96 protein-coding genes, 1 tRNA gene, 1 pseudogene and 1 riboswitch (2 of these 99 cut by a window edge) are annotated in these 114,634 nt (G+C 71.9%); of the genes and pseudogenes, 57 read left to right on the top strand and 41 right to left on the bottom strand.

The window, feature by feature from the left end:
- Positions 1 to 761, bottom strand: the 5' portion of a protein-coding gene (locus Ari01nite_RS27430) for an NADH-quinone oxidoreductase subunit D (RefSeq protein ID WP_203785118.1). It extends 388 nt beyond the left edge of the window; 761 of the gene's 1,149 nt are visible here — the first part of the coding sequence; the start codon lies at positions 759 to 761; its stop codon lies beyond the left edge, outside the window.
- On the bottom strand, positions 755 to 1,711 hold the full coding sequence (locus tag Ari01nite_RS27425; protein ID WP_203785117.1) for an SAM-dependent methyltransferase: 957 nt from the start codon (positions 1,709 to 1,711) through the stop codon (positions 755 to 757). Before Ari01nite_RS27425 ends, Ari01nite_RS27430 begins: the two co-directional genes overlap by 7 nt.
- A 140-nt stretch (positions 1,712 to 1,851) precedes the next feature.
- On the opposite strand from Ari01nite_RS27425, the gene Ari01nite_RS27420 reads away from it, so the two are divergent.
- The 10 genes from Ari01nite_RS27420 (at position 1,852) to Ari01nite_RS27375 (ending at position 13,306) form a co-directional block, all read left to right on the top strand.
- Positions 1,852 to 2,721 (top strand): Rossmann-like and DUF2520 domain-containing protein, encoded by an 870-nt coding sequence (locus Ari01nite_RS27420; protein WP_203785054.1) that lies wholly within the window; start codon positions 1,852 to 1,854, stop codon positions 2,719 to 2,721.
- On the top strand, positions 2,718 to 3,551 hold the full coding sequence (gene panC, locus Ari01nite_RS27415) for a pantoate--beta-alanine ligase (RefSeq protein WP_203785053.1): 834 nt from the start codon (positions 2,718 to 2,720) through the stop codon (positions 3,549 to 3,551). Before Ari01nite_RS27420 ends, panC begins: the two co-directional genes overlap by 4 nt.
- Positions 3,551 to 3,976, top strand: coding sequence for an aspartate 1-decarboxylase (gene panD, locus Ari01nite_RS27410; protein WP_203785052.1), 426 nt, complete (start codon positions 3,551 to 3,553; stop codon positions 3,974 to 3,976). Before panC ends, panD begins: the two co-directional genes overlap by 1 nt.
- Before the next feature lie 93 nt (positions 3,977 to 4,069).
- Positions 4,070 to 4,990 (top strand): septum formation family protein, encoded by a 921-nt coding sequence (locus tag Ari01nite_RS27405; protein ID WP_203785051.1) that lies wholly within the window; start codon positions 4,070 to 4,072, stop codon positions 4,988 to 4,990.
- Positions 4,991 to 5,051: 61 nt separating this feature from the next.
- On the top strand, positions 5,052 to 6,701 hold the full coding sequence (locus tag Ari01nite_RS27400) for an L-aspartate oxidase (protein WP_203785050.1): 1,650 nt from the start codon (positions 5,052 to 5,054) through the stop codon (positions 6,699 to 6,701).
- Between the two features lie 8 nt (positions 6,702 to 6,709).
- Positions 6,710 to 7,564 carry a carboxylating nicotinate-nucleotide diphosphorylase gene (gene nadC, locus Ari01nite_RS27395; protein WP_203785116.1) on the top strand — a complete coding sequence of 285 codons (855 nt, stop codon included), beginning with the start codon at positions 6,710 to 6,712 and terminating at the stop codon, positions 7,562 to 7,564.
- A gap of 64 nt (positions 7,565 to 7,628) precedes the next feature.
- Entirely contained in the window at positions 7,629 to 8,387 is a 759-nt protein-coding gene (locus Ari01nite_RS27390; RefSeq protein ID WP_203785049.1) for a type III pantothenate kinase, read from the top strand.
- A gap of 70 nt (positions 8,388 to 8,457) precedes the next feature.
- Positions 8,458 to 9,966, top strand: coding sequence for a lysine--tRNA ligase (lysS, locus tag Ari01nite_RS27385; protein ID WP_203785048.1), 1,509 nt, complete (start codon positions 8,458 to 8,460; stop codon positions 9,964 to 9,966).
- A gap of 89 nt (positions 9,967 to 10,055) precedes the next feature.
- Positions 10,056 to 10,412: a histone-like nucleoid-structuring protein Lsr2 gene (locus Ari01nite_RS27380; RefSeq protein ID WP_203785047.1), complete on the top strand. Its 357-nt coding sequence runs from the start codon at positions 10,056 to 10,058 to the stop codon at positions 10,410 to 10,412.
- A 371-nt stretch (positions 10,413 to 10,783) separates the two neighbouring features.
- The gene (locus tag Ari01nite_RS27375; RefSeq protein WP_203785046.1) at positions 10,784 to 13,306 is read left to right on the top strand and encodes an ATP-dependent Clp protease ATP-binding subunit; all 2,523 of its coding nucleotides are present in this window, start codon (positions 10,784 to 10,786) and stop codon (positions 13,304 to 13,306) included.
- 68 nt (positions 13,307 to 13,374) lie between these two features.
- Here Ari01nite_RS27375 and Ari01nite_RS27370 read toward each other — a convergent pair whose 3' ends face one another.
- The 3 genes from Ari01nite_RS27370 to Ari01nite_RS27360 form a co-directional block, all read right to left on the bottom strand.
- Positions 13,375 to 14,790 (bottom strand): family 43 glycosylhydrolase, encoded by a 1,416-nt coding sequence (locus Ari01nite_RS27370; RefSeq protein WP_203785045.1) that lies wholly within the window; start codon positions 14,788 to 14,790, stop codon positions 13,375 to 13,377.
- 12 nt (positions 14,791 to 14,802) lie between these two features.
- On the bottom strand, positions 14,803 to 17,349 hold the full coding sequence (locus Ari01nite_RS27365; protein ID WP_203785044.1) for an alpha-L-arabinofuranosidase family protein: 2,547 nt from the start codon (positions 17,347 to 17,349) through the stop codon (positions 14,803 to 14,805).
- A gap of 198 nt (positions 17,350 to 17,547) precedes the next feature.
- A complete protein-coding gene (locus Ari01nite_RS27360; RefSeq protein ID WP_203785043.1) occupies positions 17,548 to 18,429 on the bottom strand; it encodes an HhH-GPD family protein in 882 nt (293 codons plus the stop codon).
- A gap of 20 nt (positions 18,430 to 18,449) precedes the next feature.
- Between Ari01nite_RS27360 and Ari01nite_RS27355 the strand changes: the two genes are divergently transcribed.
- From Ari01nite_RS27355 to Ari01nite_RS27340, 4 genes are all read left to right on the top strand, one after another.
- Positions 18,450 to 18,953: a glycine cleavage system transcriptional repressor gene (locus Ari01nite_RS27355; RefSeq protein ID WP_203785042.1), complete on the top strand. Its 504-nt coding sequence runs from the start codon at positions 18,450 to 18,452 to the stop codon at positions 18,951 to 18,953.
- The gene (def, locus tag Ari01nite_RS27350) at positions 18,950 to 19,468 is read left to right on the top strand and encodes a peptide deformylase (protein WP_203785041.1); all 519 of its coding nucleotides are present in this window, start codon (positions 18,950 to 18,952) and stop codon (positions 19,466 to 19,468) included. The genes Ari01nite_RS27355 and def overlap by 4 nt, the downstream gene beginning before the upstream one ends.
- Positions 19,469 to 19,550: 82 nt before the next feature.
- The gene (locus tag Ari01nite_RS27345) at positions 19,551 to 20,315 is read left to right on the top strand and encodes an adhesin (protein ID WP_203785040.1); all 765 of its coding nucleotides are present in this window, start codon (positions 19,551 to 19,553) and stop codon (positions 20,313 to 20,315) included.
- Between the two features lie 58 nt (positions 20,316 to 20,373).
- Positions 20,374 to 22,485 (top strand): NACHT domain-containing protein, encoded by a 2,112-nt coding sequence (locus tag Ari01nite_RS27340; RefSeq protein WP_203785039.1) that lies wholly within the window; start codon positions 20,374 to 20,376, stop codon positions 22,483 to 22,485.
- On the opposite strand, the gene disA is transcribed toward Ari01nite_RS27340, so the two are convergent.
- From disA to Ari01nite_RS27320, 4 genes are all read right to left on the bottom strand, one after another.
- Positions 22,476 to 23,660, bottom strand: a complete 1,185-nt coding sequence (gene disA, locus Ari01nite_RS27335) for a DNA integrity scanning diadenylate cyclase DisA (RefSeq protein ID WP_203785038.1) — start codon at positions 23,658 to 23,660, stop codon at positions 22,476 to 22,478. The genes Ari01nite_RS27340 and disA overlap by 10 nt on opposite strands.
- A gap of 83 nt (positions 23,661 to 23,743) precedes the next feature.
- Positions 23,744 to 25,162: a DNA repair protein RadA gene (gene radA / locus Ari01nite_RS27330; protein WP_203785037.1), complete on the bottom strand. Its 1,419-nt coding sequence runs from the start codon at positions 25,160 to 25,162 to the stop codon at positions 23,744 to 23,746.
- A 36-nt stretch (positions 25,163 to 25,198) separates the two neighbouring features.
- Positions 25,199 to 25,915, bottom strand: a complete 717-nt coding sequence (locus Ari01nite_RS27325; protein WP_203785036.1) for a hypothetical protein — start codon at positions 25,913 to 25,915, stop codon at positions 25,199 to 25,201.
- 82 nt (positions 25,916 to 25,997) lie between these two features.
- The gene (locus Ari01nite_RS27320; RefSeq protein ID WP_203785035.1) at positions 25,998 to 26,825 is read right to left on the bottom strand and encodes a UbiA family prenyltransferase; all 828 of its coding nucleotides are present in this window, start codon (positions 26,823 to 26,825) and stop codon (positions 25,998 to 26,000) included.
- Positions 26,826 to 26,872: 47 nt separating this feature from the next.
- Between Ari01nite_RS27320 and Ari01nite_RS27315 the strand changes: the two genes are divergently transcribed.
- The 4 genes from Ari01nite_RS27315 to Ari01nite_RS27300 are packed head-to-tail and all read left to right on the top strand — an operon-like array spanning position 26,873 to position 30,257.
- On the top strand, positions 26,873 to 27,583 hold the full coding sequence (locus Ari01nite_RS27315; RefSeq protein WP_203785034.1) for a methyltransferase domain-containing protein: 711 nt from the start codon (positions 26,873 to 26,875) through the stop codon (positions 27,581 to 27,583).
- Positions 27,580 to 28,734, top strand: coding sequence for an acyl-CoA dehydrogenase family protein (locus tag Ari01nite_RS27310; RefSeq protein ID WP_203785033.1), 1,155 nt, complete (start codon positions 27,580 to 27,582; stop codon positions 28,732 to 28,734). Before Ari01nite_RS27315 ends, Ari01nite_RS27310 begins: the two co-directional genes overlap by 4 nt.
- A 6-nt stretch (positions 28,735 to 28,740) precedes the next feature.
- Positions 28,741 to 29,802: a type III polyketide synthase gene (locus Ari01nite_RS27305; RefSeq protein ID WP_203785032.1), complete on the top strand. Its 1,062-nt coding sequence runs from the start codon at positions 28,741 to 28,743 to the stop codon at positions 29,800 to 29,802.
- Positions 29,802 to 30,257 (top strand): DUF6023 family protein, encoded by a 456-nt coding sequence (locus Ari01nite_RS27300; RefSeq protein WP_203785031.1) that lies wholly within the window; start codon positions 29,802 to 29,804, stop codon positions 30,255 to 30,257. Before Ari01nite_RS27305 ends, Ari01nite_RS27300 begins: the two co-directional genes overlap by 1 nt.
- A gap of 37 nt (positions 30,258 to 30,294) precedes the next feature.
- On the opposite strand, the gene Ari01nite_RS27295 is transcribed toward Ari01nite_RS27300, so the two are convergent.
- Positions 30,295 to 31,074, bottom strand: a complete 780-nt coding sequence (locus Ari01nite_RS27295) for a hypothetical protein (RefSeq protein ID WP_203785030.1) — start codon at positions 31,072 to 31,074, stop codon at positions 30,295 to 30,297.
- Between the two features lie 337 nt (positions 31,075 to 31,411).
- Here Ari01nite_RS27295 and Ari01nite_RS27290 point away from each other — a divergent pair, with 337 nt between their 5' ends.
- Genes Ari01nite_RS27290 through Ari01nite_RS27275 form a run of 4 tightly spaced genes read left to right on the top strand, consistent with a single transcriptional unit; the run spans position 31,412 to position 34,391 of the window.
- A complete protein-coding gene (locus Ari01nite_RS27290) occupies positions 31,412 to 31,897 on the top strand; it encodes a CarD family transcriptional regulator (protein ID WP_030443670.1) in 486 nt (161 codons plus the stop codon).
- Between the two features lie 41 nt (positions 31,898 to 31,938).
- The gene (gene ispD, locus Ari01nite_RS27285; RefSeq protein WP_203785029.1) at positions 31,939 to 32,706 is read left to right on the top strand and encodes a 2-C-methyl-D-erythritol 4-phosphate cytidylyltransferase; all 768 of its coding nucleotides are present in this window, start codon (positions 31,939 to 31,941) and stop codon (positions 32,704 to 32,706) included.
- The gene (gene ispF / locus Ari01nite_RS27280; protein WP_203785028.1) at positions 32,703 to 33,176 is read left to right on the top strand and encodes a 2-C-methyl-D-erythritol 2,4-cyclodiphosphate synthase; all 474 of its coding nucleotides are present in this window, start codon (positions 32,703 to 32,705) and stop codon (positions 33,174 to 33,176) included. The genes ispD and ispF overlap by 4 nt, the downstream gene beginning before the upstream one ends.
- A 60-nt stretch (positions 33,177 to 33,236) precedes the next feature.
- Complete coding sequence (locus Ari01nite_RS27275; RefSeq protein WP_203785027.1) at positions 33,237 to 34,391, top strand: tetratricopeptide repeat protein; 1,155 nt, start codon at positions 33,237 to 33,239, stop codon at positions 34,389 to 34,391.
- Between the two features lie 17 nt (positions 34,392 to 34,408).
- On the opposite strand, the gene Ari01nite_RS27270 is transcribed toward Ari01nite_RS27275, so the two are convergent.
- The 3 genes from Ari01nite_RS27270 to Ari01nite_RS27260 are packed head-to-tail and all read right to left on the bottom strand — an operon-like array spanning position 34,409 to position 37,871.
- Positions 34,409 to 35,440: an N-acetylglucosamine kinase gene (locus tag Ari01nite_RS27270; RefSeq protein ID WP_203785026.1), complete on the bottom strand. Its 1,032-nt coding sequence runs from the start codon at positions 35,438 to 35,440 to the stop codon at positions 34,409 to 34,411.
- The gene (locus Ari01nite_RS27265; RefSeq protein WP_203785025.1) at positions 35,437 to 36,693 is read right to left on the bottom strand and encodes a family 4 glycosyl hydrolase; all 1,257 of its coding nucleotides are present in this window, start codon (positions 36,691 to 36,693) and stop codon (positions 35,437 to 35,439) included. The genes Ari01nite_RS27270 and Ari01nite_RS27265 overlap by 4 nt, the downstream gene beginning before the upstream one ends.
- On the bottom strand, positions 36,690 to 37,871 hold the full coding sequence (locus Ari01nite_RS27260) for an ROK family transcriptional regulator (protein ID WP_203785024.1): 1,182 nt from the start codon (positions 37,869 to 37,871) through the stop codon (positions 36,690 to 36,692). The genes Ari01nite_RS27265 and Ari01nite_RS27260 overlap by 4 nt, the downstream gene beginning before the upstream one ends.
- Before the next feature lie 252 nt (positions 37,872 to 38,123).
- Here Ari01nite_RS27260 and Ari01nite_RS27255 point away from each other — a divergent pair, with 252 nt between their 5' ends.
- The 3 genes and pseudogenes from Ari01nite_RS27255 to Ari01nite_RS27245 all read left to right on the top strand — a co-directional run bounded on the left by Ari01nite_RS27255 (position 38,124) and on the right by Ari01nite_RS27245 (position 40,574).
- Entirely contained in the window at positions 38,124 to 38,969 is an 846-nt protein-coding gene (locus Ari01nite_RS27255; RefSeq protein WP_203785023.1) for a hypothetical protein, read from the top strand.
- Positions 38,959 to 40,063, top strand: a pseudogene (locus tag Ari01nite_RS27250) (fumarylacetoacetate hydrolase family protein). The gene Ari01nite_RS27255 and the pseudogene Ari01nite_RS27250 overlap by 11 nt, the downstream one beginning before the upstream one ends.
- Positions 40,064 to 40,115: 52 nt before the next feature.
- Positions 40,116 to 40,574 carry an SRPBCC family protein gene (locus tag Ari01nite_RS27245; protein WP_203785021.1) on the top strand — a complete coding sequence of 153 codons (459 nt, stop codon included), beginning with the start codon at positions 40,116 to 40,118 and terminating at the stop codon, positions 40,572 to 40,574.
- 505 nt (positions 40,575 to 41,079) lie between these two features.
- Here the strand turns inward: Ari01nite_RS27245 and Ari01nite_RS27240 are convergent.
- Positions 41,080 to 42,201 (bottom strand): ROK family protein, encoded by a 1,122-nt coding sequence (locus Ari01nite_RS27240; RefSeq protein WP_203785020.1) that lies wholly within the window; start codon positions 42,199 to 42,201, stop codon positions 41,080 to 41,082.
- 52 nt (positions 42,202 to 42,253) lie between these two features.
- Here Ari01nite_RS27240 and Ari01nite_RS27235 point away from each other — a divergent pair, with 52 nt between their 5' ends.
- Entirely contained in the window at positions 42,254 to 43,462 is a 1,209-nt protein-coding gene (locus Ari01nite_RS27235; protein WP_203785115.1) for an MFS transporter, read from the top strand.
- Here the strand turns inward: Ari01nite_RS27235 and hisC are convergent.
- The 3 genes from hisC to Ari01nite_RS27220 are packed head-to-tail and all read right to left on the bottom strand — an operon-like array spanning position 43,459 to position 46,126.
- Entirely contained in the window at positions 43,459 to 44,547 is a 1,089-nt protein-coding gene (gene hisC / locus Ari01nite_RS27230; protein WP_203785019.1) for a histidinol-phosphate transaminase, read from the bottom strand. The genes Ari01nite_RS27235 and hisC overlap by 4 nt on opposite strands.
- Positions 44,547 to 45,542: an RDD family protein gene (locus Ari01nite_RS27225; RefSeq protein ID WP_203785018.1), complete on the bottom strand. Its 996-nt coding sequence runs from the start codon at positions 45,540 to 45,542 to the stop codon at positions 44,547 to 44,549. Before Ari01nite_RS27225 ends, hisC begins: the two co-directional genes overlap by 1 nt.
- Complete coding sequence (locus tag Ari01nite_RS27220; protein WP_239163065.1) at positions 45,539 to 46,126, bottom strand: RDD family protein; 588 nt, start codon at positions 46,124 to 46,126, stop codon at positions 45,539 to 45,541. The genes Ari01nite_RS27225 and Ari01nite_RS27220 overlap by 4 nt, the downstream gene beginning before the upstream one ends.
- A 55-nt stretch (positions 46,127 to 46,181) precedes the next feature.
- Here Ari01nite_RS27220 and Ari01nite_RS27215 point away from each other — a divergent pair, with 55 nt between their 5' ends.
- The 3 genes from Ari01nite_RS27215 to Ari01nite_RS27205 all read left to right on the top strand — a co-directional run bounded on the left by Ari01nite_RS27215 (position 46,182) and on the right by Ari01nite_RS27205 (position 49,787).
- Positions 46,182 to 46,667, top strand: coding sequence for an Lrp/AsnC family transcriptional regulator (locus tag Ari01nite_RS27215; RefSeq protein WP_203785017.1), 486 nt, complete (start codon positions 46,182 to 46,184; stop codon positions 46,665 to 46,667).
- Positions 46,668 to 46,743: 76 nt separating this feature from the next.
- On the top strand, positions 46,744 to 48,045 hold the full coding sequence (locus tag Ari01nite_RS27210; protein WP_203785016.1) for a PQQ-binding-like beta-propeller repeat protein: 1,302 nt from the start codon (positions 46,744 to 46,746) through the stop codon (positions 48,043 to 48,045).
- Positions 48,046 to 48,116: 71 nt separating this feature from the next.
- Positions 48,117 to 49,787 (top strand): fumarate hydratase, encoded by a 1,671-nt coding sequence (locus Ari01nite_RS27205; protein ID WP_203785015.1) that lies wholly within the window; start codon positions 48,117 to 48,119, stop codon positions 49,785 to 49,787.
- A gap of 6 nt (positions 49,788 to 49,793) precedes the next feature.
- Here the strand turns inward: Ari01nite_RS27205 and Ari01nite_RS27200 are convergent, their stop codons facing one another.
- The gene (locus Ari01nite_RS27200; protein WP_203785014.1) at positions 49,794 to 50,312 is read right to left on the bottom strand and encodes a prolipoprotein diacylglyceryl transferase; all 519 of its coding nucleotides are present in this window, start codon (positions 50,310 to 50,312) and stop codon (positions 49,794 to 49,796) included.
- A 358-nt stretch (positions 50,313 to 50,670) separates the two neighbouring features.
- On the opposite strand from Ari01nite_RS27200, the gene Ari01nite_RS27195 reads away from it, so the two are divergent.
- The 5 genes from Ari01nite_RS27195 to rlmB are packed head-to-tail and all read left to right on the top strand — an operon-like array spanning position 50,671 to position 60,541.
- Positions 50,671 to 53,613: an AfsR/SARP family transcriptional regulator gene (locus tag Ari01nite_RS27195; RefSeq protein WP_239163064.1), complete on the top strand. Its 2,943-nt coding sequence runs from the start codon at positions 50,671 to 50,673 to the stop codon at positions 53,611 to 53,613.
- Complete coding sequence (locus tag Ari01nite_RS27190) at positions 53,610 to 56,594, top strand: AfsR/SARP family transcriptional regulator (protein ID WP_239163063.1); 2,985 nt, start codon at positions 53,610 to 53,612, stop codon at positions 56,592 to 56,594. The genes Ari01nite_RS27195 and Ari01nite_RS27190 overlap by 4 nt, the downstream gene beginning before the upstream one ends.
- 38 nt (positions 56,595 to 56,632) lie before the next feature.
- Positions 56,633 to 57,988, top strand: coding sequence for a class II fumarate hydratase (locus Ari01nite_RS27185; RefSeq protein ID WP_239163082.1), 1,356 nt, complete (start codon positions 56,633 to 56,635; stop codon positions 57,986 to 57,988).
- A 22-nt stretch (positions 57,989 to 58,010) separates the two neighbouring features.
- The gene (gene cysS, locus Ari01nite_RS27180) at positions 58,011 to 59,426 is read left to right on the top strand and encodes a cysteine--tRNA ligase (RefSeq protein WP_203785012.1); all 1,416 of its coding nucleotides are present in this window, start codon (positions 58,011 to 58,013) and stop codon (positions 59,424 to 59,426) included.
- Complete coding sequence (gene rlmB / locus Ari01nite_RS27175) at positions 59,426 to 60,541, top strand: 23S rRNA (guanosine(2251)-2'-O)-methyltransferase RlmB (RefSeq protein ID WP_203785011.1); 1,116 nt, start codon at positions 59,426 to 59,428, stop codon at positions 60,539 to 60,541. The genes cysS and rlmB overlap by 1 nt, the downstream gene beginning before the upstream one ends.
- A 17-nt stretch (positions 60,542 to 60,558) precedes the next feature.
- Here the strand turns inward: rlmB and Ari01nite_RS27170 are convergent, their stop codons facing one another.
- From Ari01nite_RS27170 to Ari01nite_RS27160, 3 genes are all read right to left on the bottom strand, one after another.
- Entirely contained in the window at positions 60,559 to 61,683 is a 1,125-nt protein-coding gene (locus Ari01nite_RS27170) for an outer membrane protein assembly factor BamB family protein (RefSeq protein WP_203785010.1), read from the bottom strand.
- 18 nt (positions 61,684 to 61,701) lie between these two features.
- Positions 61,702 to 62,982, bottom strand: coding sequence for a S1 family peptidase (locus Ari01nite_RS27165; protein WP_203785009.1), 1,281 nt, complete (start codon positions 62,980 to 62,982; stop codon positions 61,702 to 61,704).
- A 69-nt stretch (positions 62,983 to 63,051) separates the two neighbouring features.
- Positions 63,052 to 63,128: transfer RNA gene (locus Ari01nite_RS27160), tRNA-Thr, on the bottom strand.
- 135 nt (positions 63,129 to 63,263) lie between these two features.
- On the opposite strand from Ari01nite_RS27160, the gene Ari01nite_RS27155 reads away from it, so the two are divergent.
- Positions 63,264 to 64,349 carry an ABC transporter ATP-binding protein gene (locus tag Ari01nite_RS27155; protein ID WP_203785008.1) on the top strand — a complete coding sequence of 362 codons (1,086 nt, stop codon included), beginning with the start codon at positions 63,264 to 63,266 and terminating at the stop codon, positions 64,347 to 64,349.
- 49 nt (positions 64,350 to 64,398) lie between these two features.
- Here Ari01nite_RS27155 and Ari01nite_RS27150 read toward each other — a convergent pair whose 3' ends face one another.
- Positions 64,399 to 67,293: an Hsp70 family protein gene (locus Ari01nite_RS27150; protein WP_438872231.1), complete on the bottom strand. Its 2,895-nt coding sequence runs from the start codon at positions 67,291 to 67,293 to the stop codon at positions 64,399 to 64,401.
- 45 nt (positions 67,294 to 67,338) lie between these two features.
- Between Ari01nite_RS27150 and Ari01nite_RS27145 the strand changes: the two genes are divergently transcribed.
- Positions 67,339 to 67,758 carry a GNAT family N-acetyltransferase gene (locus tag Ari01nite_RS27145; protein WP_203785006.1) on the top strand — a complete coding sequence of 140 codons (420 nt, stop codon included), beginning with the start codon at positions 67,339 to 67,341 and terminating at the stop codon, positions 67,756 to 67,758.
- A 38-nt stretch (positions 67,759 to 67,796) separates the two neighbouring features.
- Here the strand turns inward: Ari01nite_RS27145 and Ari01nite_RS27140 are convergent, their stop codons facing one another.
- On the bottom strand, positions 67,797 to 68,702 hold the full coding sequence (locus tag Ari01nite_RS27140) for a hypothetical protein (RefSeq protein ID WP_203785005.1): 906 nt from the start codon (positions 68,700 to 68,702) through the stop codon (positions 67,797 to 67,799).
- A gap of 114 nt (positions 68,703 to 68,816) precedes the next feature.
- Between Ari01nite_RS27140 and Ari01nite_RS27135 the strand changes: the two genes are divergently transcribed.
- The gene (locus tag Ari01nite_RS27135; protein WP_307837787.1) at positions 68,817 to 70,583 is read left to right on the top strand and encodes an NAD-binding protein; all 1,767 of its coding nucleotides are present in this window, start codon (positions 68,817 to 68,819) and stop codon (positions 70,581 to 70,583) included.
- A gap of 26 nt (positions 70,584 to 70,609) precedes the next feature.
- On the opposite strand, the gene Ari01nite_RS27130 is transcribed toward Ari01nite_RS27135, so the two are convergent.
- Positions 70,610 to 71,821 (bottom strand): DUF4032 domain-containing protein, encoded by a 1,212-nt coding sequence (locus tag Ari01nite_RS27130; RefSeq protein WP_203785003.1) that lies wholly within the window; start codon positions 71,819 to 71,821, stop codon positions 70,610 to 70,612.
- Between the two features lie 115 nt (positions 71,822 to 71,936).
- Between Ari01nite_RS27130 and Ari01nite_RS27125 the strand changes: the two genes are divergently transcribed.
- Together Ari01nite_RS27125 and Ari01nite_RS27120 are read left to right on the top strand one after the other, a co-directional pair.
- Positions 71,937 to 73,325 carry a trypsin-like serine peptidase gene (locus tag Ari01nite_RS27125; RefSeq protein ID WP_203785002.1) on the top strand — a complete coding sequence of 463 codons (1,389 nt, stop codon included), beginning with the start codon at positions 71,937 to 71,939 and terminating at the stop codon, positions 73,323 to 73,325.
- A gap of 10 nt (positions 73,326 to 73,335) precedes the next feature.
- Positions 73,336 to 74,058 carry a phosphatase PAP2 family protein gene (locus Ari01nite_RS27120; RefSeq protein WP_203785001.1) on the top strand — a complete coding sequence of 241 codons (723 nt, stop codon included), beginning with the start codon at positions 73,336 to 73,338 and terminating at the stop codon, positions 74,056 to 74,058.
- Positions 74,059 to 74,151: 93 nt separating this feature from the next.
- On the opposite strand, the gene nagA is transcribed toward Ari01nite_RS27120, so the two are convergent.
- From nagA to Ari01nite_RS27105, 3 genes are read right to left on the bottom strand one after another with little or no spacing between them, the layout of a single operon-like run.
- Complete coding sequence (gene nagA / locus Ari01nite_RS27115) at positions 74,152 to 75,240, bottom strand: N-acetylglucosamine-6-phosphate deacetylase (RefSeq protein ID WP_203785000.1); 1,089 nt, start codon at positions 75,238 to 75,240, stop codon at positions 74,152 to 74,154.
- Positions 75,237 to 76,163 (bottom strand): ROK family protein, encoded by a 927-nt coding sequence (locus Ari01nite_RS27110; RefSeq protein ID WP_203784999.1) that lies wholly within the window; start codon positions 76,161 to 76,163, stop codon positions 75,237 to 75,239. The genes nagA and Ari01nite_RS27110 overlap by 4 nt, the downstream gene beginning before the upstream one ends.
- Positions 76,160 to 77,083, bottom strand: coding sequence for an SIS domain-containing protein (locus Ari01nite_RS27105; protein ID WP_203784998.1), 924 nt, complete (start codon positions 77,081 to 77,083; stop codon positions 76,160 to 76,162). Before Ari01nite_RS27105 ends, Ari01nite_RS27110 begins: the two co-directional genes overlap by 4 nt.
- Before the next feature lie 191 nt (positions 77,084 to 77,274).
- On the opposite strand from Ari01nite_RS27105, the gene Ari01nite_RS27100 reads away from it, so the two are divergent.
- The 4 genes from Ari01nite_RS27100 (at position 77,275) to Ari01nite_RS27085 (ending at position 80,490) form a co-directional block, all read left to right on the top strand.
- Positions 77,275 to 78,060 (top strand): DeoR/GlpR family DNA-binding transcription regulator, encoded by a 786-nt coding sequence (locus Ari01nite_RS27100; protein ID WP_203784997.1) that lies wholly within the window; start codon positions 77,275 to 77,277, stop codon positions 78,058 to 78,060.
- Positions 78,061 to 78,104: 44 nt separating this feature from the next.
- Complete coding sequence (locus Ari01nite_RS27095) at positions 78,105 to 79,091, top strand: ATP-binding cassette domain-containing protein (protein WP_203784996.1); 987 nt, start codon at positions 78,105 to 78,107, stop codon at positions 79,089 to 79,091.
- Positions 79,088 to 80,098 carry an ABC transporter permease subunit gene (locus tag Ari01nite_RS27090; protein WP_203784995.1) on the top strand — a complete coding sequence of 337 codons (1,011 nt, stop codon included), beginning with the start codon at positions 79,088 to 79,090 and terminating at the stop codon, positions 80,096 to 80,098. The genes Ari01nite_RS27095 and Ari01nite_RS27090 overlap by 4 nt, the downstream gene beginning before the upstream one ends.
- 83 nt (positions 80,099 to 80,181) lie before the next feature.
- Complete coding sequence (locus Ari01nite_RS27085; protein ID WP_203784994.1) at positions 80,182 to 80,490, top strand: DUF3263 domain-containing protein; 309 nt, start codon at positions 80,182 to 80,184, stop codon at positions 80,488 to 80,490.
- Between the two features lie 3 nt (positions 80,491 to 80,493).
- Here the strand turns inward: Ari01nite_RS27085 and Ari01nite_RS27080 are convergent, their stop codons facing one another.
- Positions 80,494 to 82,701 (bottom strand): AAA family ATPase, encoded by a 2,208-nt coding sequence (locus tag Ari01nite_RS27080; protein ID WP_203784993.1) that lies wholly within the window; start codon positions 82,699 to 82,701, stop codon positions 80,494 to 80,496.
- An 88-nt stretch (positions 82,702 to 82,789) separates the two neighbouring features.
- Between Ari01nite_RS27080 and Ari01nite_RS27075 the strand changes: the two genes are divergently transcribed.
- From Ari01nite_RS27075 to Ari01nite_RS27060, 4 genes are all read left to right on the top strand, one after another.
- Positions 82,790 to 85,606 (top strand): alpha/beta fold hydrolase, encoded by a 2,817-nt coding sequence (locus Ari01nite_RS27075; RefSeq protein ID WP_203784992.1) that lies wholly within the window; start codon positions 82,790 to 82,792, stop codon positions 85,604 to 85,606.
- Positions 85,603 to 86,505, top strand: a complete 903-nt coding sequence (locus Ari01nite_RS27070; protein ID WP_203784991.1) for an ABC transporter permease — start codon at positions 85,603 to 85,605, stop codon at positions 86,503 to 86,505. The genes Ari01nite_RS27075 and Ari01nite_RS27070 overlap by 4 nt, the downstream gene beginning before the upstream one ends.
- Positions 86,506 to 86,572: 67 nt before the next feature.
- Positions 86,573 to 86,708, top strand: a riboswitch (SAM riboswitch).
- A gap of 10 nt (positions 86,709 to 86,718) precedes the next feature.
- Positions 86,719 to 87,999, top strand: coding sequence for a threonine synthase (gene thrC, locus Ari01nite_RS27065; protein WP_203784990.1), 1,281 nt, complete (start codon positions 86,719 to 86,721; stop codon positions 87,997 to 87,999).
- 241 nt (positions 88,000 to 88,240) lie between these two features.
- Positions 88,241 to 89,218: a GNAT family N-acetyltransferase gene (locus Ari01nite_RS27060; protein WP_203784989.1), complete on the top strand. Its 978-nt coding sequence runs from the start codon at positions 88,241 to 88,243 to the stop codon at positions 89,216 to 89,218.
- Here Ari01nite_RS27060 and Ari01nite_RS27055 read toward each other — a convergent pair.
- Positions 89,157 to 89,645, bottom strand: coding sequence for a hypothetical protein (locus Ari01nite_RS27055; protein WP_203784988.1), 489 nt, complete (start codon positions 89,643 to 89,645; stop codon positions 89,157 to 89,159). The genes Ari01nite_RS27060 and Ari01nite_RS27055 overlap by 62 nt on opposite strands.
- Positions 89,645 to 90,154 (bottom strand): GNAT family N-acetyltransferase, encoded by a 510-nt coding sequence (locus tag Ari01nite_RS27050; protein ID WP_203784987.1) that lies wholly within the window; start codon positions 90,152 to 90,154, stop codon positions 89,645 to 89,647. Before Ari01nite_RS27050 ends, Ari01nite_RS27055 begins: the two co-directional genes overlap by 1 nt.
- Positions 90,155 to 90,247: 93 nt before the next feature.
- Here Ari01nite_RS27050 and Ari01nite_RS27045 point away from each other — a divergent pair, with 93 nt between their 5' ends.
- Positions 90,248 to 91,177 carry a hypothetical protein gene (locus Ari01nite_RS27045; protein ID WP_203784986.1) on the top strand — a complete coding sequence of 310 codons (930 nt, stop codon included), beginning with the start codon at positions 90,248 to 90,250 and terminating at the stop codon, positions 91,175 to 91,177.
- 238 nt (positions 91,178 to 91,415) lie between these two features.
- A complete protein-coding gene (gene groL, locus Ari01nite_RS27040; RefSeq protein ID WP_203784985.1) occupies positions 91,416 to 93,038 on the top strand; it encodes a chaperonin GroEL in 1,623 nt (540 codons plus the stop codon).
- 161 nt (positions 93,039 to 93,199) lie between these two features.
- Here the strand turns inward: groL and Ari01nite_RS27035 are convergent, their stop codons facing one another.
- Both Ari01nite_RS27035 and Ari01nite_RS27030 read right to left on the bottom strand, forming a co-directional pair.
- The gene (locus Ari01nite_RS27035) at positions 93,200 to 98,233 is read right to left on the bottom strand and encodes an Ig-like domain-containing protein (protein WP_239163062.1); all 5,034 of its coding nucleotides are present in this window, start codon (positions 98,231 to 98,233) and stop codon (positions 93,200 to 93,202) included.
- Positions 98,234 to 98,247: 14 nt separating this feature from the next.
- A complete protein-coding gene (locus tag Ari01nite_RS27030) occupies positions 98,248 to 99,183 on the bottom strand; it encodes a GNAT family N-acetyltransferase (RefSeq protein WP_203784984.1) in 936 nt (311 codons plus the stop codon).
- Positions 99,184 to 99,257: 74 nt separating this feature from the next.
- Here Ari01nite_RS27030 and Ari01nite_RS27025 point away from each other — a divergent pair, with 74 nt between their 5' ends.
- Both Ari01nite_RS27025 and Ari01nite_RS27020 read left to right on the top strand, forming a co-directional pair.
- On the top strand, positions 99,258 to 101,057 hold the full coding sequence (locus Ari01nite_RS27025; RefSeq protein WP_203784983.1) for a glycerol-3-phosphate dehydrogenase/oxidase: 1,800 nt from the start codon (positions 99,258 to 99,260) through the stop codon (positions 101,055 to 101,057).
- A complete protein-coding gene (locus tag Ari01nite_RS27020) occupies positions 101,054 to 101,329 on the top strand; it encodes a DUF4031 domain-containing protein (protein ID WP_203784982.1) in 276 nt (91 codons plus the stop codon). The genes Ari01nite_RS27025 and Ari01nite_RS27020 overlap by 4 nt, the downstream gene beginning before the upstream one ends.
- Before the next feature lie 227 nt (positions 101,330 to 101,556).
- Here Ari01nite_RS27020 and Ari01nite_RS27015 read toward each other — a convergent pair whose 3' ends face one another.
- A complete protein-coding gene (locus Ari01nite_RS27015; protein WP_203784981.1) occupies positions 101,557 to 102,198 on the bottom strand; it encodes an HD domain-containing protein in 642 nt (213 codons plus the stop codon).
- Positions 102,199 to 102,229: 31 nt separating this feature from the next.
- On the opposite strand from Ari01nite_RS27015, the gene Ari01nite_RS27010 reads away from it, so the two are divergent.
- Together Ari01nite_RS27010 and Ari01nite_RS27005 are read left to right on the top strand one after the other, a co-directional pair.
- Positions 102,230 to 103,393, top strand: a complete 1,164-nt coding sequence (locus tag Ari01nite_RS27010; protein ID WP_203784980.1) for an FUSC family protein — start codon at positions 102,230 to 102,232, stop codon at positions 103,391 to 103,393.
- A gap of 65 nt (positions 103,394 to 103,458) precedes the next feature.
- Complete coding sequence (locus tag Ari01nite_RS27005; RefSeq protein WP_203784979.1) at positions 103,459 to 105,150, top strand: PrsW family intramembrane metalloprotease; 1,692 nt, start codon at positions 103,459 to 103,461, stop codon at positions 105,148 to 105,150.
- Here the strand turns inward: Ari01nite_RS27005 and Ari01nite_RS27000 are convergent.
- On the bottom strand, positions 105,147 to 105,443 hold the full coding sequence (locus Ari01nite_RS27000) for a GroES family chaperonin (RefSeq protein WP_438872235.1): 297 nt from the start codon (positions 105,441 to 105,443) through the stop codon (positions 105,147 to 105,149). The two genes, Ari01nite_RS27005 and Ari01nite_RS27000, sit on opposite strands and share 4 nt — an antisense overlap.
- Before the next feature lie 150 nt (positions 105,444 to 105,593).
- Between Ari01nite_RS27000 and Ari01nite_RS26995 the strand changes: the two genes are divergently transcribed.
- Positions 105,594 to 106,838 carry an AI-2E family transporter gene (locus Ari01nite_RS26995; protein WP_438872234.1) on the top strand — a complete coding sequence of 415 codons (1,245 nt, stop codon included), beginning with the start codon at positions 105,594 to 105,596 and terminating at the stop codon, positions 106,836 to 106,838.
- A 36-nt stretch (positions 106,839 to 106,874) separates the two neighbouring features.
- On the opposite strand, the gene Ari01nite_RS26990 is transcribed toward Ari01nite_RS26995, so the two are convergent.
- The 5 genes from Ari01nite_RS26990 to Ari01nite_RS26975 all read right to left on the bottom strand — a co-directional run bounded on the left by Ari01nite_RS26990 (position 106,875) and on the right by Ari01nite_RS26975 (position 110,243).
- Entirely contained in the window at positions 106,875 to 107,207 is a 333-nt protein-coding gene (locus Ari01nite_RS26990) for a DUF1416 domain-containing protein (RefSeq protein ID WP_203784976.1), read from the bottom strand.
- A gap of 2 nt (positions 107,208 to 107,209) precedes the next feature.
- Positions 107,210 to 108,058, bottom strand: coding sequence for a sulfurtransferase (locus tag Ari01nite_RS26985; protein WP_203784975.1), 849 nt, complete (start codon positions 108,056 to 108,058; stop codon positions 107,210 to 107,212).
- 161 nt (positions 108,059 to 108,219) lie between these two features.
- Entirely contained in the window at positions 108,220 to 108,297 is a 78-nt protein-coding gene (locus tag Ari01nite_RS51435; RefSeq protein ID WP_317620705.1) for an Ms5788A family Cys-rich leader peptide, read from the bottom strand.
- A gap of 70 nt (positions 108,298 to 108,367) precedes the next feature.
- Positions 108,368 to 109,159 carry an LmeA family phospholipid-binding protein gene (locus Ari01nite_RS26980; protein ID WP_239163061.1) on the bottom strand — a complete coding sequence of 264 codons (792 nt, stop codon included), beginning with the start codon at positions 109,157 to 109,159 and terminating at the stop codon, positions 108,368 to 108,370.
- A gap of 70 nt (positions 109,160 to 109,229) precedes the next feature.
- Positions 109,230 to 110,243: a hypothetical protein gene (locus tag Ari01nite_RS26975; RefSeq protein ID WP_239163060.1), complete on the bottom strand. Its 1,014-nt coding sequence runs from the start codon at positions 110,241 to 110,243 to the stop codon at positions 109,230 to 109,232.
- A 242-nt stretch (positions 110,244 to 110,485) separates the two neighbouring features.
- On the opposite strand from Ari01nite_RS26975, the gene Ari01nite_RS26970 reads away from it, so the two are divergent.
- Together Ari01nite_RS26970 and mshD are read left to right on the top strand one after the other, a co-directional pair.
- A complete protein-coding gene (locus Ari01nite_RS26970) occupies positions 110,486 to 111,262 on the top strand; it encodes a winged helix-turn-helix transcriptional regulator (protein ID WP_203784974.1) in 777 nt (258 codons plus the stop codon).
- 16 nt (positions 111,263 to 111,278) lie between these two features.
- A complete protein-coding gene (gene mshD, locus Ari01nite_RS26965) occupies positions 111,279 to 112,142 on the top strand; it encodes a mycothiol synthase (RefSeq protein ID WP_203784973.1) in 864 nt (287 codons plus the stop codon).
- Here the strand turns inward: mshD and Ari01nite_RS26960 are convergent.
- Entirely contained in the window at positions 112,139 to 113,194 is a 1,056-nt protein-coding gene (locus Ari01nite_RS26960; protein WP_203784972.1) for a CU044_5270 family protein, read from the bottom strand. The two genes, mshD and Ari01nite_RS26960, sit on opposite strands and share 4 nt — an antisense overlap.
- Positions 113,191 to 113,739, bottom strand: a complete 549-nt coding sequence (locus Ari01nite_RS26955; protein ID WP_203785108.1) for an RNA polymerase sigma factor — start codon at positions 113,737 to 113,739, stop codon at positions 113,191 to 113,193. The genes Ari01nite_RS26960 and Ari01nite_RS26955 overlap by 4 nt, the downstream gene beginning before the upstream one ends.
- A 325-nt stretch (positions 113,740 to 114,064) precedes the next feature.
- On the opposite strand from Ari01nite_RS26955, the gene pstS reads away from it, so the two are divergent.
- A protein-coding gene (gene pstS / locus Ari01nite_RS26950; RefSeq protein ID WP_203784971.1) for a phosphate ABC transporter substrate-binding protein PstS crosses the window boundary here: on the top strand, positions 114,065 to 114,634 show its 5' portion. 528 nt of this gene lie beyond the right edge of the window; the window shows 570 of its 1,098 coding nt (coding positions 1–570); it begins with the start codon at positions 114,065 to 114,067; its stop codon lies beyond the right edge, outside the window.

Raw genomic sequence — 114,634 nt, 5'->3', positions numbered from 1 at the left:
TCGTACGCCAGGTAGGGCTCGTCCCGCCGCAGGTCGATGTCGAGTCCGCTGGCCCGCGCCACCGGACCGGACGCGCCGTAGGCCGCGGCCTGGGCGGCGCTCAGCACCCCGACGCCGACCGTGCGGGCCAGGAAGATGTCGTTGTGCCGGATGACCTTGTCCAGGTCGGGCAGGCGGCGGCGGACCGTCTGGATCGCCTGCCGGGCGCGCTTCGTCCAGCCGGCGGGCACCTCCTCCTTGATGCCGCCGACCCGGTTGAACATGTAGTGCATCCGGCCGCCGGTGGCCTCCTCAAGCACCGCCTGGAGGGTTTCGCGCTCGCGGAACGCGTAGAACATCGGCGTGATCGCGCCGATCTCCAGCGGGTACGAGCCGAGGAACATCAGGTGGTTGAGCACCCGGTTCAGCTCGGCCAGCGCGGTGCGCAGCCAGGTGGCCCGCTCGGGCACCTCGATGCCCATGAGGCGCTCGACGGCCAGCGCGACGCCCAGTTCGTTGGCGAACGCGGACAGCCAGTCGTGCCGGTTGGCCAGCATGATGATCTGCCGGTAGTCGCGTACCTCGAAAAGCTTCTCGGCGCCCCGGTGCATATACCCGACGATGGGCTCGCACGCGACCACCCGCTCGCCGTCCAGCGTCAGCTTGAGCCGCAGCACGCCGTGCGTGGACGGGTGCTGGGGACCGATGTTCAGCACCATGTCGGCGGTGTCCAGGCCGGCACCGGTCCCTACGGTCATCTCTCGGAGAGCGTCGGTCACCAGAGCATGCTCCCACGTGCGTCTATCCCGATCGTGTGCAGCAGCCACCAGTGTCCGCCCAGGCCCGCGGGCTCGGTGAGTTCGGCGGCTGCCCCGGCCGCGGCCAGCCGTCGCACATAGCCGGCCGGATCACTGCGGGCCAGATCGATCGGTGGGCGCGCGCCGTCGACCCCCAGCGCTTTCAGCGCCTCACGCTGCCGGATCATCCGGTACGGGGCGCCGGCCGCGGCCGCGACCGCATCCATCGCCACGTGGGCCGTCACGTCGCAACTGCCGTCCGGCACCGGCACCACCTGCCGGCCGCCGCGATAACCGGTGAGCGTGCCGAACGCCGGGCGCTCGGTGCGCAGGTGGCCGTAGTCGACCGCGAGCGCGCCGCCGCGGCCGACCCGGCTCACCGCGTCGGCCCAGGCGGCGTCCCGCGGCCAGCCGATCTCGGCCCGGCCCGGCCCGGGCCACCAGCGGTGCAACCAGAACAGGTCGGCCGGGTCGACCAGGCCGCCCAGCTTCTCGGCACCGGTGGCCGGGTCGACCAGCACCCGGCGCAGGCGGCCGTGGTCGTCGGTGTCGGCCACGTCGAGCGGCACGTTGTCCAGCCACTCGGTGGCGATCAGCAGGCCGACGATCCGGTCCGGTAGCTCGCGTTGCCAGCCGATCCGCGGGTCCAGCCGGTGCGGTCGCGGCGCCACCTCGACGCCGGTGAGCCGGGCCCGCCCGGCGAGGTCGTCCGGCAGCAGCGCGCACAGCGTCGTCAACAGTTCGCCGCGTCCGGCACCTACGTCGACCAGGTCGAACGTCGTGGGCCGGCCGAGCGCGTCGTCGAACCGCTCAATCAGCCGCAGCAGCGCCCCGGCGAACAGCGGCGACGCGTGCACGCTGGTGCGGAAGTGCTCGGCCGGACCGCCGGGCTCGCGGACGAAGAAGCCGTCCGGGCCGTACAGCCCGGTGGTCATCGCGGCGCGCCACCCTGTCACTCCGACACCATAGGCCCGTCCGGTTGGTGCGGTTGTTCACAGGTTGTTGTCACGAGCGCGTTACGTCGACGCATACTGGCGCTCGACCGGTACCCCATCTCGAGGACTGGATCCACAACATGAGTGCACCGCCCCTGACCGTCGGCGTCGTCGGCGCGGGCCGGGTGGGCGCCGTTCTCGGTGCCGCCCTGGTCGCCGCCGGGCACCGGGTCGTGGCGACCGCCGCGGTGTCAGCTGCCTCCCGCGAGCGTGCTGCCCTCCTGCTGCCGGATGCCGCCGTCCGTCCCGCCGACGAGGTCGCCCGGCAGGCCACCGATCTGCTGTTGCTGGCCGTGCCGGACGACGCCCTCGCGAGCGTGGTGGCCGGGCTGGCCGCCACCGGCGCGCTGCACCCGGGCCAGGTGGTGGCGCACACCTCGGGCGCGCACGGGCTGGCCGTCCTGGGCGACGCCGACGTGAACGGCATGGCCCTGCACCCGGCGATGACCTTCACCGGCACCGCGGCCGACCTGGCCCGCCTGCCCGGCATGGCCTGGGGCGTCACGGCCCGCGACCGGGCGTTCGCCACCCGGCTGGTGGCCGACCTGGGCGGCGTTCCCGAGTGGGTGGCCGAGGACAGCCGGCCCGTCTATCACGCGGGCCTGGCGCACGGCGCCAACCACCTGGTGACCCTGGTGAACGAGGCCGCCGACCTGCTGCGCGCGGCCGGCGTGGACGACCCCGAGCGGGTGCTGCGCCCGCTGCTGACCGCCGCGCTCGACAACGCGCTGCGGCTCGGCGACGCGGCCCTGACCGGGCCGGTGTCCCGGGGCGACGCCGGCACGGTCGGCCGGCACCTCGACCGGATCCCGGCCGAGAGCCAGGCGGCCTACCTGGCGCTGGCCCGCCGCACCGCGGACCGCGCGATCGCCGCCGGCCGGCTGCGCCCACAGGACGCGGCCCCGCTGCTGGACGCCCTGGCCCGAGCCGCTGTAGGGAGCGCACTGTGACCGACGTAATCCACACCCGGGCCGAACTGGTCGCGGCGACCGCCGCGGCGCCCGACCAGGTGGCCGTGGTGATGACCATGGGTGCGCTGCACGAGGGGCACCGGCAGCTGATGCGCGCGGCCCGCGAACGGTCCGCGTTCGTGCTGGTCACCATCTTTGTGAACCCGTTGCAGTTCGGGCCGGGCGAGGACTTCGAGAAATATCCGCGGACGCTGGAGGCCGACCTGGAGGCGTGCCGGGCCGAGGGTGTGGCGGTGGTGTTCGCGCCGAGCCGCGCCGAGATGTATCCGGACGGCCCACCGCAGATCACGATGAACGCCGGACCGCTCGGCGAGATCCTCGAGGGCGCAAGCCGGCCCGGCCACTTCGCCGGCATGCTGACGGTGGTCGAGAAGCTGCTCCGGTTGACCCGGGCCGACGTCTCGTACTTCGGCGAGAAGGACTACCAGCAGCTCACCCTGATCCGCCGGATGGTCTTCGACCTGGAACTCGGCGTCGGGATCGCCGGGGTGCCGACCGTACGGGAACCCGATGGCCTGGCCCGGTCCAGCCGCAACCGGTACCTCTCGGCCGCCGAGCGGACGTCCGCGCTGGCCCTGTCCCGGGCGCTGCGCGAGGGCGCCGCGCACGACGATCCGGACGCGGTGCTGGCCACGGCCACCAAGATCCTCGAGGACGAGCCCGGCATCCGCGTCGACTACCTCGCCCTCACCGGCGCCGACCTGGGCCCGGTGCCGGCGAGCGGTCCGGCCCGGCTGCTGGTCGCCGCCCGGGTGGGTGGCACCCGGCTGATCGACAACGTGCCGGTCCGGCTGGGGAAGGGCCATTGATGCTGCGCACCATGCTGAAGTCGAAGATCCACCGGGCCACCGTGACCCAGGCCGACCTGCACTACGTCGGCTCGGTGACGGTGGATCTCGACCTGATGGACGCCGCCGACCTGCTGCCCGGCGAGCAGGTCGCGATCGTGGACGTGACCAACGGAGCCCGGCTGGAGACGTACGTGATCCCGGGTGAGCGGGGCAGCGGCGTGCTCGGCATCAACGGCGCGGCCGCCCACCTGGTGCATCCGGGCGACCTGGTCATCCTGATCTCCTACGGGCAGATGGACGACGCCGAGGCGCGCACCCACCGGCCGCGGGTCGTGCACGTGAACAGCCGCAACGAGATCGTCGACGTGGGCGCCGACCCGACCGCGGCGGCCGCCGGCACGGCCGGTGATCCGGTGCGCGGAGGACTGACCGTCGCCATGTAGATACCGCGGGTTTGCCGAATGCCCGGAACGCACCGGTTGATCGCCATATGATCGAAAAACCGGACATCGGCGGCCATGCGGAGGCAGTGTTACATGCGACACCGGCGAGGCGCCCGGCTGTCGGTCACGGCTGCCCTCGGCGCGGTGCTGCTGCTCGTCACCGGCTGCGGCACCCCCGGCGGGGTGGACGGCGATCTCACCAACGGCTGGGCGGTGATGGCGCCCGCCAACGGGTTCGAGCCGAACGCGGGGGCCTGCCACAGCTCCAACTTCAGCTCGGTGGGCGGCCGCAGCACGTACGAGGAAATCGACTGCAAGCTGCCGCACCGCACCGAGACGGTGTACGTCGGCACCTACGAGTCACCGGCCGCGGACGCCGACGAGCCCCCGCTGGACGGCTCGGCCGGCGCCAAGGCCGCGTACCAGGTCTGCGACGAGAAGACGACCGCCTACCTGGGCGCGCCGTGGCGGACCGCGCGGATCTGGATCGGCGTGACCCACCCGACCGCCGCGGCCTGGGCCGGCGGCGCCCGCTGGTTCCGCTGCGAGGCGGTCGAGGTCGCCTCGGTCGAGGACGACGGCGGCCTGGTGCAGCGCACCGGCAGCCTTCGCGACGCGCTCACCGGCGACGGCTCGAACCTGCTGCTCACCTGCTATGCCGTGACGCTGGACGGGTCCGGTGCGATCAACGGCATGCCGGCCGCCGCCTGCACCGCCAAGCACAACGCCGAGTTCGTCGGCATCTGGCAGGCCAAGGATCTCGAGTACCCGGCGAACGACGCGACCTGGGCCAAGTTCCACGACGGCTGCCGGGGGCTGGTGGCCGGCTACGCCGGCGTCCCGAACGACAAGGATTTGCAATTCCGCACCGGGGTGATCTCGCTGCCCGGCGACGACGACGTCTGGGCGCTGGGCGATTACGGGGTGCGCTGCTACCTCTGGCTGGACGGCGCCTCGCTCACCTCGACCCTCAAGGGCAAGGGCGCCAAGAGCCTGCCGGTCCAGTACAAGTAACGGCGACCACGAATGTCGGCCCCGCCGCACACCCGCCGGCCCGGCGGAGTGTACTGAGCAGATGTCACCTCTCGAGGCCGGCTTTCCGGAGCTGCCGCGCCGGCTCGCCGCCGCCGACCCGGGTTGGAGCGAGACCACCGACGTCCTGGTCGTCGGCTCCGGCATCGCCGGGCTGACCGCCGCGCTGCACCTGCGGGAGCAGGGCCTGCACGTCACGGTCGTCACCAAGGTCAACATCGACGACGGCTCGACCCGCTGGGCGCAGGGCGGGATCGCCGCTGTGCTCGATCCGCTGGACACGCCCCAGGCGCACGCGCACGACACCGAGATCGCCGGGGTCGGGCTGTGCGATCCGGTCGCGGTCCGGGTGCTGGTCGAGGAGGGCCCGGCCCGGGTGCGTGAGCTGATCCGGCGGGGCGCCGCGTTCGACCGGCATCCGGACGGCTCGCTCATGCTCACCCGCGAGGGCGGCCATCGCGCCGACCGCATCGTGCATGCGGGTGGTGACGCGACTGGCGCCGAGGTGCAACGTGCGCTGCATGAGGCGGTACGCCGGGACCCGTGGATCCGGCTGGTCGAGCACGCCCTGGTCCTCGACCTGCTGCGCAGCGCCGGCGGCCGGGCCTGCGGGCTGACCCTGCACGTGCTCGGCGAGGGTTCCGAGGACGGCGTCGGCGCCATCCTGTCCCGGGCCGTGGTGCTGGCCACCGGCGGGATGGGCCAGGTCTATTCGTCCACCACCAACCCGTCGGTGTCCACCGGCGACGGGGTGGCGCTGGCCCTGCGCGCCGGCGCGACCGTGACCGACGTCGAGTTCGTGCAGTTCCACCCCACCTCCTTCATGAGCGCCGCGGTGACCTCCGTGCAGCGTCCGCTGATCTCCGAGGCGCTCCGCGGCGAGGGCGCCCACCTGGTCGACGAGGCCGGCAAGCGGTTCATGGTGGGCCAGCACGAGCTGGCCGAGCTGGCGCCGCGCGACGTGGTGGCCAAGGGCATCCACCGGGTGCTCCGGGCCACCGGCGCCGACCACGTCTATCTGGACACCCGGCACCTCGGCGCCGAGTTCCTGGAGCACCGGTTCCCGACCATCGTGGCTTCCACCCGCGCGGCCGGCGTCGACCCGGCCACCGACCTGATCCCGGTGGCGCCCGCGGCCCACTACGCGTCCGGCGGGGTCCGCACCGACCTGGCCGGCCGCACCAGCATCCCCGGCCTGTACGCCTGCGGCGAGGTGGCCTGCACCGGCGTGCACGGCGCCAACCGGCTGGCCAGCAACTCGCTGCTGGAGGGCCTGGTGTTCGCCAAGCGGATCGCCGACGACATCGCCCGCGACCTGCCCGGCCAGGCCGACCCGGTGTCGCCGGTGGCCGGGCCGGCCTGGGTGGCCGACCCGGAGGTGCGGCCCGACCTGCAGCGGGCGATGACCCGCGGGGCCGGCGTGCTGCGCTCGGCCGGATCGCTCGACACCGCGGCCGCCGAGCTGTCCCGGCTGGCCGGCCGGCGGGCCACCCCGCGCAACGCGGCCTGGGAGGCGACCAACCTGCTGACCGTGGCCGCGGCCCTGGTGGCCGCGGCGCAGACCCGGCGCGAGACCCGCGGCTGCCACTGGCGCGAGGATCACCCCACCGCCGCCGACGAGTGGCGCGGCCACCTGCTCCACGGCCTCGACCGCGCGGGCCGGCTGTCGCAGCGTTTTGAGGAGATGGCGTGACTGACCGGCTGAGTCCTGATCTGGACCTCGACGAGGTGCAGCGGATCGTCTACACCGCGCTGGGTGAGGACCTGGGTGACCCGCCGCGCGACGTGACCAGCGCGGCCACCATCCCGGTCGGGCAGCAGGACACCGCCGAGCTGGTGGCCCGGGCCGACGGTGTGGTGGCCGGGCTGCCGGTGGCGGCCGAGGTCTTCGCGGCCGTCTCGGCCGGTGCGGTGACCTTCGAGGCGCGGGTGGCCGAGGGCGACCGGGTGCGGCGCGGCGACGTGCTGGCCGTGGTCAGCGGGCCGACCCGGGCGCTGCTCACCGCCGAGCGCACCGCGCTCAACCTGCTCTGCCGGATGTCCGGGGTGGCGACGCACACCCGGCGCTGGGCCGACGCGCTGGCCGGCACCAAGGCCACCGTGCTGGACACCCGCAAGACCACGCCGGGCCTGCGGGCGCTGGAAAAGTACGCGGTCCGGGCCGGCGGCGGCACCAACAAGCGGATGGGCCTCTACGACGTCGCGATGATCAAGGACAACCACAAGCTGGCGGCCGGCAGCATCGCGGCCGCGTTCCGGCTGGTTCGCGAGCGCTTCCCGGACGTGCCGGTGCAGGTCGAGGTCACCACGCTGGCCGAGGCTGAGGAGGCGGTCGAGGCCGGCGCCACCTTCCTGCTCTGCGACAACATGGCACCGGAGCGGCTGCGCGAGGTGGTCGTGGCGGTGGGCGACCGGGTCGAGCTGGAGGCCACCGGCAATCTCACCCTCCAGACCGTCGAGGCGTACGCGGCCACCGGGGTCGACTACCTGTCCGTGGGCGGCCTGACCCACTCCTCACCGATCCTCGACATCGCACTGGATCTGCGTCCCCGATAACCGCCCGGACCGGGTGGACTGCAACCATGGAAGCAGTCGTCGCGCGTACGATATGAGGCTTTTGATGTTGCTTTGTATTGATATCGGTAATACGAACACTGTGCTGGCCACCTTCGACGGCGACAAACTCGTCCACAACTGGCGGGTGAAGACCGATGCCCGGTCGACCGCGGACGAGCTGGGGCTGATGTTCCGCGGGCTGCTGGCCGGCGACGCCGTGGAGGTGACCGGCGTGGCGGCCTGCTCGACCGTGCCGGCCGCGCTGCGCAGCCTGCGCACCATGCTGGCCCGCTACTACGGCTCGCTGCCCAATGTGGTGGTCGAACCGGGCGTCAAGACCGGGGTCCAGCTGGCCATCGACAACCCCAAGGAGGTCGGCGCCGACCGGGTGGTCAACACGCTCGCGGCGCACGCGCTCTACGGCGGCCCGTCGATCGTGGTCGACTTCGGCACCACCACCAACTTCGACGTGATCAGCGCGCGCGGCGAGTTCCTCGGTGGTGCGTTCGCGCCGGGCATCGAGATCTCGTTCGACGCGCTCGCCGCCCGCGCCGCCCAGCTGCGCAAGGTCGAGCCGGCCCAGCCGCGCTCGGTGATCGGCAAGAACACCGTGGAGTGCCTGCAGGCCGGCATGTACTACGGCTTCGCCGGTCAGGTGGACCGGATCGTCGAGCGGATGATCGAGGAGCTCGGCGAGGTGCGGGCGGTGATCGCCACCGGTGGGCTGGCCTGGCTGGTCAAGGACGAGTGCCGCACGATCACCGCGCACGAGCCGATGATCACGCTGATCGGGCTCCGGATGGTATATGAGCGGAACGTCTGAGCTGTCCCCAGTACGCTTTCCCCTCGTCCGTCCCACCCATTTCGTCCGCTTACCCACAGAGAGTCGTGCCGTGACCGAGCAGAATGCGCCCGTGACCGATCCCGCCGAGGACCTACCCGAGCAGATGCGGGTCCGCCGGTCCAAGCGGGAGCGGCTGCTGGCCGGGGGAGTCTCGCCCTACCCGGTCCAGGTGCCCCGCACCGCGACGCTCAAGGAGCTCCGGGAGAAGTACGCGGAGCTGCCCACCGACACCGCCAGCGGCGACCAGGTCTCGATCACCGGCCGGGTGATCTTCATCCGCAACGGCGGCAAGCTCTGTTTCGCCACCCTGCGCGACGGCGACGGCACCGAACTGCAGGCCATGCTCTCCCTCGACAAGGTGGGCGAGCAGGCGCTGTCCGACTGGAAGCAGCTGGTCGACCTGGGTGACCTGGTCGGCATCACCGGCGAGGTGATCACCAGCCGCCGGGGCGAGCTGTCGGTGCTGGCCGGCACCTGGGTGATGAGCGCCAAGGCGCTGCGCCCGCTGCCGGTGGCGCACAAGCCGCTCTCCGAGGAGACCCGGGTCCGGCAGCGCTATGTCGATCTGATCGTGCGTCCGGCGGCGCGCGACAACGTGCGCACCCGGGCCACCGTGGTACGCAGTCTGCGCGAGTCGCTGTTCCGCCGGAATTATCTCGAGGTGGAAACGCCAATGTTGCAGTTGCTGCACGGCGGCGCCACGGCTCGGCCGTTTGTGACGCACAGCAACGCACTCGATACTGATCTTTATCTACGCATCGCGCCGGAACTCTTTTTGAAGCGGTGCGTCGTCGGCGGCATCGACCGGGTCTTCGAGATCAACCGAAACTTCCGCAATGAAGGTATGGACTCGAGTCACTCCCCGGAGTTCGCGATGCTCGAGGCCTACCAGGCGTACGCGGACTACAACGTGATGCAACAGCAGACTCGCGAGTGGATTCAGGAGGCCGCCTTCGCAGTCGCCGGATCACACGTGGTGACGCACCACGACGGCACCGAGTTGGATCTCGGTGGCGAGTGGGCGTCGGTCACCCTGTTCGGTTCACTCTCGGCGGCGCTCGGCGAAGAAGTCACGGTGGCCACCGATCGGTCGCAACTTCTGCGGTACGCGGAAAAGCAGGACCTTTCCGTCGACCCGAAGTGGAGCGCCGGCAAGCTGGCCGAGGAGCTGTTCGAGCACCTGGTGGTGCACACCCTCCAGGCACCCACATTTGTGCGGGATTATCCCGAAGAGACGGCTCCGCTGACCCGGGCGCACCGGGAAACTCCGGGCCTGACCGAGAAGTGGGACCTGTACGTCCTGGGTTTCGAACTGGGCACCGCGTATTCCGAGTTGGTCGATCCCGTGGTGCAGCGCGAACGGCTCGTCGCGCAGTCGCTGCTGGCCGCCGGCGGCGATGCCGAGGCCATGCAGCTGGACGAGGATTTCCTGCGGGCCATGGAGTACGGAATGCCGCCCAGCGGCGGGATGGGAATGGGAATCGACCGCCTGTTGATGGCCCTCACCGGCCTCGGCATTCGGGAAACGATCCTGTTCCCCTTGGTTCGGCCCGAGTAATGTTCTACCCGCCATTGACGGATACTGCGCCTGTGGAGTTATTGTCTTGACCGTTGCGGGAGAACCTGTGCTCGGGAGGATAGCGGCGCGTGGCCAAGCAGATCATTCACAAACTGGTCGATGACCTGGACGGCGGTGACGCCGAGGAGACCGTCAAGTTCGCGCTCGACGGCATTCAGTACGAGATCGACCTGTCCGACAAGAACGCCGCGAAATTGCGGGAGGTGTTCGCCCCATACGTCACCGCCGGCTCGAAGGTCGCTCGCGGTGGTGTGGTGGTCGGCGGCCGTGCAGCGCGCGGCCGCGGTGGGGCGACCGCCGACCGGGAGCAGAACAAGGCCATCCGGGAGTGGGCCAAGAAGTCCGGCAAGGACATCTCCGACCGGGGCCGGATCCCCCAGGAGATCGTGGACGAGTTCCACGCCAAGGGCCCCGGCCGGGGCTGAGTCACACGCGTACCCCCTGCAAGGCCCGTCGCGCGCTGCGCGGCGGGCCTTGCGGCTTTTCGCTCGGTCTTCGCGGGTGTTGCGTACCGTTGGAGTTATCCACAGGTGTGGACGAGGTTGTCCACAGGCTGTGGATGTGACGTCTGGGGATTTCGCTGTCCGCGTACACGTTCGGGTAGGGGAACAGCCGCTGAGCGTGCGAAGTTGGCTAAATCAACGTTGCGGACGGTTTCGGGGGGACGGGAGGACCCAGCAGAGCCACCCAGCGGCGATAGAGTTACAGCACGGGCATCACCGATGCCCGTGCCGGACCAACAGGGTTTGGGGCCCCGCCAGTTCATTGGCGCACGGCACGTGAGGAGCACGAGGGCATGTTCGAGCGGTTCACCGACCGAGCGCGACGGGTTGTCGTCCTGGCCCAAGAAGAGGCCCGGATGCTCAACCACAACTACATCGGGACCGAGCACATCCTGCTCGGCCTGATCCACGAGGGCGAGGGCGTCGCCGCCAAGGCTCTGGAGAGCCTGGGCATCTCCCTCGAGGGAGTCCGGCAACAGGTCGAGGAGATCATCGGCCAGGGTCAGCAGGCACCGAGCGGGCACATCCCGTTCACGCCCCGGGCAAAAAAGGTGCTGGAGCTGTCGCTGCGCGAGGCGCTGCAGCTCGGGCACAACTACATCGGCACCGAGCACATCCTGCTCGGCCTGATCCGCGAGGGTGAGGGCGTCGCCGCCCAGGTGCTGGTCAAGCTCGGCGCCGACCTCAACCGGGTCCGCCAGCAGGTCATCCAGCTGCTCTCCGGCTACCAGGGCAAGGAACCGGCCGCAGCCGGTGCGGCGGCGGGCGAGGCCGCGCCGTCGACGTCCCTGGTGCTCGACCAGTTCGGGCGCAACCTGACCCAGGCCGCCCGGGAGGGCAAGCTCGACCCGGTCATCGGCCGGGAAAAGGAAATCGAGCGGGTCATGCAGGTGCTGTCCCGCCGCACCAAGAACAACCCGGTGCTCATCGGCGAGCCCGGCGTCGGTAAGACCGCCGTGGTCGAGGGCCTGTCCCAGTCGATCGTCAAGGGCGAGGTGCCCGAGACGCTCAAGGACAAGCAGCTCTACACGCTCGACCTGGGCGCGCTGGTGGCCGGCTCCCGGTACCGCGGTGACTTCGAGGAGCGCCTCAAGAAGGTGCTCAAGGAGATCCGCACCCGGGGCGACATCATCCTGTTCATCGACGAGATCCACACCCTGGTGGGTGCGGGTGCCGCCGAGGGCGCGATCGACGCGGCGAGCATCCTCAAGCCGATGCTGGCCCGTGGCGAGCTGCAGACCATCGGCGCCACCACGCTCGACGAATACCGCAAGCACCTGGAGAAGGACGCCGCCCTGGAGCGTCGTTTCCAGCCCATCCAGGTGGGTGAGCCGTCGCTGGCGCACACCATCGAGATCCTCAAGGGCCTCCGGGACCGCTACGAGGCACACCACCGGATCAGCATCACGGACGCCGCCCTGGTGGCCGCCGCGACGCTGGCCGACCGGTACATCTCGGACCGCTTCCTGCCGGACAAGGCGATCGACCTGATCGACGAGGCCGGCGCCCGGATGCGCATCCGCCGGATGACCGCGCCGCCGGACCTGCGTGACTTCGACGAGCGCATCGCCCAGGTGCGCCGCGACAAGGAGTCCGCGATCGACGCGCAGGACTTCGAGCGGGCCGCCCAGCTGCGGGACAAGGAAAAGCAGCTGCTCGGCCAGAAGGCGCAGCGGGAAAAGGAGTGGAAGGCCGGCGACCTGGACGTGGTGTCCGAGGTCGACGACGAGCAGATCGCCGAGGTGCTGGGCAACTGGACCGGCATCCCGGTCTACAAGCTCACCGAGGAGGAGACCTCGCGGCTGCTGCGCATGGAGGATGAGCTGCACAAGCGGGTCATCGGCCAGGAGGACGCGGTCAAGGCGGTCTCCAAGGCGATCCGGCGCACCCGGGCCGGCCTCAAGGACCCCAAGCGGCCGTCCGGCTCGTTCATCTTCGCCGGCCCGTCCGGCGTCGGTAAGACCGAGCTCTCCAAGGCGCTCGCCGAGTTCCTGTTCGGCTCCGAGGACGCCCTGATCCAGCTGGACATGTCCGAGTTCCACGACCGGTACACGGTGTCCCGCCTGGTCGGTGCGCCTCCCGGCTACGTCGGTTACGACGAGGGCGGCCAGCTCACCGAAAAGGTGCGCCGCAAGCCGTTCTCGGTGGTCCTGTTCGACGAGATCGAGAAGGCCCACCCGGACGTCTTCAACACGCTGCTCCAGATCCTGGAGGACGGCCGGCTGACCGACGGTCAGGGCCGCATCGTGGACTTCAAGAACACGGTGATCATCCTGACCACCAACCTCGGCACCCGCGACGTTGCCAAGGCGGTGTCCCTGGGCTTCCAGGCCTCGGAAGACACCGAGAGCAACTACGACCGGATGAAGGTCAAGGTCAACGACGAGCTGAAGCAGCACTTCCGCCCGGAGTTCCTCAACCGTATCGACGACACGATCGTCTTCCACCAGCTCCGGCAGGAGGAGATTCTCCAGATCGTCGACATCTTCGTGGCCCGGATCGAGACCCAGCTCAAGAACAAGGACATGGGCCTCGAGCTGACCGCCAGCGCCAAGAAGTACCTCGGTAAGAAGGGCTTCGACCCGGTGCTGGGTGCCCGGCCGCTGCGCCGGACCATCCAGCGCGACCTCGAGGACACCCTCTCCGAGCAGATCCTCTTCAACGAGCTGCGCCCCGGCCAGATCGTGGTGGTGGACTGCGAGGGCGACCCGGAGAACATCGAGAAGTCCAAGCTCACGTTCCGCGGCGCCGACCGCGGTGTCTCGGTCCCGGACGCCGTTCCGGCCGACCTGGGCGCCTCGACCGCCGAGGAGTAGGACACCAAACAGAACGGCCCGGCTGCTCAGCAGCCGGGCCGTTCCGTGTTCCAGGTCAGAGCACGGGGTCAGTCGAGCTTGAACGCGGTGCCCGAACTGGCCAGCGTGATCGCGTTGCCGGAGACGCGCAGGAAGCGCCCGTCCTCGGCCTTGATCTTGATGGTGTTGCGGTCGGCGACCCGGCGGAACGCGGTGCCGGCCGGGTCCAGCCGGACCAGGTTGCCGTCCACCTTGAGGAAGCGGTCCGGGTGGTCGACCGAGCGGATGACCTCGGTGCCGTCCTCCCGGGCCTCGAACCGGAACTGGGTCGGGGCCAGGTCGTACGGGGCCTTCTCCAGCACGATCACGCCGTCCGCGTTGTGCCGGACGAAGTGGTGGCGCCGGTCCGCCGGGGTGAGCCGGACGATCGGGCCGCCGTCGCCCACCGGCACGCCGAACAGCGGCGTGCCGTCCGGGTGCCAGTACAGCTTCTGCACCCGGGTGTGCCGGTTCGGGTCGTACAGCGGGTCGCCGGTGATGTCCCGGTAGTCGCGGGCGTGGTAGACCAGCACGTCGGTCACCCCGTCCTCGGCCACCGTGAACGAGTTGTGTCCCGGCCCGAACCGCTTGGTGGCCTCGTTCGTCACGAAGATCGGGTCGGGCGTCTTGACCCAGGAGTCCCGGTCCAGCAGGTCGGCGTCCGCGTCCGCGGTGAGCAGACCCATGCAGTAGCGGGCGTCGGTGGCGCTGGCCGAGAAGACCAGGAACACCCGGCCGTTGCGGATCAGCACGGCCGCGCCCTCGTTCACCCGGAAGCCCTGGATCTCCCAGTTCTTGGTGGGTGTGGTGATCCGGGTCGGCTTGCTGGCCAGCGTCCACGGGTTCGCCATCCGGGCGATGTAGAGGCTGGTGTTGACGGCGATCTCCGGCTCGCTCTGCGCCCACACGAGGTAGCGCTTGCCGCGGTGCGCGAACGTGGTGGCGTCCAGGGTGAAGCCGTCCCACTCGGTGGCCAGCTTGCCCTTGAGCGTCCAGCCGGCCGGGTCCCGGGGGTCGGCCAGCGCGGACTCCAGCACGTACGTGCGGATCCGGAACACGTCGTCCGAGTCGCCGGCCGCGAAGTAGATGTACCAGCGGCCGTCGATCCGGTGCAGCTCGGGCGCCCAGATGTGGCCGGCCATGGTGCCGGTGGCCGGCCGGCGCCAGATCACCGTCTCCTCGGCGTCGGTCAGGCCGGCGAGCGTGGACGCGCCGCGCACCACGAGCCGGTCGTACTCCGGCACCGAGCCGGTGAAGTAGTACATCCCGTTGGTGCGGGGCGTGATGAACGGGTCGGCCCGCTGGCTGACCAGCGGCTGGACGGTCGGGACGCCGTAGACCTCGGCGTCCGTCTCGAGCGCGGCCGCCTCGGCGGAACCCGCGGCGGCGAGCCCGGCGACACCCGCTCCCGCGGCCACCCCGAGAGTGCCGCGCAGCAGTAGGCGCCTGCTAATCGCGTAGCTCATGGAACTCGTCTCCTATCGGGTGGTCTTGATGCGCAGGAACGTGACCGAGTTCGCCGGGAACTCGCGGGTGAAGGTGGATCCGATGCCGTTGACCGTGCTGGTCACCGGCTGGATCGGCTCGGCCGAGCGGGTGTTCTGCTCGCCCGGGTCGCCGGCCAGGACGGTCATCCGGGCCGTGCGAGCCACCTTGAGGCCGCCCAGGTCGATCCTGGTGAGGGCGGCGCTGTCCTGCGCGTTGACCACCTTGACGATCACCTCGCCGGCCCGGTTGTCCCGGGTGACGACGTGCGCGAACGGCTCGGGCACCTGGTTGTCGTCGAAGCCGCCCCAGACCTCGCCGTCGCGGATCAGGGTGACCTTCGTGCCGCGTACCTCGATCTTGAGGTTGTAGGTCTGCCCGGTGACCACGGTGTCCGGCCTGGTGAGCAGCTGCTCCTTGGCGTCGGCACTGCCGGTCGCCTTCTCGACGGCACCCTGCGTGTTGTTCCAACCGCCCAGGTTCCACCAGTACCAGCTGTTCGAGTCCTTGATCCCGAACGGGATCAGGAAGCCCTCGGCGCCCGCGGTCTTGGTGGCCTTGAGCGTGATGTCGTAGTCGGTGGCGGTGATGTTCGTGGCCGCGGCCACCATCGTGTTCGTCGCGGCGGCGTCGGTCTGCACGTAGGCGCCGTCCTGTACCGCCCAGGTGCCGCGGTTGGACAGCGTGGACCAGCCGTCGGCGTTCCCGTCGCTGAAGTCGTCCGAGAACAGCACGGTGCCGTCGGTCCCGGTGACCTGGAGGTCGTCGTAGCGGGCCGCGGTGGCCCAGGTGGACAGGCCGACCCGTCCGGTGATCGGCTGCGGCTGGAGGATCGAGCCGCCGGTGGCCTTGCTCGGGATCACCCGGTCGCCGACGTTGTTCATGAACAGCTTCTGCATCTGGTAGCTGGTCGAACCCCACGACTCGTCGTTGTCGAACCAGATCATGTCCGGCCGCCACTGCACGTTGTCGATGTTCGCGAGCAGCGGCGCGTACGAGGCCATCTTCACCACGTCGGCGTTGCGCTCCAGGCCGGTCATGTAGGCGGCCTCGGACAGCGAGTTGAAGAACTTGGCGTCCTGCGACGCGTACTCACCCAGGAAGACCTCCGGACCGGTGCGGTCGTAGGCGTCGTACCGGGCGTTGTTCTTGAGGAACCAACTCGGGCTGTTGTAGTAGTGCTCGTCGACCATCTCGGTGCCGAACGCCTTGTTCTTGGCCCACAGGTTGTCGAACGTGACGCCGGTGTCGTCCGGCCCGGAGTTGCTGATCACCGTGATGTTCGGGTACTTCGCCTTGATCGCGGCGTGGAACTGGGTGAAGGCCGCCCAGTACTCCTCGGGCAGGTTCTCCTCGTTGCCGACGCCGACCATGGTGAGGCCGAACGGCTTCGGGTGGCCCATCTGCGCGCGCAGCTTGCCCCAGGTCGAGGTGACCGGCCCGTTGGCGAACTCGATCAGGTCGAGGGTGTCCTGGATGTGCCGCTGGAGCAGCGCCGGGTCGTTGGTGGCGCGGTTCTGGCCGCAGCCGGTGACCATGGCCGGCACGACCGGCAGCGGGGCGGCGCCGATGTCCTCGGAGAACTGGAAGTACTCGAAGTAGCCGAGGCCGTAGGTCTGGTTGTAACCCCAGAAGTTGGCGTTCGTGGCCCGCGTCTCGACCGGACCGACGGTGTCCTTCCACTGGTACGAGCGGGCCCGCGGGAAGTTCGAGGCCTCGTCGTACGCGTAGTGGCTGCCGGTGTTGACCAGGCAGCCGCCCGGGAACCGGACGAAGCCGGGGCGCAGCGCCGCGATCTTCTCGGCCAGGTCGACCCGCAGGCCGTTGGGCCGGTTCTTGTACGTCTTGGGGAACAGCGACACCTCATCGAGGCGAACCGTGCCGGTGCCCTCGGCCAGCACCGAGAGGCGGCCGGCGTCGCTGGTCGTGGTGGCGCGCAGCCTGCCCGCGTACCTGGTCCAGGTGTTGTTCTTGACGTTGATCCGGATCGGCGTGGCCAGCTGGGTTCCGTCGGCGAGGTGCAGCGAGACGGCGAGCTTGGTGCCGGCGGCCGCGTCGGTGCGCGCCCAGATCGAGAAGTCGTACGTGTCGCCCTTGCGCAGCGCGAAACCGCTGTTGTAGCCGGCGTTCGTCACGCCGTACGCGCCGCCGGCCGGGTTGGTGAGCCCGAGCTGGAGGTAGGTGCGGTTGCGCTCGTTGAGGCGCTCGGCGTCGCCGACCGTGGTGGCGGTGCCGGCGCCGGAGGCGGCGGCGACCGGGGTCCAGGCGGTCAGCCCGGTGTAGGTCCTGTTGTCCGCGGCCTGGAATTCGAACGAGCGGTTGCGGACCAGCTCGGCGTACAGGCCACCGTCGGCGGCCCAGTTGATGTCCTCGAAGAAGACGCCGTACATCGCGTCGTCGATGGTGGCGCCCTGGGCGGCGGGGTTCACCGTGATCGTGTAGTCGGGTGTTGCCGCGGCGGCGGCCGGTGGAGCAACGGCCAGCGGGAGCGCCGCCAGCGCTGCGGTCACACCGGCGAGCCGGGTGCGAAGTCGGGGCATGACGGGAGATCCTCCGAAAAGCCTGTTTACGTCAACAGCGGTGAAGCCGCCCGGGAGCTTGGTACGGGCGGTCAGTTTTGGAAAATTTGCTGCTGAACGCCGTCTTTCGTCCTGCCGAGGCTCCTGACGGCGATCGATGTGAACGTTCACCATAGCCGTAACGCATCGGTAATGTCAGTGGCTGGTAGGCGCTTTCCTTCAGAGGCTCGGGCCGTCGCCGGCCAGTACGAAGTCGTTCGCACCGAGCGGCTCGACCAGACCGTCGTCGACCAGCCCGGCCAGTGCCCGGGCACGCTGCACCTCGTCCGGCCAGACCAGGTCGAGGCGCTGCCGGGGCACCGGGGCGGTGGCGTGCCGCAGCACCTCCAGCAGCAGGCCGCGCACCTGCCGGTCGGTGCCGGCGTAGCGCTGTGGCTTGCGGCTCGGTCCGGCCGGCAGGTCCTGGCCGGTGCGGCGCCAGGCGCAGACCTCCTCGAACGGGCAGATCGTGCAGCGCGGCGCGCGGGCGGTGCAGACGATCGCGCCGAGTTCCATGAACGCGATGCTGGCCCGGGCCGCCCGGGCATCCTCCGGCGGCAGCAACTCGGCCATCGCGGTCAGGTCGGCGGAGGTGGTGGCCGGGCCGGCGTCCGGTTTGCCCTGCACGGCGCGGCACACCACCCGGCGGACGTTGGTGTCGACCACCGGGTGCCGCTGCCCGTACGCGAACGTGGCCACCGCCCGCCCGGTGTACGTGCCCACGCCCGGCAGTGCCAGCAACTGCACCAGGTCGTCCGGCACCACGCCGCCGTGCCGCTCCACAATCGCCACCGCGCACGCGTGCAGCCGCATGGCCCGGCGCGGGTAGCCGAGCCGGCCCCACATCCGGATCGCCTCCGAGGGCGGGTCGTCGGCCAGGGCGGCCGGCGTGGGCCAGCGAGCCATCCAGGAATGCCAGGCGGGCTCCACCCGGACCACCGGGGTCTGCTGGAGCATCACCTCGCTCACCAGCACGCCCCAGGCGCTCGTGGTGGGCTGCCGCCAGGGGAGGTCGCGGGCATTTTGGTCGTACCAGGCGATGGCGTCGTCGGCAAAAGTCATAGAGGACTTACTGTAGGCGGGTGCACGAGCTAGCCATCACCGTCATCGGTCCGGACCGGACCGGCATCGTCGCCGACGTCTCCGAGGCGCTCGCCGGCGTCGGCGCCAACCTCACCGACTCGACGATGACCCGCCTCCGCGGCCATTTCACGATGACCCTGATCTGCACCGGGCCGACCGCCGAGGAGGCCTCGTCGGCGCTGGAGTCGCTGGCCGACGTGGTCACCGAGGTACGCAGGATCGAACCCGAGGCCGATGCGGCCACCAGCGGCGAACCCTTCCTGGTCAGCGTGCACGGCGCCGACCGGCTCGGGATCGTGGCCGCGGTGACCCGGGTGGTGGCCGGCTCCGGCGGCAACATCACCGACCTCAGCACCCGCCTCACCGGGCCGCTCTACGTGCTGATCGCCGAGGTCGACCTGCCGGTAGGTGCCGCCGACGAACTGGCCGAGCGGCTTGCCGTGGCCGCCGCCGAGCTGGGCGTCGAGGTGACGCTCCGGCGCGCCGAGTCGGAGATCCTGTGACGTCTCCGGAGGGACGCGTCCTGCCGGTCGTGACCGCGCCGGCCGCCGTGCTCAGCGCCGTCGGCGACGAGGTCGACCCGACCGCGCCCGAGATCGTCCAGCTGGCCGCCGACCTGGTGGCCACCATGAAGGTCTCGCCCGGCTGCGTGGGTCTGGCCGCTCCGCAGGTCGGGATCGGGGTGCAGGTCTTCGCGGTGGACGTCACCGGGCACCCCAAGGCGGTCACCACGCACGGCACCTTCGTGCTCTGCAACGCCAAGATCGTCGAGGCCAGCCGCTGGAAGGCCGGCCGGGAGGGCTGCATGTCCGTCCCCGACCTGACCGGCGACGTGAAGCGGGCCGGCCGGGTGGTGGTCGAGGCCGTGCTGCCCGGTTCGGGCGACCCGATCACGGTGACCACCGACGCGTTCGAGGCCCGGGCGCTCCAGCACGAGATCGACCACTGTGCCGGCAAATTGTTCCTCGACCGGGTCGCCGGAGCACATGCGATCTACCAGCGCAAGGTCTATCTCTAACGACTGATAAGCGAGTCGGTGTCGCATAACCGGCGCGTCGCAACCATGGCCCACGCCTGTCCGGGTTTACGGTGGCCCCATCATGCGAACGACGGTTGGTCCCCTTCCTTCCGCCGTCTACTGGCGGCGTCGTGCGGTCGTGCTGGGCGCGGTCCTGCTCGGCATCATCGTGCTGTTCGTGTCCTGCTCCGGCGACGACAAAGACGGTCAGCGCGGTACGGGCGCCCCGGCGTCGAAATATCCCACCCCGGCGCCGGACGACAGCGCGCCGGAGACCGAGCCCTCCTTCCTGGACGGGATCCCGGGCGGCAACAACGGCCCGTCCCTGCCCGCGCCCGGCGACGTGTCGCCGAACGGCGGCGCGGACGACGGTGACGCCCCGCCGACCCTGCCCGGAAGTGGCAACGGGACCGGCACCGGCCAGAACTCGAATGTGACCGCCCAGGCCGAGGGTGCCTGCGCCGACCAGGAGATGTCCGTGGTGCCCAGCGCCGCGTCCCGGTCCGTCAAGCGCGGGGCCACCCTGGAACTGACCCTGACCGTCAAGAACGTCGGCACCCGCACCTGTTCGCGTGACGTGGGTGCCGGCCCGCAGGAGCTCTACCTCGACCAGGGCGCCCGCAAGTACTGGTCGTCCGACACCTGCAGCACCGACAAGAGCAGCGACGTACGCCAGTTCAACCCGGGCGACCAGCGGATCTACAAGATCACCTGGAACGGCCGCCAGTCCAGCAGCTGCTCCGGCAACCAGGCGTCCGGCCCCAACCCGCCACCCGGCCAGTTCGAACTGCGGGCCCGGCTCGGCACCAAGGTGAGCGACCCGATCGCGCTGGCCATCGCCTCCTGACTGGTCGCGGCGCTCGAGCCCTCTCTCGACGTAATTGACCGGTCCCTATCATGGCCGGATGCTCACCGGGATTGACGAGATCGACTGGGCGTCCTACCAGGGCGCATACGGCCCGGCCACCGAGGCACCGGACATCCTCCGGGCGATGGCCGACCGCGATCCGGAGACCGCGGCCGGGGGCATGTTCGACTTCGGCTCGTCGCTGTGGCATCAGGGCACCGTCTTTCCGGTGACGGTCGCGGTGGTGCCGTTCCTGGTCGAGCTGGCCACCACCCGCAGCGTGCACGACCGCCACCACGTGCTGCGCATCCTGGGCGCGATCAGCGACCCGGCGGAGAGCGACGGTCCCGATCAGCCCGCCGTCCGTGCGGCGGTGGCCGCGCATGCCGACCGGTTGCTGCCGCTGCTGTCCGACAAGCAGGTGGAGGTACGCGAGGCAGCCGCGTACACGATTGCGCAGTGCGGCGGCGACCCCGGTGACCGGCTGCGTCAGCGCTGGACGGCCGAACGGAACCCGCAGGTCCGCGCCTCGCTGCTGATGGCGATCGTGCACCAGGAGACCGGTGGCGCCGCCGACCTGCTGCGTGAGGCGGCGCTGAGCCAGCCGTTCCCGGTGCCGGTGGCGGCCGCGCTGGCCGCCGCCCGGGCCGGCCTGCCGCTCGCCCCCGAGACGCTGCCGCCGATCGCCGCCGCCTTCGCCCACAAGGACGAGTGGGATACCGCGTGGAGCGACGGTGAGGTGCTCACCGAGGTGCTCGAACTGGTCGACGACGAGACCGCGGCCGCGCTGGTGCAACGGCCGGCACCGGCCCGGCGCCGCTGGTGGCAGCGTTCCCGCCCGGACGAGTCGCCGGAGGCGCGGGCCCGGTCGGCGTTCGCGATGGAGGAACGGTTCCGCACCCGGCGCTCCGCGCCGGAGAAGCTGATGCCCCGGCTGCGCGAGCTGCTGACCGATCCCGATGCGGAGGTACGCGACGCGGCCGCCGGCGCCGCCGCGAACGCCGGCCGGGCCGCGGCCGCGGTGGCCGACGAGTTGGCAACGCTGGCCCTCGGCGATCTGACCGAGCACCGCGGCGCCGCCCAGAGCGCGCTGAACACCCTGGTCCGGCTCCGCGATCCGCGCTGGCGCGAGCCGCTGCTGGCCGCCTGGGACGCCGGTCGGGAGGTGTCGGCGAGCGGGCTGCTCCCGACGTATCCGATCCCGTTCGATCCGGAGGTGTTCGCGGCGGCCCGGCGGCGGCTGACCGCGCTGCTGGCCGCCCGGCAGACCGGCAATCCGGTGATTCGCACGATCAACGTGCTGCGGATCTGGGAGCCGGAGGTGGCGGACGCCCTGCCCGAGCTGATCGCGGCGCTGCCCGCGGCGCCGTGGGTGACCACGCAGGTGCTCGGCAGCCTCGGCCCGGCCGCGGCCGACGCCCTGCCCGTGCTGAGGGTGGCCGCCCGCGACGGGATTCCGATGCCGTTCGACGGGGTGACCAGGGTGCGGCCGGCGCACGCGCTGTGGCGGATCTCCGGCGACCCGGAACCTCTGGTGGTGGCGGCCAACCTGATGCTGAACGGCCCGCTGGCCGGCCGGCACTGGGAGCTCGGCCTGATCGCCGAGGCCGGCCCGGCCATGGCGCCGCTGGTGCCCCGGCTGACCGACATCCTGACCGGCAGAGCGGCGGACACGTTCCCGGATCGCGTCGCCCAGGTGGCGGCCGCTCGCGTGGTGTGGCGGGCAACCGGCGAGGTGCTCCCGATCCTGGCGGACGTGCTGCGGGCTGGCGACAACCCGGTGCGGGAAGCCGCCGCCCTGGCCGCCGAGATCGCCGCGGTCACCCCCGGCTGGCTCGGCGACCTGGCACCGCCGCTGCGTGCGGCGCTCCGCGGCGAATGGGGCCGGGTGAGCGCCGCCCGGGCCCTGTGGCTCCTCGGCACCGACCCGGCCGACCTGGTGCGGCCGCTGCTGGCGGCGATCGACGACGGGTGGGGCGACGACGGCGGGGTGGCGCTGCTGGTGGAGATGGACGCCCGCGGCGCCGCTGCGGGCCTGCGCCGGCTCGCCGACCGGGACGAACGCGTGGTCCGCCACGGCGAGGAGCAGGAACCGGCCTGGCGCGACGAGCGGCTCCGCGACGAGCTGCGCGCCGCCGCGGCGACGCTGTCCCCGGCGGCTCAGACGTAGCGTTCGAGGATCGAGGCCTCGGCCAGCCGGCTGAGGCCCTCGCGGACCCCGCGGGCCCGGGCGTCGCCGACGCCGTCGACCGCCTGCAGATCTTCGACCGTGGCGCCGAGCAGGCGCTGGAGGCTGCCGAAGTGGTCGACCAGGCGGTCGACGATCGGCGCCGGCAGGCGTGGGACCTTGGCCAGCAGGCGGAAGCCGCGCGGGGAGACGGCGGCGTCCAGCGCGTCGGAGGCGCCGTGATAGCCGATGGCCTTGGCCACCGCCACCAGGTCGATCATCTCGGTGGCGGTGAGCAGGTCGAGCTCGACCAGCGCCTCGTCGAGCGTGCGGGCCTTGCGGCCGATCGGCAGGTAGTCGCGGATGACCAGGGTGCGGTCGGCGTCGACGCCGGCCATCAGCTCGTCGAGCTGGAGGGCCAGCAGTCGGCCGTCGGTGCCCAACTCGACCACGTAGCCGGAGATCTCGTCGGCGATGCGGCGGACCATCTCGAGGCGCTGCACCACCGCCACGGCGTCGCGGACCGTCACCAGATCCTCGATCTCGAGCGCCGAGAGGGTGCCGGAGACCTCGTCGAGGCGCAGCTTGTAGCGCTCGAGGGTGGCCAGCGCCTGGTTGGCCCGGGACAGGATGGCGGCCGAGTCGTCGAGGACGTGGCGCTGACCGTTCACATACAGCCCGATGATGCGCATCGACTGGCTCACCGAGATGACCGGGAAGCCGGACTGCTTGGCGACCCGCTCGGCGGTGCGGTGCCGGGTGCCGGACTCCTCGGACGGGATCGACGGGTCGGGCATCAGGTGGACCGCGGCCCGGACGATGCGGGTGCCGTCGCTGGAGAGCACCACGGCGCCGTCCATCTTGCACAGCTCGCGCAGCCGGGTCGCGGAGAACTCGACGTCGAGCGGGAAGCCGCCGGTGCAGATGCTCTCGACCACCGTGTCGTGGCCCAGCACGATGAGGGCGCCGGTGCGGCCGCGCAGGATGCGCTCCAGGCCGTCCCGCAGGGCCGTGCCCGGAGCCATCAGCGCGAGGTTGGCACGCAGCGGATCGCCGCTCACGCCGCCGCCGGAGAGGCCGGGGCTGGCCGGCGCCGCACGATGCACCGCACCGTTGACGCCGGGGCGCGGCGTCGGTGCGGCGGCGGCAGGTTTGGAACCATCGCGGTCGAGCGGCACCTGGACATTCTACGGACTGCCATCCAGGTCAACGAGGCGTGGTTCGATGAATGCTCCGTAGCGTGATGAAACGTCACCGATTGTCACCGTGATCCGTGCTCCGCGGAGGCGCGCGCGGCCGCCTGCAGGGCGGAGCGGAGATCGCCCACCTCCTGCACCTGCATCCCCTTGGGTGCCGCGCCGTCCGATCCGCAGCCGGGCGGCACCAGCGCCACCCGGAAGCCCAGCCGGCCCGCCTCGGCCAGCCGCCGGCCGATGGCGCCGACCCGGCGGATCTCGCCGGTCAGGCCCACCTCGCCGATCGCCACCAGGTGCGGGGCCATGGCCAGGTCGAGGCCGCCGGACGCGACCGCGAGCGCCATGGCCAGGTCGGCCGAGGGCTCGACCAGCCGGATGCCGCCGACCGTGGCGGCGAAGACCTCGCGGTTGTAGAGCTTGAGCTGCTTGGTGCGGCGTTCGAGCACGGCCAGCACCATGGCCAGCCGGGCGCTGTCGAGGCCCGACACGGTGCGTCGCGGCGAGCCCTGCACCTCGGCGCCGATCAGCGCCTGCACCTCGGTGACCAGCGCCCGCCGGCCCTCCATGGCGACCGTGACGCAGGTGCCCGGCACCGGTTCCTGATAGCGGGTGAGAAACAGGCCGGACGGGTCGGCCAGGCTGGCGATGCCGCCCTCGTGCATCTCGAAGCAGCCCACCTCGTCGGCGGCGCCGAAGCGATTTTTGACGCCGCGCACCAGCCGCAGCGAGGAGTGCTTGTCGCCCTCGAAGTGCAGCACCACGTCGACCAGGTGTTCGAGCACGCGCGGGCCGGCCACCTGGCCGTCCTTGGTGACGTGGCCGACCAGGACGGTGGCGATGCCGCGCTCCTTGGCGACCCCGACCAGCGCCGCGGTGACCGCGCGCACCTGGGTGACGCCGCCCGGCACGCCCTCGGTGCCGGGGGCCGAGATGGTCTGCACCGAGTCGAGCACCAGCAGGCCGGGCTTGACCGCGTCGAGGTGGCCCAGGACGGCGCCCAGGTCGCTCTCGGACGCCAGGAACAGCCGCTCGTGCAGGGCACCGAGCCGCTCGGCCCGCAACCGCACCTGGCTCACCGACTCTTCCCCGCTGACCACGAGCGACGGCGAGCCGGCGCCGGCCGCCCACTGCTGGGCGACGTCGAGCAGCAGTGTGGACTTGCCCACACCGGGCTCACCGGCCAGCAGTACCACGGCACCCGGCACCAGGCCGCCGCCGAGCACCCGGTCGAGTTCGCTGACGTTGGTGGGCACGGCCTTGGCGGGTGCGGCGCTGATCGTCGCGATCGGGCGGGCCGGTTCGGCCGGCATGCGCGAGCTGACCACGCGTCCGGCGCCCAGCGGACTGCTCACCGTGGACTCGATCACCGAGCCCCACTCGCCGCAGTCCGGGCACCGGCCGAGCCATTTCGGCGGCTGGTGCCCGCAGGCGTCGCAGACGTACGTCGGCCGGGCAGCCTTGGCGGCCGTGCGGGAGTTTGTCACCGGGGCAGGCTAGCCCGCGGGTACGACAAAACCGCTCTAGTGGCCGCCCTCGCCCTCGCCCTCGGCGGCGGGACCGCGGGAGGCGGGCGAGGTCGGGATCGCGAACGGCGCCAGCACCTCGAGCGGGGTGGCCGACGTGCTCACCTCGATGGTCAGCGCCAGCGAGTAGCCCGGGGCGAGCCGGCCGCTCAAGCCGATCGCCTGGAGCATCTCGGTGTCACCGGGCAGGAAGGTCTGGCTGCTCAGCGGCGCGATGGTGAACCGGGCCGGCTGCGCCGCCGACCCGGCGGGCGCAGCGCTCGCCGAAGCGGACGGGTCCGGCGCGGCGGAGGGGTCGGCGGACGGCGCCCCGGACGGCTCGGCGGACGGCTCGGCGGGCTCGGACGGCTCGGCGCCACCGGCGCGCAGCGGGCCGACGCCGACCTGGCGGGCCGACACCGCGGTCTCGCCGCCACCCTCGGCGGGCGGCCGGCTGCTGATCAGCACGGTCATCGGCTGCTCGGTCTGGTTGAATAGGCTGACCTGGATCGGCGCGTTGCCGCCGGCCGGGTAGCCCTCGGGGCTGTTGTAGACCACCTGGAGGTTGCGGACCAGCAGGGTGCCGTCGGGGCTCTGCGTGTCGAGGCCCGAGATCGGCGCCTTCAGGATGGCGGTCTCGGCGACCTGACCGGCCGAGCAGCCGCCGAGCGCGATCACGGCGACCATCGCGGCACCCGCGGCCTGTGCGACGCGGCGGGTTCCCAGCGAGCGCATCACGATCCTCCAAGAAAAGACACCAAGGGCGTACGGCTCAGCCTAGAGGCCCGTGATCCGGCTCGTGCGCCGACCCGTCCATTCACACCACCCGCCCACTGGTGACCAGCAGCAGAACGTCGATCAGCGCTACCACGAGCACCGCCCGGAACATGCCGGCCCGCCCACCGCCGGCCCGGCGCCCCGCGTACCACCCCAGCGGAAGGACCACGACGGCGGTGACGGCGGCCGCCCAGCCTGCCCACGACGGAGGCCCCGCCGGCCCCAGGACCAGCGTGAGCGTCGCACCCAGCAGGAGAATCGCGGCCGCGACGGCGGCACCGGCCGCGCCGAGCCGATGCGGCAGGCCGCGCACCCCGGTGGCCGCGTCGTCGTCGAGATCGGGCAGCACGTTCGCGAAATGCGCGCCGGCGCCGAGCAGCGCGGTCGCCGTGACCAGCCACAACGGCGGTGCCGGATGCCCCGGCAGGGCGGTCACCACAAAGGCCGGCAGGAGACCGAACGCGACCAGATAGGGCACTACCGAGAACACGGTGGACTTCAGCGGCCAGTCGTAGAGCAGTGCGACCAGTGTGGCCAGCGTGATCAGTGCGGCCGGCAACCAACCAAAAGGCAAAGCCAGGAGAGGTACGGCGAGAGTGGCCGCCAAGCCCGCGAATCCGACCGCCCGGGCGCTGATCGCACCGGACGCGACCGGCTTGTCCCGCCGGCCGGCCCGGCGGTCCCGGGACGCGTCCAGCCAGTCGTTCACCCAGCCCACCGCGAGCTGGGTGGCCGCGACGGTGAGGAGGATCCCGGCGATCCGCCAGCCGCGGTGCCCGGCGCCGATCGCCAGCAGGGTCATCGCGACGGTCACCGCGGCGCCCGGCTCCGGATGGGACGAACGAATCAGGGCAAGCGTGCGTGACATGGGCACAAGTGTGGTACTCGGCGCGGATGCGTGCCACGCTCGATCACATGGCGTCGATGTCTCGTAACGATCCGCGTCAGTACGACGACCTCGCCGCCGAGTGGTGGCGCCCCGGCGGGGGCTTCGAGATCCTGCACTGGCTGGCCGCCGCCCGCGCCCGCCTGATCCCACCGGCCACCCGGCCCGGCGCGCTGCTGGTGGACGCCGGCTGCGGCGGCGGGCTGCTGGCCCCGCACCTGGACGGCAAGGGCTACCGGCACGTGGGCGTCGACCTGCGCCGATCTGGCCTACGGCAGGCCGCGCGGCACGGCGTGCTGCCGGTGAACGGCGACGTGACCGCGCTGCCGCTGGCCTCCGGTTCGGCCGAGGTGGTCGCGGCCGGCGAGATCCTCGAACACGTCACCGACCTGCCCGGCACGGTGGCCGAGCTGTCCCGGGTGCTGCGGCCCGGCGGGCTGGTGGTGCTCGACACCGTCAACGACACCGCGCTGAGCCGGTTTGTGACGGTCACCGCGGGGGAGCGGCTCGGCGTCGCCCCGATCGGCCTGCACGATCCGGCCCTCTTCGTGCGCCCGCGCCGGCTGATCGCGGAATTCGCCCGCCATGGCGTACGCCTGACCGTGCGCGGCGCCCGCCCCACGGTGACCGGCATGATCCGCTGGCTCGCCCTGCGCCGGCCACACACCCGGGGGCGGATCGTCCCGACCCGGCCCACCGCGGTCCTCTATCAGGGCACCGGCCGCAAGGAGCAGTCATGATCGACCAAGCTCGGCGGCTGGCACCGCGGTTCGCGGCCCGGGCCGCGGCCCACGACCGGGACGGGTCCTTTCCCGCCGACGACTTCGCCGACCTGCGGGGTGCCGGGTTCTTCGGCCTGCTGGTGCCGCAGCGGCTGGGCGGGGCCGGCGCCGGGTTCGCCGACTACGCCGCGGTGGCGTACGAACTGGCCCGCGGCAACGGCGCCACCGCACTGATCTTCAACATGCACGCCTCGGTGACCGGCGCGCTGGCCGGCGTCACCGACGAACTGGCCGACGCGCTGGGCCTGCCGCCCGAGGCGATGCGGGCCCGCGACGACCACCTGCGCGCGGCCGCGGCCGGCAGTTGGTACGCGGTGGCGATGAGCGAGCGCGGGTCCGGTTCCCGGCTGTCCCAGATGGCCAGCCGGTACCGCGCGGTCGACGGCGGCTTCCACCTCGAGGGCGCCAAGACGTTCTGCTCGGGTGCCGGGCACGCCGACGCCTACCTGGTCGCGGCCCGCAGCGAGGCCGACCCCACCCAGGTCTCCCAGTTCCTGGTGCCGGCCGGCACCGGGCTGCGGGTCGAGGAGACCTGGGACGCGCTCGGCATGCGCGCCACCGCCTCGCACGACCTGCACGTCGACGTCACGGTCCCGGCCGGTGCGCTGCTCGGCGGGGTCGAGGGCCTGGCCCTGGTGGTGGCCCAGCTGGCGCCGCACTGGATGGTGGCCAGCTATGCGGCGGTCTACGTCGGGGTGGCCCGGGCCGCGGTGGACGCCGCGGTCGAACACGTGACCGCCCGCAAGCTCGGTCACCTGCCGGCCATCCGGGCCCGGATCGGCCGGGCCGACGCCGCCGTCGCGGCCGCCCACCTCGCGGTGCAGGAGGCGGCCCGCCGGGTCGACGAGGCGCCCGGCGAGGCCGAGACCAACCGCTGGGTGTGGCGGGCCAAGCTGCTGGCCGGCACCACGGCGGCCGAGGTGGCGGCGTCGATGCTGGAGGCGGCGGGCACCTCGGCGATGCGTCGCGGCCACCCGCTGGAACGCCTCTACCGGGACGCCCGGGCCGGATCGCTCCAGCCGGCCACCAGCGACGTCTGTGCCGACTGGCTGGGGGTGGACGCGCTCGGCGGCGATCCCGACTCCGACGGCTCCGCCCCCCGCTGGTAGCCCGTCGTGCAACGCTTCGCCTCGGTCGCCGGCGTGGGCATCGCCGTGCCGCCGCCGGTCACCCAGGACGAGATCTGGCACGGCTACTTCGCCGGCCATCACACCGGCCCTCGACAGGCGCTGGCCCGGCGGATCTTCTTCAACGCCGGGGTGCGGACCCGGCGGGCCGCGGTGAGTCCGCTGCTGGAGGACGTGGCGCACTGGTCCACCGAGCGCCGGATGCGCCGGTACCAGCTGGAGGCGGTGCCGCTGGGCAAGGAGGCGGCGGCCCGGGCGCTGACCGACGCCGGGTTGGCGGCGGACCGGCTGGGCCTGTTCGCGGTCTGCTCGTGCACCGGCTACGCCACTCCCGGGCTGGACATCCTGCTGGCCCGGGACCTGGGCATGGCGCCGGACGTGCGACGGCTGTTCGTGGGGCACATGGGCTGTTACGCGGCGCTGCCCGGCCTGGCCACCGCCGCCGACTTCGCGATCGCCCAGGGCCGGCCGGCGCTGCTCCTCTGCGCGGAGCTGACCAGTCTGCATCTCCAGCCGCCGGAGATCCGCGCCGACCTTCAGCAGATCGTCTCGCATGCGCTTTTCTCGGACGCCGCAGCCGCCGTCGTGGTCACTCCGGGCGGTGCGGGGTACGCGCTGCGTGAGGTAGCCGCGATCACCGACCACACCACGGCCGATCACATGACCTGGGAGGTGACCGACCTGGGGTTCCGGATGGGCCTGTCGCCGCGCGTGCCCGACGTGCTCGCGCTGCACGTCCGCGGCCTGGTCGACGGCCTGTTGGCCAGGCACGGCGTACGCATCGAGGACGTCGACGGCTGGGCCGTGCACCCCGGCGGCCCCAAGATCCTCGACGTGGTCCAGGACCGGCTCGGCCTGGACGACGAAGCGCTGGCCACGTCGCGGGAGGTGCTCGCCGCGTACGGGAACTGCTCCTCACCCACGGTGCTGCTGGCGCTGGACGCCCTCCGCCGTCGCCCGCGCCCGCCGCAACGGGTGGTGCTGCTCGCGTTCGGGCCGGGGCTCACGCTCTACGGAACTCTGCTGGAGAGCTCTACAGTCACAGCGTGATGAGCGAGCGGATGCGGGGCGTGGTCCTGTACGGCTGTGCCGCCGCGCTGCTGGCCGGCGGCGGGACGTGGTGGTTCACGGCCGCGCCGCGCGCGGAGATCGACCCCCAGATCGAGCAGTGGACGCAGGCCGCACACCGGGTCCTGCCGGATGCCCCCGACCAGCACGAGGCCGAGACGGTGGCGCTGCGCGGCGGGTACGACCACGAGGTGGTGGCCGAGTTGGAGCCCGGCAAGTATTGGGTGTCGGTCCTCTGCGTGGGCGGCGCGAGCAGCCACGTCCGGGTCACCCTGGGCGCCGCCGGCACCGACTCGGGCCTGGGCCTGACCTGCGCCGGCGACAACAAGCCGGACGTCTTCTCGGTAGGTATAGCCGACCGCCTCCGCATGCAGGTGAGCGTGAACGACGCGGGCCCGGTCGTCTTCCGCTACGCCCTGCTACGAGACCGTGACTGACCTCCTCTGCCACCATGTGCCAGGGCGGGCGGCAGCGTCAGATGCGGGCCAAATGGTGTCGAATGCTGTCGACGGATTTGGTGCGGTCAACCTTTATCGCGATATGGCCGGATTTATCGACCAGGAGGATCGCGGCGGTGTCGTCGGTCTGCGTGAGCGCGGGGAGGCCGAGCTGATCACGGACGTTGCCGGCCGGGTCGTGCAGGGACCGGACGTATTTGCCCTGGGCCTGCGGGGTTGCTCCGGTGGGCGGGGTGCCGGCGGCGGTCGCGGCGGCGGCCGAACCGGCGACGGTCAGCACCGCTATTTCGGGGCGTACCGCGGCGACGGTGTCGGATACGAGCGTTGCGCAATCGCACTTTTCGACGAAAAGGATTACGGCGGGTAGCCGTCCGTTGAGCGGAACTGTCTGACCATCGGTGCCGACCAGCTCGAGCGCGGGCAGGACGGTGCTGCGGGCCTCGGCGGTGGCGGCGGTGCGCTGGGTGGCCGGCTGGCGGGGTGGTCCGGGCCAGGCCGACGCGAACAGGCTGGCCACGGTGACCAGGACGGCCATCGAGATGATCAGTACGGGGGCACGCAGGCCGGTGGACGCGATCCGGCGGACCCGGCGCATGGCGGGCCGGTTGGCGAAGCGGCTCCAGCGGGTGGACTCATCGGTCAGGCGCAGCTCAGCCCGGATCGCCTCGACCTCGTCGTCCAGCTCGGACAGATCGTCCGGGATGACGATCACGCCCCACTCCTCGGGGAGGTCAGGCAGGTCGTCGGCCGAGCCGCCCTCGGACGACCATCCGCCGTTGTCGCTCGGACCAGCCATGACTCACCCTCCCCCCTGGCCGACCCTGTGGTTCTTCGGTCGGGGACGTATCTCGTCCAGCCTCCCTTAACGTCGGCCCGACCGCCAGTAGTGCGCGCTTCCGGACCTTAGCGATAAGCTTGACCTCACAAACGCCGTAGGTACGAAATATCCGACTCGCTGGACATGGCGGTCACGCTTTCGTCACATTGCGTTACTGAGGCAGCTCTCGGCGCTCCTGTCAAGCCGTAGAAACGCCCATCACAGGCCCTCTGAGCTGCACTAACAGTCACCGACTGGGTGGGACATCGCTGCCTGAGCGTGTTACCCTAGACACAGCGAAAGGGGCTTCGAACCTATGGTTTTCAGTGTCGGCGAGACCGTTGTTTACCCCCACCACGGGGCCGCACTCATCGAGGCAATCGAGACTAGGGTCATCAAGGGCGAGGAAAAGCAGTATCTCGTTCTGCGAGTCGCCCAGGGTGATCTGACTGTTCGGGTGCCCGCTGAGAACGCCGAGATCGTCGGCGTGCGCGAAGTGGTTGGCGAGGAAGGCCTGGGTAAGGTCTTCGACGTCCTCCGCGCTCCGCACACCGAGGAGCCGACCAACTGGTCGCGGCGTTACAAGGCCAATCTCGAGAAGCTTGCCTCCGGTAACCCGCTCAAGGTTGCCGAGGTTGTTCGTGACCTCTGGCGTCGCGAGCGCGAGCGCGGTCTCTCGGCCGGAGAGAAGCGCATGCTCGCCAAGGCCCGCGACATTCTGGTCGGTGAGGTGGCTCTCGCGGAAAAGAGCACCAAGGACGAGGCCGAGGTTCTCCTCGACAAAGTCCTCACCGAGGCCTGACCGATCCACCCCGTATTACCGCAATTGCACAGGACCGCGACGTGACCGCGAAGCTCAATGCTCGCGGTGACGTCGCGGTCCTCGTTCCTGCGGCGGGTGCCGGCTTGCGACTCGGCCCGGGCGGGCCCAAGGCGTTACGCCTGCTCGCCGGCGAGCCGTTGCTGGTGCACGCCATCCGCCGGCTAGCGGCAGCACCCTCGGTGCGGGTGATCATCGTGGCGGCCCCGGCACCCGAGACCGAGGCCGTACGCGAGTTGCTCGCCCCGATAGCTCCGGTGACCGTGGTGGCCGGCGGCCGGGAACGGCAGGAATCGGTGGCCCGGGCCCTGGCCGCGGTACCCCCCGACGTCGACATCGTGCTGGTGCACGACGCGGCGCGCGCGCTCACGCCGCCGCAGCTGATCGAGTCGGTGGCCGCCGCGGTCCGGTCCGGCCATCCCGCGGTGATTCCAGTCCTCCCGGTCGTGGACACCATCAAAGAGGTCCACCCGGCCGCCGCGCCGGCCCCGGCCGGCGTCGCGGCCCCTCCCGCGGCTGAAATGCCGTCGCCGGGTCGGGTGGAGGTGGTGGCGGGGACGGTCGATCGGGCGGTTTTGCGCAGTGTGCAGACTCCGCAAGGGTTTCGGCGGGACGTGTTGGTGGCGGCTCATGCGGGCGCTGACGGGCTGGTCACCGATGATGCGGGGCTGGTGGAGAAGGCGGGCGCGGCGGTTGTCTGTGTGCCGGGGAGCGAGCTGGCTCTGAAGATCACGCGGCCGTTTGACCTGGTCCTGGCTGAGGCGCTGCTGCACGTACCCTGGGCGCCGTGATCAATCAGCGGGTGGGGATCGGTACCGACGTGCATGCGTTTGCGGAGGGCCGGCCCTGCTGGGTGGCGGGACTGCTGTGGGCCGATGAGGTGGGTCTCGCGGGGCACTCCGACGCTGACGTGGCGGCGCACGCGGCCTGCGATGCGTTGCTCGGGGCGGCGGGGCTCGGCGACCTGGGGAGCAACTTCGGGACGTCGCGGCCGGAGTGGGCCGGTGCCTCGGGGGTGGCGATGCTCGGTGAGACCGTCCGGCTGGTGCGGGCCGGTGGCTTCGAGGTGGTCAACGTGTCGATTCAGGTGATCGGCAACCGGCCCAAGATCGGTCCGCGGCGGCAGGAGGCCCAGCGGGTGCTCTCCACGGCGGTGGGTGCTCCGGTGACCGTGTCCGGCACCACCACCGACGGGCTCGGGCTGACCGGGCGCGGCGAGGGTGTGGCCGCGATGGCGGTGGCCCTGGTGACCGCTCGCTGACAGCACGCGACCACCCCGACCCGGGTGATATCGCTCGCGCGGAGCGCCTACGCTCGACCCGTGGCCGCTCCCTTGGATCCCGAGACCACGCCGGAGGAGTACCGGCAGCGCGCGCTGCTGCTCGCCGACCTCGGCCGGTACGACGAGGCCGCCGGGGAGATCGCGGCGGGTCTGACCGACGCGCCCGACGAACCCAGCCTGCTCGGCACGCTGGCGCGGATTCACCTGGCCGCCGAGCAGCCGGCCGAGGCGCTGGTGGCCGCCGACCGGGCTGCCGCGTCGGCCCCGGCCATGCTGTCCACGCTGGTGGTGCGGGCCATGGCGCTCACCGACAGCCGGCGGTACGCGGAAGCGGCGGGCGTCGCGGGTGACATTCTGCAGCGCTGGCCCGCGGATGCGTACGCCCAACGCACCGGAGCCGCCCTCCTCAGTGAGTCGCGCAACGGCCAGGAGGCCCTCAACGCCGCGTGGAACGGTGTCCGGGCCGCGCCGACCGAAGCCGAGGCGCACCTGGTCCTGGCCGTGGTGGCGGCGCGGCTGCGGCTGTTCGAGCTGGCGCAGCGGGCCTACGCCGAGGCGCTCGACCTCGACCCGGCGATCGGTGACGCCCAGCGTGACGTGGGCATCGTCCGGTTCGAGCGGCGGCGCTGGGCGCAGGCCCTCGAAGACCTGGCCGACGAGGCTACGCTGCCGGTACCGAGCGACGACCGACCGGATCCGCAGCCGTCCCCCCGCGCCAACCCGGCGCCCGACCGGCCCGATCCGGAGGGTGCGCCGTCGCGCGGTTCGGCCAGTTGGGCCGGCCACTCCGCGGTGCAGCGCCCGACCGGCCCGGTGCTCGACCTGTCGATGGAGTCGACCGACGTGGTCCGGCGCGGCGTCCGCATCGGCGCGACCGGCATGCTGCTGGCCGGGGTGACGTCGGGCGCCATGACGCTGGTGAACGAGGGCATCTCCCGGGTGTGGGCGGGCATGATCGGGGTGCTGTTGCTGTTCGGCCTGATCGTCTGGCTCAACCGCAGCCTGACCGAACCGCTCGGCGGTGTCCTGTCCCGGCTGCGCCGGGTCAACCGGCCGCTGGCCGGCGCGGTTTACCTGTGCTTCGTGGCGCCGGTGCTGCTGCCGGTCTATGCGCTGGTGGGCGGGGTGATCCCGCTGGTGGCCGGCATGGTCCTGGCGGCAATGGCCGAATTGCTGGTCCTGACCCGCCGCTGAGTACGGGCGATGGGCCGCTAGTCGAGGACTGGGTCTCGCTGACTGGTGCGCGAGTGGTCCGGGGACGTCGGGGCTGAGTTCGCTATCGCGGCTCGCAGCCGGGGTTCGGCTGGGGGAGCTGCGGACAGGGCGTCCAGGGCCAGTAGGGCTGCGCCTGCCACCGGTGGGGTGTCCAGGACCGTCACCTCCACCGCTGGGGCCTGCTGACGGGCGCCGGCTACCACCCGGTTGTGCAGTTCGGGGTGTTGGGCCTGGAGGACGCCTCCGCCCAGGACCAGCGCGTGTGGGGCGGCCAGCAGGTTGAGGCGGCTGGCGGCTACCCGGTGCTGGGCCAGGATTTCGGTGGCCTGGCGGGCTACCAGGGTGGTGGCCACCTCGTCGCCCCGGGCGGCGGCCTGGAAAAGCAGGGGGGTCAGCTCGGCTATCCGGTCGGTCGGCAGGTCGCCCAGGTGCAGGGCGATGCTGACGGCCGCTACCGAGGGCAGGGCGAAGTGGGCGGCCACGGACGCCGACAACGCGGTGCGGCGGCCTCGGCCGTCCTCACCTCTCGCGGCGGCGCGCAGCGTGTGGTCGGCCAGGTCGTGGCCGCCGCCCCAGTCGCCGGAGATCGGGCCCAGGGCCAGGAAGCGGGCGGTTCGGCCGTCGGCTGCGCGGCCCACGCAGTTGGTGCCGGCGCCGCACACCACGGTTACCGCGTCGGGCCTGGCGGTGCCGGCCCGGAGCAGGGCGAAGCAGTCGTTGTCCACGATGGAGCGCCGCGCCCAGCCGGCCGACGACACGGCTTCGTGCAGGCGGGTCACCTCGATCGGCAGGTCGGCGCCGGCCAGGTAGACCGTGACCACCTCGATCGGGGTTTCCGGCAGCAACCCGGCCCCGGCGACGGCGGCCCGGACCAGGTCGTCCAGGACGCGGCGGGTGCCGGCCAGGCCGATCTGATGCGGGGACGAGGTGCCGCCGCGGACGAAGGACAGCACGGTGCCGGTGTCGTCGCCGAGAACCACGTCGGTCTTGGAGTTGCCGCCGTCGACGGCCAGGTAGAGCGCTCTCATCCGGCCCACGCGAGATGGTCCCGGCCGGCCGCGATCAGGTCGCCGGTGAGTTTGGCCGCGTATTCGTGCTGGCCGATCAGCGGGTGTGCCAGTAGCGCGCGATAGACGCGGTCCGGGCCACCCCGCACGGCCGCTTCCACGGCCAACTCCTCGTACCCCCAAATGTGGGTGATCAAAGCGGCCAGGTCGGGCGGCAGTGGGGTGACCGGCAGCGGAGACGGGCCCTCGAGGCCCGCCCGGGCCGAGACCTCGATGACCGCGCGGTCGGGGAGGAAGGGCAGCGTGCCGTTGTTGCGCAGGTTGACCGAGTGGACCGAGTTGTCGTCGTGGCCGAAGAGTGAAGCCAGCAGGCCGACCGCCGCCTCGGAATAGAACGCGCCGCCGCGCTCGGCCAGCAGGGCCGGCTTCGCGTCGAGGGTGACGTCGCGGTACATCTCCAGCAGCGTCGACTCGATCTCGGCAACGCGCTGGCCGCGGGTGGGGGCATTGCGCGCGTCCCGGACATGGCGGTCGTGGGCGTAGAAATAGGAGAGGTAGTACGAGGGAACGACGCCGAGCGCGCGGATAACCTCGGACGGCACGTCGACTTCCGCGGATATTTCGGAAATATGGTTTGTTAACAGGTCGGGTAGGCGATCCACATTGTCCACATAGGCGGCGCGTTCCCAGGTCAGGTGGTTGAGGCCGACGTGGTCGAGGATGACCGACGAAGGGTCGACGCCCAGGAGGCCGGCGAAGCGGCGCTGAAAGCCGATGGCCACATTGCACAGTCCGACCGCGCGGTGGCCCTCGTCGAGCAGCGCACGCGTCACGATGCCGACCGGGTTGGTGAAGTCGACGATCCAGGCTCCGGGCTTGGCGCGAGACCGGATCCGCGCCGCCACATCCAGGATCACCGGCACCGTACGCAGCGCTTTCGCCAGCCCGCCGGCGCCCGTGGTCTCCTGCCCGACGCAGCCGCAGCCGAGCGGGAACGTCTCGTCGCTGATCCGCGCCTGCTGGCCGCCGACCCGCAACTGGAGCACCGCGGCGTCGGCGTCGGTCACCCCGGCATCGAGGTCGCCGGTCCAGGTCACCTTGCCGGGATGGCCATGACGGGCAAAGATCCGGGCCGCGAACGCGCCGACGACCGCGAGCCGATCGGTGGCGGGGTCGATGAGCACCAGTTCGTCCACCATGGAGCCGAGCCGGGCGAAGCCGTCGACCAGTTCCGGCGTATAGGTCGAACCGCCGCCGATGACCGCAATCTTCACGCGTGGTATCCCTCGCGAATGGCCGCGATCAGGGCTTCCCGGACCGCCGTGAGTCCGGCGTCGAGCGCGCCCAGCAGAACAGCGTCGTCGTCGATCGTGGTGACCGCGATCGGGCTCTCCAGGGGTGCGGCCCGCCGCATCGCGGCGGTCACCGCGGACCGCAGTGTCTCGCCGCCGGCCTGGGCGATGGGTCCGGCCAGCACGACCAGGTACGGGTCGAGGACCGCGATCACCGCGGCCAGGCCGATCGCGATCCGGTCGGCCAGGTCGGTGCAGAACTCGGGCGCTCCGATCGTCGCGGCCCGGACGACCTCGGCGGGGGTCCGGCCCTCGACGCCGTTCTCCCGGCCCAGTTCCAGGATCGCGGCGCCGCCGAACAGATCCTGGAGGTCGTGCTTGCGGTGCTGCGCGCCGGGGGCGTACAGCGGCATGTAACCGATCTCGCCGGCTCCGCCCCGGGCGCCGCGTAGCAGCGTGCCGGCGATGTCGATGGCCAGGCCGAGACCCTCCTGACCGAGCCAGAGCAGGGCGAAGCCCTCAGCGTCGCGGGCCACCCCGCGCTTGCGCTCGGCGACCGCGGCCAGGTTGACGTCGTTGTCCACACCCACCTCGGTGCCGAGGGCCGCGGCGATCTGCGGCACCAGGCCCGGCCGGCCGAAGCCGGGTACGTCCACGTGCCGGATCGTCTGGGTGCCGGGGTCGTACGAGCCGGCCACGCCGATCTGCACGTGCCGGATCCGCTCGGGCGGCGTGCCGGTCTCGGACCGCAACTGGGCGACCGCGTCGACCAGCGCGGTCTGCGGGTCAGTGGTCAGAAAGTCGACTCGCGACTCGATCTGGCCGCGGACCGCGCCGGTGAGATCGCAGAGTGCCGCCACCACCGACGGCGCGCCGCTCGGGCCGATGTCGCGCACCGAGACCGCGGCCGCGAACGCGGCATCCGGGTTGGCGTCGTAGATCTCGGCGTTCGGCCCGGGGCGGCCGCTGTTGTGCCCGACCACGTTGACCAGGCCCGCCTCGGTGAGCCGGCGCAGCACCTCGGAGATCGTGGGAGTCGAGAGCGCGGTGAGTTCGCGCAGGTCGGCCCGGGTGAGCATGCCCGGATCCAGGAGGTGGGCGAGGGCGGCGCTCTCGTTCATCGCGCGCAGCAGCTTGGACGACCCGGCGAGACGCGTCACCGAGACCCCCTCGGTTGTGATAGGCAAACTGACTAACAGTTGGCTCGGACGGTAGGCATGGCGCCGGCACGTGTCAAGGCCGACCCTGAGCAGCCTAGACCGTCATATTGACCATGATTTATAAACCAAGTTAACTGTTACGAATGCCTGCCCGAAAGGGCAACGCCGGGCCGGCGGGGCTCGGGGCGCGGTGAAAACCGACATAGCGGACGTGGTTGTCCGGTTCTCGAAGCGTCTATTAGGTTCAGTTTCGTGTCAACGCTGGTACCCAAGCTCTTCGCCGGACTGGTGGATGATGCGTCCCTGTTGCCCCCCAGCTTCATCAGCCTGCCCGACGCCGTGGTCAAGCACGGTGAACATCGCGCCTCGTGGTTCGCCACCCTGCTCGGCCCGCTGCTGGTGCCCGGCTCGGTGATCAATGTCGATCTGTCCGGGCAGCGGCTGCCGGTTGCGCTGGTCGGCGACGTCGCGGTGGGTGCCGTCCCGGTCGCCGTGGAAAAGCTGCGGTCGGCCGGCGCTCTGGTCGGTCACGTCGAGGTGCCGGTGGCCCGCCGCGGCGAGGACCCGCAGCCCGGACTCGCCGAGTTGCGTTCACTGGCCGAGCAGGACAGAGACCTTGAGGTGTACGCCGAGATCCCGCTGAGCTGGGGACTGCTGGCCGCCCTGGACACGGTCGCCGAGTGCCGCGCCGAGGGGCTGCGCCTCGCCCCCAAGTTCCGGGTGGGCGGGCTCGCCGCCGAACTTTTCCCGACCCCGGTCGAACTGGCCGCGGTGCTCTGCGCCTGCCGCGACCGCAAACTGCCGTTCCGGCTGGCGGCCGGCCTGCGGCACGCGATCCGGCACACCGACCCGGAGACCGGCTTCACCCACCACGGCTTCCTCAATGTGCTGGCCGCCGCGATCGAGGCCGCGGACGGCGCCGAGGTGGCCGAGGTCGCCGAGGTGCTGGCCGCCACCCACCCACTGCCGCTGGTCGAACCGTGCCGGGCCCGGCGCGACGGCGACCGGCCGCAGTTCGTCGGCTTCGGCGCGGCCAACGTGGTCGAGCCGCTCACCGAGTTGGTCCGGCTGGGCCTGGTCAACGGAGATCCCGGGTGAGCCGGTACGGCATCGACAACCTGCCCTACGGGGTGTTCAGCCGCCCGCGCGGCGACCGGCGCATCGGCGTACGGCTGGGGTCGACGGTGGTGGATCTCGCACCGCTCGGTGGCCTCCTGGCCGCACCCACGCTGAACCCCCTGCTCGAGGCCGGCAGGCCGCAGTGGACCGAGACCCGGCGCCGGGTGACCGAGTACGTGTCCGGCACGACCGGCCGGATCCCGCTCAGCGAGGTCACCCTGCATCTGCCGTTCGAGGTGGCCGACTACACCGACTTCTATTCCTCCGAGCAGCACGCGCGCAACGTCTCGCAGATCCTGCGGCCGGACTCGCCCGGCCTGCCGCCGGCCTGGCGGCATCTGCCGATCGGCTACCACGGCCGGTCCAGCACGGTGGTGGTGTCCGGTACGCCGATCCGCCGGCCGTCCGGGCAGATCGCCGAAGGGGTGTACGCGCCGAGCGAGCGGCTGGACATCGAGGCCGAGGTCGGCTTCGTGGTGGGCGTGCCCGGCCGGCGGATCCGCACCGCCGAATTCGCCGAGCACGTGTTCGGCGTGGTGCTGGTCAACGACTGGTCGGCCCGGGACATCCAGGCCTGGGAATACCGTCCGCTCGGCCCGTTCCTGGCCAAGTCGTTCGCCACCTCGGTCTCGCCGTGGGTGGTGCCGCTCGACGCGCTGGCCACCACCGAACCGGTCGCGCAGGATCCGGTGCCGCTCGACTATCTGCTGCCGGCCGGCCCGGCCTTCGACATTCGGCTGGCCGTGGACTGGAACGACACCCGGGTCGCTACCCCGCCGTTCGCCGCGATGTACTGGACCGCCGCCCAGCAACTGGCCCACCTGACCAGCAACGGCGCCGGGGTCCGCACCGGCGACCTGTACGCGTCCGGCACCGTCTCCGGCCCGGCCCGCGACGAGGTGGGCTCGTTCCTGGAACTGACCCGCAACGGCGCCGAGCCGGTGAAGCTGACCGACGGCAGCCTGCGGCGCTTCCTGCTGGACGGCGACCGGGTCACGATCAGCGCCACCGCACCGGGCGCCGGCGGCACCGAGATCGGCTTGGGCGAGGTAACCGGAACCGTACTCGCATAGTCACTGTCGGAAACCGGTCTTTCCTCGTACGGTGTACGCGGGAGGTCACGCTATGTCGACAGTCGCGGTCACACGGTTGATCGAAGCGCCGGTGGTCACGGTCTGGCGGGTGTTCACCGACCTCGCCCGGCGTCGCGAGTGGCTCTCCGCGGTCACCGACGTCGAGGTGCTCACCGCGGGCCCGTTCGGGGCCGGCACGGTGTGGCGCGAGACCCGCCGGATGGCCGACGGCGGCGAGATCACCGAGGAGTTCCGGGTGCAGGAGTGCTCCATCCCGGACCGGTTCGTGGTCACCTCGCCGGGCATCGGCGCCGACTACCGGATGACATACGAGTTCGTGCCGGTGATCTCCGGCCGGCACCGCGGCGGCACCATGGTCACCGTGGTGCAGGACGGCGGCGCCACCGAACCGGCCGGCCGTTTCCTCGCGCTGATCTTCGGTGGGCTCGCGGCCGGGGTGGCCGAGGGCGCGCTGCGCCGCGACCTGGACGATCTCGCGGCGGCCGCCTGAGTCGGCCGCCTGAGTCGGCCGCCTGAATCGGCCGCCTGTCGGGTCGCTATGTCGGGTCGCTTGTTGGGCGTTGCTGTGGCGGGCGATTTCGGACCTATGACTCAGATCTTGTGGAACTGGTGCAACTGAGGAACGCGAACTCGCCGTGATCGAGTGCGGATCGCCCGATATGCGTGTTATGTGAGAATTGCGGGCGGCGGTGGGTCCGAATTGCGAAGGCTTGGTCCACGATCCGGGAGGGCAGCCACGATCTTGGAGCGGGGCTGCGATCTGGGTTGGCACCCACGCCTCGCAGGGCGGTCGCGAGCTGGCAGGGCGGCCGCGAGCCGGCAGGGGCGGTCGGACCTGGCAGGGCGGTCGGGACCTGGCAGGGCGGTCGGGACCTGGCAGGGCGGTCGGGACCTGGCAGGGCGGTCGGGACCTGGCAAGGCGGTCGGGACCTGGCAAGGCGGTCGGGACCTGGCAGGGCGGTCGCGAGCCGGCAGAGCGGCGCGATCTCGGGATATTAGGGCAGCTGGGTTATGAGTCGGGCCCAGGCCTCCTCGCCGGCTCCGGCTATGGGGCCGTCGTCGCCGAGTGTGGCTGGCAGGATCGGCGGCGGGGTGGTCCGGCGTACCGACATTAGTCCGGCCCGGTAGGCCGCGTTGATCTCCGGGCCGGCGGCGGCCAGCAGGTCGACGCCCACCCCGCCGAGCGTCACCAGGTCGGCGTCCAAGGCGTTGACCAGGCCGGCCATGCCTCGGCCGAGGGCTGCCGCGACGGTGCGGACGGCGGTGCGTTCCGGCTCGGTGGTGGCCGCGATTATCCGGCGGGCGTAGCTGACCGGGTCGGGTGGTTCGGGTTGGCCCAGGAGGCGGGCCAGGGCGGTGCCGTCCACGGCGGTGCCCCAGCAGCCGGACGCGCCGCAGCCGCAGGTGATCGCCGGGTCGCCGAACGGCATGTGGCCGAACTCGCCGCCGGCACCGCGCGCGCCGACCAGCACCCGGCCCTGGTCGACCACCGCGCCGCCGAGACCTCCCTCGATGCGCAGGTGCAGGGCGACCGCGGCGCCGGTCGCGGCGCCCCGGGTGGATTCGGCCGCGGCGGCGAGAGTGGCGTCGTTGCCGGCCACAAGAACAACTGTGGATGAGAGTGGCGGCCAGAGCGAGTTCAGGTCTATGTCGTGCCAGTCCAGGCCGCTGGCGTCCAGGCGCAGGTCGGGGGAGACCGTGCCGGGCACCGAGAGGCCCATGGCGCGCAGCCGGTCCCCGTACGTCTCCCGCAATTGCTCGACCGCGGCCGTGACCAGCGCGGTCACCGCAACCCATGACTCGCCGCCGTGCGGACCGCGGGTGGACGCCAGCGCCTTACCGCCCAGTTCGACCACGTCGGCCCGCCACGCCTCGTGGGTGATCGCGACCGCCACCACGAGCGGCCCGGCCGGGTGCGGTACGAGAACCGTGGTGGGCCGGCCGCGGGAGCCGCTCGGTGCGGCCGGTGCCTCGGCCAGCAGCGACTGCTGGGCCAGCCGGGACACCAGCTCGGTGGCCGCGCCGGTGCCGACGCCGAGCAGGCGGGCCGCCTCGGCCCGGGTGACGCCGGGGCGCGCGTGTGCCACCCGGAGCAGCTCGGTTGAGCGCGTCGTCACAGTGGGTTCCCCTTTTTTGCTCGAATCTAGAGCTTATTCTGCGGTGGTGACCATGAACCGCTCCGCCCTGGTTGCCCTCGGCGGCTCCACCTTCTGTTACGTGGCTGCCGAGACGCTGCCGATCGGTCTGCTGCCGCAGATCGCCGGCGATCTCGAGGTCGCCGAGTCGGACGTCGGGCTGTTGCTGACCAGCTATGCCGTGGTCGCCGCGGTGAGCACCATCCCGCTGACCGCGCTCACCATGCGGGTGCCCCGGCACCGGCTCATCGCGATCACCGTAGCGGTCTTCGCGGTGTCCCAGTTCGCGGCCGCGCTGGCGCCCACCTTCCTGCTGCTCACCCTGGCCAGACTGGTCTGTGCGCTGGCGCACGGCGTCTTCTGGTCGGTGCTCGCGCCGGTCACCGCCCGGCTGGCGCCGCCGGGGCGGGCCGGCCGGGCGACGGCGCTGGTCTTCGTCGGCAACTCGCTGGCCGTGGTGGCCGGCGTGCCGCTGGGCACCGCGCTGGGTCAGTGGCTCGGCTGGCGGGTCGCGGTCGGCGCGTTCGCGGCCGGCGGCGCGATCTGCGTGCTGCTGTTGTGGCGCCTGCTGCCGGCCATGGATCCGCTGCCGCGGGACCGGAACACCCGGGTCGGCACGCAGTTGCTGGCCGCGGTGACGATCGTCCGGGACCGGCGGGTGCTGCTGCTCTGCCTCACGACGGTGGCCGTAGTGGTCGGCCACTTCGCGGCGTACACCTATCTCGCCCCGCTGGCCCGGCGCAACGGCGACCTGGAAGGGCTCGGGCTCAGCGCTCTGCTGCTCGGATACGGCGCAGTGGGGCTGATCGCGAGTTTCACGGTGGGCCGCTTCGTCGACCGGCGGCCGGGCCCGGCGCTGACCGGCCTGCTGGCGGTGATGGCCGTGTCGGTGGCCCTGCTGGCGCCGGTGCTCGGGACCGTGCCCACGGTGATCGCGACCGTGCTGTGGGGCGGCGCGTTCGGTGCCATGCCGGTCTGCCTGACCGCCACCGTGCTGCGGGTGGCACCCCGGGCCCGGGACGCGGCCTCGGCCCTGCATGTGGTGTCGTTCCAGATCGGGATCGGCGGTGGCGCGTTCGTCGGCGAGCGGCTGACCGCGACCGGGCACCTGGGCGTCGCTCCGCTGCTGGCGGCCGGCCTCGCGCTGGTGGCGCTGCTGCTGGTCGTCTCGGCGCGGCAGGTCTTCCCGGTCCGGCTGGACGAGGAGGAACACCGCCGCGTCGAGGCGGCCCTGGTTGGTTAGCCCTGCTGGTCTAGGGCCAGTTCGGCGGCGGCGAGGAACGCGTCGTTCTCCTCCGGGGTGCCGATCGTGACGCGTACGCCCTCGGGCTGGAACGGGCGGACGATCACCCCGCGCCCCTCGCAGACCGCGCCGAAGGGCGCGGACCGGTCGCCCAGCGGCAGCCAGACGAAGTTGGCCTGGCTGTCCGGCACCGCCACGTGCAGCTTGCGCAGCGCCTCGGTGACCCGCTCGCGCTCGGCCACCACCAGCGCGCAGCGGCGGGTGACCTCGGCCTCCTGCTCGAGCGCGGCGAGCGCGGCGGCCTGCGCCACCAGGCTGGTGGAGAACGGCGTGACCACCTTGCGGATGGTGGCCGCCACCTCGGGCTGCGCGACCAGGAAGCCCATCCGCAGCCCGGCCAGGCCCCACGCCTTGGACATCGTGCGCAGCACCACCACGTTGGGGCGGTCGGCGTAGGTGGCGAGGGCGTCCGGCACCTCGGGGTCGGTGACCATTTCGCGGTACGCCTCGTCGATCACCACGAGCACGTCGGACGGCACCTCGGCGAGGAACCGTTCGAGCTCGGCCCGGCGGACCGCGGTGCCGGTCGGGTTGTTCGGGTTGCAGACGATCACCAGGCGAGTCCGGTCGGTGATCGCGTCGGCCATCGCCGGCAGGTCGTGGCCGTGGCCCGCGGTGTTCGGCACCTTGATCGAGGTGGCCCCGGAGCCGGCCGAGATGATCGGGTACGCCTCGAACGAGCGCCACGAGTAGACGATCTCGTCGCCCGGCAGACAGGTGGCCTTGACCAGGATCTCGGCCAGCGCCACCGACCCGCAGCCGGTGACGACCCGGTCGGCGGAGACCCCGTACCGCGCGGCCAGGGCGTCGCGCAGCGCGACCACGCCCATGTCCGGGTAGCGGTGCGCGGTGCGCATCGCCTCGGCCACCGCCTCCGGCACGCCGGGCAGCGGCCCGTACGGCACCTCGTTGCTGGCCAGCTTGATCGCCTCGGCGATGCCCAGCTCGCGGGTGAGATCGGCGAGGCTGCGGCCGGGCACGTACGCGGGCAGGCTGTCCAGGTCGGCGCGGGTCAGGCGGGTCATCATCGTCCCCCGGTGGAAGTGGAAGTGCCGCCGCCGCCGGTGGTGGCGTCGACGGGCTGACGGTCGTCGGGTGGCAGCGCGATGACCACGGTGCGGGCCGTCTTGTCGTGGTATGCCTGCCGCAACTGCGGGTCGAACACCGGCGACAGCGAGTCGATGAACTGGAACAGCAGGCCGATGCCGAGGCAGCCCCAGGCCGGGGTCCACATGCCGAGCTGGGCCCACCGGCGGAACGCCCGGCCGAAGCCGAGCGGCTCGGTGTTCTCCAGCGCGACCACCTTGATCCGCATCAGCCGCTTGCCCAGAGTCTGCCCGCTGCTGCCGATCGACGGTGCCTCGTAGACCAGCCAGAGCAGGGTGGCCACGATCAGCATGGCCCAGAGCAGGCCCTCCATCCGGCCGGACGGCTCGACGTCGTACGCGCTCCCGCCGTTGGCCATCTGGTCGAGCGTGGCGCGGTAGATCGGCGCGAACTCCTGGAGGAACTGGTACGCGAACCAGCCGTTCACCACGATGTTGAGCAGTAGCACGGCGAGGATGTCGAGCAGGCGGGCGACCAGTCGCGGCCCGAGCCCGGCCAGCGCGTAGCCGTGCGGGCGGGCCTCGGCCATCGGGTAGTAGCCGGCGCGCATGCCGGGCGGCGGTTGCCAGCCCGGGGGCGGCTGCCAACCCGGAGGCGGCTGCCAACCCGGGGGCGGCTGCCAGCCGGGCGGCGGCGGTTGCGGTCCCCAGCCGGGCGGGGGCGAGGTCGGCTGCGGTGGCGGCGCCTGCTGAGGCGGCGCGTGCTGGGGCGGCAGCCAGGCCGGCGGGGACGTGGGCTGGGTGGCAATCGGCGGCGTCGGCTCCGCCGGGGTCTCCTCCTCGGGCGGCGGAGGACCGTCCGGCGGGACCGCGTCGGCGGGGATGGCCTTACCGATCCAACCCTCACCGTCCCAGTAGCGCTGGGTGGAGGTGTCGGCGGGGTCCTTGTACCAGCCGGCGGGCAACGAGCTCATGGGGAAACCTTAACCACCACGGTTTTTGCGGCCTTGTCGTGCAGGGTCTGCTGGTAGGGCTTGTCCCAGAGCGGCCAGAAGCAGTCCACATAATGCAGAAAAGGTACGAACGAACCGGCCACGAACTCGACCAGGTAGCGCTTGACCGCCATGCCGCGGGTCAGCCGCCGGGCCGGGTCGATCGGCACCACCCGGATCCGCATGAGCCGCTTGCCCAGTGTCTGTCCGGTGCGGTGCATGTACTCCACCGCGTAGAGGTAATAGCCGAGCAGCACGACGATCAGCAGTCCGGCTTCGATCAGCAGGACCGGCAGGACGACGTCGAACGGGTCGAAGCCGGCGGTCACGGTGCCGGGCTCCGGTAGGACCTGGAAGATCAGTACCGCCACCACCGGTGCTGCGACCACGACGGTGCCGGCTGTCAGCAGAGCAATATCGATCATGTACGCGAGCAGCCGCGTACCGAAATCCGCCAGTGGCACCCCGCCCGGGCTCAGTGGCGCGGGTGGCGGCACGTGCCACCGGTAGGGGCCGCCGGGATGCCCGGGCGGCACCGGCACGAAGTAACCGGGCTCCTGCGTCACGCGGACAGTGTTACAGGTTTCCGGGGCTGTGCAATACGTACGGTAAGTTCCCCGGATGACTATGCAGTCTGTTCAGCTCGACGCCCTCGATGCCCGCCTGGTCGAACTGCTCGACGAGGCGCCCCGGATCGGCGTCCTGGAACTCTCCCGGCGGCTCGCGGTCGCGCGCGGGACCGTGCAGGCGCGGCTGGACAAGCTGATCGCGCGGGGCGCGATCAAGGGCTTCGGGCCCGAGGTGGTCCCGGACGCGATCGGCTTCGGGGTGATGAGCTTCGTGACCTTGGAGATCAGTCAGCGGTACGGGCACACCGCGGTGGCCGACCATCTCGCCGACATCCCCGAGGTGCTGGAGGCGCACACCATCACCGGCAGCGGCGACGTGCTGTGCCGGATAGTGGCCCGGTCGAACGCCGACCTCCAGCGGGTGATCGACCAGATCGTCGGCTACGAGGGCATCGTCCGGGCGCACACGATCATCGCCCTGGCCGAGTTGATCCCGTACCGGACCCTGCCCCTGGTCCGGGCCGCCGCTACCGGGTGAAACCCAATTAAAGACATCGACACGGACAAATCGGAGATCCATCCCGCGGGGGATTGACGTCGTTAGCGTGTCGCGCATGGCGTCGGCGGGCAGTCCCTGGAGGAGCTATCTCCTCGCCGCCGTCATTGTCGTGATCGTCCTGGCCACCACGAACACGTGGAACCCGTGGCCGAAGTTCTGGGCCTGGTTCAACACCAGCGAGCCGATCGCGTCCGGGGTGTCCCGCTGGCAGCAGACCATCGGCGGCAGCCCGCAGAGCGTCACCATCGCCGGCGACGCGGTGATCGTCGAATACCGCACCTCGGTCGAGTCATACGGGCTGCACGCCGGCGTCCGGCTGTGGGGCAACGACGCCGACTGGGCCGCGGTGGCCGGCGAGGGCAACGACGCCGTGGTGGTCACCGGCCGGCTGCTCACCAAGGGCTACCAGGTGTTCGACCCACGCAGCGGCACCATCCGGCGGGCCGACTCCGAGGCGACGGCGGTGTGGGCGTACCAGAATGCGATTGTTGATCTTCGTTGTGGCAAGGGCGGCGAGTGTGAGCTGACCGCCTGGGACCCGCGCGGCAACGCCCGGTGGCGGGTGAGCACCGGCGGCATCGGCTTCGTGCTGAACGCCGCCAACCCCGACCTGCCGGACACCCAGGCGATGACCGCGAACGGGGTGGACGACGACGTGGCCGGTCCGCGGCGCATGCCGGCGCTGCTCGGGCTGCCCGAGGACGGCAAGGTCCGGGTGATCGACACCGCCACCGGCAGGCTCGTGCAGACCGCGGAACCGGCCGGCGACCAGCGGATCGCGGTGGCCGGCGGCCGGGTGCTGACGGTGACCGCCACGGCCGCCGACGGCACCTGCTACTTCGACGTGGTGGCCACCGACCCGCCGGCCGGCGGCACGGTCTGGCGGCGGGACGGGCTCAACCTGCGGACCGCGGACAACGGCTCGGGCTGCCGCCAGGACCGGGACCCGGCCGGCGGCGAGGACGTGGTGCTCGGCGTCGACCCGGTGGGCAGGCAGGAGTTGCTCGCGGCGCACGACGGGCGGGCACTGTGGCAGGGCAACCGGGGCGAGGAGGTGCTCGCGGTCAACGACCGGTTCGCGGTGGTCCGCAGCGCCGACAAGGCGACATTGCGCGGCATCTCGCTGGCCCGCGGGCGGTCGGCGTGGACCCGGCCGGCCGGGACGGGGTCGTCCGCGGCGCTCTCCCCGCACGCTGTGGTGACTGTCACTACCAAGCCGGCCCGGGTGACGGCGATTTCACCCTCGAACGGGCGGGTGCTCGCCGATGTCCGTACCCACGCCAAGATTTTCGCGGTCGGCCCGGCCGGAATGATCGCCGTCGACGGGCGCGATATGGCATACCTGCCGTTTGCTTGACCGAACTGGTATCCCGGCACCCCCGGGAGTGGTTCGCGCCCGGCGCCACCGCTGTCCTAGGCTTGCCCGTCATGAGCAGAGGCGCCGCATTCTCCTACTCGCCGCTCTTGCCGATCGGCGACGACCTGACCGAGTACCGCCTGGTCACGGACGAGGGTGTGGACGTGGTGCACGGCCCCGGCGGCCGGCGGTTCCTGACCGTCGAGCCGTCGGTGATGACTCAGCTCACCGCCGAGGCGATGCACGACATCGCGCACTACCTGCGCCCGGCTCACCTGTCCCAGCTGCGCTCGATCATCGACGACCCGAAGGCCTCGCCGAACGACCGGTTCGTCGCGCTCGACCTGCTGCGCAACGCGAACATCGCGGCCGGCGGCGTGCTGCCGATGTGCCAGGACACCGGCACCGCGATCGTGATGGGCAAGCGCGGCCGGCACGTGCTCACCGACGGCCGCGACGAGCAGGCCATCGCGCAGGGGGTCTACCAGGCGTACACCCGGCTCAACCTGCGCTATTCGCAGCTCGCGCCGCTGACCATGTGGGACGAGCGGAACACCGGTTCCAACCTGCCGGCCCAGATCGAGCTGTACGCCGAGGACCCAGGTGGCCAGCCGGACGCGTACAAGTTCCTGTTCATGGCCAAGGGCGGCGGCTCGGCCAACAAGTCGTACCTCTACCAGGAGACCAAGGCGCTGCTGAACCCGGCGCGGATGATGCAGTTCCTGGACGAGAAACTCCGGCTGATCGGCACGTCGGCCTGCCCGCCGTACCACCTGGCCGTGGTCATCGGCGGCACCAGCGCCGAGTTCGCGCTCAAGACGGCCAAGCTGGCCAGCGCGAAATACCTGGACAACCTGCCCCGGCACGGCACCATGTCGGCGCACGGCTTCCGCGACCTGGAACTGGAGGCCGCGGTGCTCGAACTGACCCGCGACTTCGGCATCGGCGCCCAGTTCGGCGGCCGCTACTTCTGCCACGACGTGCGCGTGATCCGGCTGCCCCGGCACGGCGCCTCCTGCCCGGTCGCGATCGCGGTCTCCTGCTCCGCCGACCGCCAGGCCCTTGCCAAGATCACCCCGTCCGGCGTCTGGCTGGAGCGGCTCGAGACCGACCCGGCCCGCTTCCTGCCGGACGTCGAACTCGACGAGGGCCCGGTCGTCCAGGTCGACCTCAACCGCCCGATGGCCGAGATCCGCGCCGAACTGACCCAATACCCGGTGAAGACCCGGCTGTCGCTGACCGGCCCGCTGGTGGTGGCCCGCGACATCGCCCACGCCAAGATCGCCGAGCGCCTCGCGGCCGGCGAGCCGATGCCGCAGTACCTGCGCGACCACGCGGTCTACTACGCCGGCCCGGCGAAGACCCCCGAGGGCTACGCGTCGGGTTCGTTCGGCCCGACCACGGCCGGCCGGATGGACGCGTACGTCGAGCAGTTCCAGGCCGCCGGCGGTTCCCTGGTGATGCTGGCGAAGGGCAACCGCTCGACCCAGGTGACCGACGCCTGCAAGTCCCACGGCGGCTTCTACCTGGGCTCGATCGGCGGCCCGGCGGCGCGGCTGGCCCAGGACTGCATCCGGAACGTCGAGGTGCTCGAATACCCCGAACTGGGCATGGAAGCGGTCTGGAAGATCGAGGTGGAGAACTTCCCGGCCTTCATCGTGGTCGACGACAAGGGCAACGACTTCTTCGCCGAGGTGACCCGCCCCAAGACGGTCGTCCAGATCGGAACGGGCCGCGCCTAACCCGGGTCAGCCGCAGTAGCCGGCTACCGGGTTCAGCCACTCGGTGAACTGGGCCTCTACGGATTTGTTCAGGTCGGTCAGGGTTTTGACCTTGTCCATGTACTTGCGGTCCTTGGCGCTCGTCTCCAGCTTGGCGGCGGAGACCTTGCCGGCGGCCTGGAAGTCGGGGTTTTCGGCGGCGGCGGTTTCCTTGCGGATTTTGGTGGCTGCGGCCTGGAGCTGGCCGGCTGCCACGCGTTCGGCCTTTTCCGCCTCGGAGGTTTGCTTCTCCTCCTTGTAGGTCACCATCTTGCCCATCGCGGTGCCGAACGCTCGCAGCTCCGTGGTGTACAGCGTCTTCAGCTTGTCGCAGACCAGCCTGGTGCTGGCCGAATAGTCCGGAGGTGCGGTGTTGGCCGCGGTGGACGGTGCCACCGACGGGGGTGAGCTGGCGGCGGTGGTGTCGGTGCTGGTCGCGTCGCTGTCACAGGCGGAGCCGGCCAGCACGGTGGCGCCGGCGAGCACGGCCACGATGGCGCGTCGCATCAGGAGATCCTTGTCGTCGGGGGTGCAAACCTTGCCGAGGTTACGTTCCGCCGCGCCGCTCGTCCAACCGAGAGTGATCATCGTGATACGAACAGCCCGCCCGAGCCGGTGGCCGGGCGGGCTCTCAGTCCCCCGTGAAACACAATGCGGCGCCCCACCGCGCTGGGGCGATGCCTTGGGAACATCCGCGGTGGAGCGACGCAAGTACAGCTTGCCCGGCCACGCTCTCGGATCGCTGTCGATCCGCTCTCACCGATCTCGGTTACGCTTCTCCGACCGGAACAGGGTCGGGGTGGCGCAAGCGCGACGCGTCTCACGGCCACTGTCAGTCACCAGCGATCACCACGGGGTGTGATGGGTGATCAGATATAGCGTGCTCGGTCCGCTCGCGGTCGCCGGTGATCCGATCACCGCGGGGCGGGATCGCATCGTGCTGGCCATGATGCTGCTGCACCCGGACCGGGTGCTCACCGCCGCCGAACTGATCGACGCGGTCTGGGACGAGCAGCCGCCGTCCACCGCGCGCGGCCAGTTGCAGACCTGCGTGTCCCGGCTGCGGCGGGCGTTGCCGTCGGGCGTGATCAGCACCGACCCGGCCGGCTACCGGTTCGCGCTGGCACCGGACGAATTGGACGCTGCGGTCTTCGGGCGGCTGGTGGCGCAGGCCCGCGAGCGGCGCGACCCGGATCTCTACCGGCGGGCGCTGGAGCTCTGGCGGGCGCCGGCCCTCGTCGAGATCGACAGCCAGGCGGTGCGGCGGGCCGCCGCGGTGCTGGACGAGCAGCGCGCGGTGGCCATCGAGGACTGGGTCGACCTGGCGCTCTCCGCGGGACACGACCGCGACCTGGTCGGCGAGTTGTCCGGACTGGTCGAGCAGTTCCCGCTGCGGGAACGGCTGCGCGGGCAGCTGATGGTGGCGCTGGCCCGGGCCGGGCGGCAGGCCGACGCGCTCGCCGAATACCGGCGGGCCCGCGCCGCGCTGCGCGAGGAACTGGGCATCGAGCCGGGCCGGGCACTGCGCGAGCTGCACAAGCAGATCCTGGCCGGCGAGCCGCCGGAGGAACGGGCGGAAATGATCCGCTGCCTGCCGCGTACGGTCGGCGACTTCACCGGACGCGAAGCGGCGGTGCGCCGGCTGCTCGGCGTGGTCGAGGCGGCCGGCCCGCACGAGCCGGCCCTCGCGGTGATCGACGGGATGGCCGGCAGCGGCAAGACGACCCTGGCCCTGCACGTGGCGTCGCTGGTCGGCGACCAGTTCCCGGACGCGCACCTGTTCGTCGACCTGCACGGGCACAGCGACCGCGAACCGCTGGACCCGGCGGTCGCACTCCTGCTGCTGCTGCGCCAGCTGGGCATCGACGCCGACCGAGTGCCGCCGGCCTTGGACGAGCGGATCGACCTGTGGCGCAACGAACTGGCCCGGCGCCGGGTGCTCGCGGTGCTGGACAACGCCGCCTCCACCCGGCAGATCGCCGAGCTGCTGCCGGCCGCGCCGGGCAGTCTCGCGCTGGTCACCAGCCGCCGCCGGTTGTCCGGTCTGGACTCGGTGCACAACGAGTCGCTGTCGGTGTTCACCGAGGACGAGGCGCTCGCCATGCTGGCCCGGATCGCCGGCGAGCGGGTCGGCCTGGAACCGGAGGCCGCCGCCGAGGTGGTGCAGCGGTGCGGCGGGCTGCCGCTGGCGCTGCGGCTGGCCGGCGCCCGGCTCGCGCACCGGCCGCGCTGGCAGGTGGCCGACCTGGTACGCCGGATCGGCACCTCGGCACTGCCCGAACTGGCCGCCGAGGACCGGACCGTGGCCGGCGCGTTCGCCCTGTCCTACGGCCAGCTCGCGGCTCCGGCGCAGCGGCTGTTCCGGCTGCTCGGCCTGCATCCGGCGCCCCGGTTCGACGTGCTCGCGGTGGCCGCGATCGACGACCTGTCCACCGCCGACGCCGAGGATCTGATCGACGACCTGGTCGACGTACACCTTCTTGAGGAGCCGGCGCCCGGCGTCTTCAGATTTCACGATCTGCTGCGCGAATACGCGACCGCGCTGGCCGCCGAACTGCCCGAGGCCGAGCGGACGGCGGGGCTGGTCCGGGCGCTCGACCTGGCCCTGCACGCGGCCGTGGCGACCAGCGTCAACGCCCGGCGCAGCGCGCTGATCCGCGACCTGGGCCGGCCCGAGCCGCTGCGTCCCGATCTGCTGGCGGCGCTGACCGGACCGGACGAGCGGCTGGAGCGGGAACGCCCGGCGCTGGCCGGTTACGTGGACGCGGCGTTCGCGGCCGACCGGCCCGACTACGGCTGGATGCTGCCCCGCGCGGCCTGGCACTTCCTCTGGTCGCGCGGCTACACCGACGACATCGAGACGCTGCTGGCCCGGGCGCTGCTGGCGACCCGGCAGACCGGCGACCGGCGGGCCGAGGGGGTGGTGGCCAACTATCTGGCCTCGGCGCACTACCGGCACACCCGCTATCAGGCCGCGCGGCCGCTGCTGGAACGCAGCATCCGGCTGCTGCACGAGGTCGGCGACCCGATCAGCGCGGCCAACGCGATGTGCAACCTGGCCATCGTCTTCTACCAGGTCGGCCGGCTCACCGAGTCGGTGGAGCTGTGCGAGCGGGCCCTGGTGGTGCTGGCCAACCAGGACGAGGGCGTCAGCCCGGGGCTCTGCCTGGACGCACTGTCCTATTCGCTGGCCGCCCTGGGCCGGTACGACTACGCGTTGCGGATGCAGCGGCGCCGGTTCCTGCTGTCCGCGCTGACCGGCGACCGCAACGCCGTCCTGCACTCGCTCATGCACCTCACCGTGATCCGGCAGCGGGCCGGCCGGATCGCCCCGGCGGTGGCCGAACGCAACTACCGCACCCTGCTGCGCTGGGGCATCCGGCTGCCCTACCGTGCGCTGGTGTCCGATGTGACCAGTGAGCTCGCCGTCGTGCTGCTCGACCAGGGCCGCTCCGGCGAGGCGATGGCCGAGCTGCGCCGCTCGTTCGCCCTGTTCCGGGACATGGGCGACCGTCGCCTGGTGCCGTGGATTCTCAACCTGATGGGCCGGATCACCCGCGAGTCCGGCGACCCGGCCGGCGCCGCCGAGCTGCACCGGCGGGCGTTCGACCGGGCGGCCGCGGTGCCGCAGCCGATCGAGCAGGGCCGCGCGCTGCTCGGCCTCGGTGACTGCCTGGCGGCGGACGATCCGGCGGGCGCCGCCGCTAACTGGCGCGAGGCCCGGGACATCTTCGAGCGCCTCCAGGTGCCCGAGCGGGCCGAGGCGGAGCGCCGGCTGGGTGATCCCGTTGCGGTGGGTGGTCGATGATCCGGTACGGGGTGCTGGGCCCGCTCGCGGTGGCCGGCGACGCGGTGACCGCGGGCCGGGACCGGGTGGTGCTGGCGATGCTGCTGTTGCACGCCGATCGGGTGCTGACCGCCGGCGAGTTGATCGACGCGGTCTGGGGCGACGGTCCACCGTCAACCGCCCGCGGCCAGTTGCAGACCTGCGTGTCCCGGTTGCGGCGGGTGTTGCCGCCGGACGCGATCGGCACCTCGCCGGCCGGCTACCGGTTCGCCGCGCATCCCGAGGAACTGGACGCCGAGGTCTTTGCCCGGTTGGTCGCCGAGGCCCGCGAGCGGCGCGACCCGGCGCTGTTCCGGCAGGCCCTCGACCTGTGGCGGGGACCGGCACTGGCCGAAATCGACAGCGCCGCGGTGCGCCGGCACGCGGCCGTGTGGGACGAGCGCCGGATGACCGTGACCGAGGAGTGGGCCGAGCTCGAACTGGCCACCGGCGCCGAACCCGACCTGCTCAGCGAGCTGGCCGGGCTGGTCGAGCGGTTCCCGCTGCGGGAGCGGCTGCGCGGTCAGCTGATGGTGGCCCTGTTCCGGGCCGGCCGGCAGGCCGACGCGCTCGCCGAGTTCCGCCGGGCCCGCGACGCGCTGCGTGACGAGCTGGGCGTCGACCCGGGACGCGAGCTGCGCGACCTGCATCAGCAGATCCTGGTGGGGCAGCTGCCGGGCGCCGAGTTGCCGACGCCGGCCCGGGTGCGCTGCCTGCCGCGTACGGTCGGCGACTTCACCGGCCGCCAGGCCGTGTTGGACCGCCTGGTGCGCACCGTCGAGGATGCCGAACCGACCGGCCCGGTGGTGCTGGCGATCGAGGGGATGGCCGGCAGCGGCAAGACCACGGTGGCCCTGCACGTCGCCTCGCTGCTCGGCGACCGCTACCCGGACGCGCACCTGTTCGTCGACCTGTACGGGCACAGCGACAAGCAGCCGCTGGACCCGGCCGCCGCGGTGCTGAGCCTGCTGCGGCAGCTCGGCGTCAGCCCGGATGCGGTGCCGATGGAACCGCGCGACCGGGTGGCCCTGTGGCGCAGCGAGGTGGCCCGGCGCCGGGTGCTGGTGGTTTTCGACAACGCCTACACAAGTGCCCAGCTCACCGATCTGTTGCCTACCTCGCCGGGCGCGCTCGCCCTGGTCACCAGCCGGCGCCGGCTGGTCGGCCTGGACGGCGTGCACCCGGTGTCGCTGCCGGTGCTGACGCCCGCCGAGGCCGCCACCATGCTGGCCCGGATCGCCGGCGAGCGGGTGCTGGCCGAACCGGAGGCCGCCGCCGAGGTGGTCCGGCGCTGCGGTGGCCTGCCGCTGGCGCTGCGGCTGGCCGGTGCCCGGCTGGCGCACCGCCCCCGGTGGCGGGTGTCCGACCTGGTCCGCCGGCTGGGCGCGTCGGCGCTGCCGGAACTGGCCGCCGAGGACCGCTCGGTCGCGGACGCGTTCACCCTCTCTTACGGCCACCTGCCGGAGAACGCCAAGCGGGTGTTCCGGCTGCTGGGCCTCTATCCGGGCGGCAGTTTGGACGCGCTGGCCGCGGCGGCGCTGACCGGCCTGCCGCTGACCGACGCCCGGGACGCGCTGGACGACCTGATCGACGTGCACCTGCTCGAGGAGCCCGAGCCGGACGTCCACCACCTGCACGACCTGCTACGCGAGTTCGCCGCCGCGCTGGCCGCCGACGTGCCGGACGCCGAACGCCGCGAGGCGCTGACCGGGGTGCTGGACTTCCAGCTGCACGCGGCCGCGGCGACCATGCCGGCCGCGTTCCGCGAACTGTCCGACCGGGACCTCGGCGGGCCGCAGGCGCGACGGCCCGACCTGCTGGCCGAGATCACCGACCCGGCGGCCCGGTTCGAGCGGGAACGGCCCAACCTGCCCGCTCTGGTCGGGGTCGCGGCCGCGGCCGGACACCCGGAGTACGCCTGGTGGATTCCGCGGGTGGCCTGGTGGTACCTGTTCACCCGCGGCTTCGGCCTCGAGGTGGCGGCCCTGTTCGACCGGGCGATGCCGCTGGTCGAGGCGAGCGGCGACCGGGCCGGGCTGGCCACCGTGGCCAACTACCTGGCCTCCGGCTACACCCGGGTGGGTGAGCCGGGCCGGGCCACCGAGTTGCTCCAGCTCGCCATCCGGCTGCGCGCCGAACTGGGCCAGCAGAGCGCGGTGGCCAGCGCGATGGGCAACCTGGCCGCGGTCTACGAGTCGATGGGCCGGTTCGCCGAGGCGGTCGAGCAGTCGCTGGAGGCGCGCCGGGTGGCGGCCCTCGCCCGGGACCGGACCCGTGACCTGGCGGCCCTCAAATACCTGTGCGTCGGCTGCGCCCGGCTGGGCCGGCACGCTGAGGCGCTGTACTTCGCCCGGTTGCTGCTGATGAGCGGGATCGACCAGAACGACGAGTCGGTGGTGCTCGACTCGCTGATTCAGGCGTACCGGATCCGGCGCTGGCAGGGCAGCCTGCCGGTGGCGACGCTGCGCCGCCGGTTCGAGGTGGTGCTGCGGCGGGCGCAGCGCCTGCGGGTGCTGCCGATCGAGGGCGAGACGCACAGCGAGCTGGCCCAGCTGTTGCGCAGCGAGGGCCGGTTCGCCGAGGCCGGCGTCGAGCACCGGGCCGCGGTGGAGATCGCCCGGCAGACCGGCGACCGGCGGCACGAGGCCGAATTCCTGACCGAGTACGCGCGGACCTGCCGCGCGGCCGGCGACCTGGCCCGGTCGCGTGAGCTGTGCCGGGAGGTGCTCGACCTGGCCCGGACCGCGCGGCTGGGCTACGAGACGGCGCGCGCCGAGGCGGAGATCGCCGAGAGCCTGGCCGGCACCGACCCGGACCGGGCCCGCCGCTCGTGGACCGCGGCGCTGGCCGCGTACCGGGCGATGAATGTGCCGGAGCGGTTCGCGGTGGAGCGCCGGCTGGCCCGCTGGGGTGGCGAGGATCAACTGCGGCCCGGGGCCGGCCGAGAGACGATGGTGCGGTGACTACCGAGCAGAGTGGCTACCGGGTAGAGAAAGACACGATGGGCGAGGTGCGGGTGCCGGCCGACGCCCTCTGGCGGGCGCAGACCCAGCGGGCGGTGGAGAACTTCCCGATCTCGGGGCGGGGGCTGGAACCGGCCCACGTCGCGGCGCTGGCCCGGATCAAGGGCGCCGCCGCACAGGTGAACGCGAGTCTCGGCGTACTGGAAAAGGATCTCGCCGAAGCGATAGCGACGGCAGCGGCGCACGTGGCCGCCGGGGGTTATGACGACCAGTTCCCGATCGACGTCTTCCAGACCGGCTCGGGCACCTCCTCGAACATGAACGCCAACGAGGTCATCGCCACCCTGGCCGCCCGCGAGCTGGGTCGCGAGGTGCACCCGAACGACCACGTCAACGCGTCGCAGTCCAGTAACGACGTCTTCCCGTCCTCGATCCACCTGGCCGCCACCGAGGCGGTCGCCGAGCAGCTGATCCCGGCGCTCGAGCACCTGTCCGCGGCGCTGTCCGCCAAGGCCGGCGAGTGGGCCGAAGTGGTCAAGAGCGGCCGGACCCACCTGATGGACGCCACCCCGGTCACGCTGGGCCAGGAGTTCTCCGGGTACGCACAACAGGTGGCCAACGGCATCGAGCGGCTCGAGGCGACCCTGCCCCGGCTGGCCGAGTTGCCGCTCGGCGGCACCGCGGTCGGCACCGGGGTGAACACCCCGCCCGGCTTCGCGGCCGCGGTCATCGATCGGCTCCGGGAGACCACCGGCCTGCCGGTGACCGAGGCTCGCAACCACTTCGAGGCGCAGGGTGCCCGGGACGCGCTGGTCGAGGCGTCCGGCCAGCTCCGGGTGATCGCGGTGGGGCTCTACAAGATCGTCAACGACATCCGCTGGATGGGCTCGGGACCGCGGGCCGGCCTGCGCGAACTGCGCCTGCCCGACCTCCAGCCGGGCTCGTCGATCATGCCGGGCAAGGTCAACCCGGTGGTGCCCGAGGCGGTCCGCCAGGTCTGCGCCCAGGTGATCGGCAACGACGCCGCCGTCGCGTTCGCCGGGAGCCAGGGCGACTTCGAGCTCAACGTCATGCTTCCGGTGATGGGCCGCAACCTGCTGGAGTCGATCCGGCTGCTGGGGAATTCGTCCCGCATGCTGGCCGACCGGTGCGTGGCCGGGCTCGAGGCGAACGTCGAGGTCGCGCGGGGATACGCGGAGGGCTCGCCGTCGATCGTCACCCCGCTCAACCGCTACCTCGGCTATGACGAGGCGGCCGCGATCGCCAAGGCCGCGCTGGCCTCCGGCCGGTCGATCCGCGAGGTGGTGATCGAACGCGGCCACGTCGCCTCCGGCACGCTCACCGAGGCACAGTTGGACGAGGCGCTGGACGTCCTCCGCATGACCCGGCCGTGACCCCAGTCGGTACCCTTGTGCGGTGACGCTGCGCTTGTACGACACCGCGACCCGATCCGTCCGGGACTTCGTCCCGAAGACGCCCGGTCAGGTCGGGATCTACCTGTGTGGTCTCACCGTGCAGTCCGTGCCGCACATCGGGCACCTGCGCTCCGGGGTCAACTACGACGTGCTGCGCCGCTGGCTGCTGCACACCAACCACGAGGTCACCTTCGTCCGTAACGTCACCGACGTCGACGACAAGATCCTCGACAAGGCGTGCGTGCAGGGCCGGCCGTTCTGGGCGATCGCGTACGCGAACAAGCTCGTCCTGGACGCCGACTACCGCGGCCTCAACGTGTTGCCGCCGACCTACGAGCCGCTGGCCACCGGGCACATGCTCGAGATGCACGAGCTGATCGGCGAGCTGATCGAGCGCGGGCACGCCTACCCGGCGGCCGGCGGCAACGGCGACGTCTACTTCGCCGTTCCGTCCTATTCCGAGTACGGCGCGCTGTCCGGGCAGAACCCCGACGACATGCGCCCGCCCACCGACGGCGGTGAGCCCGACAAGCACGACTACCGCGACTTCGCGCTGTGGAAGGGTGTCAAGGCCGACGAGCCGGCCGACGCCTCCTGGCCGTCGCCGTGGGGCCGCGGCCGGCCCGGCTGGCACATCGAGTGCTCGGCGATGGCCCGGCGCTACCTCGGCGACGAGTTCGACATCCACGGCGGCGGTCTCGACCTGACCTTCCCGCACCACGAGAACGAGATCGCCCAGTCCCGCTCGGCCGGGCTGCCGTTCGCCCGCTACTGGGTGCACAACGCGCTGCTCAACCTCGGCGAGGCCAAGATGAGCAAGTCGCTGGGCAACGTGATCGACATCGCCGCGGTGCAGGCCATGGGCATCCGCCTGGTCGAGCTGCGGTACTACTTCGGCACCCCGCACTACCGCTCCCGGATCGACTACTCCGACGATGCGCTGCGCGAGGCCGCGGTGGCCTACCGGCGGATCGAGGGCTTCGTGCACCGGGCCGCCGAGGTGGTCGGTCCGGGCCGGCCCAAGGACGTGCCGCCGGCGTTCGCCGCCGCGATGAACGACGACCTCAACACCTCGGCCGCGCTCGCGGTCGTGCACGACACCATCCGCGAGGGCAACACCGCTCTCGCGAACGGCGACGAGGCGGGCATCCGCGGCGCGCTCACCGCGGTCCGCGCAATGCTCGGCGTGCTCGGCCTCGACCCGCTCGACGAGGCGTGGACCGGCGGCGCCACCGTCGGGAGCGACCTCAAGCCGGTGGTTGACGCCCTGGTCAAGCTCGCGCTGGAGCAGCGCGCGCAGGCCCGGGCACGTAAGGACTGGTCCGCCGCCGACTCGGTGCGCGACCAGCTCAAGAACGCGGGAATTCAGGTGGAGGACACTCCGGCCGGGCCGCGCTGGACCGTAGGAGAGCACTGATGCCGGGTAATTCCCGCAACGCGAGCAAGCGGGTCGTGTCCAAGAAGGGCGCGGTCGCGGGCTCCGGAGGCAAGAACCGGAGCGGTCTCAAGGGCCGGGGCAAGACCCTGCCGGCCGACGAGCGACCGTGGCACAAGGGTTACTCGGGCACCGAGAAACTGCCCGAGAAAACCGCCCGTAAGCAGGACAAGGAGCGCCGCGCGGCGGCCGCCGAGGGCCGCGCGCCCAAGGTCGGCCTCCCGGGCACCAAGGACACCACCTGGGGCCGGGGCGGCCGAGACACCGGCCGGCCGATGCCGCAGCGCAATCCGCGCGCCGGTGTGCGCAGCGGCCCACGGGTCGCGCCGGGCCGCCGGTCCAACCCCACCAAGGAGGGCCCCGAGCTGCTGCTCGGCCGCAACCCGGTGGTCGAGGCGCTGCGCGCCGCGGTGCCGGCCACCGCACTGTACGTGGCCCTGGGCATCGACATCGACGACCGGGTGGCCGAGGCCGCCCGGACCGCCGGCGACCGCGGCATCCCGATCCTGGAGATCAGCCGCAACGAGCTCGACCGGATGACCGGCGGCGTGCTGCACCAGGGCATCGGCCTGCAGGTGCCGCCGTTCGCGTACGAGAACTACGACGACCTGCTGGCCGCGGCGCTTGAGCAGACCGCGCCGCTGCTGGTGGCCCTGGACGGAGTGACCGACCCGCGCAACGTGGGTGCGGTGATCCGGTCGGTGGCCGCGTTCGGCGGGCACGGCGTGTTCATGACCGAGCGGCGAGCGGCCGGCATCACGGCGACCGCCTGGCGCACCAGTGCCGGCGCGGCCGCCCGGGTCCCGGTCTCCCAGGTGGTCAACCTGACCCGCGCGGTCAAGGCGGCGCAGAAGGCCGGCTTCACCGCGATCGGCCTGGACGCCGACGGCGAAACCGGCCTCTACCAGCTGGAGGCCGCGGTCGGGCCGCTGCTCGTGGTGGTCGGCTCCGAGGGCCGGGGCCTGTCCCGCCTGGTCGGTGAGACCTGTGACCTGCGGGTCAGCATCCCGATGGCGTCCGAGGTGGAGTCGCTGAACGCGAGCGTGGCGGCCGCCGTGACGCTGGCCGAGGTGGCCCGCCGCCGGGTCCACGGCTGACGACTCAGTAGCAGGACTCAGTAGTACGCGCGCAGTTCGCTGCCGTCGGTGACGAACAACCGGCCACCCGCCACCACCGGCGGGTGGTCCTGGTAACTGCGGATCGCGGTCGCCGGTCGGGGCTTGCCGGTGGCCGCGTCGGCGATCGACAGCGGTGAGCCGGTGCCGTTGGGGGTGTAGAGCAGGCCGCCCGCGCGTACCGGCCGGCCGCCGGCCCGGGGCAGGTGGATCGACCAGAGCTTGCGTCCGGTGGCCGCGTCCAGGCACTCGACGCTGCGCTCCCGGATGAAATACAGGTGCCGGCGGTCGGCGGTGACGTCGCCGGTGGTCCAGTTCGCGGTCCAGAACACCCGGCCGGTGGCGGCGTCGACCGCGCTCAGGCCGTTTCCGGCGAGATAGAAGCGGCTGCCGTCCGGGCTGCTGCCGGCCGCGTACCAGTTGCGTTTCGTCTGCCAGAGCACCCGGCCGTCGGCGATGGACACCGCGACGGCGCCGCCGTTGGCGCGGCGCAGCAGCAGCCGCCCGCCGGCCGAGACCAGGCCGTCGCCGCGGTCGCCCTTCCGCAACCACAGACGCAGGCCGTCGGTGACCCGGTAGGCGATGGTCGAGGCGAGCCCGTCCTGGTTGCTGTCCAGCGCCACCACACCACGGTCGACGCGCATGTCGTAGCTGAACTTGGCCAGCCCTCGGCTCCAGAGCCGCGCGCCGTCGCCGGGATCGTACGCGGTCAGGAAGCTCTCGAACATGCTCCCCACGTTGCACGTCGAGGACAGCATCAGCAGTTTGCCGTCCGCGACCGCGAGCCGTCGGACGCTGGTGCGGGGCAGGTCGACGTGCCATTTCCGGGCGCCGGTGGCCGGGTCGTAGCCGCCGATGCCGCCCGGATCGCTGGTGAACAGCCGGCCGCCGGACACCACCGGCGCGACGCCGACCTCGCACAGCGACGTCGAGTGGGTGGCCAGGGTCCAGCGCTGCCGGACACCGCCCACGGTCTGGGCGTTCAGCCGGGACTCGTCCGGGTTGTAGTAGGTGTTGCCCGGCCCGTAGCCGGTCTGTGACCACTCCGACGGCGGTGCTGCCGCCGCCGCGGTCGCCGGCATCAGAACGAGCGCGGCGACCGCGGCGTACAACTTGATCTTCATGGTTTGATCAACGACGGATCACCACAGGGAGACGCCATAGGCCGCGCTGTAGAACGGCAGGGAGTCGGCGACCGGGAAGTAGTACGAGACCGGCACCGCCAGGCAGTTGCCCCCGACCAGCGAGGCGCCGCTGCTGACACCCTCCGGGGCCGGCGTGACGATGAACATGTTGATGTTCGAGCCGCCGGAGTCGCCGGGCTCGTAGCAGGCGTTGTTACGGGTCAGGCCGTAGACCGCGCCGGCCGCGTAGTTGACGGTCCAGTTCTTGCCGGTGATGCCGCCGCAGGTCAGCAGCGTGGTCCGGCCGGACTTGCAGATCAGGGTGCCGATCGGGCCGTCGGTGTAGCCGGAGTTGATGGTCAGGTAACCGGGGTAGAGCCAGATATACGCACCCTGCGCCCAGGCCCCGTTGGTGACCTGGATCAGCGCGTCGTCCCAGGTCGGGAACCAGGACGAGGTGAACGATCCGATGTTCACCCCGCCGGCGCCCACGGCCGCGGTGCCGTTGACGTTGTCGCCGGGGTCGCCGCAGTGCCCCGCGGTCAGCACATACTCGGTGCCGGCCGCGATGTTGCGCACGTTGAAGCCGGTCGAACAGCCGGTGCCCGCCGAGGTGTTGTCGTACGGCAGCCCGCCGTCCAGCCACGGGAAATTGGTGGGCTGCGGCCGGTGCGCCGACTCCTCGATGGCGACGGCCTGGCCGTACTTCTGCACCAGCGGCCGGATGGCCTCGGTGCGGCCGGTGGACACGGTCAGCACGACCTGGTTGCGCTGCACGTCGACGCCCCACGAGTGCGCGTCGGCGAGTGCCGCTGGGCTGGTCCGGGACAACTTGTCCAGATCGGTCTTCACGGCGTCCAGCTGCCGCTCGGTGCGGGCGACCAGAACCGCGGTCGCCCCGGCGCCGGTCACCACCTGCGCGTCGGCGGCCGTGGTCACCGCGACGCTGAGCTTGCCGGTGCGCGTCTCCAGCCACGACCCGCCGAACGCCGCGCCGAGCCGGCCGCGCAGCTGAGTGTCGGTGGTGGCGGAAACCGCCGCGGCGGTGCGTGCCTGCTTGAACTGCTCGGCGTTCAGGCCCAGGTCACGCTGGAGGGCGGCGAGCGCGGTGGCGTTGCCGGCCGGATCGGCCGGCCGGCCACCGGGCTGGGATGGGGTCCCGCCCTGCGGCGTCGCGACCGGGGCCCCGGACGAGGCCGGGGCGACCCGGTCGGGCTCGGCGGCGGACGCGGGCACGGCTGACCCGATCCCGGCCAGAATCATTGCCAGAAGGGCGGTGGTGGTGGCGCTGCGATGCATGGTTCCTCCCGCGGGAAGTGATTTCCCAGCAGGACCCGCGAGAGCGCGGATGGATACGTAGAAGTTTGATGGAGCCCCCGGTCGGGGTCGAACCGACGACCTCCCGTTTACAAGACGGGTGCTCTGGCCAGCTGAGCTACAGGGGCGCGGGCCTCAGCATAACGTCCCATTACTTAGTGACCGCCTTGGCATGTCACGTAAAAACCTTTACGTTTACAGCGCTGTTCCTCCACTCGGATCGTCCGGCACGTTCCTGCCGGTGGAAAGGAAGTCGGTTCACCATGGCTACGGTCACCTATGACAAGGCCTCTCGTATCTACCCGGGCTCTGAGCGCCCCGCGGTTAACGAGCTCAACCTCGAGATCGGCGACGGGGAGTTCCTCGTGCTGGTCGGCCCCTCCGGTTGCGGTAAGTCCACGAGCCTGCGCATGCTCGCCGGCCTCGAGGACGTCGACCGCGGTCGCATCCTCATCCAGGGCAAGGACGTCACCAACCTCCCGCCGAAGTCGCGCGACATCGCGATGGTCTTCCAGAACTACGCGCTGTACCCGCACATGTCGGTGTACGAGAACATGGCGTTCGCCCTGAAGCTGCGCAAGACCTCGAAGGCCGAGATCGACCGCCGCGTGAAGGAAGCCGCCCAGCTCCTCCAGCTCGACGAATACCTTTCCCGCAAGCCGAAGGCCCTCTCCGGTGGCCAGCGTCAGCGTGTCGCCATGGGTCGCGCCATCGTGCGTGAGCCGCAGGTGTTCCTCATGGACGAGCCGCTGTCGAACCTCGACGCGAAGCTCCGCGTGCAGACCCGCTCGCAGATCGCGACGCTCCAGGCCAAGCTCGGCGTCACCACCGTCTACGTGACCCACGACCAGGTCGAGGCCATGACCATGGGCCACCGGGTGGCGGTCATGCTGGACGGCGTGCTCCAGCAGGTGGACACCCCGCGGGCGCTGTACGACACCCCCGGCAACGTGTTCGTCGCGGGCTTCATGGGCTCCCCGGCCATGAACATCAAGACGGTGACGCTGACCGAGTCGGGCGCGGGCTTCGGTTCGCTGCTCATCCCCCTGTCCCGCGAGCAGGTCCATGCCGCGTCCAACGGTGGCGGCAAGGTCACCATCGGCTTCCGGCCCGAGGCGGCCGACCTGGTCTCGGCCAACGAGGGCGGCATGCCGATCGTCGTCGACCTGGTCGAGGACCTCGGCTCGGACGCCAACGTCTACGGCCACGCCGCCCTGGACGGTGGTTCGGAGCGCTTCACGGTCCGCACCGACCGCCGGCACATGCCGCACATGGGCGAGACCGTGTACGTGAAGCCGCAGGCCAACGCGATCCACGCGTTCAACGCGAACACGGGCGTGCGGATCTGACGCAGCTCTTCCGGAACGGGCGGCCTTCGGGCCGCCCGTTCTGCTTTTCCTACCCCGCGAAGGTCTGCAGAACGAAGTCCTTCTCAGCCACGCAGGCCAGGCGCTCGGTGTTCCAGGCGCAGGTGTCCGTCCGGATGTCCCGGAACGACCCGAGCGGCACCGCCTGATCGCCCAGGTGCCGGCCGGACACCGCGTGGTCGCTCGGCGAACGGCTGAGCGGCTTGGAGAACTCCAGCACGTTGCCGCCGTCAAGCCGGGCCGCCTCGCCGGCGTGCGTCCAGACCTTCCGGCCGGCCGCGTCGATCAGCGTCATCTCGCCGGAGGTGCTGCTGGCCAGCACCGCCTCGCCGACCGGCACCAGCGCGTCGACGTCAGCCAGCGGACGTCGCCAGACCCGTTTGCGCTCCGCCACGTCGAGCGCCACCACCGCGGCGGTGTCGCCGTCGAAAGCGACCTCCTCACCGAAGCAGACCCGGTCGTCGCCGCACGGCACCAGGTCTTTCATCCGGCTGTTCTGCGCCTGCGGTGTGTAGAGCACGCTCGGTTCGCCAAAACCCTCGAGTTGGTACGCGACCACGCGCTGATCCTCGGGCTGGAGCACGACGAGCCGGCCGTGGTGTGCGACCACCTCGTCCTGCGGCCCGGCCACGTTCTGCCGGGTGGTCAGCACCTTGCCGGTGTCGGCGTGGATGACCCGGGCCGACCGGTCGGCCGCGATCTGCACCACCCGCGGATCGTCGGCGAGGTCGGGTTCGTACGGCCGCCCGAAAACGGTGGCCGGGCCGGCCAGATCCTTGGGCGTGGTCACCGCGACCACGTTGGTGTCGAGCGAGAGGGTGCTGGCCGGGTCGGGTTGCGCCCAGCGCTGGACGCCGTCGGCCAGCCGCAGCCCGAGCAGCCGCTTGCCGGCGCGGTCGGCGATCACCGCGTTGCCGCCGGCGAAGTGCACCACGTCGTCGCTGCCGAGCGTGCGTTCCCAGAGCTTGGTGCCGCGCTCGGCGCCGATCACCACCATCCGCCGGGTGCTGGTCGCCGAGTCGACGTCGGTGAACAGGGCCAACCCGACGGGCAGCGCCGTCATCGACCGCCAGCGCGGGGCCCGGCCGATCTCGGCGCTGCTGCTCCAGGCGGGCTTGGTGGCGTCGAAGTCGATCGCCACCACGCCGACGGCCCCGCTGGTGGTGTCGGAGCTGGCGAAATAGGCGCGACTGCCATAGATCGCCGCATCGGACCAGTCCGCGGTGACCGGGACGGTCGGTGCGATGCGCTGGGGCTCGCTGAGCGGCCGGTAGTCCAGTGCCGGGTGGTCCGGCCAGAACGCCCAGGTGAGGACGCCGCCGGCGGCGACCAGGACGGCGACGGCGGCCGCCACGACGGCGTAGACGAGTCGCCGTTTCGGTCGCTTTGGCTGGGCGCCGCTGGCCGGGGGTGTGGGTGGCTGCCAGGGCGGCGTGCCCGCGGCATGGGGAGCAGAGTGCGGCGCGGCCTGATGCGGGAGGGCGGAGTAGGGCGCGGCGGTTTGGTGCGGCGGCGCGGAATTTGGTCGCGGGGTGCCCTGGTGCGGCGGGGCCGAGGTCTGTGGGGACGTCGAGTAGGGCGGGGGCGAGTGGGGCGCGGAGGGGTGGCCGGCCGCGAGCGCGGCCGCCTCGCCGGTGGCCCAGGGGTCGACCGGCGCGGCCCGCAGCCGCTCGTCGGTCTGCTCGGCAGGCTCCCTCGGCGCGGGCGCGGCTGGGGTCGGGGCTGGGGCCGGGGCTGGGGCTGGGGCTGCGGGTGCCGTGTCGTGGGTCGGTGGCGCGGCCGCGTCAGCCTTGGTGTCGGTGATCGGCGGGGTGCTGTCCGGGGTGAAGCGGGCCGGTGGCGCGCCCACCGAGGCCAGGATCGCGCCCTCGGCCACCGGCAACTCGGGCTGCTCCAGCACCGTCGGGGCGATGCCCAACTCGCTGTGCAGCAGCCGGGCCACCAGCGGCACCCGGGACGAGCCGCCAACCAGGAACAGCCCGGCCAGATCGGACGCGGACAGGCCGGCGGCGGCGAGCACCGCGGCCGTCTCGGCGACGCCGCGGCGGACCAGCGGGTCGGCGGCGGCCTCCAATTCGGCGCGGGTCAGGTGGACGGCGTGTTCGACGCCGGGGACCGGGACCGGGGCGAAGGCGCTGCGGGACAGCATCTCCTTGGCTCCGCGTACGTCCTCCCAGAATTGGCGCCGTGCGCGCCACTGCGCCAGGGTGACCGGATCGGTGAGCGCTCGCCACGCCTCAGGCTCGGCCGCCGAGAGGGATTTGCCCAGGTGATCGACCAGGGCGGCGTCGAGGTCGAGGCCGCCCAGGTCGTCGGCGCCGCCGGACGCCGTGACGGTGAACCGGCTGGGACCCTCGTTGCGCACCACCGCCACGTCGAGCGTGCCGCCACCGAAGTCGAAGACGGCCAGCGAGGCTCCGGCGGGCACCGGGCGGCGCAGGACGTCGGCGAAATAGCGTGCGGCGGCGACCGGCTCGGGGAGCAGGCGGGTGCCGGCCGGCCAGCCGGCTCGGTCGAGGGCGTCGGTCAGCACGGCTCGGCGCGGCTCGCCCCACGCGGCGGGGTGGGTGAGCACGGCGGGCGGCAGGTGGCCGGTGATCGCGACGGCCTCCCGCGAGACCGCCGTGAGCAGGGCCGCCAGCAGGTCGGGGACCGGCACCGCGGGACCGTCGCCGAGCAGCACCTCGCCGTCGTCGACGCGGCGTTTGGGGTGCGGCTCGATGCGGGCCGGTTCGGCGTGGCCCAGGCGGAGCGCGTCGGCGCCCACGTGCAGGCGGCCCGCGGTGTCGCGGAAGACGGCGGACGGCAGCAGCGGCTTGCCGTCGAACAGCAGCGGGCGGGTGCGTCCGTCGGGGTGACGAAGCATCGCGACCGTGTGCGAAGTGCCCAGGTCGACGCCGAGCAGGAAGCCCTCGATCTCCGTCACACCGGCCATGCTACGACCCGCCTACGACGCTTTAGGGTGGGCGCCATGCGGATCGAGCGGGTCACCGATGCCACTGCCGTGACCGCGGCAGCCGATCTCTTCGACGAGCCGCCGATTCCGGCGGCGACCGAGCGCTTTCTCGCCCATCCGGGGCACCATCTGCTGTTCGCGTACGACGACAGCGGGCGTGCGGTCGGCATGATCTCGGGGGTCGAGATGACCCATCCGGACAAGGGCACCGAGATGTTCATCTACGAGCTGGGGGTGGCACCCGCGGCCCGGCTGCAGGGGATCGCCACCCGGCTGGTCGCCGAACTCGCCGCGATCGCCCGGCGGAACGGCTGTTACGGCATGTGGGTGGGCACCGAGAACGACAACGCCGCGGCCCTGGCCACCTACCGCCGGGCCGGCGCCTCCGAGGAGACGTCGTTCACCCTGCTCAACTGGGACCTGCTCCAAGACTGAGCGAGGAAGCCCGACCGGACTTCCTCGCTCAACTTGTCCTACTTGTACTCTTCGTCGATCCCGGCGATCGGGCGGCCGTCCGGCGAGAACGGGCGCTGCGACGCCTCACCCTCGACCGGCTCCTCGTGCAGGCGCGGGTCCTCGGGCTCGACCGCGGGCCGTGGCTTCTCGCCGGCCGGCTTCCCGGGCTTCGCGGGCTTGGCCGGTGCCGGGTCGTCCTGCTTCGGCTTGTCCGCCGCCGGGTCGACCTGGCTGGTGTCCGGCTTGGTGTCGCCGAACGCGGGCGGCGTGGTGGCCGCCGGGAGCACCGCCATGCCGCCGGCCGGCAGCCCGGAGGTGTCCGGCTTGTCGCCGGCCGGCGCGGTCCGCGGCAGTTCGTTCACCGGCATCAGGCCGCCCAGGCCGCCGAGCAGCGGCAGGCCGCCGTCGAAGTGCTCGGCCTGGCGGGCGGTGGCCGGCTGCTGGATGGCGGCGCCGGAGAACCGGCCGTCCGGCGCGAGGCCGAACAGCGGCAGCCCGCCGAGCAGGTTGCGCAGCGGCAACTGCTGCAGGTTGAGTCGGTCGAGCGACGAGTTGCCGGCCGGCCGCTGCAGCGCGCTGCCGGGACGCTGGAGTGCGCCGCCGACCACGTCGGCCGCGGGCAGGCTGGGGCGCGGTTCGTTGGCGGACTCACCGGGCAGCAGCGGGTTGAGGTCGGGCGAGTTCTGCCCCGACTTGAACTGCATCACCGGGCTGTTGCCGAGCGGCGTCTGGCCCATCGTGCTGTACCGCAGCGGGTTCTGCACGTCGATGCCGTTGCTCTGGCCCAGCAGATCGGCGAGCCGCTCGTCCGCCTGCTGTTCCGCCGTGCCGGTTCCGGGCAGCAGGTCGGCCTGCGCGGGGGTGGCACCGAACAGGACGAACCCGCTGGCGGCAACCGCACCGGCATACCACAACTTGCGCACTGATTTCCTCCTGGCAAATTCGGGCTTGGGCAACTTTGCAAAGTCGGACGAATGGCGTCGGAAAGGGCAACGAGTGGCCCCGCCGACCGGTTCCGGCTGACTACCATCACGGACGTGGTTACCGAACCGTCCAAGGAGGTCACGCGGCGTTCACTGGTGTCCCGTCTGCGCGACCGCAACGGCGACGATCGCCCGCATTTCGTGATCTGCGGCGCCGATCCGCTCGTCTACACGCTCGCCGAGGAACTGGTCACTTCCGGCCATGGCCTGCGGCTCACCGTGATCACCCGGCCCGACCTGCGGCCGAACGTGCCCGACCTGGACGGTCTGCGGTCCCGCGGGGTACGCGTGATCACCGCGGCCCGGCTGGACGAGCACACCTTCCGCGACGCGGGTCTCGACGGTGCCGAGGGTCTCGCCCTGGTGATGCCGGACGACATGGTGAACCTGCATGCTGCACTCTGTGCCCGGGCCGTCGAGGGTGACCTGCGGCTGGTGATCCGCATGTTCAACACCGGCCTGGCGCAGGGCGTCCGCCGCCTGTTCGCCGACTGCGCGGTGCTGTCCGACGCGGGCATGGCGGCACCGTCGTTCGTGGCCGCGGCGCTCGGTGAGGTGGCACCAACCCATTTCCGGTACGCGGGGCGCACCCTGCACGTGGCGAAGCGGGAAGACGTACGGGCCGAGGAGGTGGTGCTGGCCCTGACCGCGCCCGCGGACGGCGGTCAGGTCGCGGTGCTCCCGGCCGAGCAGGAGTCGACGCGGCCCGGCGACCTGGTGCTGGCCGAGGCGACCGGCCGTCCGGCCGCGCAGGCGGTGGCGGCCCGCCGGCTGGCCCGGGCCGGTCGGCGGCGGCGGCCGTGGCTGTCGTTCGGGCGCGCGCTGCGGGCCGGGCTGACTCGCAAGCTGGGCATCGCCGTGCTGGTCACGCTCGGCGTGACGGTGGCCGCCGGTGCCCTGCTGACCATGTTCGACGAGGATCACGGCTTCTGGCGTTCGATCTACATCACGTTGCTCACCGTAGTCGGGTCGTCCGATGTGGAACCCGACCTCAACCCGATCGCGCAGGCCGCCCAGTTGGTGCTGACCATCGCCGGGGTGGCGCTGCTGCCGCTGATCACCGCGGCCGTGGTGGACGGCGTGGTCCGCACCCGGCTGGCGATCGACCGGGGCGAGGCGTTCGGCGTGCACGTCGACCACATCGTGCTGGTCGGCCTCGGCAACGTCGGCACCCGGGTGCTGCGCCAGTTGCACGACCTCGGCGTGGACGTGGTGGCCATCGACCGCAACCCGGACGCGCCCGGCGTCAAGGTGGCCGCCCAGCTCGGCGTTCCGATGATCGTGGGGGACGCCGCACGCGAGGAAACCCTGCGCTCCGCCTCGATCGACACCTGCCAGGCGCTGGTGGTGGTCTCCACCGACGACGCGGTTAACCTCCAGGCCGCGCTGCACGCCCGCGCGGTCCGCGCCGATCTGCGGGTGGTGCTGCGCCTGTTCGACGACGACTTCGCCCGGCGGGTCCAGACGGCATTCAACATCAACATCTCCCGCAGTGTGTCCCGGCTGTGCGCGCCGGCCTTCGCGGCCTCGCTGCTGGAACGCGACGTCCTGGCCACCCTGCCCGTAGAGCGGCATGCCTTGCTGGTCGCGGCGGTCAAGGTGCTGCCGGGGTCCGAGTTGGACGGTGCGCCGCTGAGCCGGGCCGACAAGCCGCGGAGCGCTCGGGTGGTCAGCATGTCGGCGGCCGGCTCGGGCTGGGTGGACTGGTCACCGGACCCGCGGCGGGTGCTGGCGCCGGGAGATGAGGTCGTGGTGGTGGCGCGGCGGGCGGGCTTGCGGGTCTTGCTGGCGCAGGCGACGACGGACGCTTCCGGACCGTAACCCCTCGGAGAGGGCCGCCGCGGCGCTCAGGTCAGCGCGCTGACCTCCACGCCGAGCACCGCCTGCTCGTCGGGTTTCTTGACCAGCACCTCGGTCAAATAGGACTGCACCGCGGGAGCCATCCCCACGTCCCGGCCCGCTCGCTCGGACAGCAGCCACTTGTGCTGGATGATCTGGGTGAAGATCTCCTGTGGTTCCAGCTTGCGCCGCAGGTTGGCCGGCACCGCCCGGACGACCGGCTCGAAGACCTCGGTCAGCCAGCGGTGGGCAGCCTGCTGTTCGTCGGCCAGTGAACTCTCCGCCCGGTACGTGTCCAGGTCGTTGAGCAACTGCCGGGCCTGATTCTCCTCGGCGTCCAGGCCGGTCAGGCGCAGCAGGCGGCGGGTGTGATAGCCGGCGTCGACGACCTTCGGGCGGACCCGATAACCGTCGTCCATCGTGGACATGGCGACCTCGGCGACGTCGAAGCCCAGTTCGTTGAGCCGCCGGATCCGGCCCTCGATGTCGTGCCGGGCGTCCCGGCGCGGCACTTCCTGCTCGTACGTGACCTCATGCCACAACCGCTCGTACCGCGCCACGATGTCGTCGACCACCGCCTCCGGGTCGATCGACTCGTGCAGCAACTCGGCGGCCTGCAGGTCGAGGCACTCGCCGAAGATGTTCAGCCGGAGGATCTCGATGTCCTCGCTGCGCTGCCCCTCGGACAGTTTCGGGTAGAGGTTGCCGGTCTCGGCGTCCACCAGGTATGCCGCGAACGCGCCCGCGTCCCGCCGGAACAGCGTGTTGGACAGTGAGCAGTCGCCCCACGAGAACCCGGTGAGGTGCATCCGCACGATCAGCGCGACCAGCGCGTCGATCAGCCGGTTCATCGTCTCGGGCCGCAGGACGTGCGAGAACAGCGCCCGGTACGGCAGCGAGAACTGAAGGTGCCGGGTGATCAGCACGGTCTCCAGTGGCTCGCCGGCGTCGTCCTGCCGGTCGGCGACGATGCCCACCGCCTCGACCGCCGGGAAGTCGATCCGCTCCAGGGCCCGCAGCAGGTCGTACTCCTTCTCGGCGATCCGCTCGCGGGTCTCCTTGAGCGCGTAGACCACGCCGTTGAGCTTGACGAACCGCACGATGTGCCGGGAGATGCCCTGCGGCAGAGCTACCAGATGGTCGGCGGGCCACTCCTCGAGCGGCACGCCCCACGGCAGATCCAGCAGCGCCGGGTCAACGACGGCGGAGGTGATGCGCACGGACCCAGTGTGCACGGTCTCTCCGGCGCGTCGCCGCCGCGCGTGGCTCGTTACACAGGTGCGAGAACGCCGGAACAGCACATATGTCCCTGATATGACGTGAATGGCGGTAGAGATGCGACGGAAGGCAGGCGTGGCGGCCGGGGCCTGCGTGGCCCTGGTGCTCACCGGGGTCGCCGGTGCGACGGCTTGGTCGTACGCCGGCGACGAGGGCCGGCCGGTCGGTACCTGGCACGAGCCGCCGGGCGTCGCCCGTACGCCGGTCGCCGCCGAACAGAAGGCGGAGCCCGCGGCGGAGCCGCAGGTCGCCGATCGGACCGAGGCCGCCACGGTCCCGCCTCCGGCGGACAACAAGAACACGGAGCCGCCTGCTGCCGAAGGCCGCCGACACCTCCCGGAGTCGGCCACCACCGCCAACCGTCAGCGGGTCGGCGAACTACTTTCGGTCAACAAGCTTCTCGGCTATCTGACCGGTGCGCCCAAGCGGGAGACGTTCCGCTACCCCGGCGCTTCCTACGTGAAGCTGCACTTCAGCCGGATGGCGATGCGGCCCGGTGACTACCTGACGGTGTCCAACCCGGACGGTACCGAGTCCTACCGGTACGACGCCCCGAAGACCCTCAACACCGGCACGATCGACAAGTGGGCGATGTCGATCACCGGCGACACCGCGATCCTGGAGATGCACCGGGCCGGCGACCCGCTGGGGTTGTCCTCGCTGCTCGGTCGCATGGGCGTGGACGTCGACCAGGTGGCGCGCGGGTTCAGCCGTACCGAGCAGCGCCGCCAGCCCGAACGCCAGCCCACCGCGCCGGGGCGCACCGGCCGCGAGGAGTCGGTGTGCGGCAGCGACACCTCGGCGGACGCCGTCTGCTACCGGTCCGGCGACCCGGTCGCGTACACGAAAAGCAAGGCCATCGCGCGCCTGCTGATCAACGGCACCGAGTTGTGCACCGGCTGGCGGGTCGGCCCCAACAACCGCATGCTCACCAACAACCACTGCTTCACCACGACGTCCGAGGCGTACGACACCGAGGTGTGGTTCAACTATCAGTGCGCGACCTGCGGCGGCTACAACGTCTTCCGCCCCACCAAGGTCTGGGGCGACAAGGTCCTGGCCACCGAGCACGTGTACGACTACACCCTCTTCTCGGTCGCGAACTTCGCCGCGGTCAAGAAGTTCGGCTACCTGAACCTGGACGCCGCCCGCCCGGCGAAGGGCCAGCAGTTGTACGTGCCGCAGCACCCGGCCGGCGAGCCCACCCGGATTGCCGGCACCCTGGGCGAGCGGGCCGGCAACTGCTCGGTGGAAAACCCGTCCTACACCGGTTACGCCGCGAACTCGGACGTCTCGTACTTCTGCGACACCGAGGGCGGCTCGTCCGGTTCGCCGGTGCTGTCCCGGGCCACCAACAAGGTCGTGGCGCTGCACCACTTCGGCGGATGTCCCAATTCCGGGGTCCGCGGCGACCTCCTGGCCAGCCGGTTGCGCGGCCGCCTCTAACGTTAGGGGCGTGACCTCGACGATCACCCCGCAAGTCCGGACCCGGCCGTTCCTCGGCTGGTGGCTCGACCTGGCCCTGCTGGCCGGCTTCGTGGCGCTGACCGTCGCGCTGGCCCGCGGCCACCTGCTGACACTCGACCAGCGGGTGGCCGACTGGTCCCTGGCGCACCAGCCCGACGTGCCGTATTGGACCGCAAGGGTCTTCAACTATCTGGGCCAGGGCGGCCAGGTCCTGATGCCGCTGGCCCTGATCCTGACCGGCACGCTGGTCTACCGCACCAGGTCGGTGCGTGCGCTCCTGCCGTTCGTGACGGCTTTCCTGATCCTGTACGCGACCATCGGCCCCCTGAAGATCTGGGCAGACCGAGCCGCCCCGCGTTTCGACGGTCCGGACAAAGCGGTCATGTTCAACCCGCACGCGAGTGGTGCCCTCACGATGAGTTACCCCTCCGGCCACCTGGGAAATTCCCTGGTCTGGTACGCCGTGCTGGCCCTCCTGCTGGCCGCCGTCCTGCACCGCCCGCTGCGCCGCGGGGAGACGTACGCCCTCCGGGTGGCCCCCGTGGTGATCGTCTTCATCACCACGATCTACACCGGCTTCCACTGGCTCACCGACTCGATAGCGGGCGTGCTGCTGGGCTTGGTCCTGGCCCGCCTGGTAGAGCGCATCCCGTGGGACGCGATCCCGCTACCGCGCCTGTCCGGCTGGGAACGTCCCGCCGGCCTGTCCTAGCCCGCCACCCACGACCAGCCGCGCCGCAACTCGTCAAGATTGGCAGGCAACGGCGGGCGGGGTGGCACGCGCTGAGGTGGCGGGGTGGCGGTGCTAGATCCAGGTGCCGGCTCGCATTACCCGTTTTAGTTGCAGGTTTGCGTCCAGGACGGCCAGGTCGGCTCGCAGGCCCGCCTCCAGGGCGCCCAGCCGGTCGTCCAAGCCGAGTGCCCGCGCCGGTGTTGTTGCCGCCATCGCGGCGGCGTCGGGGAGGGAAATGCCGGCGGCCACCGCGTTGCGCAGGGCCGCGTCCATGGTCAGGGTGCTGCCGGCTATCGCGCCGTTGCGGGACAGCCGGGCCACGCCCTCGGCCACGATCACCTCCTGGCCGCCCAGGTCGTAGCGGCCGTCGGGCATCCCGGCGGCGTCCATGGCGTCGGTGATCAGTGCGGCTCGGCCGGGGCCGGCCGAGTGCGCCGCGAACGCCAGCATGCCGGGGTGCAGGTGGATGTTGTCGGCCACCAGTTCGCAGATTGCGGCTGAGCTGAGCAGGCCCACCACCGGGCCGGGCTCGCGGTGGTGCGGTGGGCGCATGCCGTTGAAGAGGTGGGTTCCGACGCCGGCGCCGGCCTGCAGGGCCAGACGGGTTTGGTCGTACGTGGCATCGGTGTGACCCAGGGCGGCGACCACCCCGTGCCGCCGGAGCAGGGCGATGGCTTCCAGAGCGCCGGGCAGTTCGGGGGCGATGGTCACCATGCGCACGCCGCCCAGGGCGATCAGCGCCGTCAACTCCGCCACCGACGGGTCGCGCAGGTAGGCCGGATTCTGGGCGCCGCAGCGCGCGCCGGACAGGTAGGGGCCCTCATAGTGCACCCCGGCCAGCACGCCCTCGGAGATCAGCGGCTGATAGGCCGCCGTGGCGTCCCGCATCAGCTCGAACGGTGCGCTCACCAGGCTGGCCAGCACCGTGGTGGTGCCGTGCGCCAGGTGGAATGCGGCCGCCCCGCGCGCGGCCTCCGCGTCGCCGGTCGTGAACGTGTGGCCGCCGCCGCCGTGGCAGTGGATGTCGACGAAGCCGGGCACGATCACGTCGTCACCGGCCGTGGGGTCCGCCACCACCTCGACGATCGCGGCGCCGTCGACCTCGACGTAGCCGGGCACCACCGCGCCCGGCCGCACGATCCGGCCGCCGATCCGGGTCATCGGGTCCGCTCCAGGTGGTCCAGGGCCAGCAGGGCCGCGCCCAGGCAGCCGGCGTTGTCGCCCAGTTCGGCCCGGACCAGCGCCGGCTCCCGGTGGAAGGTCACCCGCTCGGCGAACCTCGACCGCAGCGGCCCCAGCAGCGTGTCGCCCGCCTCGGCCAGGCCACCGCCCAGCACCAGCACGTTCACGTCGTACAGGGCCTGGCAGGTGATCAGGCCGTCGGCCAGTGCCCCGACCGCGTCGGTCCAGACCGCGGCCGCCACCTCGTCACCCGCGGCCTGCCTGGTCACCACGTCGAAGGCGGTCGCGTCGGGGGTGCCGGTCAGTTCCGCGTACCGCCGTCCGATGGCTCTGGCCGACGCCTCCGCCTCCAGGCAGCCGCGCGCGCCGCACCCGCAGGGTGTGCCGCCGGGACGGACCACGATGTGTCCCACCTCGCCGGCGGCCCCGTGCGCGCCGGCGAATCCGGTGCCGTCCACCACCAGGGCGGCCGCGATGCCGGTGCCGATCGCCACGAACAGCACGTGCCGTTTGCCTCGTCCGGCGCCCAGTCTGGCCTCGGCGATGCCTCCCACGCGCACATCGTGGCCGAGCGCGGCGGGCAGGCCGAGGCGTTCAAAGATCAAATTCCGCAGGGGTACGTCGCGGAAACCGATGTTCGCGGACCAGACGGCAACCCCGTTCGGCTCGTCCACCACGCCGGGCACCGCGACGCCGACCGCCACCGGGTCCTGGCCGTTCGCCCGGGCGCGGCCGGCCAGGGCGGCCGCCACGTCCAGGATGTTCGCGATCACTGCCTCCGAGCCGCGCTCGGCCAGGGTGGGATGGCGTTCCGCGTGCTCGACCGTGCCGTCCGGGCGGACCAGCGCGCATTTCATCCCGGTGCCGCCGACGTCCAGGGCGACGACGACCGGCTGCGTCACGTGAGAACGACCGAGCGGCTCAGGTGGCGCGGGTGGTCCGGGTCGAGACCCTGGCTGGTGGCCAACAGCACGGCCACCCGCTGCGCGACGACCAGGTCGGCCATCGGGTCGAGCGGATCCCGGCCGCCGCACCAACTGCCCAGCGCCGCGTAGCCGCCGTGGTAACGGCTGTGCACGAACGCCGCGCCGGCCGCCTCGACGTCGTCGGCCAGGCCGGCCGGGATGTCGCCGAACGACCAGACCACCCGGCGCGGCCGGGCGATCGAGATGGGGCCGTGCCGGTAGTCCATGGCGGGGTACGACTCGGCCCAGTAGGCGGCGGCCTCCCGGCACTTCAGCGCGGCCTCGTGCGCCAGGCCCACGGTCCAGCCCTGGCCCAGAAAGGTGATCTGCTCCGCCAGCGCCGGGTGCACCGGCAGCGGCAGCCGCACCGCGACCTCGGCGTCGGCCGCGATCGGGTCGATGTCCTCGCCCAGGTGGGCGCGCAGCACGGCGAGCGTGCTGGTGGCGAAGCGGGTCTGCACCACGGCCTGCTCGTCGGCGAAGTCGAGCACCACGGCGTGGTGGGCGCGGGCCGCCGCGGGCTGCGCCGGGTCGGCGGTGAGCACCGTGGTGGGCACGGCGCCGTCGAGGCCGTCGAGCAGGTCGAGGATCTCGGTGGTGGTGCCCGAACGGGTGATCGCGACAACCCGGTCGTAGCGGCGGCCGCGGGGGAACTCGGAGGCCTGGAACGCGTCCGTCTCGCCCTGACCGGACCGCTCGCGCAGGGCCGCGTACGCCTGCGCCATGAACCACGACGTGCCGCAACCGGCCACCGCAACCCGCTCGCCCGGTGCGGGCAGCCCCGGCGAGTCGAAGAGTTTGGCCGCCTGCCGCCAGCAGTCGGGCTGGCTCGCGATCTCCGCCTTGACGTGCGTCATGGGCCACCCTTCGCAACCGTGCCGCTGCGCATAACCGCTCGGTTCTCGGCACTTTCGAGCGCCATTCTGCGGATATCCACGACGTGGATGCAACCGTCACACGCCGACCGCGCAGTGCCGAGGTTTGCTTCCCGGGCTTTTGCGCAATAATGTGCACACACTTATCACGGAACGTGCATCGGGAGTGGTTGGTGGACCGGTACGCGCGGTGGAATGCCCTACTTGAGTTACTCACGGAGACCGGCCGGGTCAGCGTCGAGGACGCGGCAGACCGGCTGGACGTCTCCCAGGCCACCATCCGGCGCGACTTCGACCAGCTCGCCCAGCAGCAGATGATCACCCGCACCCGCGGCGGCGCGGTGGCCAACGGCGTCTCCTACGACCTGCCGCTGCGCTACAAGAGCGCGAAACACTCGGCCGAGAAGCAGCGCATCGGCGAGGCCGCGGCCGGCCTGGTCACGCCCGGCACGGTGGTCGGCCTCAACGGCGGCACCACGATGACCGAGGTGGCCCGGGCCCTCGCGGTGCGGCCCGACCTCAACTCCGGCGGCGAGGGGGCCCAGCTCACCATCGTCACCAACGCCCTGAACATCGCGAACGAGCTGCTGGTGCGTTCGCGCATGAAGATCGTGGTGGCCGGTGGCGTGGTCCGCCCGCAGTCCTTCGAGCTGGTCGGCCCGCTCGGCGGCGCGCTGCTGAAGGAGGTCACGCTCGACGTGGTGCTGCTCGGCGTGGACGCTCTCGACGTGGAACTCGGCGCGGCCGCCCACCACGAGGGCGAGGCCGCGATGAACAGCCTGATGGTGGCCCGGGCCAAGCGGGTCGTGGTGATCGCCGACTCGTCCAAGCTGGGCGGGCACGCGTTCGCCCGGATCTGCCCGATCTCCAAGGTCGAGACGCTGGTGACCGACTCCGGCGCGGCGCCCGAGATGCTGGCCGCGGTGCGCGACGCCGGCGTGCAGGTGATCTGCGCGTAACCGGTTCGTGACGGCGTTGACCTGGCTGTTTAAAGTCTCCCGTCATGAGCGCCGTACTGGAGATCTCCGGGCTGCAGAAGACGTACCGCAGCCGGAAGCGCGTGCGCCGGGCCCTGGACGGCTTCGACATGGTGGTCGAGGCCGGGCAGGTGCACGGCTTCCTGGGGCCGAACGGCTCGGGCAAGACCACCACGCTGCGTACCCTGCTCGGCCTGATCAAGCCGAACGGTGGCCGGATGTCGATCCTCGGCCAGGAGGTGCCCCGGCACCTGCCGGAGGTGGCCGGCCAGGTCGGCGCGATCGTGGAGAGCCCGCAGTTCTTCGGCAACTTCACCGCCCGGGACACGCTGTCGCTGCTGGCCGACGCCGGCGGGGTGCGGCCGGAGCGGGTGATGGCGGTGCTCGAACTGGTCGGGCTCCGCGACCGGGCCAAGGAGCGGGTCAAGACGTACTCGCTCGGTATGAAGCAGCGGCTCGCCGTCGCCTCGGCCCTGCTCAAGGAGCCCAAGCTGCTGATTCTCGACGAGCCGGCGAACGGTTTGGACCCGGGCGGCATCCGGGAGATGCGCACGCTGATGCGCGACCTGGCCGAGTCCGGGATGACCGTGGTGCTCTCCAGCCACATCCTCGGTGAGATTCAGCTGATCTGCGACTCGGTGACGATCATCTCGGCCGGGCGCCGAGTGGCTGCCGGTTCGGTGTCCTCGGTGCTCGCCCAGCACGCCTCGACCACCGTCAAGGTGCGGCTCGAGCCCGGGGTGGACATGTACGCCGCGACGGAACTGCTCCGGGCCGCGGGCGCCCAGGTCACCCTCGAACGCGACCACTTCACGGTCGGCAATGCCAGCAATCCGGCGCAGATCACCCGGATCCTCGCCGAGCGGCAGGTCTACGTCACCGAACTGACCCCGGTGGCGGTCGACCTGGAGAGCGTGTTCCTGGAGCTCACCGGCACCGCGCCGGTCGACGGCCAGAACCGTCAGGTGGACCAGAGCGCGCCGGTGCCGGCCGCGGGCGGGTGGGGACAGTGAGCCTCTACAAGGCCGAGACGCGCCGGCTGGTCAAGCGGCGGTTCACCAAGCTGTTCACGCTGGGCGTGCTGCTCGCGCTCGCGGCCGTGCTGGCCGGCGTGTTCCTCAGCAACGAGAAGGTCGGTCCCGAGCAGATCGCCGCCGCCCAGGCCGAGGCGCGGGCCGAGTATCAGCGGATCCTCGCCGACCTGGAGCGGGCCCGGCAGGACTGCGAGGCGGTTCAGGGCACCCCGCGGGCGAGCGAGTTCCCGGCCAACTGCGCGGAACTCCAGCCGCCGCCCGAGGACCAGATCGATCCGCAGTGGTTCATGCCGCCCACTTTCGACTTCCGGAAGAACTTCCCGGACATGGTCACCACCCTGGGCGCGCTGGTGGCGGTGCTAGCCTTCGTGGTCGGCGCGTCCTTCGTGGGCGCCGAGTGGAACAGCGGCGGGATGATGAACCTGCTGCTCTGGCGGCCGCAACGGCTGCGGGTGCTGACCGCCAAGCTGGCCGCCCTGCTGGTCAGCTTCGCCGGCTTCTTCGTCGCCCTGGCGGCGGCCTGGACCGGCGCCTTCGTGCTGGTGGCCAAGCTGCACGGCAGCACCGCGAGCATGACCGGCGGCGCCTGGCAGTCGATCGGGCTGATGGGGTTGCGGGCGCTCGCCATGGTCCTGGTCGCGGCCGCGCTCGGATTCGGGCTGGCGTCGCTGGGCCGGCACACCGCGATGGCGCTGGGCGTGATGATCGGCGTGATCATCGTGTTCCAGTTCGGTCTCGGCACGGTGCTCAACCTGGCCAAGGTGAAGTTCGCCGACGCGTACCTGATCCCGGTGTGGGTGATCGCCTGGCTGAACAAGGAGTACAAGATCGAGGACTACAACTCGTGCGACTTCAGCGCGTTCGGCGGCTGTCAGCCGCCCATCTTCACGATCACCTGGCAGATGGCCGGCGGCGTCATGGCGGCCGTCTTTGTCGCCATTGTGGGTGCCGCTATGTGGACAATGCGTAAGCGGGACATAACGTGAGGTAGCGTTCTCCCGTCCTGCGCGGGGGGCGTCGGCCACATATGCTGCGGTCGATCCCCCCGCCCTTTTGTCTTGGGAGCACCATGCAGCCCGCCGCCGATCATTCCGAAGACCAGCAGCAGATCCCGGCGCCACGGGCGGCAGAGGAGGCACCGCCGGCCGACGGTCTCACCGACCGCGACCGCGAGATCCTGGCGTTCGAGGCGCGCTGGTGGAAGCACGCGGGCGCCAAGGAGCAGGCCATTCGGGACGCCTTCGGCCTGTCCTCGACGCGCTACTACCAGGTGCTCAACGCGCTGCTCGACAAGCCGGCCGCGGTCGAGCACGACCCGGTGCTGGTGGGCCGGCTGCGCCGGCTGCGGGCCACCCGGGCCCGCACCCGGCGGCGCTGAGGCTCAGCCGGGCTGGTGTGCCGAGGCGTACCCGGCCAGCCAGGCGACCTGAGCCGGGTCGAGCGAGGCCCGCACCCGCTCCCGCGCGGTGGCCACGTTGGCCGCGGTCACTGTCGACGCCTCCAGCGAGTTGCGCATCGCGGCCAGCGCCGACTCCCGGATCAGCGCGGCGCAGTCGGCCGCCGAAAAGCCGTCCAGATCGGCGCCCAGCTTGTCCAGGTCGACCGCCGGGTCGAGCGGCACCTGCCGGGACGACGCCCGCAGGATCGCGGCCCGCGCCTCGGCGTCCGGCGGCGGCACGTAGACCAGCCGTTCCAGCCGGCCCGGCCGCAGCAGCGCCGGGTCGATCAGGTCGGGCCGGTTGGTCGCCCCGATCACCACCACTTTGCGCAGGTCCTCCACCCCGTCCAGCTCGGTGAGCAGGGCGGCCACCACCCGGTCGGCGGTGCCGCCGTCGGTGGCCTGTCCGCGGGTCGGCGCCAGCGCGTCCACCTCGTCGAGGAAGACCAGCGTGGGCGCGGCCTCGCGGGCCCGGCGGAACAGCTCGCGGACCGCCCGCTCGCTGTCGCCCACCCACTTGCTGAGCAACTCGGCGCCCTTGACCGAGAGCACGTTCGCCTTGCCGGTCCCGGCGATCGCCTTGACCAGGTAGGTCTTGCCGCAGCCGGGCGGGCCGTAGAGCAGCACACCGCGCGGCGGCGAGACGCCGAGCCGGGCGAAGGTGTCCGGATAGGTCAGCGGCCACAGCACCGACTCGGTGAGCGTCTGCTTGACGTCCGCGAGGTCGCCGACGTCGTCCAGGGTCACGGCGGCCACCTCGAGCGTCGACTCGGCCATCGAGGTGGGCCGGACCACGTCCAGCGCGGCCTCGAAGTCGGCCATCGTCACGGTCGGCGACTCGGCCTCCTTCTGCCGCAGCGCGGCCCGCACGCCGGCCTCGCGGGCCAGGCCACCGAGGTCGGCCGCGACAAAGCCGGGGGTACGCCCGGCGACCTCGTCCAGCCGTACGTCCTCGGCCAGCGGCATGCCGCGGGTCAGCACGCCGAGCTGTTCCCGGCGCATGGCCGCGTCCGGCAGCGGCACCGCCAGCTGCACGGCGAGCAGGTCGGGGGCGCGCAACGACGGGTCGACCGACTCGGGCCGGCTGGTGGTGCAGACCACCGCCACCCCGGCCCGGACCGTCTCCTGGAGCACCTGGCGGAACACCGTGGCGATCGGGCCCGGCTCGTCGCGCGGGGCCAGCGTCTCCACGTCGGACACCAGCAGCACGGCCGGGCCGCGCTCCCGGGCGTCCCGGGCTAGGGCGCGCAGCCGCTCGGCGGCCGCGTTGTTGGTGAGCGCGGCCAGTTCCGGCGCCCAGGCCGGCAGCACCCGCGCACCCACCTGGGCCGCCACCGCCCGGACCAGGGCCGACTTCCCCGAGCCGGACGGGCCGGAGATGAGGACGCCGAGAGAGACCTTGGTGCCCAGCCGGGCCAGCACCTCGCCGTGGTGGAAGCCGAGATCGAGCAGTTCCTCCAGCTCCTTGGCCTGGGACCGGAGCCCGGGCAGGTCGTCCACGCTGGGCGGCGGCACCTCGGGATCGGTGGCGGCCGGCGCGCTGCCCCGCACCGCCGGGGTGGTGGCGGTGCCGCCCGAGGTGTGGTGGCCGTGCTCCCAGCCCACCACCGTGTCCATGGTGACCAGGGCGGCGTCCGGTTCGGCCGTGACCACGGTGAGCAGCGCGCTGGTCCAGCCGTAGCCGACCCGGTTGGCCAGGCTGCGCCGGGCCGCCTCGACCAGGGTGCGGTGCCCGGCGTCCGGCAGCACGTCCTGCGGCAGCAGTGAGACGTCGTCGCCGGCACTGATCACCTTGCCCAGCAGCGCCAGCCGGAGCATCTCGGGCGAGACCACCGCGACGATCTCGGGCGGGCCGCTGAGCGACACCCGGCGGGCCTCCACCACCGGCAGCGGCGCGACCGTGACCTGGCCGCCGTCGCGCATGCCGAGGTTGCCGATGGTCAGGTCGTCGGCGTACAGCAGGGCCCGGCTGGCACCCGCCTCGGCGCGCGCGGCCACTCCCGCGGTGGTACGCGACCCCGCCAGCCGTACCGGATCCCCGGGGTTGATCGCCAGCGCGGCCATCACCTCGGGATGCAGGCGGACGATGCCGCGGCGGGCGTCCAGGGCGGCCGGCCGCAGCGTGACGGTCAGCGTGAGTTCGTCGGGCACGCTGTACACGCTATCGCCGATGGTCTCGCGCCTCTCGGCTGAGAGAGTTCACAGCCGGGTTCCGGCTCGGGCGGCTACCGTTTGGCCCATGTCCGCCCTGTCTAGCCGATTGCGCCGGGTGCTGCCCCGGCCCACCCGGCGCCGTGTCGTCTCCACCTCGATCGTGGTCGTTCTGCTCGGTGGGCTGATCGGCTGGGCGGTGTGGCCGGACCGGCCAGGCTGGACCGAGCGGGACGAGCGGATCTCGGTGCGCACCGGGCCGGCCGGCGACCAGGCGGTCGACCTGGACGCCCGCTTCTATCTGCCCCGCGACCGCGACGGCAAGGTGCCGGCGGTGCTGCTCGCGCACGGATTCGGCGGCACCAAGAACTCGGTACGCGAGGACGCCGAGGCGCTGGCCGACCGGGGTTACGCGGTGCTCACCTGGACCGCGCAGGGCTTCGGCCGCAGCGGCGGCCAGATCCACCTGAACAGCCCCGACTACGAGGTCCGCGGCGCCCAGCAGCTGGTGGACTGGCTGGCGGCCCGGCCCGAGGTGCGGACCGACGCGGCCGGCGACCCCAGGGTCGCGGTGGTCGGCGGGTCCTACGGCGGCGGGCTGGCCCTGCTGCTGGCCGGCCAGGACACCCGGGTCGACGCGATCGTCCCGTCGATCACCTGGAACGACCTCACCAAGGTGTTCCTGCAGCAGTCGGCGGGCACCGACGCCACCGGGGTGTTCAAGAAGGGGTGGGCCGGCCTGTACTTCGGCAACGGCGCCGCCGTCGTCGAGGGCGCACCCGGCAGCACCGAGCCGCCCACCGAGTCGTCCGGCGGGGCCGAGACGCCGGCCGGCGCCCCCGACCTGCCGGACGCCGGCGACCCCGCCTGCGGCCGGTTCGCGGCCGACATCTGTCAGGCGTATCTCGACCTGGCCACCGACGGCCAGCCCGAGGAGTCGACCGTGGCGCTGCTGCGGCGGTCCAGCCCGGCCACCGTGCTCGACCGGATCAAGGCGCCGACGCTGCTGATCCAGGGCGCGGTCGACACGCTCTTCCCGCTCACCGAGGCGGACGCCAACGCCCGCGGCATCGCGGCGACCGGCACCCCGGTCCGGGTCGCCTGGTTCACCGGCGGGCATGACGGCGGCCGCGGGCCGGGCACCGACCAGGACCGGGTCAAGTTCCTCACCGTGCAGTGGCTCGACCACTACCTCAAGGGCGAGGGCGAGACGCCGTCGGACAGCTTCACCTACTCCCGGGTGGCCGGCTTCAGCGCGCTCGACCGGGGGCTGGTGACCAACGGATACTCCACCGACGCGTACCCGGGCCTGGCCGGCAGCGGCACCACCCAGGTGACGCTGGACGGGCCGGCCCAGCCGGTGGCCAACCCGCCGAACGGCAATCCGGGCGCGCTGTCCTCGCTGCCCGGCGCCGGCGGCCGGCTCAGCGAACTCCTCGGTGGCATCGCCGGCGACATCCCCGGCCAGTTCGCCACGTTCGAGTCGGCCCCGGTCGGCGCTGCCATCGAGGTGGCCGGCTCGCCGACCATCCAGCTGCGGGCCGCGTCGCCGACCGGCGAGGCCACCGTGTTCGTCAAGCTCTACGACGTCGACGAGTCCGGCGCCGAGACGCTCAGCGCCGGCCTGGTCGCGCCGGTCCGGCTCACCGGGCTGCCGGCCGCGATCGACCAGGCCCAGCCGGTCACGGTGACGCTGCCGGCGATCGTCCGCCGGATCGACGCCGGGCACGCGGTCCGGGTCGTGGTGGCCACCAGCGACCAGGCCTTCCTCACCCCGGCGCAGCCGGCCACGTACACCGTCGCGGTGGGTTCCGCGCTGACCCTGCCCACCCTGGTGGGCACCCCGATCGCCAACCCGCAGACCATCTGGCGGTACGTGCTGGCCGGCCTGGTGCTGGCGATCGCGCTGGCGGTGACCGGGCTGCTGCTGGTGCGCCGCCGGATGCGCCGGCGCCGGCAGGAGGAGGTGGTCGAGGAGTTCGCCGACACCCCGCTGGTGGTCCGCAACCTGCGCAAGGCGTACGGGGACGGCTTCGTGGCGGTCGAGGAGATCAGCTTCACGGTCGAACGTGGGCACGTGGTCGGCCTGCTCGGGCCGAACGGCGCCGGCAAGACCACCACGCTGCGGGTGCTGATGGGCCTGACCATGCCGAGCGGCGGTGACGCCCTGGTCTTCGGGCACCGGCTCACCCCGGGCGCGGCGATCCTGTCCCGGATCGGCTCGCTGGTCGAGGGGCCGGGCTTCCTGCCGCACCTCAGTGGATACGACAACCTCAAGGCGTACTGGCACGCCACCGGCCGGCCGGAGGCGGAGGCGCACTTCGAGGAGGCGCTGGAGATCGCCGGCCTGGGCGACTCGATCCACCGCAAGACCCGCAAGTACAGCCACGGCATGCGGCAGCGGCTGGCCATCGCCCAGGCCATGCTGGGCCTGCCCGAGTTGCTGGTGCTGGACGAGCCGACCGACGGGCTCGATCCGCCGCAGATCGCCGAGATGCGCCGGGTGCTCAAGCGCTACGCCACCGACGGCCGGGCCGTCCTGGTCTCCAGCCACCTGCTCGCCGAGGTGGAGCAGACCTGTACCCACGCGGTCGTGGTCAACAAGGGCCGGATCGTCGCTTCCGGCCTCGTCGACGAGATCGTCGGCGAGTCGCCCTCGGTGCAGCTCGCGGTCTCCGACGTGCCGGCCGCGTCCCGGGTCCTCGAGGAACTGGGGGTGAAGTCGGTGACCCCGGACGGCGCGTCCGGCCTGATCGTGGACGTGAACGGCACGCCGCGCGCCGAGGTGGTGGCGTCGCTGGTCCGGGCCGGCGTGGACGTCGACCGGGTGGTGCCGCGGCGCCGCCTCGAGGACGCGTTCCTGGCCCTGGTGGGCGACAACTCGCGGGGGAGCGGAGACCGATGAGCGCAGGTAGTGGTAGCGGCCTTCAGTCGTCTTCAGGGCGGCGGGTGGGGCGGTCGGATGGCGGATACCGGCAGTCGGCGACCCTGCCACTGTGGGCCGAGGTACGCCGTCAGGCGAGCCGGCGGCGTACCCATCTCGCTCTGGGTTTCATGGTTCTTCTGCCCTTGATCATTCTGGCCGCCTTCGAGTTCGGTGGGGACGGGGACGACGACAACGGCGGCGGAGCGTTCGGCAGCCTGGTCGACCTGGCCACCTCGGGCGGCCTTAACTTCGCGCTGTTCTGCCTCGCGGTCTCGGCCGGCTTCCTGCTGGTCGTGGTGGTCGCGCTGTTCTGCGGCGACCCGGTGGCCAGCGAGGCCAGCTGGGGCAGCCTGCGCTACCTGCTGGCGATCCCGGTGCCGCGGGCCCGGCTGCTCGGCGTCAAGCTGGTGGTCGCGCTGGGTTACTCGGCCCTGGCCCTGCTGATCCTGACCGCCACCGGCCTGCTGGTCGGCACGCTGCGCTACGGCTGGCACCCGCTGGGCAGCACGATCGCCGCCGCGGTGCCGCCCGGTGAGGGCCTGCTGCGGCTGCTCGGCATCGTGGCCTATCTGGCCGTCACCATGCTGGTGGTGGCCGGCCTGGCCTTCCTGCTGTCGGTGCTGACCGACGCGGCGCTGGGCGCGGTGGGCGGCGCCGTGCTGCTCTGGATCCTGTCCAGCATCCTCGACCAGATCACCGCCCTGGGCGGCCTGCGCAATCTGCTGCCGAGCCACTACAGCGACGCCTGGCTGGGCCTGCTGTCCACCCCGGCGCAGGTGGACGACCTGGTCAAGGGCGCGATCGCGGCGGTCTGCTACGCCACCCTGTTCTGGTCGCTAGCGTTCTGGCGCTTCACCCGCAAGGACATCACGTCGTAGCTCACACCTCGGGATACCGAGACGCCATTTCCGCTACCGCGACGTAAAGTGTGGGACACAACTGAATACCTCATCCAGAGGGGCTGAGGGAACGGCCCGATGACGCCCCGGCAACCACCGCACAAGTCTCGACGGCGAGGCGCGCGTGCGGCAGGTGCTAATTCCGTCCCCGATCGGCAGGTCGCCGTGGGGAAAGATGAGAGGAACTCGTCGATGACGTCTGTCGTCAGCCACCCCGCCGCCGTTGACTCGCCCGCCCGTGGCCTGGTGTGCCGCGCCTGCGGCAGCGAATACCCGCTGATCGCCCAGCATGCCTGTTACGAGTGTTTCGGCCCGCTCGAGGTGGCCTACGACGAGGCCGCACTCGCGCGGGTCACCCGGGAGCAGATCGAGGCCGGGCCGCAGAACATCTGGCGCTACGCCGGCCTGCTGCCCGCCGGCCAGGACCCGGCCACCCGGGTGAGCCTGGACCCCGGCCTCACTCCGCTGGTCAGCGCGCCGGCCCTGGCCGCCGCGGTCGGCCTGCGGGCGCCCCTGCACGTCAAGGACGACTCGGCCAACCCGACCCACTCCTTCAAGGACCGGGTCGTCTCGGTGGCGCTCACCGCCGCCCGCGGGCTCGGCTTCACCCGCTTCGCCTGCGCCTCCACCGGCAACCTGGCCAACTCGGTGGCCGCGCACGCCGCCCGGGCCGGCGCGCCCAGCATCGTCTTCATCCCGTACGACCTCGAGCAGGGCAAGATCATCACGACCGCGGTGTACGGCGGTGACCTGGTCGCCATCGAGGGCTCCTACGACGACGTCAACCGGCTCTGCGGCGAACTGGTGGAGACCGACGAGTTCGAGGACACCGCGTTCGTCAACGTGAACGTCCGGCCGTTCTACGCCGAGGGCTCCAAGACGCTCGGCTACGAGGTGGCCGAGCAGCTCGGCTGGCGCATCCCGGCCCAGGTGGTCATTCCGATGGCCTCCGGTGAGCTGCTGACCAAGGTGGACAAGGCGTTCGCCGAGCTGGTCGAAATCGGCCTGGCCACCGCGCCCGAGGGCGGCTGGAAGGTCTTCGGGGCTCAGTCGGCCGGCTGCAACCCGATCGCGGTGGCGCTGCACGCCGGCACCGACCAGATCGTCCCGGTCAAGCCGACCGGCATTGCCAAGTCGCTCAACATCGGCGACCCGGCCGCGGGCGCGTACGCGATCGAATCGGTGCGCCGGACCGGCGGCTGGATGGACTACGCCGACGACGACGAGATCCGCGACGGCATCCGGCTGCTGGCACAGACCACCGGCATCTTCGCCGAGACCGCGGGCGGCACCACGGTGGCCGTCCTCAAAAAGCTGGTGGCCAGCGGCAAGCTCGATCCGGATCAGGAAACGGTCGTCTTCAACACCGGCGAGGGTCTCAAAACGTTGGACGCGGTCGCCGAACTCGTCGGGCCGACTCATCGCATCAAGCCGTCGCTGCGCGGCGCGCGTGAGGCTGGCCTGCTCGGATAACGGTGGGTGACCGGCGATCAGCCAATCGTCGAAGATTCCATCGCCGGAGGACTTGCGCACCGATCTCAGGGTCGGCAGGATGCTCTCTGCGGGAGGGCCGACGCCGTACGCGGCCCCTCACTCTCGAGCTTGGCGACAATCTCGTGAGGTGCCCAACGACCCAGTGCCGGAGGCGCTGTGTGTCCACCCTCCCGACCAAAATCGTTCGTGTTCATGGCCGTCACCCGGCAGGGTGACGGCCATGACTGTTTCGACGGGTCCGATGGACGCGCCACCGGCGGCCTATGCGATCGACCGGGCCTGCGGCGAACATGACCAGCCCGACATTCCGCACATGTCGCTGGAAAGCTTCCTGATCGCCCTGGCCAACCCGTGGCCCGGTCAGGCGTTCGAGCGCTACTTCGGCTATCTGGACGGCGAGCCCGTCGGGCACCTGGAACTCGGCCTGCCCCTGATGGACAACCTGGACAACGTGTACGTCGGGCTGAACGTGCTGCCCTCGGCCCGGCGCCACGGGGTGGGCCGGGCACTGCTCGACCTGGCCGTGGAGCGAGCCCGCACGCTCGGCCGCCGGCACCTGCAGGGGTCGACCGTGCTGCGGCACCCGGACGGCCCGGCCTTCGCCCGGGTGGTCGGCGCCGCTCCCGGCCTGGAGGAGACGCGCAGCCGGCTCGACGTGCGCACCGTCGACCAGGCCCGGCTGGACGCGATGCTCGCCGACGCCTGGCAGCACGCCGGCGGTTACCGGCTGATCCTGTGGACCGGGGTGCCGGCCGACGAGATCATCGACGACGTGGCATACCTGGACAGCCGGTTCAACGCCGACGCCCCGATCGGCGACCTGGCCCTCGAACCGGAGAAGGTGGACGCCGAAAAGATCCGCGAGGCCGAGCAGCGCCGGGTGCAGACCGGCCGGACCACCTATCACGCCGGCATGCTGCACGGCGACCGGCTGGTGGCCTGGACGACGCTGGTCGGGCTGCAGGCCGAGCCGGCACACGCCTGGCAGAGCATCACTCTGGTGGACCGGGCGCACCGCGGGCACCGTCTCGGCATTCTCATCAAGCTGGCCAACCTCGCCCAGATCCGGCAGTTGCAGCCGGGGGTCGAGGTCATCGACACCTACAACGCCGGCGCCAACGAGCACATGCTCCGGATCAATGTGGCGATGGGTTTCCGGGAGGTGGACGCCTCGATCGAGTGGCAGCTGACCCTCTGAGACGCAGCAGCCACGGACGCAGCGGCAGATCGGTCGGATAGCCGCCGGACTCCAGCCCGGCCAGCCGTTCGAACAGGTTGCGCGCGCCCCACGACCCGCTCGTCGTCCAGGAGTATCCGCAGGCCAGCCAGTATGCCGGCCAGAACAGCGGGCCGAGGACGGCGTATTGCCCGGCGTGCTTGCACTCGTGCCCGAACAGCGCCGACCGGTCCTCGTGCAGCAGCCACTCGGCGCTGCGCCGGCACATGATCACCGAGCCGACCGTGAAGCAGGTGGCCGGCGGCGCCGGGAGCCGGTATCCCTCGGCCACCAGGATGCCGCCCGGGCCGCGACGGATCTTGGCCCGGCCGGCCAGGGCCACCAGCAGCCCGGCCGCGGTGGTGCCGTTCAGCGCGGTCACCCAGGTCCGGGTGCGGGGCCAGGGCATCAGATCCGCCGGCGCATGCGCAGTTCGGTGAGGGCCGGGAGCACCGGGTGCGGCACCCGCTCGCCGGTGTCCTCAAAACCCAGTTTCTCGTACGCGCGGACCGCGCGACCGTTGCCCGCGACCACCTCCAACATGAGCCGCTGCCGGCCGCAGTCCCGGGACCAGCCGGCCACCGCCTCGACCAGTTCGGCCAGCACCTTGCCGCCGCGGTGGGCCGGGCTCACGTAGACCGCGAAGATCACCGTCTCGTCCGGCCGCTCCGGCAGTACCGTGCCGCCGGCGTGCCCGACCAGCCGGGACCGGCCGCCCGGGTCGGCGATGAACTGCGCGGTCTGGCCGCCGTACGCCGCCTGGGCGATCCGCTGCCGGTAGGCCTCGTGCGGCCGGGCCGCGGCCTGCGCCAGCGTCTCCAGGAAGGCCAGCGGGGCGTCGGCCAGCATCTCCAGCCGCAGCGCCCGCATCCGTGCCGCATCCGCCTCGGTCACCCGTCGTACCTGCCAACCGTCCACGCGTTCTCCCTACCGGCTCGGCGGCGGACGGGCAAGCAGGTTGCCGATGCCCGAGGGGTGGCGAACCCGCCCGGGCTGGGGCAAGGTAGGTCGATGGATCCGGGCGAGGACGTGATGCACGTGGTCGCCGGGCCGGTGGTGGAGAGCGCCGACCCGTTCGACCCGGAGTCCCGCACGGCCGAGTTGGCCCGTCCGGGCGCGCCCTCGGCGTTCCTGCCCGACCCCGACGACCCGCTGGTCCCGTCGCGCTCGGCCGGCCTCACCGGCTGGGCCCGCAAGGTGGGTGGCGTGCTGCGCCGCTGCCTGGCCGGCCTGGTCCCGATCGGTCTGCTGGCCGCGCTGCCCATGCACTTCTTCGTCGGCCGGGTCGACGACACCGTGGTGGCCGCGCCGGCCCTGTCCGATCTGGCCGGCGGCTTCGGCCTGCTGCTGCTCCCGCTCATGTGGGTGGCCTACTTCGCGGTCTCTGCTTTGCCCCTGGTGATCTGCCTGGCCGGCACGGCCGCGGTGGCGCTGACCGAGGCGGCCCGCGGCACCCTGCCCCGGCCCGGCGTGGTGTGGCGCCTGGTGGCCTATCGCCTGCGCCCGCTGTGGGTCTGGTTCGCGGTGTTCGGCCTGCTGACCCAGTCACTGCCGCTGCTGCTCACCGCCGACCGGCTGGGCACCGCGGTGGCGGCGCCGCTCGCGGTCTCGCTCGGCCTGCTGTCCACCGGGGTGCTGACCTTCACCGGCCTGCTCGGCAGCGTGGTGCTGATCGAGCGCGGTCCCGGGCCGCGCCGGGCCACCCACCTGTCGTCGATGGCGCCGCTGGCCGGCCTGGTGCTCGCCTCGCTCGCGGTCACCGTGCTGCCCCGGTTGGCCGACCTGTTCCTGGGCGGTCCGGTCTCCACCCTGGTGGCGGTCGTCACGGCGCTGGGCTGGGCGGTTGCCGCCCTGGTGACCTATGCGCACGCCCGCCGCGCCGAGGGCCCGGCCACCGCGGTTTCGCTGTACGAGGAACTCTCGGCACCCGAGTTCGACTGAGGCCTCCGACAGGTGGCGTTTTCTTGCACTCGACCCCTGGGAGTGCTAAACAGGTCATTGGCACTCGCGACTGCTGAGTGCCAAGCAGGTCGGGACGGTGGGGTCTCGGTCGCGGTGCCGCCATCGGCGCCGGGACACGGGACCGGTCGTCGCGGGCTATCCGGCTCGGCCTGAGGACGTCACATCGCCAGGTGGTGACGTCCGCAGAGTTCGCAACTGTCCAGGAGGACAACGCCGTATGGCCAAGATCATCGCATTCGACGAGGAAGCTCGTCGGGGCCTCGAGCGAGGCATGAACCAGCTCGCTGACGCCGTCAAGGTGACGCTCGGCCCCAAGGGCCGCAATGTCGTGCTCGAGAAGAAGTGGGGCGCGCCCACCATCACCAACGATGGTGTGTCGATCGCCAAGGAGATCGAGCTCGAGGACTCCTTCGAGAAGATCGGCGCCGAGCTGGTCAAGGAGGTCGCCAAGAAGACCGACGACGTGGCCGGCGACGGCACGACGACGGCGACCGTCCTGGCCCAGGCGCTGGTTCGTGAGGGCCTGCGCAACGTTGCCGCGGGCGCCAACCCGATGGCCCTGAAGCGGGGCATCGAGGCGGCCGTGGCCAGCGTCTCCGAGGGTCTCACGCAGATCGCCAAGGACGTGGAGACCAAGGAGCAGATCGCCTCCACCGCGTCCATCTCCGCCGGTGACTCCACGGTGGGCGAGATCATCGCCGAGGCCATGGACAAGGTCGGCAAGGAAGGCGTCATCACCGTCGAGGAGAGCAACACCTTCGGTCTTGAGCTCGAGCTCACCGAGGGCATGCGCTTCGACAAGGGCTACATCTCGGCGTACTTCATGACCGACGCCGAGCGGATGGAGGCCGTCTTCGACGACCCGTACATCCTGATCGCCAACAGCAAGATCTCCGCGGTCAAGGACCTGCTGCCGGTCCTCGAGAAGGTAATGCAGGCCGGCAAGCCGCTGGTCATCATCGCCGAGGACGTCGAGGGCGAGGCCCTGGCGACCCTGGTGGTCAACAAGGTGCGCGGCACCTTCAAGTCCGTCGCCGTCAAGGCCCCGGGCTTCGGCGACCGCCGCAAGGCCATGCTGGAGGACATCGCCATCCTGACCGGTGGCGCCGTCATCAGCGAGGAGGTCGGCCTCAAGCTCGACAACGCCGACCTGAGCCTGCTGGGCACCGCCCGCAAGATCGTCATCACCAAGGACGAGACCACCGTCGTGGACGGCGGCGGCAACGCCGAGCAGATCCAGGGCCGGGTCAACCAGATCCGCGCCGAGATCGAGAAGTCGGACTCCGACTACGACCGCGAGAAGCTGCAGGAGCGCCTGGCCAAGCTGGCCGGCGGTGTTGCGGTCATCAAGGTCGGCGCGGCCACCGAGGTCGAGCTCAAGGAGCGCAAGCACCGCATCGAGGACGCCGTTCGCAACGCGAAGGCGGCCGTCGAGGAGGGCATCGTCCCGGGTGGTGGCGTCGCGCTGGTGCAGGCCGGCAAGACCGCGTTCGACAAGCTGGACCTGGCCGGCGACGAGGCCACCGGTGCGACCATCGTCAAGCTGGCGCTGGACGCCCCGCTGCGGCAGATCGCCGTCAACGCCGGCCTCGAGGGCGGCGTCGTGGTCGAGAAGGTGCGCAACCTCGACGCGGGTCACGGCCTCAACGCCGCGACCGGCGAGTACGTCGACCTGCTGGCCGCGGGCATCATCGACCCGGCCAAGGTCACCCGTTCGGCGCTGCAGAACGCCGCGTCGATCGCCGCGCTGTTCCTCACCACCGAGGCCGTCGTGGCCGACAAGCCCGAGAAGAGCCCGGCTCCGGCCGGTGCTCCGGGCGGCGGGGACATGGACTTCTGAGTCCAGCCCACAGCTGAGAAAGGGCGGGTCGCCTTGGCGGCCCGCCCTTTCGCTCTGTCTTGCTCGCGCTCTGCCGGCTTGCGCCCGCCCTATAAGGGTGGAATATGCCGGTTAGCAGTCACTGTGGAGACCGAAGGGTGAGAGTGCTCGGCACGACCATCTCAACGGGATGTCGGCGAGCTGGCGGGGGATGACCGTCCACCCAGCCAGATGAGGACGCCGCCGGCCACCGCGGCGAGCAGTCCGGCCTTGATCAGGGCCAGCGCGTCTTGTCCGGTGACCGGCAGTTCGGTGACCGCCGCGACGTGGACGGTCACGGTTGCGGTGGCGGTGCCGCCCCGGCCGTCGGAGACGGTGTAACCGAACGTGTCGGTGCCGGTTTCACGTGCAACATAGGCGATCGTGCCGTCCGGCTCGGCGGACACCGAACCGGTGATCCGCACGATGGTGAGCTGGTCACCGTCCGGGTCCCGGTCGTTGAGCAGCGGCCGCAGCACGACGGTGTCCCCCTCGGCGAGGCCCGCCGAGTCGTCGGCCGCGACCGGCGGCCGATTGAGAACGGGCGGCTCGGTGCCGGGCGGCTCGGTGACTGGTGGCTCGGTGACTGGTGGCTCGGTGACTGGCGGCTCGGTGACTGGCGGACTCGTCGGTCGCACCGTCACGATGATCGACGCCTGGGCCACGTTCCCGTCCTCGTCCACCACCTCGTAGGTGAACGTGTCCGTGCCGGTGAAGCCCGGGTCCGGGGTGTAGGTGACGGTGCCGTCGGCGTTCAGGACCGCGGTGCCGTGCGCCGGCTTGCCGATTTTGCGGATGGTGACCGGGCGGCCGCCGTTGTCGGTGGCCGGCGGCGTGATGCCGACCGCGGCTCCGGGCTTGCCGACCACCGCCTTGTCCGGCACGGTCGGCGCGGCCCCGACCGTCACCGTGACCTCCGCGCCGACCCGGCGGCCGAGGGTGTCGGCGGCGGTGTAGCCGAACCTGACCGGGCCGGAGAAGCCGTCCGGCGGAGTGTAGGTGACCGCCGCCGCGGTGAAGTCAACTGTGCCGTGCGCCGGCCGGCCGGCCGAGGTGATCTTCAGGGTCCCGGTCGGATCGACGTCGTTGGCGAGCACCGGGATGGTGACCGCCTTCCGGTACGGCGTGCTCCGCTCGTCCGGCACGGCCATCGGCTGGGTGCCGGCCACCACCACGAAGACCTGGGCGCCGGCGGTGTTGCCGGCCGGGTCCCGGATCGCGTACCAGAACGAATCCGTCCCGGCGAACGCGACGCTCGGCAGGTAGCGGACCGTACCGTCCGGGTTGAGCGTCGCGGTACCGTGGCCGGGCGGGTCCAGGCGGTGCACGGCGAGTGTGCCGCCCTCGGGGTCGCTGTCGTTGGCCAGCACCGGGATGTCGACCGCGGTGGCCCACGAGGTCGAGGCCGCATCGTCGCGCGCCGTCGGCGGCGCGTCGAGCACGATGGTCACGGTGGCGGTGTCGGTCGCGCCCAGATCATCGGTGAGCACGTACGCGAACACGTCGGCACCGGTCTGGCCGGGGTGCGACCGGTAGGTCACCGTCGTTCCGTCCGCGGCGGGCGTCAGCGTGCCCTTGCCGGCCGCGCCGACCGAACTGATCCGCAGCGGCTGCCCGGTGTTCGCGTCCCGGTCGTTGGCGAGCAGCGACAGCGTGGTGAGCACCTGGGGCCGCACCACGATCCAGTCGTCGACCGCGTCCGGCGGTGCGTTGCGGACCGTGACCGTGACGACCGCTGAGGAGGTCAGCCCGCCGGGGTCGGCGATCGTGTAGACGAACGCGTCGGTGCCGTAGAACCCCGCGTCGGGCGTGTAGATCAGCGTCCCGCCCGGTCCCGGGATGACCCGGCCGTGGCCGCCGTGCACCGAGCCGGCCACCGCGATCGGGTCGCCGTTCGGGTCGCTGTCCCCGGTCAGGACCGCGATGGTCACGGGTGTGCCGGTGTCGGTGCCGGCCGCGTCCGGGCGGGCGACCGGCGGGGTGTTCACCACCGTCACCGTCACGGTCGCGCCGGTGACGCCGCCCGCGCCGTCGTCCAGCCGGTAGTGGAACGTGTCGGTGCCGCGGAAGCCCGGGTCGGGGGTGTACGTGATCCGCCGGTCCGCGCCCACCGTCGCGGTGCCGTCGCCCGGTGCCGCGTCGATCGTGACCAGCAGGGGCTGGCCGTTCGGGTCGTCATCGTCGTTGGCCAGCACGTCGATCGGGATCGGGGTGCCGCCCGGCGCGGTCGCGTGGTCGGCCCGGGCCACCGCCACCCCGTTCGCCACGGTCACCGTGATCGTCGCGGTCGCGGTGCCGCCGTTCCCGTCGTCGATCGTGTAGCCGAAGCTGTCGGTGCCGGACCAGGCCGGATCCGGGGTGTAGGTGATGCCGCCGCCGGCGTTGCGCACCGCGGTGCCGTGCGCCGCGGCGGACACTCCGGCCACCCGCAGGGTGTCGTTGTTGGGGTCGGTCGCGTCGGCGATCACGTCGAGCGTCAGCGTGCCGCCGAAGACAATGCTTTCCAGGTACGCCGCGGCGCTCGGCCCGGCATTGCCGACCGCGACGGTGACCTGGGCGGACGACGTGCCGCCGTGGCCGTCGCTGATGTCGTAGCCGAACGTGGCCGGGCCGGAGAACCCGGCCGGCGCGGTGACCTCGATACCGCCGGCCACGGCCGCGGCGGTGACGGTGCCGGGCGTCACCGGGCCGACCGCGGTGATGGTGAGCAGGTCGTTGTTCGGGTCGCGGTCGTTAGCCAGCACCGGCACCAGGACCGGCACCCCGGGCGCGTACGGCGCGGCCAGCACGTCGTCGGCGGCGGTCGGCACGGCGTTGGCCACGTCGACCGAGACGGTGGCGGTTGCGGTGCCGCCGCTCCCGTCGTCGATCGTGTAGGTGAACGTCGTGGTCCCGGCGAACACCGGGTCCGGGGTGAAGGCGACCTGGTTGCCGGCGATCGCGGCGGCGCCGTCCGTAACCGGCGGCTGGGTCACCGCGGTGATCGTGAGCGGGTCGCCGTTCGGGTCGGTGTCGTTGTCCAGCACATCGAGGGTCACCGGTGTGTTCGGCGGCGTATTGATTGAGTCGTCCAGCGCCACCGGCGGTGCGTTCGCGGTGGTCACCGTGGCGGTGCCGAGATCGGTGCCGCCGTGCTGGTCGTCGACCCGATAGGTCAAGCTGTCCGGACCGGCCCAGCCGGCCGCCGGGGTGTAGGTGACCGTCTGATCGGCCTCGACCACCGCGGTGCCGTGACCGGGCGGGGTGACGATCGAAATCCGCAGGTCGGTCCGCTGGTCCTCGGGGTCGCTGTCGTTGTCCCGGACCGGAACGGCCACGCTGGTGCCGGTCGGGGTGGCCGCGACGTCGGCGACGGCCTGCGGCGCCGAGTTGACCCGCAGGGTGGCGGTGTCGGTGTCGTTGCCCGGGGTGCCGTCCGCGCCGCTGCCGGTGGCACGCAGCGTGGCCACCGCGGTGGTGGCCGCACCGGCACCGGCCACCGCCGGGATCGGCACGCTGGCCGAACTGCCCGCCACCAGCGGACCGAGCGCGCAGGTGACGACCTGGCCGTTCGCGGTGCACCCGGCCGGTAGCGTGCCCGGGGTGACCCCGGCCGGCAGGGTCAGTTCGGCGCCGGCGGCCGGCTCCAGGTCGCCCGAGGCGTTGGTGACCGTGGCGGTGTAGGTGAGCGCGGTGGGTGCCGCGGCGCGCTGCACGAACACCGGGCTGACCGCGAGCGTGGCGGCCCGGTCGGCGTGCGGCTGCTGAACCGTGGTTGCCGTGGCGCCGCCCTGCCCGGCCACGTTCACGCTGGTGGTGCGGCCGGTGTAGCTGACGTTGACCAGATTGGTGATGGTGTGCCCGGCCGGCGCGCCGACGCCCACCCGGACCCGGAACGTGACGTAGGTCGTGCCCAGATAGGGGATGCTGCCGAGATTCCAGCCGGTCGAGCCGGCCGCATACCAGCCCGCGTCGTCCCCGGTGGCGTCCGTGAGCGGAGCGCCCTGCAGGGTGAGCCTGCCCGGCACGTACGTCGTGTGCAGCGGGACGGCGTCGGCCAGCACCACGTCGTCGGCCGTGTCGCTGCCCTCGTTGCGTACCCCGATCCGATATTCGATCTCGTCGCCCGGCAACAGGTCGCCGCCGTTGACGTCGGTGCCGGTCATGGTGGTGACGATCCGGGGCGCGTAGAGGTCGATGGTGAAGGTGATGACCCCGGGGTAGTAGGCGTCGCCGGTGGTGGTGAGCGTCAGCGTGGTGGCGGTGGCGCCGTGCCCGAACAGCCCGGTGGCGTCGACCTGGTCGATGTCCAGGCCGGTCAGGTTCGGATAGTTCGGATCGCGCCCGCCCACGTGCGCGCCGGCGTCGCTGACCGTGCTGTTGAAGAAGTTGTTGGACAGGTTGGCGGCGTCGCTCAGCGGCTGCCCGTCGACCAGGAAGCTGTCGCCGCTGGTGCCGCGGTCGCCCTCGTAGGCCACCGCGCCGATCCGGGCGTGCACGGTGCCGGCGTGCGGCGTCTCGAACCCGGTCATCGGGATGACGAGGTTGCCGCTGGTCAGCGACCCGAAGCCGTCGTAGATCCGCAGGCTGCGCAGGTCCTCGGCCGGGTTCCGGTACGCGATCACCAACGACCAGCCGGCGTACCGCCCGAGGCCGATGGCGGCCTGGATGTTGGCCACTCCGTACACGCCGTTCCCGGCGGCGGCCACCTGCGCGGTCACGTCGGCGAAGCCCTGATAGTTGCCGCCCGAGGAGAACAGGCTGCTCGCCGTGACCGGGGTCCAGGAGGCACCCGCCGGGGTGCGGAACAGCACCTGGTTGCGCAGCGGCAGATTCGACTCGGCCCCCCAGTACAAGCCTGCGAACAGCACCGCGCTGCCGGCCGGCATGTCGATGGTGGCGGTGCTGTCGTTGAACGTCGCCAGGTCGTTGTCCGCGTCCGTGTAGACCATCGCGAAGTCGTTGTTGTTGACCGCGCCGCCACTCCCGTTACGCGCGTTCGCACAATTGGCCGCGAGCGTGGGACAGGTGAGGTTGGTGTTGCCCCGCAACAGGATCGACCCGTTCGTGTTGACCTCGAACCGGGTGGCGAACGGCGTCGTGATGGCGGCTGCGGCCGGGACGGGCGCGCGGACGGCGGCCAGCAGCACGATCGCCACGACAACGAACAACCCCGCGGCGGCCCGACGCACACCCACGCCCCGACGTTAGGTCAAAGGGCCTTGCGATAGAGGAAGAACACTCGTTCGACCCGTGCGCCGACCGTGGCGGAGTAGAAGGGGACCGGGCCGACCCAGCCGATCTGGGCGGTCTCGTGGCCGGCGGCGCGCTGGTCGGACAGGCATCGGCGCAGCAGCACCGAGCCGATGCCGCGGCCGCGGGCCGCCGGGGTGGTGCCCATCGGGCCGAACCAGGTCGGGCGGGACGAGCCGTATGCGGCGAAACCCAGTAATTTTCCGTCCGCTTCCAGGGCCAGCCAGCAGCCGGCGCGGTCGCGGCCGATCGAATGGGTGATCTCGCCGGCCCAGCCGGAACCCCAGTTGGCCAGGACGAACTCGGTCAAGGACGGCACGTCGGCGGGCTCGGCGCGGCGGACCGTCACGCCGTCGCCGGCCAGGCGCATCTCGTCGGGGCCGGTCGGGGCCAGCGTGCGCAGGTCGGCGGTCATGTTCCAGGCCGGCTGGTCCTGGGTGAAGCCGAGCGCCATGGCCGCGCAGATCGCCGGCGTGTACCGCACGTCGATGCCGGGCCAGGCGTAGTAGGGAGCGTTGCCGGCCAGCACCACGTCGCTGGCGCCCAGGCCGGCCAGCGCGCCCTCGACCCGGGCCAGCATCTGCCGGGCCACGCCGCGGCGGCGCTCGCCGGGGTGCACGGCGATCAGGTCGACGTGGCCGATCGAGGAGTCCCGGTGCGAGACCGAGCCGAGCACCACGCCGATCAGCCGGTCGCCGGGGGCCTGGGCCAGAAATCCGGTGAGCCGGCGCGGCTCTGACTGCCAGCCCTCGGTGCCGGTGGTGTCCCGCAGCCGGTGCACGATCTCGGCCGCCTCCGCGGCGTCCTCCGGCAGGTCGAGCGCCACCCGGCACAGCTCGATCACGGCGGGCAGGGCGTCGTCGGTCAGCTCGGAGATCCAGAACTCGCGGTCCACAACCGCCGAACCTACCCATTCGCAGTGAGATTTCCCCCGCCGGGGTGACGCGCGCGGGCGCTAACGTGGGACGGGTGCGCGATCCCTCCGTCTCTCGCTACGCGGCCGGCCGGCTCTCACCGATCCGCCGGATCGCCGATCTGCGGCGCCTGCGCGACGAGCAGTTCGACATCCTGGTGGTCGGCGGCGGGGTCACCGGCGCCGGCGCGGCCCTGGACGCCGCGTCCCGCGGGCTCAAGGTGGCCCTCGTCGAGGCGCGTGACCTGGCCGCCGGCACGTCCAGCCGGTCCAGCAAGCTGATCCACGGCGGTCTGCGCTACCTGGAACAGCTCGAGCTGCACCTGGTGCACGAGGCGCTCACCGAGCGCGGGCTGCTGGCCACCCGGCTCGCCCCGCACCTGGTGCGGCCGGTGCCGATCCTGGTGCCGCTGCCGGCTGCCAACCCGCCGGCCCGGGTGTGGCACCGGGCCTACTACGGGCTCGGCGTGGCCGCGTACGACGCCTTTGCCGGAATGTTCGGGGGTGGCCGGGGCATGCCGCTGCACCGGCACCTGACCCGGGACGGCGCCCGGCACCTGTTCCCGAGCCTGCGGGCCGACGTGCTGACCGGCGCGATCCGCTATTTCGACGGCCAGGTCGACGACGCCCGCCTGGTGGTAAACCTGGCCCGCACCGCGGCCAGCCTGGGCGCCGCCGTGGTGACCAGCGCCCGGGTGGTCGGCTTCGTGCGCGAGGCGCGCGAGGTGGTCGGCGTCCGGGTCCGCGATCTGGAGTCGCCCGATTCGCCGGAGTTCGAGGTGCGTGCGCGGACCGTCGTGGCCGCCACCGGCGTGTGGAGCGACGACATGTCGCGGATGCTCAGCGACGTGGGCGTCCGCCCCGGCCTGCGGGTCCGCGCCTCCAAGGGGGTGCACCTCGTGGTGCCCCGCTCGGCGATCACCGGCGAGGCCGGCCTGATCCTGCGTACGGCGACCTCGGTCCTGTTCGTGATCCCGTGGGGCGGCCACTGGATCATCGGCACCACGGACACCGACTGGAAACTCGACCGGTCCCATCCGGCCGCCTCGGCGCGCGACATCCGCTACCTGCTCGACCAGGTCAACGTGGTGCTCGACCGCCCGCTGACCACCGATGACATCGAGGGCGTGTACGCCGGACTGCGCCCGCTGCTCTCCGGCGAGGCCGACTCGACATCCAAGCTGTCCCGCGAACACGCCGTGGTCGAGCCGATGCTCGGCCTGATGCTGGTGGCCGGCGGCAAATACACGACGTACCGGGTGATGGCGGCCGACGTGATCGACCGCGCGGTGCGCCGCCTCGGTGGCCCGCCCCGCCCCTCGCGCACCGACCAACTGCCGCTGCTCGGTGCCGACGGCTTCAACGCCGCCTGGCGCGACCGCCAGGACACGGCCCGGCGGCACGGCGTCACGGCCGGGGTGATCGAGCATCTGCTGGAGCGGTACGGCACCCTGACCGTCCACCTGCTGGCCATGATCGCCGCCGAGCCCGGTCTGGCCACCCCGCTAACCGGCGCGCCGGAATATCTGACCGCCGAGATCGCCTATGCGGCCCTGGCCGAGGGCGCCCTGCACCTGGACGACGTCCTGACCAGGCGCACCCGCATCTCGATCGAGACCCCGCACCGGGGCGCCGAGTCGGCCGAGCACGCGGCCGCCGTGATGGGCGACGCGCTCGGCTGGGACAAGGTGGTCCGGGCCCGCGAGGTCGAGCACTACCTGGCCCGGGTCGCCGCCGAGCGCCAGTCCCAGACCATGCCCGACGACCTGACCGCCGACGCGGCCCGCATCGGCGTGCCCGACGTCCGGGGCTTCGCCGCCGACCGGGGGATAGACCTGCTCGAGATCGATCTTTGATCCTCGTCGACGAGCCGCGCTGGCCCGCCCGCGGCCGTCTCTGGTCCCACCTGGTCAGCGACGTCTCCTACGCCGAGTTGCACGTGTTCGCCGAAATGCTGGGCGCGCCCCGGCGTGCCTTCGACCGCGACCACTACGACATCCCGGAGTTCCGCTTCCGCCCGGCCCTCTGGCTGGGCGCCACCCTGCTGCCCTCCCGCGACCTGGTGGCCCGCCTGCAGGCAGCCGGCCTGCGCCGCCCCAAGCATCTGCGTGCGCCGGCCCCGCGCTGAGGCCCGCTTCCCACAGCGGCGCACCTCTTCTCCCGCCGCCGTCACCGCATGCCGGGATCTGCTGACCGCCTCGTGGGCATGTCCTGGATTGCGGACGCTCATTCCACTCGCCGGGACACCCTCCTGGGCAAAAGCCGCTTAATACCTTGTAACGTCGCGCCACCGATAGATCGTGGCGAGTTCCCGTTCGAGGCGGGCAGCGGAGACGGCGGTGGCTGGGCACCTGCTCAGCTTTTGAGTTCGCGTTCCAGGTTTGCCCGGGCCTTGGCCTCCCACGCCTCGCGCAATGGTGGCAGCCGATAGATCGACGGCAACTCCAATAGGGCGGTCAGGACCCGGGCCCGGCCGGCTTGGAAGTCCTCGTCGGGCACGTGGGCGTACTCGCGCCGGATCGCCGTCACGTAGGCCTGGTACGCCTCGTCGTCGCTGGCCAGGATGGCCAGGTCGGCGTCGCAGAGTAGCTCGCCGTCCGGATCTTTGTCGTCGGTGGCGTGACCCGCGGTCAGGTTTACCAGGCGGGCCACCTCGGTGATCGCCTCGTCGGGGACGCCCAGGGTGGCCAGCAGGCCGGCGGCGAACTCGGCGCTGTCCCGCTCGTTGGCGTCGCCGAGTGCCCGCGGGTCGTACACCGCGTCGTGCATCCAGGCGGCCAGCCGGACCCGGTCGGGGTGTGGAGCAAGACCAGCAAACCGATCAACCACATCCAGTACGGCGGTCAGGTGCGCGACGGTGTGGTAGTGGCGCTGCGGCTCGGACCAGCGGGACAGCAGGTACTCACCGGCGGCGGCCAGGTCGGACCGGTCGGCGGTGGCGCCGGCCGAGCGGGCTGCGGCGACGAATCGATCCACTGGTGATGTCACGCGGGTCATCCTGGCACGGCTGTCAGTATGGTCTGCAGGCATGACGCCGGTCCTCGCTCGTGTCGGTGCGCGGTCGCGCGCCGGGGTGGCCGCCGGCCTGCACCGGGTGCGCGGTGGTCTGGCGCTGGCCGCGCAGGCGGGGGTGGCCGCGGCGCTGGCCTGGTATGTGGCGCACGACCTGTTCGGGCGGCCGATGCCGTTCTTCGCGCCGATCGCCGCCGTGATCACGCTGGCCTCGTCGGTCGGGCAACGCGCCCGGCGTACCGCTGAACTGGTGTTGGGTGTTGCCATCGGGATCGGGATCGGCGACGCCATCATCCTGCTGATCGGCTCGGGGCCGTGGCAGATCGGGCTGATTGTGCTGCTCGCGGTGCTGGTGGCCACCGCGGTCGGCGGCGGCACCCCGTTGGTCGTGCAGTCCGCCTCCTCGGCCGTGCTGGTGGCCACCCTGACCTCGGCCACCGGGCTGCCCTGGACCAGGTTCCTGGACGCGCTGGTGGGCGGGGGAGTCGGCCTCGCCGTGATGACGGTGCTGCTGCCGCTCAACCCGCTCACCGTGGTGCAACGCGCCGCCGGACCGGCCCTGCAGGCCCTGGCCGACGGGTTGCGCAGCGTGGCCGACGGCATCCGGGCCGGCGACGCGGACCGGATCGACGAGGTGCTGGCCCGGCTGCGGGCGGCCGAGGCGGACTTCGCCGGCTTCTCGGCCGCGGTCGCCGCCGCCCGGGAGAACGTGGCCTTCGCCCCGGCGCGGTGGCGCACCCGCGGCGCGCTCACCCGGTATGTGGAGGGCGCCACCCAGGTCACCCACGCGCTGCGCAACGTCCGGGTGCTGATCCGCCGGGTGGGGACGGCGCTGGCCGACCAGGAACAGATCCCCGAGGTGCTGGCGAACTCCGTGGGCCTGCTCGGCGACGCGGTGGAACTGCTCAAACAGGAGTGGGCCAAGGATGTCGAGCCGCTGGCCACCCGCGAGCGCGCGCTGCGGGCGGTGGCCGAGGCCGCCAAGGCGTACGAGGACGGCGTCGGCTTCTCCGGCGGCGTGATCTTCGCGCAGATCCGCTCGGCCGCCGCCGACCTGTTGCGGGCCACCGGGGTCGACTTCGCCGAGGCGCCCCGGCTGGTCCGCCGGGCCGCCGGTTGGCACAGCCGGTCCCGGCGCCGGGCCGGCCGCACACCACCGCCGATGCCCGGTCACGGATAGAGCGGACGGATAGAGCGGTCAGAGCGGGGGCGCCCGTCCTCGTTCGGGTGACTACGCTTGCTCACATGGCCGACGTTTCGCCGGGCGGGCCGCCCGACCAGAGCGCCCCATCACCGGCTGCCCCGACGGTGGTCGAGCCGCCGCAGCCGGCGGCGCTCACCCAGGCGTTCTCGGCGCCGCCGCCGGCGGAGCAGCAGCCGCAGGGTGAGGTGACGGCGGCGCTGGAGTCGCCGGTGCGCCGCATCGGCTGGCGCCGCTGGCTCCCGATCGCGGCCGTCATCACGTTCCTGCTCATCAGCGCCGTGGGCATGCTGCTCTTCCTCGGCGTCGACATGGGCCCGGCCAACCTCGCGGTCGGCCTCACCGCGGCCGTGGTGCCGGTGCCGCTGCTGGTCGCCAGCTTCCTCTGGCTTGACCGCTACGAGCCCGAGCCGATCCGCTACCTGGCCTTCTGCTTCGCCTGGGGAGCCGCGATCGCGACCTCGGTGGCGCTGGCGGTCAACACCGGCTCGGCCCTGCTGTTCGACCGGATCGGGCTGCCCGAGTCGCTGGTGGCGGTGCTGGTGGCGCCGTTCATCGAGGAGCTGATGAAGGCGCTGGCCCCGATCCTGCTGGTCTGGCGCCGGCGTCGGGAATGGTCCGGCATCACCGACGGCATCGTCTACTGCGGCATGTCGGCGCTCGGCTTCGCCATGGTCGAAAACGTGCTCTACCTGGGCAAGCACGGATACGCGACGGGCGTCGAGGAGTTCGGACCGGCGACCGGCCTGCAAAACCTCTTCCTGATCTTCATCGTGCGCATTCTGTTCACCGGCTTCGCGCACCCCCTGTTCAGCGCCATGACCGGCATCGGCCTGGGCATCGCGGCCCGCTCCGGCGACCGCCGGGTGCGCTGGCTCGCCCCGATCGCCGGCCTGCTGCTGGCGATGCTGCTGCACGGCCTGTTCAACCTGCTGCCCACGCTGTCGGTGAGCCTCGCCCAGCCGTACATCATGCTGTACGGCTACCTGGGCTTCATGGTCCCGTTCTTCTTCGCCGTGGTCGGCTTCGCGATCGCGCTGCGCTCCTGGGAGGGCCGCCTCACCGAGCGGATCCTGCCGTTCTACGTGCGGGCCGGCTGGTTCTCGCCGCCCGAGGTGGCCGCGCTGGGCAGCCTGGCCCGCCGGCACTCGGCCCGGCATTGGGCCCGGCGGGTGGCCGGTGAGGCGGGACAGAAGGCGATGCGTAACTTCCAGTTTGCCGCCACCCAACTTGCCCTGCTGCGCGACGGCATGAACCGGGGCCTGCACACCGACCCGCGCGACCTGCACAAGAACGCCACCGAGGAACACCGCCTGCTGACGTCCATGCAGGGTTACCGGGATGCCTTCGCCAACCGCGATCCGCAGACCCCGAGGGCGTTCTGGGACGGCCTCAACTACCAGGTGACCTTCCCGGACGGCCAGACCCGCACGGTGCCCGCCCCGGCCGAGCCGGTGGTCCCGGTGCCGGTGCGGCTGGCACCGGCCTTTCCGGTGTACGCCCCGCCGGCCTACGGCTTCCCGGGGTACGGCCCGCCGCCCGGTTACGGAGGCTACGGCGGTTACCACTACGGCATGCCGAGTTATGGCCAGCCCAACTACGGTCCACCCCAGCAGTATTACGCGCCGCCTCCGCAGTATTACGCGCCGCCCTACGGCCCGCCGGTCATCTCGTCGGCGCCGCCGTTCCCGCAGCCGCCGGCTCAGCCGGAGGGCCCCCCACAGCAGCAGCCCTAGAGATAGAGGCCGGTCCCGTCCGACTCCACCCGGGACGCGGCCACCGCGTGTACGTCCCGCTCGCGGAGCAGCACATACTCCCGGCCGTGCAGTTCGACCTCGGACCGGTCGTCCGGGTCGAACAGCACCCGGTCACCCACGACTATCGACCGCACGTTGGGCCCGATGCCCACGGCGGTGGCCCAGGACAGCCGCCGCCCGACCGAGGCCGTCGCCGGAATCACGATCCCGGCCGAGGACCGGCGTTCCCCCTCACCCCCGTCCTGACGGACGAGGACACGGTCATGCAGCATCCGGATCGGCAGCCCGGTCTCGGTGTGGGTGTCGGCGCTCACGAAGCAGACGGTACGCCGGTGATCCGGCGCGCCTGCGCCGTGGTCGGCACCGACCACTACGGTGGTGGGTGCGTGACGCTACGGCAAGGGGGTTGGCGGTTGATTCGCCTGCAGCGTGTCCGGGACAACCTGCGCCGGGCCTACGATTCGGGCCGGGAGTCGGTGCGTTCCGCGCGCGTCGACGAGACCACCGGCGAACCGGACCGCACCGAGGAGTTCCAGCCGCCCGCCGAGCCGGAGCTGGTGCACAGATCGACGAACAGCCGGGACGACGCCGAGGTGCCGCACCCGCTGCGGATAGCGGCCGCCTGGAGCTGGCGCCTCATCGTGGTCGGCGTCGTCGGCTGGGCGCTGCTCAAATTCGTCGGCACGGTCAGCATCGTGGTGATCCCGCTGGCCATCGCCCTGCTGCTGTCCGCCCTGCTGTCACCGGCGGTGAGCTGGCTGCTCCGGCTCCGGGTGCCCAGTTCGCTGGCCACGTTCCTGGTGCTGATCTGCGGGATCGGTGCGGTCGCCGGCACGCTGACCCTGGTGATCAACCAGTTCGTGGAGGGCATTCCCGAGCTGACCCAGAACGCGGGCGCGGGTGTCCGGCAGATCCAGGAGTGGCTCAAGACCGGCCCGCTGCACCTGTCCGACGATCAGGTCACCCAGGCCATCGACAACGCGCAGCAGTGGGTCAGCGCCAACACCGCGTCGCTGACCTCGACCGGCATCGCCACCGCGGCGACCGTGTTCGAGGTGGTCACCGGCATGCTGCTGGTGCTGTTCTCGACGTTCTTCTTCCTGCGCGACGGCCGCAAGATCTGGCGGTTCATCGTGCGGCTGTTCCCGGTGAACGCGCGCTGGTCGCTGGCCGACGCCGGCGACGCCTCCTGGGGCACCCTGGGTTCGTACGTGCGGGCCACCGTGCTGGTCGCGTTCATCGACGCGATCGGCATCGGCATCGCCCTGGTGGTGCTGAACGTCCAGTTCCCGCTGCCGCTGGCCGCGCTCGTCTTCCTGGGCGCGTTCATCCCGATCGTCGGTGCGAGCGTCTCCGGCGCCGTGGCAGTGCTGGTGGCCCTGGTCGACAAGGGCTGGGTGGTGGCGCTCGTCCTGCTCGGCGCCGTGATCCTGGTGCAGCAGCTGGAGGGACACGTCCTGCAACCGCTGATCATGGGCCGGGCGGTGGCGATCCACCCGCTCGTCGTGATCATCGGGATCGCCTGCGGGGTGACCCTGGCCGGCATCATCGGCGCGCTGATCGCCGTGCCGCTGATCGCGGTCCTGAACACGGCCGTCCGGAGGCTGTCGCGCCGCCGCCCCGAGGTGCCGCCGACCGCCGTGGTGGTGGCCACCAAGGACAGTTGAGGGGGCGGGGACAACCCCGCCCCCCGCACTGGGAAATCAGGCCACGGCCACCGAGAGCGCGACCTCGTTGATGCCGCGGGCGGCGTCGACGGCCAGTTCGCCGTTGCCGTGCCGGCTCAGCGCCCGCAGGGTCCACGACCCCGGCGCCGCGAAGAACCGGAACAGACCCTCGGGCGAGGTGACGACCTCGGCGGTGAACTCGCCGGAGGCGTCCAGCAGCCGCACGTACGCGCCGCCGACGGCCTCACCGTCGGCGTTGCGCACGATGCCGGTGATGACGGTTTCCTTCTCGAGGTCGACGCTGGCGGGGAGGGGCGCCGACTGATCGGGCGCGGCGCAACCGGCCGCGACGTTGGACGGAGAAGTCATGATCAGGCCTTTCCGGGTTCGTCGCCGAGCGCGATCGGGACGCCGATGAGTGAGCCGTACTCGGTCCACGAGCCGTCGTAGTTCTTCACGTTCTGGTGGCCGAGCAGCTCCTTGAGCACGAACCAGGTGTGCGAGGAACGCTCGCCGATCCGGCAGTACGCGATGGTGTCCTTGCCACCGTCCAGACCGGCCTCACCGTAGATCTTGGTGAGCTCCTCGTCGGACTTGAAGGTGCCGTCCTCGTTGGCGGCCTTGCTCCACGGCACGCTGAGCGCGGTCGGGATGTGGCCACCGCGCTGCGACTGCTCCTGCGGCAGGTGGGCGGGGGCGAGCAGGCGGCCCGCATACTCGTCGGGGCTGCGCACGTCGACCAGGTTCTTCACGCCGATGGCCTGCACGACCTCGTCGCGGAACGCGCGGATCGACAGGTCCGGGGCGGACGCCTGGTAGTTGGTCTTCGCGCGGCTCGGCACGTCCTTGGTGTACGCGCGGGCGTCGAGCTCCCACTTCTTGCGGCCGCCGTCGAGCAGCTTGACCTGGTCGTGGCCGTACAGCTTGAAGTACCAGTACGCATACGCGGCGAACCAGTTGTTGTTGCCGCCGTAGAGCACCACGGTGTCGTCGTTGCCGATGCCGCGCTCGGACAGCAGCGCCGAGAACTGCTCCTGGTTGACGAAGTCCCGGCGCACCGGGTCCTGGAGGTCCTTCTTCCAGTCGAGCTTGATGGCGCCGGGGATGTGGCCGCCGTCGTAGGCGGTGGTGTCCTCGTCGACCTCGACGAAGACGACGCCCGGAGCGTCGAGGTTCTTCTCGGCCCAGTCGGCCGAGACGAGTGCGGTGTCGCGACTCATCGGTTCACTCCCTTGATGGGTGAGATAGGGGAGAGTCAGCGCACGGAGATCTGGTCGCACCCCGCGCGGGACCCAATTCAAAACGGACGGGATCTCGGGCTGCGACGGCGCCACTGCCGGGCGGAAATCGAGCTAGAACATGCTCAGCACTGGTGGCCCCGTCAGAGGACAGGGCGACACAGGCAGGCGGCCATGCGGCACAGGTCGACCGCACGCCTCTTGGTGAGCAAGGGGCTCATGGAAAGCGACCCTACCAGCGGTTCCAGACCGCGGAACAGCCTCGACCACCATCCGGGAAGGAGGCCGGGATCACAGACCGCTCGAATTGAGCGGTACGTCCCGCGCGCCCGCGGTGAACTCGAGGCCGTCCGCCAGCGGCTGGACCTTTTCCACGGCCAGCTTGAGCGGCAGCGGCGGCACCCGAAGGTCGAAGGCGAGGCGTTGCACGTACGTGTTGATCAGCCCGCGGATCACCGAGTTGTTGGGCAGGCCGTCGGTCTGCACCTCGCTGAACCGCACCTGGACCACGCCGCTCTTGACGGTGAGGGCCGCCGCGGCTCGGACCGTGAAGGTCTGACCCAGCGCCTGCACCGGGGCCTTGCCGATCAGCTTGCCGTCCTTCTCGCTGAGTTCCAGGCCCTGCTGGCCGACCAGTTCGACGAGTTGGGCGTACTCGATGAGGCCGGTGCCGGTGACCGCGCCCGCGGTGATCTCACCGGTGCCGGTGCGGATCGTCTCGAGCGGCGCCCGCACGTCGGTGGCGCGTACGTCCAGAAGCTTGGTGGAGATGGTCCGGCCGTTGCCCGCCGGACCGCTGAAGCCGGGGACCTCAATGTGGATCGCGTCGTAGCGACCGGCCGCCACCTGGGTGAGGAACGGGAAGCCCTCGACCGTGACCTGCGGCTTCTCGCTGGTCGCCTTCTGGTTGGCGATCTGTTCGGCGACCCGGTCCGAGATCGTCCGTTCGGCGTACGACCGGGCGTAGCGGTCACCCACCACGAGCGCCACGGCCACCAGGACCAGCAGCACGAGAAGGAAGATCAGAAAGCGCCGTCCCCAGCGCCGCCGTGGCCGGACGCGCGCACCGTAGACCTCGCTCACCGGTCCTCCTCAACTTCTCGAACGCCATTGATTCCGGCTACTTGCCCGGAAGACAGGTGCGTCGAAACGGTTACTGGAGATACCAGTGTGCCAGCGCGTAGGCGAACGGCGCGGTGAGCGCGAACGCGCCCAGCGGACCCTGCATGTGCCGGGCCACCCAGAACGTCGGTGCGTCGCCGGCCAGCCGCCGTCCCGCCTCGTCGAAATTGACCGCGAGGTCGACCAGGCTGGCCACCACGGCGGCGATCAGGCCAACCACCGCGCCCTTGGCCGGGGTGAACGGCAGCACCAGCACGCTGCCCAGCGCGGCCGCCGCCAGCGTGCCCAGCATGGCGCCGAGCACCACGCCGGTCGCGCCGCGCGGCACCTGCGGCGCGATCCGCGGCTTCGGGAAGATCGCGTCGGCGGCCCGGGCGACCAGCAGCGCCACCCCCGCGCCCACGGCGCTGACCACCACCACCTGGGTGCCGACCTCCTGCCGGGTGAGGATCAGCGGGATCGCGTACGCGGCCACGCCGGACACGATGATCAGGGTGATCCGCCAGGAGTCCTTGGCCTTGGCCCGGTCCTCCGGCCGGATCAGCTGACCGGCCAGGGCCGCCACGAAGCCCGCGAGTACCACCAAGACCAGCGGGAACAGTCCGGCGGGCGTACGGGAAACAGCGAGATAGTCGGACACCAGCGCGACCACCACGCAGACCCCGGCGGTCGGGCCGGGCGCCGGCGGATGCAGGGCCATGGTCCAGGCCAGCAGATAGAGCACCTGGACCCCGAAGAGGACGATCGCGAAGGGGGCGCGGTAATCCGGGGCGGACGTCTGCGCGCCGAGCGCGAGGCCGAGCGCTAGCAACCCGGCGAACCCGGCGATGGCCAGCGACAACTGGCGGCGCACCGGGACGACCTCGACCTCCTCCTCGCCCGCCTCGTCGTCCTGGTCGGGCTCGTCGGCGTCCGGGTCGCGCGCCTCGGCCTCGTCCGGCACCGCGCTGTAAAAGCCGGCCGGTGGCCGCCCCGGGCCCGAGCGTGCGATCTCGCGCGAGGCGTCGGCATCCCAGGGCTCGTCCTGCGGCATGGAGGGGAACACGCCTGCGATCGTGCCAGAACGGCTCGCGCGGCCCAATTCCGCGCTTTGTTTCCGCCTTATTTCGGGCGGTGCGTTCCACTCGGGTAAAAGGCCGGTAACGAATCAGCCGTTCGGTCACCGTACGGGCGTTCACTGCATCACTTGCTCACACGATGAGGGCGTTCGGGCTGCTGGATCGGTTAAGGTAACGCCAGCCCACCCGTCGGTGACGCCGGGGAGAAATGTCCTCCGGGCGCGGCGCTATGAGCGGCCGCGATCCGGGTCACCCGCGCGGCCCACGCGCCGCAAGGACGGAGGTGAGTGTGGAAATCCTCTTGTTGGTGACAGCACGTGCGGGGGAAACCTCGACCGTACTGCCCGCGTTGGATCTGCTTCCCCACTCCGTACGCACCGCACCGCGCGACGTGCGCACGCTGGTGTCCGGGCCGAGCCCGGACGCGGTGCTGGTGGACGCCCGCTCCGAACTCTCCGAGGCCCGCGCCACCTGCCGCATGCTGCACGCGACCGGCATCGGCGTACCGCTGCTCGCCGTGGTGACCGAGGCCGGCCTGATCGCGCTGAACGCCGACTGGGGCGTCGACGACGTCATCCTGGCCAGCGCCGGTCCCGCCGAGGTCGAGGCGCGCCTGCGCCTGGGCGTCGGCCGCCTCAACAACGCGACCGCGGGAGCCGGCGGCTCGATCCGGGCCGGCGAGCTCAACATCGATCCGGACACCTACGCGGCCAAGCTCAAGGGCCGCCCGCTCGACCTCACCTACAAGGAGTTCGAGCTGCTCAAGTTCCTGGCCCAGCACCCCGGCCGGGTCTTCACCCGCGACCAGTTGCTGCGCGAGGTCTGGGGCTACGACTACTTCGGCGGTACCCGCACGGTCGACGTGCACGTGCGGCGCCTGCGCGCCAAGCTCGGCTCCGAGTACGAGTCGATGATCGGCACCGTCCGCCAGGTGGGCTACAAGTTCGTCGTCCCGCCGAGCGGCCGCCAGCTGCCCGACAACGAGCCGGTCTCGCTGCCGGTCTGACCCCCGCCCCGCTCGAATGACGAAAGTCCGGTCCACGGACCGGTTGACCGCCGGGGAGGCGGCCGACGTCCTGACGTTGGCCGCCGCCGCCGAACGGTTCGACGGTGCTTATCCGCTCTCCGAGGACACCGTGCTCCGCGTCCGCAACGGCGGCGGCAAGCACCTGCTCTCGTACGCCGACGACACGCTGGCCGGTTACGCCTATGTCGACAGTTCCGGCGAGTTGGTCGTGCATCCGGCGTTCCGTCGTCGCGGCCACGGCACCGCCCTGCTGGTGGCGGCCGGTGCCGGACCGCTGGCCTTCTGGGCACACGGCGACGAGCCCGGCGCCCGCGAGTTCGCGGCGCGGCACGGTTTCGACCGGGTCCGCGTCCTGTGGCAGATGCGGCGTCCACTGGGCACCCCCCTGCCCTCGCTGCCGCTGCCCGACGGCGTGACGCTGCGCGCGTTCCGCCCGGGGCAGGACGAGCCGGCCTGGCTGGGGGTCAACTCCCGGGCCTTCGCCCACCATCCCGAGCAGGGCCGCTGGACCCTCGACGACGTGCTGGTGCGCGAGGCCGAGCCGTGGTTCGACCCGGACGGCTTCCTGCTGGCCGTCGACGCCGCGGACACCCTGGTCGGCTTCCACTGGACCAAGGTCCACCCACCCGCGGGCGGCGAACCTGCCCTCGGCGAGATCTACGTGCTGGGTGTCGTCCCGGGTGGCCACCGGCGCGGCCTGGGCGCGGCGCTGAGCGTGGCCGGCCTGCGCCACCTGGCGTCGGCCGGCCTCACCCAGGCCATGCTGTACGTCGACGAGTCGAACGAGGCGGCCGTGGCGCTGTACCGCCGGCTCGGCTTCGAGGTCCACAAGACCGACGTCAACTACCAGCGACCCTAGGGCCGCCGGCCCGCGGTGTCGGCGACGGCCGCCGAGAGGATGGCCTCCCGGGCGATGGCGTCGCCCGGCCGCAGCCCGGTGACCCGCAGGTCGGCGGACGACAGCGCGGTCGCGGTGACCACGGTCGAGTTGGCGCCCAGGTAGGCGTAGGACGACGGGTCGAAGAGCAGTTCGTCGCGGATGCCCTCGGCCACCCGGGTGACGGCCACGCCGGGCCGGCCGGTGACGTCCCGGGCGCCGGTCCGCACGGTGGTGCCGGGGACGGTGGAGACCGCCTCGAACACCGCGGCCTGCACCTGCGGCCTGAGCAGGCTGACCCGGAGCACCTCGGTGGCCCGGCGGAACGCCCGCTGGTCGGCCGGCACGTTACCGCCGAACCCCTCGGACCCGGCCTCCGCCCGGTAGAGGTAGCGCCGCATGGCCGCGGGATCGGTCGGCAGGTCCGGCCGGCTCGCCGGCTGCGGCGTGCACGACTCGGTGTGTCCGGGCCGGTCGAGGGTCGGCGCCCACCGGCCGTTCCGGCAGCCGGGGACCGGCACCCGCACCCACTCCTGCGACGACGAATACTCCCGGGACCGGCTCACCCCGTCGTGTTTGCCGTCGACCGATCGCCACTCCTCGACCGAACGCGGCGGCGCCGGCGTCACCCGGACCACCCGGTGGCCGGCGTCGTCCCGGCCCTGGTTGTGGATGCGGATGCCGGCCTGCACGTAGGCGACGAAGACGAACTGGTCGGCCCGCCCGGTCGGCGCCGGCGCGGCCGTGACGTGCTGCGCGGCCAGGCGCAGCACGACCGCGGCCTCCGGCTTCGCGGCCACCGCGCCGGTGGACGGCGGATCCGGAACCACCGGGGCCGGCGTGTTCAGCGCCTGGCTGCCGGCCAGGGCGACGGCTACCGCGGCCGCGCCCAGCCCGGCGAGCCGCCAGACCGCCGGACGGTGCCGGCGGGGCGCCCCGGTGAGGACCCGGCGGCGCAGGTCGGCCGGTGGCGCGCCGGCGCCGGGCCCGCGGTCCTCGCCGAGTTCGCGGAGCAGCATCAGGTCGTTTGTCATCGGTCGTCCTCCGTTGCACTGATCGGGTTGACGCCGCCCAGGGATTCCTTGACCTTCCGGCGGGCGCGGTTGAGGCGGGACCGCACCGTGCCCACCGGGATGCCGAGCGCGGCCGCGACCTCCTCGTAGCTCAGTTCGCCCCACGCCACCAGCAGCAGGACGTCCCGGTCGCGGGCCGGCAGGCCGGCCAGCGCCGCGCCCAGCGCGGCCCGCGCGGCGTGCGCCGTGACGCGTTCGGCCACCACGTCGGCCGGACCGTCGATCGTCGTGTCCACCGAGGAACGGGACAGGGCCCGATAGTCGGCCCGTTCCGACCGGCGGTAGCGGGCCAGCTTGCGGGTGAGAATGCCGAACAGCCACGGTCGGGCCTCGGGCCGGTTCGCGTCGTAGGCGGTCCGCCGCTGGAACGCGGCCAGGAACGTCTCCGCGACGACGTCCTGCGCCGCCTGCGGACCGACCCGCTGGTGCGCGTACCGGTAGAGGGCTCCGGCGTACCGGTCGTACAGCGTCGCGAACCGGTCCGGCTCGGCGATCGACGCCCGCATCACCTCGGCGTCACCTTGGGCTTCGACCCGGGCCACGGGAACCTCCTCGACGAAGAGTTGTCACCAGTGTCTTTCCGCGACCGCCGATTCGGGTTCACGCGGTGCGCCGGCCGGGCCGGGATTCGCCGACTTATCCGTCATTACGGACTCCGACCTCCCAGTTCACGGAACGGACAACTCGGGCTCAGGGCAAGGCCACCTCGCGGGCCGCACCTGTTCACCGCTCGTTCATTTGTGGCCGGGGCGGCGTCTACCTACCGAATTTAGGTTTCGGGTGTGCCGGTGCGAGATCGGCATCTGTGCACCTCACCCCGAAGGGACGATTGTGAAGCTCCAGCGGTCCGGTTACCTGGCCGGCATTGCTTTGACTGCGACGCTCGCGCTCGCCGCGTGCGGCTCGGACAACAACACGCCGGCGGGCGGAAGCTCCGACGCTTCCGTGGCGGCTGGTAACTGCTCGTCTGGCAGTCTGACGGCGCAGGGCTCCACGGCCCAGAAGAACGCCATGGACGAGTGGATCAAGACCTACCAGGGTCAGTGTTCGAACGCCAAGATCGACTACCAGGGCACCGGCTCCGGCGCCGGTATCCAGGCCTTCATTTCCGGCACCGCCGACTTCGCCGGTTCGGACTCCGCCCTCAAGGAGGACGAGCAGACCCAGGCCGACGCGAAGTGCGGCGGCGGTGCCGCTCTGCACCTGCCGATGGTGATCGGCCCGATCGCCGTCGTCTACAACCTCGAGGGTGTCGACGGCCTCCAACTGGACGCCTCTACCCTCGCCAAGATCTTCGGCGGCAAGATCACCAAGTGGGACGACCCGGCCATCGCGGCGCTGAACAGCGGCGCCAAGCTGCCGGCCACGACGATCCAGTCGGTGCACCGCTCGGACGAGTCC

It is taken from the genome of Paractinoplanes rishiriensis (assembly GCF_016862375.1).
GTDB lineage: Bacteria > Actinomycetota > Actinomycetes > Mycobacteriales > Micromonosporaceae > Actinoplanes > Actinoplanes rishiriensis.
Note: the sequence above shows the minus strand (reverse complement) of the source record. Positions and strands in the feature narration are given on the sequence as shown.

Coding starts and splice junctions, on each gene's coding strand:
- Ari01nite_RS27425 (WP_203785117.1), bottom strand. CDS start 1,711: ATGACCACCGGGCTGTACGGCCCGGACGGCTTCTTCGTCCGCGAGCCC.
- Ari01nite_RS27420 (WP_203785054.1), top strand. CDS start 1,852: ATGAGTGCACCGCCCCTGACCGTCGGCGTCGTCGGCGCGGGCCGGGTG.
- panD (WP_203785052.1), top strand. CDS start 3,551: ATGCTGCGCACCATGCTGAAGTCGAAGATCCACCGGGCCACCGTGACC.
- Ari01nite_RS27405 (WP_203785051.1), top strand. CDS start 4,070: ATGCGACACCGGCGAGGCGCCCGGCTGTCGGTCACGGCTGCCCTCGGC.
- Ari01nite_RS27400 (WP_203785050.1), top strand. CDS start 5,052: ATGTCACCTCTCGAGGCCGGCTTTCCGGAGCTGCCGCGCCGGCTCGCC.
- Ari01nite_RS27390 (WP_203785049.1), top strand. CDS start 7,629: ATGTTGCTTTGTATTGATATCGGTAATACGAACACTGTGCTGGCCACC.
- Ari01nite_RS27375 (WP_203785046.1), top strand. CDS start 10,784: ATGTTCGAGCGGTTCACCGACCGAGCGCGACGGGTTGTCGTCCTGGCC.
- Ari01nite_RS27370 (WP_203785045.1), bottom strand. CDS start 14,790: ATGAGCTACGCGATTAGCAGGCGCCTACTGCTGCGCGGCACTCTCGGG.
- Ari01nite_RS27365 (WP_203785044.1), bottom strand. CDS start 17,349: ATGCCCCGACTTCGCACCCGGCTCGCCGGTGTGACCGCAGCGCTGGCG.
- Ari01nite_RS27360 (WP_203785043.1), bottom strand. CDS start 18,429: ATGACTTTTGCCGACGACGCCATCGCCTGGTACGACCAAAATGCCCGC.
- Ari01nite_RS27345 (WP_203785040.1), top strand. CDS start 19,551: ATGCGAACGACGGTTGGTCCCCTTCCTTCCGCCGTCTACTGGCGGCGT.
- Ari01nite_RS27340 (WP_203785039.1), top strand. CDS start 20,374: ATGCTCACCGGGATTGACGAGATCGACTGGGCGTCCTACCAGGGCGCA.
- Ari01nite_RS27325 (WP_203785036.1), bottom strand. CDS start 25,915: ATGCGCTCGCTGGGAACCCGCCGCGTCGCACAGGCCGCGGGTGCCGCG.
- Ari01nite_RS27320 (WP_203785035.1), bottom strand. CDS start 26,825: ATGTCACGCACGCTTGCCCTGATTCGTTCGTCCCATCCGGAGCCGGGC.
- Ari01nite_RS27315 (WP_203785034.1), top strand. CDS start 26,873: ATGGCGTCGATGTCTCGTAACGATCCGCGTCAGTACGACGACCTCGCC.
- Ari01nite_RS27310 (WP_203785033.1), top strand. CDS start 27,580: ATGATCGACCAAGCTCGGCGGCTGGCACCGCGGTTCGCGGCCCGGGCC.
- Ari01nite_RS27300 (WP_203785031.1), top strand. CDS start 29,802: ATGAGCGAGCGGATGCGGGGCGTGGTCCTGTACGGCTGTGCCGCCGCG.
- Ari01nite_RS27295 (WP_203785030.1), bottom strand. CDS start 31,074: ATGGCTGGTCCGAGCGACAACGGCGGATGGTCGTCCGAGGGCGGCTCG.
- Ari01nite_RS27290 (WP_030443670.1), top strand. CDS start 31,412: ATGGTTTTCAGTGTCGGCGAGACCGTTGTTTACCCCCACCACGGGGCC.
- Ari01nite_RS27270 (WP_203785026.1), bottom strand. CDS start 35,440: ATGAGAGCGCTCTACCTGGCCGTCGACGGCGGCAACTCCAAGACCGAC.
- Ari01nite_RS27245 (WP_203785021.1), top strand. CDS start 40,116: ATGTCGACAGTCGCGGTCACACGGTTGATCGAAGCGCCGGTGGTCACG.
- Ari01nite_RS27235 (WP_203785115.1), top strand. CDS start 42,254: ATGAACCGCTCCGCCCTGGTTGCCCTCGGCGGCTCCACCTTCTGTTAC.
- hisC (WP_203785019.1), bottom strand. CDS start 44,547: ATGACCCGCCTGACCCGCGCCGACCTGGACAGCCTGCCCGCGTACGTG.
- Ari01nite_RS27225 (WP_203785018.1), bottom strand. CDS start 45,542: ATGAGCTCGTTGCCCGCCGGCTGGTACAAGGACCCCGCCGACACCTCC.
- Ari01nite_RS27215 (WP_203785017.1), top strand. CDS start 46,182: ATGACTATGCAGTCTGTTCAGCTCGACGCCCTCGATGCCCGCCTGGTC.
- Ari01nite_RS27210 (WP_203785016.1), top strand. CDS start 46,744: ATGGCGTCGGCGGGCAGTCCCTGGAGGAGCTATCTCCTCGCCGCCGTC.
- Ari01nite_RS27205 (WP_203785015.1), top strand. CDS start 48,117: ATGAGCAGAGGCGCCGCATTCTCCTACTCGCCGCTCTTGCCGATCGGC.
- Ari01nite_RS27200 (WP_203785014.1), bottom strand. CDS start 50,312: ATGCGACGCGCCATCGTGGCCGTGCTCGCCGGCGCCACCGTGCTGGCC.
- Ari01nite_RS27190 (WP_239163063.1), top strand. CDS start 53,610: ATGATCCGGTACGGGGTGCTGGGCCCGCTCGCGGTGGCCGGCGACGCG.
- Ari01nite_RS27185 (WP_239163082.1), top strand. CDS start 56,633: ATGGGCGAGGTGCGGGTGCCGGCCGACGCCCTCTGGCGGGCGCAGACC.
- rlmB (WP_203785011.1), top strand. CDS start 59,426: ATGCCGGGTAATTCCCGCAACGCGAGCAAGCGGGTCGTGTCCAAGAAG.
- Ari01nite_RS27170 (WP_203785010.1), bottom strand. CDS start 61,683: ATGAAGATCAAGTTGTACGCCGCGGTCGCCGCGCTCGTTCTGATGCCG.
- Ari01nite_RS27165 (WP_203785009.1), bottom strand. CDS start 62,982: ATGCATCGCAGCGCCACCACCACCGCCCTTCTGGCAATGATTCTGGCC.
- Ari01nite_RS27155 (WP_203785008.1), top strand. CDS start 63,264: ATGGCTACGGTCACCTATGACAAGGCCTCTCGTATCTACCCGGGCTCT.
- Ari01nite_RS27145 (WP_203785006.1), top strand. CDS start 67,339: ATGCGGATCGAGCGGGTCACCGATGCCACTGCCGTGACCGCGGCAGCC.
- Ari01nite_RS27125 (WP_203785002.1), top strand. CDS start 71,937: ATGCGACGGAAGGCAGGCGTGGCGGCCGGGGCCTGCGTGGCCCTGGTG.
- nagA (WP_203785000.1), bottom strand. CDS start 75,240: ATGACCCGGATCGGCGGCCGGATCGTGCGGCCGGGCGCGGTGGTGCCC.
- Ari01nite_RS27105 (WP_203784998.1), bottom strand. CDS start 77,083: ATGACGCACGTCAAGGCGGAGATCGCGAGCCAGCCCGACTGCTGGCGG.
- Ari01nite_RS27095 (WP_203784996.1), top strand. CDS start 78,105: ATGAGCGCCGTACTGGAGATCTCCGGGCTGCAGAAGACGTACCGCAGC.
- Ari01nite_RS27085 (WP_203784994.1), top strand. CDS start 80,182: ATGCAGCCCGCCGCCGATCATTCCGAAGACCAGCAGCAGATCCCGGCG.
- Ari01nite_RS27075 (WP_203784992.1), top strand. CDS start 82,790: ATGTCCGCCCTGTCTAGCCGATTGCGCCGGGTGCTGCCCCGGCCCACC.
- Ari01nite_RS27070 (WP_203784991.1), top strand. CDS start 85,603: ATGAGCGCAGGTAGTGGTAGCGGCCTTCAGTCGTCTTCAGGGCGGCGG.
- thrC (WP_203784990.1), top strand. CDS start 86,719: ATGACGTCTGTCGTCAGCCACCCCGCCGCCGTTGACTCGCCCGCCCGT.
- Ari01nite_RS27060 (WP_203784989.1), top strand. CDS start 88,241: ATGACTGTTTCGACGGGTCCGATGGACGCGCCACCGGCGGCCTATGCG.
- Ari01nite_RS27055 (WP_203784988.1), bottom strand. CDS start 89,645: ATGCCCTGGCCCCGCACCCGGACCTGGGTGACCGCGCTGAACGGCACC.
- Ari01nite_RS27045 (WP_203784986.1), top strand. CDS start 90,248: ATGGATCCGGGCGAGGACGTGATGCACGTGGTCGCCGGGCCGGTGGTG.
- groL (WP_203784985.1), top strand. CDS start 91,416: ATGGCCAAGATCATCGCATTCGACGAGGAAGCTCGTCGGGGCCTCGAG.
- Ari01nite_RS27015 (WP_203784981.1), bottom strand. CDS start 102,198: ATGACCCGCGTGACATCACCAGTGGATCGATTCGTCGCCGCAGCCCGC.
- Ari01nite_RS27010 (WP_203784980.1), top strand. CDS start 102,230: ATGACGCCGGTCCTCGCTCGTGTCGGTGCGCGGTCGCGCGCCGGGGTG.
- Ari01nite_RS27005 (WP_203784979.1), top strand. CDS start 103,459: ATGGCCGACGTTTCGCCGGGCGGGCCGCCCGACCAGAGCGCCCCATCA.
- Ari01nite_RS27000 (WP_438872235.1), bottom strand. CDS start 105,443: ATGCTGCATGACCGTGTCCTCGTCCGTCAGGACGGGGGTGAGGGGGAA.
- Ari01nite_RS26990 (WP_203784976.1), bottom strand. CDS start 107,207: ATGACTTCTCCGTCCAACGTCGCGGCCGGTTGCGCCGCGCCCGATCAG.
- Ari01nite_RS26985 (WP_203784975.1), bottom strand. CDS start 108,058: ATGAGTCGCGACACCGCACTCGTCTCGGCCGACTGGGCCGAGAAGAAC.
- Ari01nite_RS51435 (WP_317620705.1), bottom strand. CDS start 108,297: ATGAGCCCCTTGCTCACCAAGAGGCGTGCGGTCGACCTGTGCCGCATG.
- Ari01nite_RS26970 (WP_203784974.1), top strand. CDS start 110,486: ATGAGCGGCCGCGATCCGGGTCACCCGCGCGGCCCACGCGCCGCAAGG.
- mshD (WP_203784973.1), top strand. CDS start 111,279: ATGACGAAAGTCCGGTCCACGGACCGGTTGACCGCCGGGGAGGCGGCC.
- Ari01nite_RS26960 (WP_203784972.1), bottom strand. CDS start 113,194: ATGACAAACGACCTGATGCTGCTCCGCGAACTCGGCGAGGACCGCGGG.
- Ari01nite_RS26955 (WP_203785108.1), bottom strand. CDS start 113,739: ATGCGGGCGTCGATCGCCGAGCCGGACCGGTTCGCGACGCTGTACGAC.